This window comes from Streptomyces sp. NPDC001108 (assembly GCF_053598535.1).
Genome location: NZ_JBSFKL010000008.1, coordinates 110,117 through 224,939 on the forward strand (window position 1 = coordinate 110,117; position 114,823 = coordinate 224,939).

At 72.3% G+C, this 114,823-nt stretch carries 92 protein-coding genes, 1 tRNA gene and 2 pseudogenes (2 of these 95 cut by a window edge); 60 read left to right on the forward strand and 35 right to left on the reverse strand.

Translation table 11 applies throughout. The annotated features are described in order from the left end of the window. From ACWC97_RS19525 to ACWC97_RS19555, 7 genes are all read left to right on the forward strand, one after another. On the forward strand, window positions 1-381 hold the end of the coding sequence (locus ACWC97_RS19525) for a dipeptide/oligopeptide/nickel ABC transporter permease/ATP-binding protein (RefSeq protein ID WP_450650755.1). Its footprint begins 1,521 nt before the window's first position; 381 of the gene's 1,902 nt are visible here — the last part of the coding sequence; the start codon falls outside the window, past its left edge; its stop codon occupies window positions 379-381. Beyond that, entirely contained in the window at window positions 378-1,151 is a 774-nt protein-coding gene (locus ACWC97_RS19530; protein ID WP_450650536.1) for an ABC transporter ATP-binding protein, read from the forward strand. The genes ACWC97_RS19525 and ACWC97_RS19530 overlap by 4 nt, the downstream gene beginning before the upstream one ends. Beyond that, window positions 1,148-4,465, forward strand: coding sequence for a serine hydrolase (locus ACWC97_RS19535; RefSeq protein ID WP_450650537.1), 3,318 nt, complete (start codon window positions 1,148-1,150; stop codon window positions 4,463-4,465). Before ACWC97_RS19530 ends, ACWC97_RS19535 begins: the two co-directional genes overlap by 4 nt. 1 nt (window position 4,466) lies before the next feature. Continuing rightward, window positions 4,467-5,612, forward strand: a complete 1,146-nt coding sequence (locus ACWC97_RS19540) for a M20 family metallopeptidase (RefSeq protein WP_450650538.1) — start codon at window positions 4,467-4,469, stop codon at window positions 5,610-5,612. Beyond that, window positions 5,609-6,451 carry a GNAT family N-acetyltransferase gene (locus ACWC97_RS19545; RefSeq protein ID WP_450650540.1) on the forward strand — a complete coding sequence of 281 codons (843 nt, stop codon included), beginning with the start codon at window positions 5,609-5,611 and terminating at the stop codon, window positions 6,449-6,451. The genes ACWC97_RS19540 and ACWC97_RS19545 overlap by 4 nt, the downstream gene beginning before the upstream one ends. Next, entirely contained in the window at window positions 6,448-7,554 is a 1,107-nt protein-coding gene (gene menC / locus ACWC97_RS19550; protein WP_450650542.1) for an o-succinylbenzoate synthase, read from the forward strand. Before ACWC97_RS19545 ends, menC begins: the two co-directional genes overlap by 4 nt. A 64-nt stretch (window positions 7,555-7,618) precedes the next feature. After that, window positions 7,619-9,223, forward strand: coding sequence for a PucR family transcriptional regulator (locus ACWC97_RS19555; protein ID WP_450650544.1), 1,605 nt, complete (start codon window positions 7,619-7,621; stop codon window positions 9,221-9,223). Window positions 9,224-9,238: 15 nt separating this feature from the next. On the opposite strand, the gene ACWC97_RS19560 is transcribed toward ACWC97_RS19555, so the two are convergent. Continuing rightward, entirely contained in the window at window positions 9,239-9,778 is a 540-nt protein-coding gene (locus ACWC97_RS19560; protein ID WP_352274436.1) for a CGNR zinc finger domain-containing protein, read from the reverse strand. A 116-nt stretch (window positions 9,779-9,894) separates the two neighbouring features. Here ACWC97_RS19560 and ACWC97_RS19565 point away from each other — a divergent pair, with 116 nt between their 5' ends. The 6 genes from ACWC97_RS19565 (at window position 9,895) to ACWC97_RS19590 (ending at window position 16,612) form a co-directional block, all read left to right on the forward strand. Continuing rightward, window positions 9,895-11,010: an EamA family transporter gene (locus ACWC97_RS19565; RefSeq protein WP_450650547.1), complete on the forward strand. Its 1,116-nt coding sequence runs from the start codon at window positions 9,895-9,897 to the stop codon at window positions 11,008-11,010. A 371-nt stretch (window positions 11,011-11,381) separates the two neighbouring features. Beyond that, entirely contained in the window at window positions 11,382-12,497 is a 1,116-nt protein-coding gene (gene rsgA, locus ACWC97_RS19570; protein ID WP_450650549.1) for a ribosome small subunit-dependent GTPase A, read from the forward strand. Window positions 12,498-12,514: 17 nt separating this feature from the next. Next, on the forward strand, window positions 12,515-13,261 hold the full coding sequence (locus tag ACWC97_RS19575; protein ID WP_352274433.1) for an SAM-dependent methyltransferase: 747 nt from the start codon (window positions 12,515-12,517) through the stop codon (window positions 13,259-13,261). A gap of 210 nt (window positions 13,262-13,471) precedes the next feature. Next, the gene (locus ACWC97_RS19580; RefSeq protein WP_450650551.1) at window positions 13,472-13,816 is read left to right on the forward strand and encodes an ATP-binding cassette domain-containing protein; all 345 of its coding nucleotides are present in this window, start codon (window positions 13,472-13,474) and stop codon (window positions 13,814-13,816) included. Between the two features lie 31 nt (window positions 13,817-13,847). Beyond that, entirely contained in the window at window positions 13,848-14,435 is a 588-nt protein-coding gene (locus ACWC97_RS19585) for a TetR/AcrR family transcriptional regulator (RefSeq protein WP_450650553.1), read from the forward strand. A gap of 158 nt (window positions 14,436-14,593) precedes the next feature. Beyond that, window positions 14,594-16,612 (forward strand): hypothetical protein, encoded by a 2,019-nt coding sequence (locus ACWC97_RS19590; protein ID WP_450650555.1) that lies wholly within the window; start codon window positions 14,594-14,596, stop codon window positions 16,610-16,612. Window positions 16,613-16,887: 275 nt separating this feature from the next. On the opposite strand, the gene ACWC97_RS19595 is transcribed toward ACWC97_RS19590, so the two are convergent. Together ACWC97_RS19595 and ACWC97_RS19600 are read right to left on the reverse strand one after the other, a co-directional pair. After that, window positions 16,888-16,961 (reverse strand) — tRNA-Pro (locus ACWC97_RS19595). A 53-nt stretch (window positions 16,962-17,014) separates the two neighbouring features. Then, a pseudogene (locus ACWC97_RS19600) lies at window positions 17,015-19,649 on the reverse strand (ATP-binding protein). Between the two features lie 106 nt (window positions 19,650-19,755). Between ACWC97_RS19600 and ACWC97_RS19605 the strand changes: the two are divergent. Both ACWC97_RS19605 and ACWC97_RS19610 read left to right on the forward strand, forming a co-directional pair. Further along, the gene (locus ACWC97_RS19605; protein WP_352274428.1) at window positions 19,756-20,256 is read left to right on the forward strand and encodes a DUF309 domain-containing protein; all 501 of its coding nucleotides are present in this window, start codon (window positions 19,756-19,758) and stop codon (window positions 20,254-20,256) included. A 91-nt stretch (window positions 20,257-20,347) separates the two neighbouring features. After that, window positions 20,348-20,824, forward strand: a complete 477-nt coding sequence (locus ACWC97_RS19610) for a hypothetical protein (RefSeq protein ID WP_352274427.1) — start codon at window positions 20,348-20,350, stop codon at window positions 20,822-20,824. A 7-nt stretch (window positions 20,825-20,831) separates the two neighbouring features. On the opposite strand, the gene ACWC97_RS19615 is transcribed toward ACWC97_RS19610, so the two are convergent. Genes ACWC97_RS19615 through ACWC97_RS19625 form a run of 3 tightly spaced genes read right to left on the reverse strand, consistent with a single transcriptional unit; the run spans window position 20,832 to window position 24,959 of the window. Next, window positions 20,832-22,067, reverse strand: coding sequence for an NAD(P)/FAD-dependent oxidoreductase (locus tag ACWC97_RS19615; RefSeq protein WP_450650557.1), 1,236 nt, complete (start codon window positions 22,065-22,067; stop codon window positions 20,832-20,834). Further along, entirely contained in the window at window positions 22,064-23,506 is a 1,443-nt protein-coding gene (locus tag ACWC97_RS19620; protein WP_450650756.1) for an FAD-dependent oxidoreductase, read from the reverse strand. Before ACWC97_RS19620 ends, ACWC97_RS19615 begins: the two co-directional genes overlap by 4 nt. 19 nt (window positions 23,507-23,525) lie before the next feature. Continuing rightward, window positions 23,526-24,959: an FGGY family carbohydrate kinase gene (locus ACWC97_RS19625; protein WP_352274425.1), complete on the reverse strand. Its 1,434-nt coding sequence runs from the start codon at window positions 24,957-24,959 to the stop codon at window positions 23,526-23,528. A 472-nt stretch (window positions 24,960-25,431) separates the two neighbouring features. On the opposite strand from ACWC97_RS19625, the gene ACWC97_RS19630 reads away from it, so the two are divergent. The 5 genes from ACWC97_RS19630 (at window position 25,432) to ACWC97_RS19650 (ending at window position 32,465) form a co-directional block, all read left to right on the forward strand. Beyond that, a complete protein-coding gene (locus ACWC97_RS19630) occupies window positions 25,432-26,439 on the forward strand; it encodes a hypothetical protein (protein ID WP_392279860.1) in 1,008 nt (335 codons plus the stop codon). Between the two features lie 94 nt (window positions 26,440-26,533). Next, a complete protein-coding gene (locus ACWC97_RS19635; protein ID WP_385213633.1) occupies window positions 26,534-28,063 on the forward strand; it encodes an amino acid permease in 1,530 nt (509 codons plus the stop codon). A gap of 180 nt (window positions 28,064-28,243) precedes the next feature. After that, complete coding sequence (locus ACWC97_RS19640; RefSeq protein ID WP_450650560.1) at window positions 28,244-29,356, forward strand: substrate-binding domain-containing protein; 1,113 nt, start codon at window positions 28,244-28,246, stop codon at window positions 29,354-29,356. A 170-nt stretch (window positions 29,357-29,526) separates the two neighbouring features. Beyond that, window positions 29,527-30,567, forward strand: a complete 1,041-nt coding sequence (locus ACWC97_RS19645) for a hydroxyacid dehydrogenase (protein ID WP_450650562.1) — start codon at window positions 29,527-29,529, stop codon at window positions 30,565-30,567. Beyond that, entirely contained in the window at window positions 30,564-32,465 is a 1,902-nt protein-coding gene (locus tag ACWC97_RS19650; protein WP_450650564.1) for a DUF2264 domain-containing protein, read from the forward strand. Before ACWC97_RS19645 ends, ACWC97_RS19650 begins: the two co-directional genes overlap by 4 nt. Before the next feature lie 49 nt (window positions 32,466-32,514). Here the strand turns inward: ACWC97_RS19650 and ACWC97_RS19655 are convergent, their stop codons facing one another. The 6 genes from ACWC97_RS19655 to ACWC97_RS19680 form a co-directional block, all read right to left on the reverse strand. Beyond that, the gene (locus ACWC97_RS19655) at window positions 32,515-33,147 is read right to left on the reverse strand and encodes a LutC/YkgG family protein (protein ID WP_352274419.1); all 633 of its coding nucleotides are present in this window, start codon (window positions 33,145-33,147) and stop codon (window positions 32,515-32,517) included. Then, complete coding sequence (locus ACWC97_RS19660; RefSeq protein ID WP_385213647.1) at window positions 33,144-34,685, reverse strand: lactate utilization protein B; 1,542 nt, start codon at window positions 34,683-34,685, stop codon at window positions 33,144-33,146. The genes ACWC97_RS19655 and ACWC97_RS19660 overlap by 4 nt, the downstream gene beginning before the upstream one ends. After that, complete coding sequence (locus ACWC97_RS19665) at window positions 34,682-35,449, reverse strand: (Fe-S)-binding protein (protein ID WP_352274417.1); 768 nt, start codon at window positions 35,447-35,449, stop codon at window positions 34,682-34,684. Before ACWC97_RS19665 ends, ACWC97_RS19660 begins: the two co-directional genes overlap by 4 nt. Before the next feature lie 152 nt (window positions 35,450-35,601). Continuing rightward, window positions 35,602-36,348: a FadR/GntR family transcriptional regulator gene (locus ACWC97_RS19670; RefSeq protein WP_352274416.1), complete on the reverse strand. Its 747-nt coding sequence runs from the start codon at window positions 36,346-36,348 to the stop codon at window positions 35,602-35,604. A 119-nt stretch (window positions 36,349-36,467) separates the two neighbouring features. After that, window positions 36,468-37,517 carry a S66 family peptidase gene (locus ACWC97_RS19675; protein ID WP_352274415.1) on the reverse strand — a complete coding sequence of 350 codons (1,050 nt, stop codon included), beginning with the start codon at window positions 37,515-37,517 and terminating at the stop codon, window positions 36,468-36,470. A gap of 68 nt (window positions 37,518-37,585) precedes the next feature. After that, complete coding sequence (locus ACWC97_RS19680) at window positions 37,586-38,365, reverse strand: crotonase/enoyl-CoA hydratase family protein (protein ID WP_450650567.1); 780 nt, start codon at window positions 38,363-38,365, stop codon at window positions 37,586-37,588. 92 nt (window positions 38,366-38,457) lie between these two features. Between ACWC97_RS19680 and ACWC97_RS19685 the strand changes: the two genes are divergently transcribed. Together ACWC97_RS19685 and ACWC97_RS19690 are read left to right on the forward strand one after the other, a co-directional pair. Continuing rightward, entirely contained in the window at window positions 38,458-39,360 is a 903-nt protein-coding gene (locus ACWC97_RS19685) for a DUF2510 domain-containing protein (protein ID WP_450650569.1), read from the forward strand. A gap of 87 nt (window positions 39,361-39,447) precedes the next feature. Next, window positions 39,448-39,759 (forward strand): hypothetical protein, encoded by a 312-nt coding sequence (locus ACWC97_RS19690; protein WP_352274412.1) that lies wholly within the window; start codon window positions 39,448-39,450, stop codon window positions 39,757-39,759. 66 nt (window positions 39,760-39,825) lie between these two features. Here ACWC97_RS19690 and ACWC97_RS19695 read toward each other — a convergent pair whose 3' ends face one another. Further along, window positions 39,826-40,455 carry a class I SAM-dependent methyltransferase gene (locus tag ACWC97_RS19695; protein ID WP_450650571.1) on the reverse strand — a complete coding sequence of 210 codons (630 nt, stop codon included), beginning with the start codon at window positions 40,453-40,455 and terminating at the stop codon, window positions 39,826-39,828. A 484-nt stretch (window positions 40,456-40,939) separates the two neighbouring features. Between ACWC97_RS19695 and fusA the strand changes: the two genes are divergently transcribed. Next, window positions 40,940-43,018: an elongation factor G gene (gene fusA / locus ACWC97_RS19700; protein ID WP_450650572.1), complete on the forward strand. Its 2,079-nt coding sequence runs from the start codon at window positions 40,940-40,942 to the stop codon at window positions 43,016-43,018. A gap of 224 nt (window positions 43,019-43,242) precedes the next feature. Here fusA and ACWC97_RS19705 read toward each other — a convergent pair. Next, window positions 43,243-43,653, reverse strand: a pseudogene (locus tag ACWC97_RS19705) (RNA polymerase sigma factor); the annotation flags it as partial. A 373-nt stretch (window positions 43,654-44,026) separates the two neighbouring features. Between ACWC97_RS19705 and ACWC97_RS19710 the strand changes: the two are divergent. From ACWC97_RS19710 to ACWC97_RS19720, 3 genes are all read left to right on the forward strand, one after another. Next, on the forward strand, window positions 44,027-45,394 hold the full coding sequence (locus tag ACWC97_RS19710; RefSeq protein ID WP_450650574.1) for a GH1 family beta-glucosidase: 1,368 nt from the start codon (window positions 44,027-44,029) through the stop codon (window positions 45,392-45,394). A gap of 14 nt (window positions 45,395-45,408) precedes the next feature. After that, window positions 45,409-46,662: an MFS transporter gene (locus ACWC97_RS19715; RefSeq protein ID WP_450650576.1), complete on the forward strand. Its 1,254-nt coding sequence runs from the start codon at window positions 45,409-45,411 to the stop codon at window positions 46,660-46,662. A gap of 195 nt (window positions 46,663-46,857) precedes the next feature. After that, the gene (locus tag ACWC97_RS19720) at window positions 46,858-48,930 is read left to right on the forward strand and encodes a galactose-binding domain-containing protein (protein WP_352274407.1); all 2,073 of its coding nucleotides are present in this window, start codon (window positions 46,858-46,860) and stop codon (window positions 48,928-48,930) included. A gap of 24 nt (window positions 48,931-48,954) precedes the next feature. Here the strand turns inward: ACWC97_RS19720 and ACWC97_RS19725 are convergent, their stop codons facing one another. Continuing rightward, window positions 48,955-49,611, reverse strand: coding sequence for a TetR/AcrR family transcriptional regulator (locus ACWC97_RS19725; RefSeq protein WP_352274406.1), 657 nt, complete (start codon window positions 49,609-49,611; stop codon window positions 48,955-48,957). 224 nt (window positions 49,612-49,835) lie between these two features. On the opposite strand from ACWC97_RS19725, the gene ACWC97_RS19730 reads away from it, so the two are divergent. The 4 genes from ACWC97_RS19730 (at window position 49,836) to ACWC97_RS19745 (ending at window position 54,893) form a co-directional block, all read left to right on the forward strand. Continuing rightward, window positions 49,836-50,954, forward strand: coding sequence for an SPFH domain-containing protein (locus ACWC97_RS19730; RefSeq protein WP_450650578.1), 1,119 nt, complete (start codon window positions 49,836-49,838; stop codon window positions 50,952-50,954). A 14-nt stretch (window positions 50,955-50,968) separates the two neighbouring features. Continuing rightward, window positions 50,969-52,081 carry a hypothetical protein gene (locus tag ACWC97_RS19735; protein ID WP_352274404.1) on the forward strand — a complete coding sequence of 371 codons (1,113 nt, stop codon included), beginning with the start codon at window positions 50,969-50,971 and terminating at the stop codon, window positions 52,079-52,081. Window positions 52,082-52,278: 197 nt separating this feature from the next. Next, on the forward strand, window positions 52,279-53,607 hold the full coding sequence (locus ACWC97_RS19740; RefSeq protein ID WP_450650579.1) for a condensation domain-containing protein: 1,329 nt from the start codon (window positions 52,279-52,281) through the stop codon (window positions 53,605-53,607). A gap of 32 nt (window positions 53,608-53,639) precedes the next feature. Further along, window positions 53,640-54,893: an MFS transporter gene (locus tag ACWC97_RS19745; RefSeq protein ID WP_450650580.1), complete on the forward strand. Its 1,254-nt coding sequence runs from the start codon at window positions 53,640-53,642 to the stop codon at window positions 54,891-54,893. 25 nt (window positions 54,894-54,918) lie between these two features. Here ACWC97_RS19745 and ACWC97_RS19750 read toward each other — a convergent pair whose 3' ends face one another. From ACWC97_RS19750 to ACWC97_RS19770, 5 genes are read right to left on the reverse strand one after another with little or no spacing between them, the layout of a single operon-like run. Continuing rightward, entirely contained in the window at window positions 54,919-55,578 is a 660-nt protein-coding gene (locus tag ACWC97_RS19750) for a YdcF family protein (protein ID WP_352274401.1), read from the reverse strand. 18 nt (window positions 55,579-55,596) lie between these two features. Further along, window positions 55,597-56,646 carry a hypothetical protein gene (locus tag ACWC97_RS19755; protein ID WP_450650582.1) on the reverse strand — a complete coding sequence of 350 codons (1,050 nt, stop codon included), beginning with the start codon at window positions 56,644-56,646 and terminating at the stop codon, window positions 55,597-55,599. Further along, window positions 56,643-57,968: a peptide ligase PGM1-related protein gene (locus tag ACWC97_RS19760; protein ID WP_450650584.1), complete on the reverse strand. Its 1,326-nt coding sequence runs from the start codon at window positions 57,966-57,968 to the stop codon at window positions 56,643-56,645. Before ACWC97_RS19760 ends, ACWC97_RS19755 begins: the two co-directional genes overlap by 4 nt. Beyond that, window positions 57,965-58,222, reverse strand: coding sequence for an acyl carrier protein (locus ACWC97_RS19765; protein WP_352274398.1), 258 nt, complete (start codon window positions 58,220-58,222; stop codon window positions 57,965-57,967). Before ACWC97_RS19765 ends, ACWC97_RS19760 begins: the two co-directional genes overlap by 4 nt. A gap of 12 nt (window positions 58,223-58,234) precedes the next feature. Next, window positions 58,235-59,278 carry a radical SAM protein gene (locus ACWC97_RS19770; RefSeq protein WP_450650586.1) on the reverse strand — a complete coding sequence of 348 codons (1,044 nt, stop codon included), beginning with the start codon at window positions 59,276-59,278 and terminating at the stop codon, window positions 58,235-58,237. A 978-nt stretch (window positions 59,279-60,256) separates the two neighbouring features. Here ACWC97_RS19770 and ACWC97_RS19775 point away from each other — a divergent pair. The 4 genes from ACWC97_RS19775 to ACWC97_RS19790 are packed head-to-tail and all read left to right on the forward strand — an operon-like array spanning window position 60,257 to window position 66,689. Further along, a complete protein-coding gene (locus ACWC97_RS19775) occupies window positions 60,257-61,939 on the forward strand; it encodes a phosphorylase family protein (RefSeq protein ID WP_450650588.1) in 1,683 nt (560 codons plus the stop codon). Window positions 61,940-61,951: 12 nt separating this feature from the next. After that, the gene (locus ACWC97_RS19780) at window positions 61,952-64,954 is read left to right on the forward strand and encodes a DEAD/DEAH box helicase (RefSeq protein WP_450650590.1); all 3,003 of its coding nucleotides are present in this window, start codon (window positions 61,952-61,954) and stop codon (window positions 64,952-64,954) included. Beyond that, on the forward strand, window positions 64,951-66,165 hold the full coding sequence (locus ACWC97_RS19785; RefSeq protein ID WP_450650592.1) for a hypothetical protein: 1,215 nt from the start codon (window positions 64,951-64,953) through the stop codon (window positions 66,163-66,165). Before ACWC97_RS19780 ends, ACWC97_RS19785 begins: the two co-directional genes overlap by 4 nt. After that, complete coding sequence (locus ACWC97_RS19790) at window positions 66,162-66,689, forward strand: hypothetical protein (RefSeq protein ID WP_450650594.1); 528 nt, start codon at window positions 66,162-66,164, stop codon at window positions 66,687-66,689. Before ACWC97_RS19785 ends, ACWC97_RS19790 begins: the two co-directional genes overlap by 4 nt. Window positions 66,690-66,846: 157 nt before the next feature. Here ACWC97_RS19790 and ACWC97_RS19795 read toward each other — a convergent pair whose 3' ends face one another. Beyond that, window positions 66,847-67,269: a YjbQ family protein gene (locus ACWC97_RS19795; protein ID WP_385213710.1), complete on the reverse strand. Its 423-nt coding sequence runs from the start codon at window positions 67,267-67,269 to the stop codon at window positions 66,847-66,849. Window positions 67,270-67,361: 92 nt separating this feature from the next. Here ACWC97_RS19795 and ACWC97_RS19800 point away from each other — a divergent pair, with 92 nt between their 5' ends. The 6 genes from ACWC97_RS19800 to ACWC97_RS19825 all read left to right on the forward strand — a co-directional run bounded on the left by ACWC97_RS19800 (window position 67,362) and on the right by ACWC97_RS19825 (window position 72,779). Next, window positions 67,362-67,445 carry a putative leader peptide gene (locus ACWC97_RS19800; RefSeq protein WP_352274548.1) on the forward strand — a complete coding sequence of 28 codons (84 nt, stop codon included), beginning with the start codon at window positions 67,362-67,364 and terminating at the stop codon, window positions 67,443-67,445. 166 nt (window positions 67,446-67,611) lie between these two features. Further along, window positions 67,612-68,505 carry an ABC transporter permease gene (locus ACWC97_RS19805; RefSeq protein WP_352274391.1) on the forward strand — a complete coding sequence of 298 codons (894 nt, stop codon included), beginning with the start codon at window positions 67,612-67,614 and terminating at the stop codon, window positions 68,503-68,505. Beyond that, window positions 68,478-69,233 carry an ABC transporter ATP-binding protein gene (locus tag ACWC97_RS19810; RefSeq protein WP_352274390.1) on the forward strand — a complete coding sequence of 252 codons (756 nt, stop codon included), beginning with the start codon at window positions 68,478-68,480 and terminating at the stop codon, window positions 69,231-69,233. Before ACWC97_RS19805 ends, ACWC97_RS19810 begins: the two co-directional genes overlap by 28 nt. 156 nt (window positions 69,234-69,389) lie before the next feature. Next, the gene (locus ACWC97_RS19815) at window positions 69,390-70,418 is read left to right on the forward strand and encodes an ABC transporter substrate-binding protein (RefSeq protein WP_450650597.1); all 1,029 of its coding nucleotides are present in this window, start codon (window positions 69,390-69,392) and stop codon (window positions 70,416-70,418) included. Beyond that, window positions 70,415-71,623 carry an LLM class flavin-dependent oxidoreductase gene (locus tag ACWC97_RS19820; RefSeq protein WP_352274388.1) on the forward strand — a complete coding sequence of 403 codons (1,209 nt, stop codon included), beginning with the start codon at window positions 70,415-70,417 and terminating at the stop codon, window positions 71,621-71,623. Before ACWC97_RS19815 ends, ACWC97_RS19820 begins: the two co-directional genes overlap by 4 nt. A gap of 67 nt (window positions 71,624-71,690) precedes the next feature. Next, window positions 71,691-72,779: an NAD(P)-binding domain-containing protein gene (locus tag ACWC97_RS19825; RefSeq protein ID WP_450650599.1), complete on the forward strand. Its 1,089-nt coding sequence runs from the start codon at window positions 71,691-71,693 to the stop codon at window positions 72,777-72,779. Window positions 72,780-72,791: 12 nt separating this feature from the next. Here ACWC97_RS19825 and mltG read toward each other — a convergent pair whose 3' ends face one another. Beyond that, complete coding sequence (mltG, locus tag ACWC97_RS19830; protein ID WP_450650601.1) at window positions 72,792-73,640, reverse strand: endolytic transglycosylase MltG; 849 nt, start codon at window positions 73,638-73,640, stop codon at window positions 72,792-72,794. Between the two features lie 451 nt (window positions 73,641-74,091). Then, window positions 74,092-75,897 carry an ABC transporter ATP-binding protein gene (locus ACWC97_RS19835; protein ID WP_450650603.1) on the reverse strand — a complete coding sequence of 602 codons (1,806 nt, stop codon included), beginning with the start codon at window positions 75,895-75,897 and terminating at the stop codon, window positions 74,092-74,094. Window positions 75,898-76,038: 141 nt separating this feature from the next. On the opposite strand from ACWC97_RS19835, the gene ACWC97_RS19840 reads away from it, so the two are divergent. The 3 genes from ACWC97_RS19840 to ACWC97_RS19850 all read left to right on the forward strand — a co-directional run bounded on the left by ACWC97_RS19840 (window position 76,039) and on the right by ACWC97_RS19850 (window position 81,167). Beyond that, complete coding sequence (locus tag ACWC97_RS19840) at window positions 76,039-76,482, forward strand: MarR family winged helix-turn-helix transcriptional regulator (protein WP_352274384.1); 444 nt, start codon at window positions 76,039-76,041, stop codon at window positions 76,480-76,482. 62 nt (window positions 76,483-76,544) lie between these two features. Beyond that, window positions 76,545-79,496, forward strand: coding sequence for an FAD-binding and (Fe-S)-binding domain-containing protein (locus ACWC97_RS19845; protein WP_450650605.1), 2,952 nt, complete (start codon window positions 76,545-76,547; stop codon window positions 79,494-79,496). Window positions 79,497-79,730: 234 nt separating this feature from the next. Further along, the gene (locus ACWC97_RS19850) at window positions 79,731-81,167 is read left to right on the forward strand and encodes a Gfo/Idh/MocA family protein (protein WP_352274382.1); all 1,437 of its coding nucleotides are present in this window, start codon (window positions 79,731-79,733) and stop codon (window positions 81,165-81,167) included. Between the two features lie 72 nt (window positions 81,168-81,239). Here ACWC97_RS19850 and ACWC97_RS19855 read toward each other — a convergent pair whose 3' ends face one another. Then, complete coding sequence (locus ACWC97_RS19855) at window positions 81,240-82,031, reverse strand: metal-dependent hydrolase (protein WP_352274381.1); 792 nt, start codon at window positions 82,029-82,031, stop codon at window positions 81,240-81,242. An 84-nt stretch (window positions 82,032-82,115) separates the two neighbouring features. Here ACWC97_RS19855 and ACWC97_RS19860 point away from each other — a divergent pair, with 84 nt between their 5' ends. Continuing rightward, window positions 82,116-84,689, forward strand: coding sequence for a DEAD/DEAH box helicase (locus ACWC97_RS19860; protein ID WP_352274380.1), 2,574 nt, complete (start codon window positions 82,116-82,118; stop codon window positions 84,687-84,689). Between the two features lie 46 nt (window positions 84,690-84,735). Continuing rightward, the gene (locus tag ACWC97_RS19865) at window positions 84,736-85,608 is read left to right on the forward strand and encodes an acyl-CoA thioesterase (protein WP_352274379.1); all 873 of its coding nucleotides are present in this window, start codon (window positions 84,736-84,738) and stop codon (window positions 85,606-85,608) included. A gap of 15 nt (window positions 85,609-85,623) precedes the next feature. On the opposite strand, the gene ACWC97_RS19870 is transcribed toward ACWC97_RS19865, so the two are convergent. Next, on the reverse strand, window positions 85,624-85,869 hold the full coding sequence (locus tag ACWC97_RS19870; protein ID WP_352274378.1) for a DUF6011 domain-containing protein: 246 nt from the start codon (window positions 85,867-85,869) through the stop codon (window positions 85,624-85,626). 69 nt (window positions 85,870-85,938) lie between these two features. Here ACWC97_RS19870 and ACWC97_RS19875 point away from each other — a divergent pair, with 69 nt between their 5' ends. Then, entirely contained in the window at window positions 85,939-86,634 is a 696-nt protein-coding gene (locus ACWC97_RS19875; protein ID WP_450650608.1) for a hypothetical protein, read from the forward strand. 11 nt (window positions 86,635-86,645) lie between these two features. Here ACWC97_RS19875 and ACWC97_RS19880 read toward each other — a convergent pair whose 3' ends face one another. Together ACWC97_RS19880 and ACWC97_RS19885 are read right to left on the reverse strand one after the other, a co-directional pair. Further along, window positions 86,646-86,939 carry an SHOCT domain-containing protein gene (locus ACWC97_RS19880; RefSeq protein ID WP_450650610.1) on the reverse strand — a complete coding sequence of 98 codons (294 nt, stop codon included), beginning with the start codon at window positions 86,937-86,939 and terminating at the stop codon, window positions 86,646-86,648. Window positions 86,940-86,974: 35 nt separating this feature from the next. Then, the gene (locus ACWC97_RS19885; protein WP_450650612.1) at window positions 86,975-87,424 is read right to left on the reverse strand and encodes a DUF6325 family protein; all 450 of its coding nucleotides are present in this window, start codon (window positions 87,422-87,424) and stop codon (window positions 86,975-86,977) included. Between the two features lie 230 nt (window positions 87,425-87,654). Between ACWC97_RS19885 and ACWC97_RS19890 the strand changes: the two genes are divergently transcribed. The 3 genes from ACWC97_RS19890 (at window position 87,655) to ACWC97_RS19900 (ending at window position 90,699) form a co-directional block, all read left to right on the forward strand. Next, entirely contained in the window at window positions 87,655-89,427 is a 1,773-nt protein-coding gene (locus ACWC97_RS19890; RefSeq protein WP_352274374.1) for a cation:proton antiporter domain-containing protein, read from the forward strand. 64 nt (window positions 89,428-89,491) lie between these two features. Then, entirely contained in the window at window positions 89,492-90,022 is a 531-nt protein-coding gene (locus ACWC97_RS19895) for a GNAT family N-acetyltransferase (protein WP_352274373.1), read from the forward strand. Window positions 90,023-90,210: 188 nt separating this feature from the next. Further along, window positions 90,211-90,699, forward strand: a complete 489-nt coding sequence (locus ACWC97_RS19900; RefSeq protein ID WP_352274372.1) for a glutathione peroxidase — start codon at window positions 90,211-90,213, stop codon at window positions 90,697-90,699. 84 nt (window positions 90,700-90,783) lie between these two features. Here ACWC97_RS19900 and ACWC97_RS19905 read toward each other — a convergent pair whose 3' ends face one another. Next, window positions 90,784-92,013 (reverse strand): acyl-CoA dehydrogenase family protein, encoded by a 1,230-nt coding sequence (locus ACWC97_RS19905; protein ID WP_352274371.1) that lies wholly within the window; start codon window positions 92,011-92,013, stop codon window positions 90,784-90,786. Window positions 92,014-92,186: 173 nt separating this feature from the next. Here ACWC97_RS19905 and ACWC97_RS19910 point away from each other — a divergent pair, with 173 nt between their 5' ends. Then, a complete protein-coding gene (locus tag ACWC97_RS19910; RefSeq protein ID WP_352274370.1) occupies window positions 92,187-92,837 on the forward strand; it encodes a TetR family transcriptional regulator in 651 nt (216 codons plus the stop codon). Between the two features lie 22 nt (window positions 92,838-92,859). Here the strand turns inward: ACWC97_RS19910 and def are convergent, their stop codons facing one another. Then, window positions 92,860-93,405: a peptide deformylase gene (def, locus tag ACWC97_RS19915; RefSeq protein ID WP_352274369.1), complete on the reverse strand. Its 546-nt coding sequence runs from the start codon at window positions 93,403-93,405 to the stop codon at window positions 92,860-92,862. A gap of 115 nt (window positions 93,406-93,520) precedes the next feature. On the opposite strand from def, the gene ACWC97_RS19920 reads away from it, so the two are divergent. From ACWC97_RS19920 to ACWC97_RS19945, 6 genes are all read left to right on the forward strand, one after another. Further along, window positions 93,521-94,759 (forward strand): Mur ligase family protein, encoded by a 1,239-nt coding sequence (locus ACWC97_RS19920; protein WP_352274368.1) that lies wholly within the window; start codon window positions 93,521-93,523, stop codon window positions 94,757-94,759. A 34-nt stretch (window positions 94,760-94,793) separates the two neighbouring features. After that, window positions 94,794-95,522, forward strand: coding sequence for a type 1 glutamine amidotransferase (locus tag ACWC97_RS19925; RefSeq protein WP_352274367.1), 729 nt, complete (start codon window positions 94,794-94,796; stop codon window positions 95,520-95,522). A gap of 143 nt (window positions 95,523-95,665) precedes the next feature. Next, window positions 95,666-96,694 carry a 6-phosphofructokinase gene (locus ACWC97_RS19930; RefSeq protein WP_352274366.1) on the forward strand — a complete coding sequence of 343 codons (1,029 nt, stop codon included), beginning with the start codon at window positions 95,666-95,668 and terminating at the stop codon, window positions 96,692-96,694. A gap of 111 nt (window positions 96,695-96,805) precedes the next feature. Beyond that, window positions 96,806-97,756, forward strand: coding sequence for a cytochrome c oxidase assembly protein (locus ACWC97_RS19935; RefSeq protein WP_385213763.1), 951 nt, complete (start codon window positions 96,806-96,808; stop codon window positions 97,754-97,756). A gap of 66 nt (window positions 97,757-97,822) precedes the next feature. Beyond that, window positions 97,823-97,981 carry a hypothetical protein gene (locus ACWC97_RS19940; RefSeq protein ID WP_352274364.1) on the forward strand — a complete coding sequence of 53 codons (159 nt, stop codon included), beginning with the start codon at window positions 97,823-97,825 and terminating at the stop codon, window positions 97,979-97,981. 421 nt (window positions 97,982-98,402) lie between these two features. Beyond that, a complete protein-coding gene (locus ACWC97_RS19945) occupies window positions 98,403-99,761 on the forward strand; it encodes a glycoside hydrolase family 6 protein (protein ID WP_385213765.1) in 1,359 nt (452 codons plus the stop codon). Window positions 99,762-99,852: 91 nt separating this feature from the next. Here ACWC97_RS19945 and ACWC97_RS19950 read toward each other — a convergent pair whose 3' ends face one another. Then, window positions 99,853-101,451 (reverse strand): alkaline phosphatase D family protein, encoded by a 1,599-nt coding sequence (locus tag ACWC97_RS19950; protein WP_450650618.1) that lies wholly within the window; start codon window positions 101,449-101,451, stop codon window positions 99,853-99,855. Window positions 101,452-101,759: 308 nt separating this feature from the next. Between ACWC97_RS19950 and ACWC97_RS19955 the strand changes: the two genes are divergently transcribed. From ACWC97_RS19955 to ACWC97_RS19970, 4 genes are read left to right on the forward strand one after another with little or no spacing between them, the layout of a single operon-like run. Then, window positions 101,760-104,594: a family 78 glycoside hydrolase catalytic domain gene (locus ACWC97_RS19955; protein WP_352274361.1), complete on the forward strand. Its 2,835-nt coding sequence runs from the start codon at window positions 101,760-101,762 to the stop codon at window positions 104,592-104,594. Next, the gene (locus ACWC97_RS19960) at window positions 104,591-105,895 is read left to right on the forward strand and encodes an extracellular solute-binding protein (protein ID WP_450650620.1); all 1,305 of its coding nucleotides are present in this window, start codon (window positions 104,591-104,593) and stop codon (window positions 105,893-105,895) included. Before ACWC97_RS19955 ends, ACWC97_RS19960 begins: the two co-directional genes overlap by 4 nt. Further along, window positions 105,892-106,848: a carbohydrate ABC transporter permease gene (locus ACWC97_RS19965; protein ID WP_352274359.1), complete on the forward strand. Its 957-nt coding sequence runs from the start codon at window positions 105,892-105,894 to the stop codon at window positions 106,846-106,848. Before ACWC97_RS19960 ends, ACWC97_RS19965 begins: the two co-directional genes overlap by 4 nt. Further along, the gene (locus ACWC97_RS19970) at window positions 106,845-107,699 is read left to right on the forward strand and encodes a carbohydrate ABC transporter permease (RefSeq protein ID WP_352274358.1); all 855 of its coding nucleotides are present in this window, start codon (window positions 106,845-106,847) and stop codon (window positions 107,697-107,699) included. The genes ACWC97_RS19965 and ACWC97_RS19970 overlap by 4 nt, the downstream gene beginning before the upstream one ends. Window positions 107,700-107,758: 59 nt before the next feature. Here the strand turns inward: ACWC97_RS19970 and ACWC97_RS19975 are convergent, their stop codons facing one another. The 5 genes in view from ACWC97_RS19975 to ACWC97_RS19995 are tightly spaced (at most 4 nt apart) and all read right to left on the reverse strand, a layout consistent with a single transcriptional unit that may run on beyond the window. Then, the gene (locus ACWC97_RS19975) at window positions 107,759-109,963 is read right to left on the reverse strand and encodes an MGH1-like glycoside hydrolase domain-containing protein (RefSeq protein ID WP_450650622.1); all 2,205 of its coding nucleotides are present in this window, start codon (window positions 109,961-109,963) and stop codon (window positions 107,759-107,761) included. After that, window positions 109,960-111,993 (reverse strand): beta-galactosidase, encoded by a 2,034-nt coding sequence (locus ACWC97_RS19980; protein ID WP_450650624.1) that lies wholly within the window; start codon window positions 111,991-111,993, stop codon window positions 109,960-109,962. The genes ACWC97_RS19975 and ACWC97_RS19980 overlap by 4 nt, the downstream gene beginning before the upstream one ends. Further along, window positions 111,990-112,847, reverse strand: coding sequence for a carbohydrate ABC transporter permease (locus ACWC97_RS19985; protein WP_352274355.1), 858 nt, complete (start codon window positions 112,845-112,847; stop codon window positions 111,990-111,992). Before ACWC97_RS19985 ends, ACWC97_RS19980 begins: the two co-directional genes overlap by 4 nt. After that, window positions 112,844-113,764 carry a carbohydrate ABC transporter permease gene (locus tag ACWC97_RS19990; RefSeq protein ID WP_450650627.1) on the reverse strand — a complete coding sequence of 307 codons (921 nt, stop codon included), beginning with the start codon at window positions 113,762-113,764 and terminating at the stop codon, window positions 112,844-112,846. The genes ACWC97_RS19985 and ACWC97_RS19990 overlap by 4 nt, the downstream gene beginning before the upstream one ends. A 4-nt stretch (window positions 113,765-113,768) precedes the next feature. Further along, window positions 113,769-114,823 carry the 3' portion of an ABC transporter substrate-binding protein gene (locus tag ACWC97_RS19995; RefSeq protein ID WP_450650629.1) on the reverse strand. Its footprint extends 283 nt past the window's final position, so only the last 1,055 of its 1,338 coding nucleotides appear in the window; the start codon falls outside the window, past its right edge; the stop codon is at window positions 113,769-113,771.

A 114,823-nucleotide genomic window follows, 5' to 3' on the forward strand; every position in this document is an offset into this window, starting at 1 on the left:
CTGATCTCCCACGACCTCGCCGTCGTCGCCCAGGTCTGCGAACGGGTCCTGGTGATGTACGCGGGCCTGATCGTGGAGGACCTCCCGGTCGGCGAACTGCTCGGCGGCGCCGCCCACCCGTACACCCGGGCGCTGGTCGGGACGGCGCCGACCATGGCCGCGGACCCGAGGAAGGAACTGGCGACCATCCCCGGCCGGCCGCCGGAACCCGGGGAGGCCGGCGCCGGATGCCCGTTCGCCCCGCGCTGCGACCGCGCCCGGAACCGCTGCCAGGAAGACACCCCCGAACTGACGGACCTCGGTACGGGCCGGCGGGTCGCCTGCTGGTACCCGGCCGGGCCGGCCGCGACCACGTCCCGCACGGTGGAGGCGACGTCATGAGCTCACTCGAACTACGCGGGATCACGGTCCGCCACGGCCGATTCACCGCCGTCGACCACGTCGACCTGCTGATACCGGAAGGCACGGTGACCGGGCTGGTGGGCGGGTCCGGGTCGGGGAAGTCGACCCTCGGCAAGGCCGTCGTGGGGCTGGCCCCGCTGCGGTCGGGACAGGTGCTGGTCGACGGGACCGACGCTTCCCGCCGACGCGGGCGCAGCCCCGTGCAACTGGTGTTCCAGAACCCGTACGCCTCGCTCGACCCACGCATGACCATCGGCGCGTCCGTGGCCGAGGCGCTGTCCGGCGGGGCGGACGGGCGCCGGTCGCCCCGCCGCGAACGCCGCGCCGCACGCGACGCCGAGGTGGCGCGCTGCCTGGAGCTCGTCGGCCTCGCCCCCTCCCGTGCCGCGCTCACCCCGGACGCGCTCTCCGGCGGCCAGCGCCAACGCGTGGCACTGGCCAGGGCCCTGGCCGCCCGGCCCGCCGCGCTGATCGCGGACGAGATCACCTCGGCCCTGGACGTCTCCGTACAGGGCGCGGTACTCAATCTGCTGCGCCGTCTCCAGCGCGAACTGGGCTTCGCCATGCTCTTCGTCTCCCACAACCTCGCGGTCGTCCGCCACCTGTGCGACCAGGTCGCCGTGATGGACGGCGGACGCCTCGTCGAGTGCGGTCCCGCCGATCGGGTGCTGGCCCGTCCCGAGCATCCGACGACCCGCGAACTCCTCTCCTGCGTACCCGAACTCGCCCTCTCCGAGGAGGCGTCATGACCCGACCGCTGACGATCGACGACCTGTACCGGTTCGAGATCCCCGGTGATCCCGCGCTGTCCCCCGACGGCGAACGGGTCGCGTACACCCTGACCACGCAGGACGCCGGGAACGACCGGGCGGTCCGCTCGATCTGGGAGGTGCGCGGCGGGGGCGGACCGGCCCGGCGCCTCACCCGCGGCCCGGCGGACACCGCGCCGCGCTGGTCCCCGGACGGGACGCGGCTGGCGTTCCTGCGCGCGGGGCAGCTCCATCTGCTGCCGGTCGACGGGGAGGAGGCCGTGCCGCTCACCACGTCCGCCGACTGCCCGGCCGGGGCGGGCGTCCCGGTCTGGAGCCCGGACGGGTCGCGCATCGCCTTCGCCGCTCCCGAGGCGCGTCGCGCGGACGGTGCGCCGGTGGTCATCGACGCCCTCGGCTGGAAGGCGGACGGGGCGGGCCTGACCGGGTCGGTCCGGACCCAGCTGTTCGTGGTGGAGGTGGCGTCGGGAGAGGTCGCACAGCTCACCCACGACGACCGGCACGTCGGCCCGCCGAGCTGGTCGCCCGACGGGACCCGGCTCGCCTACCCGGCGCGGACGACGCCGGACGCGGCGTCCTTCGGCCCCTCGGCCGCCCATGTCGTAGGGGTCGGGGAGAACGCGTCCGCGCCCCGCCGGGTCGGGCCGGCCGACGGCATGGCCGGTCCGGTCTGCTGGTTCCCCGACGGGTCCGCGCTCCTCGTCGTCGGCCGCGCCTCGTTCGGCGTCGGCCACGCGGAGCTGCTGCGGCAGCCGCTGGACGGATCCGCGCCGGTGTCGCTCAGCGCCACGCTGGACCGCAACGTCATGGGCGGCGGTCCCGGCTACCCGGGCGCGCTGCCGCAGTTCCACGGCGACGACATCGTGTTCTGCGCCCGCGACCGGGGCGCGACGCGGCTGTACCGGGTGGGTGCGGACGGGATCAGCGCCTCTCCGCTGCCCGCGGGAACCGGGGTCGGCGGCTGCTCGGTCGCGAGCGGGGCGGGGCGGGCCGCGGTCGTGGTCTGCGACGCGGAGCGCTTCGGCGAGATCGTGCTGCTGGACCTGGCCGCCTGGGCCGACGGAAAGCCGGGCGGGCCGGAGCGGCTCACCGACCACATGACCCGGTCGCTGCCCGAGGTCGCCCTCCACCCGGTCACCGAACGCGAGTTCCGCATCGCGGACGGCACGGTCGTGCACGGCATGATCACCCGGGCCGCCGGCACTCCCCCGGGCGGCCCGCTCCTGGTCGATCTGCACGGCGGCCCGCACAACGCCTGGGCCCCGCACTCCGACCCGGTCCACCTCTACCACCAGGAGCTGGCGTCACGCGGCTGGACGGTCCTCACCCTCAACGTCCGCGCCAGCGACGGCTACGGCGAGGCGCACTACACCGCCGCCGTGGGCGCCTGGGGCGAGACGGACGAGCAGGACGTCCTGCAACCGGTCGCCGCCCTGGTCGACGAGGGGCTCGTCGACCGGGACCGGATCGCCCTCACCGGCTACAGCTACGGCGGCTATCTGAGCTGCTGGCTCTCCGCCCGCACCGAGCTGTTCACCGCCGTCGTCCCCGGCGGGGTCCTGGTCGACCTGAGGAGCATGGCCGGCACTTCCGAGGAGGGCCATCTGATCGCCGAACACGAGATCGGCAACCCGGCACGGATGGCGGAACTGTCGCCGCTCAGCCACGCCGACGCCGTACGGGCCCCCACCCTGATCCTGCACGGCGGCGCGGACGACACCTGCCCGGTCGGCCAGGCCGAGCAGTGGTTCCACGCGCTGCGCACCCGGCGGGTACCGGCCCGACTGGTCGTCTACCCCGGCAGTTCCCATCTCTTCCTCCTGGATGGCCGGCCCTCGCACCGGGAGGACTACTCCCGCAGGCTCGTCGACTGGGTCACCACGCACACCAACCGCTGCACGACACGGAAACCGGAGCACGACATGACCGAAACCACCGAGCTGTCGGCCCGCTGGACCACCCGGCTCACCGAGCTCGCCGCCCGCCGCTCCGTGCCCGGCGCCGGTCTCGCGGTGCTGCACCGCGGCGAGATCGTCGCCGAGACCGCCGTCGGCCTCGCCAACACCGGGGCGGGGATCGGGGCGACCACCGACACCCTCTTCCAGGTCGGCTCGATCACCAAGGTATGGACGACCACGGTGGCCATGGCCCTGGTCGACGAGGGCCTGCTCGACCTGGACACCCCCGTCGTCTCCGTACTCCCCGAACTCCGCCTTCACAACGACGAGTTGACCCGTGAATTGACACTTCGCCATCTCCTGACCCACACCAGCGGCATCGACGGCGACCTCTTCACCGACACCGGGCGCGGCGACGACTGCCTGGAGAAGTACGTCGCGCTGCTGGGCGACACCCCGCCCAACCACCCGCTCGGCGCCACCATGTCGTACTGCAACGCGGGCTTCACCCTCCTCGGCCGGGTGCTGGAGGTCGTCACCGGCGTCCAGTGGGACGAGTTGATGCGCGAGCGTCTGTACCGGCCCCTCGGTCTGACGCACACCGCGACCCTGCCGGAGGAGGTGCTGCGCTTCCGCGCCGCCATCGGACACCTGGGAAGCCCTCCGGCGCAGGCCCCGCTGTGGGGGCTGATGCGCTCGGCCGGTCCGGCGGGACTGATCTGCTCCACACCGCGCGAGGTGCTGGAGTTCGCCCGGCTGCACCTCGCCGGGGGAACCACCGCGGACGGCACCAGGATCCTCTCGGCGGAGTCGGTCGCCGCCATGCAGACCCCGCAGGTCGAACTGCCCGACCCGTACATCCTGGGCAACGCCTGGGGCCTCGGCTGGTTCCTGGACACCTGGGACGGACAGCGGGTGTTCGGACACGACGGCGGCACGATCGGACAGAGCGCCTACCTGCGGGTCCTGCCCGAGGCCGAGCTGGCGATCTGCCTGCTCACCAACGGCGGCGACACCTCCGGCCTCTACCGGGACGTGTTCACGGAAATCGTCCGGGAGCTGGCCGGGGTGACGATGCGCGCCGGTATCCGGCCCGCGACCGGACCGGTGGCGGTGGACCCGGCCGACCACGTCGGCGTCTACCAGCGACTCTCCAGCACGATCGAGATCGTCGAGCGGGACGGCGGCCTGGTGATGCTGGACCGGATCACCGGCCCCCTGGCCGCCCTGACCCCCGAGACGGAGAACGAGTACGAGCTGCACCCCGTCGAGCCGGGCGTGTTCGTCGTACGGCGCCCGGGGTTCGAAGCCTGGGTCCCGGTCGTGTTCCACACGCTCGACGACGGCACTCCGTACCTCCACCACGGTGGCCGCGCCACCCCCAAGGTGGGCTGACATGAGCGAGATCGTCACCGTCCTGGAGGCCGGGCTGCCCGGACTGCTCGCCGACATCGGGGAGTTGGTCCGCGCCGAGTCGCCCAGCGCGGACCTCGCCCCGGTCGCCGACTGCGCCCGGGTCGTCGCCGGGCTCGGCACCCGGCTGACCGGTGCGGCGCCCGAGTGGGTCGACGGTTCGGGTCGGCCCGCCCTGCGCTGGCGCTTCGGCTCCGGCGACCGGGTGCTCCTGCTCGGCCACTTCGACACGGTGTGGCCGGTGGGTTCCCTGGCCCGGCACCCCTTCGAGGTGGCCGGCGGGCGGCTCACCGGACCCGGCTGCTTCGACATGAAGGCCGGTGTGGTGCAGCTGTTCCACGCCCTTTCGGTCCTGGACGACCTGGACGGGGTCTCGGTGCTGCTGACCGGGGACGAGGAGATCGGCGCCCCGACCTCGCGCGCCCTCGTCGAGGACGAGGCCCGGCGGACCGGTGCCGTGCTCGTCCTGGAGGCGAGCGAGGGCGGCGCGCTGAAGACCGCGCGGAAGGGGATGTCCGGCTACGAGCTGACCGTCGCCGGACGTGCCGCGCACGCCGGTCTGGAGCCCGGCAAGGGCGTCAACACCACCACCGAACTCGCCCACCAGATCCTGGCGTTGTCCGCCCTCGCCGACCCGGCGGCCGGCACCACCGTGACGCCGACCGTGGCCGCTTCCGGCACCACCCGCAACACGGTGCCCGACACGGCCCGGCTGATGGTCGACGTACGCGTGGCCACGGCCGCCGAACAGGACCGGGTGGACCGCGCCGTACGCGGCCTCGCCCCGGTCCTCGACGGCGCCTCCCTCACCTTCTCCGGCGGCCCGGACCGGCCACCGCTGCCGACGAGCGCGTCGGCCGGGCTGTTCGAACTCGCCCGGGGGCACTACGCGGAGCTGGGCCTCGGCCCGCTGCGCGGCGTGGCGGTCGGCGGCGCCTCCGACGGCAACCTCACCGCCGGAGTGGGCACCCCCACGCTCGACGGCCTGGGCGCCGTGGGCGGCGGGGCGCACGCGGACGACGAGCACGTGGTCGTCGCCGAACTGCCCCGCCGCACGGCGCTCGTGGCCCGCCTGGTCGACTCGCTGCTGCGCGGGGCACCCGCCGCCCCCGGCCGGGTGACCCCATGAACGAGGCGCGGGAGGCCGCCGAGCGGGCCGCGCTCCGGGCGGGCGTCACCGTCCGGGAGCTGCACGGGCTGGACGAGATGCACGAGGCATGCCGGGTGCTGGACCGGATCTGGCGGCCCGATCCCGGGAAGCCGCTGATCACCCCGGAGCTGCTCCGGGTCTTCGCGCACTCCGGCAGCTATGTCGTCGGGATCGACCAGGGCGGCCGGATGGCCGGATTCTGCCTGGGCTTCCTGGCCAGCGCCGGACTGCACTCGCACATCGCCGGGGTCGACGGCAGCCTCCGGGGCCGCAACGCCGGCTTCGCGGTCAAGCAGCACCAGCGGGCCTGGGCGCTGGAACGCTCCATCACCACCGTCACCTGGACCTTCGACCCGCTGATCAGCCGCAACGCCTACTTCAACCTGGCCAAACTGGGCGCGGAACCGAGCGAGTACCTGGCCGACTTCTACGGGGTCATGCAGGACGAGGTCAACGCCGGGACCGAGACGGACCGGCTCCTGGTGCGCTGGGAGCTGACCGGCGAGCCCGCCGTGGCATCCGCCGCGGGCCGCCCTCGTGCCGTCTCCGTCGACGGCGCGGGGGCCCGCACCGTGGTGGCGCTGGACGCCGGACCCGACGGCCGCCCCGTCGTCGGGCGGCGGGACGGCGACACCGTCCTGGTCCGGATCCCCGCCGAGGCGGAGGAACTGCGCCGGACCGACCCGTCCCTGGCCCGCGCATGGCGGTACGCGCTGCGCGAGGTCCTCGGCGGGCTGATGGCCGAGGGACACACCGTCACCGGATTCACCCGGGACGGCTGGTATGTGATCGACAGACGTCGGGAGAGTCAGCCATGAAGCTCACAGGGGTCGAACTGCGCCGGATCGCGATGCCACTGGTCGCGCCCTTCCGGACCTCGTTCGCCACGATGACCACCCGGGAGATCCTGCTGGTCAGGGTCGGGACCGAGGACCACGAGGGCTACGGCGAATGCGTCACCATGGCCGATCCGCTGTACTCCTCGGAGTACACCGCGGGCGCCGCGGACGTGCTGCGCGACTACTTCGTGCCCACCCTCGCCGCCCTGCCGTCGCTCGACCCGTGGGCGGTCGCCCCGGCGCTGGCCGCGTTCAAGGGCCACCGGATGGCCAAGGCCGCGCTGGAGACGGCGGTCCTCGACGCCTGGCTGCGCTCCCACCAGCTGTCGATGGGCCAGTGGCTGGGAGCGACGGCCGACCGGGTGCCGGCCGGAGTGTCGGTCGGCATCATGGACTCCATCCCCGCACTGCTCGACACCGTCGACGGATATCTCTCCGAGGGCTATCTGCGGATCAAGCTGAAGATCGAACCCGGCTGGGACGTGGCACCCGTGCGCGCGGTCCGGGAACGCTTCGGCGACGACGTACAGCTCCAGGTGGACGCCAACACCGCGTACACCCTCGCCGACTCCGCCCAGCTCGCCCGGCTCGACCCGTACGGGCTGCTGCTGATCGAGCAGCCACTGGACGAGGAGGACGTCCGGGGCCACGCGGAACTCGCCCGCCGGATCCGCACCCCGATCTGCCTGGACGAGTCCATCGTGTCCGCCCGTTCGGCGGCCGACGCCCTCGCGATGGGCGCCTGCTCGGTCGTCAACATCAAGCCGGGGCGGGTCGGCGGCTATCTGGAGGCCCGGCGGATCCACGACGTGTGCGCCGCCCACGGCGTCCCCGTCTGGTGCGGGGGAATGCTGGAGACCGGTCTGGGCCGCGCCGCCAACGTGGCCCTCGCCGCACTGCCCGGCTTCACCCTCCCCGGCGACACGTCCGCCTCCGGCCGGTACTACCGGACCGACATCACCGAGCCGTTCACACTCCGCGACGGCCATCTCGACGTGCCCCGCGGACCCGGCATCGGGATCTCCCCCGTCCCCGGGCAACTGGCCGAGGTGACCAGGTCGACGGAGTGGATCGGCCGATGACGGCCCCCGGAGCCGGACCGTCCGCACCCGCCGCGCCCCTTTCGCGATCAACTACCTTGTGATCATGACGGGACAGCCGCGGGCCGTTCTCGGCCGGATCATCAACGATCTCGGTTCGACGCTGATCGAGGTGGTGGCCGGGGAGGCCGACCCGGCCCGTGCCGTCACGGGGGTGCTGATCCAGGACCCCCGTGACGAACCCGCGAGGCTGCCCGGCGCGGTGGTGCTCGGCGTCGGTGTATACGGCGCCGGGCCGGTCGCCGCCCTGGTCGACACGGCCGCCGGACTCGGCGCGGCGGCTGTGGTGGTCCGCTCCCCGGTCCCGGTGTACGGACCCGTCTCGAAGGCGGCGGCCCGCACCGGCGTCACCGTGCTGGGCCTGACGCCGGGGGCGTCCTGGGCGCAGGTGGCCGCGCTGCTGCGGTCGCTGCTCGCGGTCGACGAACTGGGCACGGTGGGCGGTCCGGACGAGGCCGACGGCGCCGAGCCGCTCGCCGGTGACCTGTTCGCCCTGGCCAACGCGACGGCCGGGCTGTTGGACGGCCCGGTCACCGTGGAGGACCGCGGCGGCCGGGTGCTGGCCTTCTCCAGCCGGCAGGACGAGGCCGACCCCGACCGGATCGCGACCGTACTGGACCGTCAGGTACCCGCCGAGAAACTGCGTGCCCTGGAAGAACTCGGCGCCTTCCAGGCCCTGTACCGTAAGGAGGAGCCCGTCTATGTGGACGGCATCGCGGAGAAGCCCCGGGTCGCGATCGCCGTCCGCGCCGGCGGCGAGGTCCTCGGCTCGATCTGGGTGGTGGTCGACGGACCGCTGAGCACGGACCGGACCCAGGCCCTCCACGAGGCGGCGAAGGTCGCCGCCCTGCATCTGCTGCGCCGCCGCACCGGCGCGGACGCCGAGCGCCGGCTCCGCGCCGATCTGCTCGCCACCGTCCTGGAGGGCGGCACGCACGCGCCGCAGGCCGCCGTCCGTCTGGGCCTCTCCGCCCAGCCCGCCTGCGTACTGGCGCTCGCGGTGACCGGCGAGCAGTACGAGCCCGACCAGGTGGCCGCGGCCCACCGCGTCGCCGAGGCGCTCACCCTCCACCTGGCCGCGATCCACCCCCGCACCGCCGCCGCCACCCTCGGCCAGGTCACCTACGCGGTCCTGCCCACCGGTTCGGACGAGCAGGGGCTGCGGGTCGCCGAGGCGTTCCTCGGCCGGATCGGCGACCGGGTGCCCGCCGTCATCGGGGTCGGCCGACTCGCCGCCCGCCCGGTGGAGCTGCGCCGCTCGCGGGCCGACGCGGACCGTGCGCTGCGCGTCCTCGGCTCCGGCCGCGCCCGGCGCAGGGCCGCCCGGCTGTCGGACGTCTACGCCGCCTCGCTGCTGGAGGAGCTGACGGACCGGATGGCCGCCGAGGACGATCTGCCGGACGGCCCCGTCATACGGCTGCTCGCCTACGACACCGAGCACGGCACGGCCCTCACCGAGACCCTGGACGCCTGGCTGAGCACCTTCGGCGACGTGCCCGCCGCCGCTGCCGCCGTACACGTCCACCCCAACACCTTCCGCTACCGCCTCAAGCGGCTGGCCACGGTCGCGGACATCGATCTCGACGACCCGGAGGCGCGGTTCGAGGCGATGCTCCAACTACGGCTGCGCCCACCGCGCCCCCGGCCATGACCCGCCGGACACGCCTCAGCCGGTCGTCGGTGTCGGGTTTCCGTGGCGGCGCTCGCGGTGGCGGGCCACGGCGTCGTTGTTGGCGCAGCGCACCGAGCAGTAGGCGCGTCTGCCGTTGCGGGAGGTGTCGACGAACGCCAGGGCGCAGTCGCGTCGCGCGCACCGTCCCAGCCGCTCGGCGTCGGCGGAGCAGATGACGTAGGCGAGTCCGGCCGCGGTGATGGCGCGGATGTGCGCGGCCGGGTCCGCGCCGGTGGCGCTGTAGTGCAGGTGGGGCCGTCCGTCGTGCAGGGAGATACGGGGGCTGCTCGAAGCGTCGGCGAGGAGCGCGTTGACCTCGGCGCACCGCTCGTCGAGGTTCTGTCGCCCGAAACACGCGGCCAGGCGCCGGCTCCACGTCCAGACGGCCTCGGCCTGCGCGGTGGTGAGCGTGCGGTTCACCACGCCGTGCGCGGCCAGGAGCGGTTCCAGGTCCGCGGGGTGAGGTGCCGCGGTCAGGTTGACCAGGTCGGCGGCGAGCCTGGCGGCCTCACCGCCGTAATGGTTGAACTGCATAAGACAATTACATCATCGTATGCCCCGGGCCGGTACCGGGGCGACGGACCATGACGCCGTACGACGTCGGGCGGCCCTCCGGACGACACCGGACACGACGAGATCCCGGAGGCACGATGGTGCAGGCTGCCCGCCTGTCGCGGCAGGGGTCCGCGACGGCGCCGGCGTTGATGCTGGTCCAGATCGCCAGTCTTCAGGCGGGGTCGGCCGTCGCGAAGGAGGCGTACGCGTCCGTCGGCCCCTCGGCCCTGGCCGGTATGCGGCTGTGCTTCTCCGCCGTGGTCCTCTGGCTGCTCGTCCGGCCGTCGCCGCGGGAGGTCACGGCAACGCAGTGGCGTGCGGTGATCCCGCTCGGCCTGGTCCTCGCGGCCATGAACGTGGCGTACTTCCAGGCCATCAGCCACCTGCCGATCGGCGTGGCCGCGACCGTGGAACTGCTCGGCCCGCTCGCCCTGTCGATCGCCCTGTCCCGCCGGCTGGAGCATCTCGTGGTGGCGTTGCTGGCGCTGGCGGGCGTCCTGCTGCTGACGGGCCCGGGGGCCTCGCTGCCCGCCGTCGGGCTGGCGCTGGGAGGCGCCGCCGCGCTGTGCCGGGCGGGGTACGTGGTCCTGAGCCGGCGGGTCGGACGACTGTTTCCCGACTGGACGGGCCTGGCGCTGGCGCTGGCCTGCGGCGCCTGTGTCCTGACCCCGGTCTCCGCCGTCACGGGCGGCGCCGCGGTGGCGGCCCACCCGGCCGTTCTCCTCACCGGCCTCCTTGTCGCCCTTCTGTCCTCGCTGATCCCGTACGCGCTGGACATGACGGTGCTGCGGCGCATCGACACCCGCGCCTTCGGGGTGCTCCTCGCGCTGAGCCCCGCCGTGGCGGCGGCCGTCGGTCTCCTTCTGCTGCACGAGCAGTTGACCGTACGCCAATTGGCGGCCGCTGCTCTGGTCGTCCTGGCCGGTGCCTGGTCGGTGCGGCGGACCGGAGGGCCTGCCGCGCCGGAGGCCCGCGCACCCTCGGCCACCGCCGCACCGGCACAGGACCGCTGCCCCGTCTGCCACGGGCCGACCGAGGGAGAGGCACGGTGGTGGACGCTGCGGTCCCACCACCGCACGTCCGAGGGCGAGGTCGAGTACTGCACCGGTGGTTGCGGCTGCCTCGTCGTCCTGGTCGACGGGGAAATGGTCAAGGCCCTCCCCACTGACCCCGGTCAAGGACTCAGGTCGGCGGACGGGCCCCGAGAATGATCAAGGGCTGGTTGCGGATTCGAAACCGGCCCTCATCTGCGCCTGTGCGTCGCTCGTGCGCATGCGACCGGTGCCTGGCCCTGGGCTGCGTGCTGAAGCACTGCCCAAGAAACGCTTCCGGTCGGTCGGGGCCGACTCATGGGTTCATAGAAGATGCTACGGTTTCCGTTGAAGTGGCAACCAGGCCATTCTTGGAGATCGGAGGAGATGCGCGATGACGGTCGTGGTGACCACCGCTGTGTGCGGTGCCCGACTCGTTCGCATCTCTCGGGTCTCGGCCTGACCTTTCCTCTGTCGACCTCCCTTCTCTGCAGGGAGTGGTTCCGGCACGTCTGACGTCCGGCGAGACCCCCTCTCAAGGGTCTCTTCCATTGTTTCACCAACACGCTTCTCCCCCTTCTGCTCTCTTCTGTCCTTCGCGCGTCCCGACCTTGGCCGACTTCGGCTGGGACACGGAACGTGAGCGGTCCTTCGGTCCATCGAGGGACGAGGGACTGGTACCGGGCCGGGTCGTGCGGACCGAGCGCGGTCTGTGCGACATCGTCGCCGAGACCGGCCCCGTCCGCGCGACGGTCCTCCCCTCCTCAGGTACCGGTGACCGGCTGACGCCGTGCACCGGCGACTGGGTGGCCGTCCGGCCGGCCGGACCGGCGACCTCCGCCACCGTGGTGAAGGTGCTGGAGCGACGGAGTGCGGTGGTCCGCTCCACTTCCTCGCGGACCTCCCACGCCCAGATCCTGGCCGCGAACGTCGACACCGTGGTGGTGGCCGTCTCTCTCGCCGACCCGCTCAAGCTCGAGCGGATCGAACGGATGCTCGCCCTGGCCTGGGAGAGCGGCGCCACACCGGTGGTGGTGCTCACCAAGGCCGACCAGTCCATCGACCCCGCTTCTGCGGCGTCCGAGGTGGCCGAGGCGGCTCCGGGGGCGGAGGTGCTGGTCACCAGCGCCACCACCGGCGAGGGCCTGGACGTCCTGACCGCCGTCCTGTCGGGCACGGTCGTGCTGCTCGGACCCTCGGGCGCGGGCAAGTCCACCCTCGGCAACCGACTGCTCGGCGAGGATCTCCTGGCCACCGGCGCGGTACGCGGCAGCGACGGCAAGGGCCGACACACCACCGCCTGGCGCGAACTGGTGCCGATGCCCCACGGAGGAGTGCTTCTGGACACCCCGGGCCTGCGCGGCGTCGGCCTGCACGACGCCGACGACGGCCTGGAGCACACCTTCGCAGAGATCACCGAGCTGGCCCGCGACTGCCGCTTCGCGGACTGCGCCCACACCACCGAGCCGGGCTGCGGCGTGCTGGCCGCCGTCGAGGACGGCCGTCTCACCCAGCGGCGCCTCGACAGCTACCACCGGCTGCAGCGCGAGAACACCTACGCAGCCGCCCGCACCGACGCGCGGCTGCGCGCCGAGCTGCAACGGCCGATGAAGCGGATCTCGCGCCAGGTGCGCGCCCTCAAGCAGTCCCCCCACTTCAAGGCATGACGGAAAGGAATACGGTCATGGACCTTCCCCGCATCTTCACCATCCGCGAGAGCGGCCACCGCATCCACAACCCGCTGACCGCGGACAAGTTCGCCACCCTGGGCGAATCCCTCCGCCTCCCCGCCGGGACCCGGGTGCTCGACCTGGCCAGCGGCTCGGGCGAAATGCTGTGCACCTGGGCCCGCGACCTGGGCTTCACCGGTACGGGGGTCGACATCAGCACGCTCTTCACCGCGCAGGCCCGGGCCCGCGCCACCGAACTCGGCGTCGCCGACCGGGTCGAGTTCGTCCACGGTGACGCCGCCGGCCACGTCGCCGACCAGCCGGTCGATCTGGCCGCCTGCGTCGGCGCCACCTGGATCGGCAACGGTGTCGCCGGAACGACCGAGCTGCTCCAGCGCAGCCTCCGGCCGGGAGGGACGATGCTGATCGGCGAACCGTTCTGGCGGCAGACCCCTCCGGACGAGGAGACCGCCAAGGCATGCCACGCCACCTCCGTCGCCGACTTCCTGCTCCTCCCCGGTCTGATCGAGCAGTTCCAGCAACTCGGTTACGACGTCGTGGAAATGACGCTGGCCGACCAGAACAGTTGGGACCGCTACGCCGCGGCGCAGTGGCTCAGCATGCGCCGCTGGCTCGATGAGAACCCGGACGACGAACTCGCCCCCGAAGTACGGGAAGAACTCACCACCGAGCCCGCCCACTACGCCCGTTACGGGCGTGAGTACCTCAGCTGGGGCGTCTTCGCTCTCATGAAGCGCTGACATCCCCGTCCCCGGTGGGGCCCGGACGTCAGAACGTCCGGGCCCCGCTTGGGGCATCGTCACGGCGGTCGATCCGACGGCGGCGGCGCCGACGCCCCCGCCGCCGTGCAGCCGCTGACCTTCGCACGGACCGGGGAAGCTCGGAGTACCGGTGACTGGGGGCCGCTTGCAAACCTACCTATCGATAGGTAGGTTTGCAGTATGGGCAACATGACCACCCCTTCCATCCGTGCCGTCGGGCTCGGGCGGGACTTCGCCGAGCACACTGCGGTGCACCGGCTCGACCTGGAGGTGAACCCCGGAGAGGTCTACGGCCTGCTCGGCCCCAACGGCTCGAGCAAGAGCACTAACGTCCGGATGCTCACCACCATGCCCCGCCCCTCCCGGGGCGCTGCCCAGGTCGCCACGCTGCCGACATCAACCCGCTCACCCCGCCGCTGGAAGCCATGCGCAGTCTGCTCACCGCCCCCTGGAACGAGCAGAACCTGCCGCCGGGCGCCCTTGTCGCTCTCGTTCTCCTGGCGGCGGGCGCCGTTGCGGCCCACCTCACCCTGACCCGTCGTACTCGTACAGGAGTCTGACCACCATGCCCCGCCAGAGCGACACCCGCGCCCGTGCCCGTGACGAGTTCGCCCGACGACTCGCCGACTACGGCTACCTCGGCGTCTCCCTCGACGACATCGCCAAAGCCGTCGACGTGAAGAAGGCCAGCCTCTACCACCACTTCCCCGGCGGAAAGCCCGCCCTGTTCATGGAGGTGGCCGACCACTACACCAAGGAAGCCTCCGCCCTCCTCCAGAGCGCACTCGCCACCCCCGGCACCCTGCGCGACAAGCTTCTCGCCCTCGCCGCCTCCTATGCCCAGGGCACCTACAACTCCGCGCTCAGCAACCAGATCTACTACGCCACCCGCCATCTCGAGGAGGGCCAGCGCGCCGAGGTCTCCCACGCCTACGTGCGCGGCCTCATCCAGCCCGTCACCGACCTCATGGCCCAGGCGGTGGCCACGGGCGCACTACGGCAAGCCGACCCGGGATTCCTCGCCACCGCCTTCATGGAGCTCGCCGCCACTGTTCATCCCCCGCAGGACGACTGCCATCAGGCGTCCGCCGACCGCCTGGCCCAGGACGTCGTCGACCTCTTCCTGCGAGGAGCCGGCCCGGACACCCCCTGACCTGAAGTTCAGCTTTCGAACATCCAGCCAGGCCGGGGCTTGAAACACCGAGGCCGCACGAAGGCCGTCCTCTGATCGGCCGAGGGGCCCGCCCCGGCCGGTGTGATGTTCTCGGCCCGTTCGGCGCTGAGATATACGTGACCACAAAATTCAAACACGTGTCCGATTCTGTGCGTCGTCTCGCTCTCGTCCTCGCGCTCGCCGCCGTGCCCGTCGCCGCCTCTCCCACAGCCCACGCCGAAGAGTCCGAGACGCCTGAGGTCGCACTGACCGCACCGGACAGATATACGCCCGTCCAGGACGTGCTGTACGCCGCGGGAGACACCGGCTACCTGCATCGGCGGGAGACGGACGACGGCTCCACCGCCCTGTACCAGTGGCGCGGATACGACGGAACCGAGCGGAACGTCGAGAACTTCACCGGCCAACTGCCGGGCCAGCAGGGCTACTACGGCGCGGGGACGGACATCCTTCCCGTGCCCGTGGGTGCGAGTGGAGTCGTGCAGTTGCGCGACCCGGCGACGGGTGAGTCGACTCCGCTCACCGTGCCTGACGGTCAGTACACCGTCGCTTCCTTCGGGCGGACCGTGCTGACGCTCTCGTACAACGAGGTGTGGCAGGTGGACAAGCTGCACGTCCTCCGGCTCCAGGACGGCGTGACCACCGAAACCCCGGTCGAACCACCACCGGGACTGCGTTTCGACCGGTACCCCGTCGCCGCCGGGGACGGGCAGTTGGCCGTCGTGAGGTTCACCCGCGCGCACACCATCGGCCTCGTCGACCTGACGACCGGCACCCTGACGCCCGTCTCCACAAACGTCGCCGTCGACGAGCCCTGGTCCGTCCAGGCCGCCGTTTCCCCCACCCACATCGCCTGGTACCAGAAGGGCATGAGCCAGGCCCGGGTGATCCGCCGTGACGCCCCGTCCGGGGCACAGACCTCCGTCACCGTGCCGCCCTCCGACGAGGGCACTCCCGTCGTCGGGCTGGCCGGCGAGTGGCTCCTCACAACCTACCGGCCGCAGGCCCCCACCGAGCAGAACCCTCCCGCGCGTCGGGGAGGTCCCCTCAAGGCCGTCCCGCTCGACGGCGGTTCACCCGTCACCCTGCTGGACGCGGCGCAGCCCGACCTGCTGCAGGTCCCCGGCGGCGGGGCGGTGACGGTGGGCGGCGCGCACGCCGGCGACTGGGCGGTGCGCCGGGTCGAGACCGGACCGGACGGCCGCCCTACGCTGCGCACGCTCTCCCAGGTACCCGCCGCGCCCGCCGTTCTGCGTGGCATTGCCCTCTCCGGTGGCCAGTTGGTCACCAAGGAGGAGGACAGCGGGCCGCGGCCTTCCTATCAGACCCGCGAGGTGACCCTCACCGGTACGCCGTCGGCGGGGGCACGCTCCGAGGTCACCACCGCCCCCCTCGGTGACGGTTACGGCCAGCCGCTGGGCGCGGGAGACGGTTCGGTCGTCCATGTACGGTACGACGAAGCCTCTCAGCGGGACGTCCTGGTCCGCGCAACGGCAGGCGGTACGCGCACCGAGGTCGTGCCCCTCGACCGCGCCATGCCTCCGACCTCGGGCCGCGGCCTGCGCGACGCCGCCGGGCGGTACGCGGTCTACGGAGGTGGCGACGAGCGGGTGGTCGTCGATTTCGAAGCACCCGGTGGCGGGACGGTGGTCCAGCAGCTGAAGACCCCCGCGGCCGCACTCGGCGGATCCACGCTGTGGACCACCGACGGCACCGGCGGACGCGTCGAGGCACGCGATCTGGTCTCGGGCGCCATCACCCCGTACACGGTCGGCGCCTCGTGCGTGATCCGGGACATCCAGGTCGCCGGGCACTGGATGTACTGGGACTGCCTGGGCCAGGACACGACCGGTGACCAGTCGACCCCGTTCGGCGTGTACGACCTGAAGTCCGGTGCCGGTATCAGTCTGCCCAAACGTGGAAAGCTCGGAGACGGCTTCCTCGTCAACCACGACACAGCCACGGGCAAGCTGCAGCTCATCGACTTCCACACCGGCACCGTCGCCGCGCCCCGGACGCTGGCAGACCTGCCCGTCTCGACCGGCTGGAAGAACTACGACGTGGACAAGTTCGGCAGCGGCATCGCATGGCTGGACGCCGACGGCACGGCGCACGTCACTTCGAGCGATACGTCGGCACTCAGTTCGGGTCTCTGACCCAGGTACGGGCGGCGCCACCCTGCCGCCGCCCGTACCCTGCGCCTGGCGTTCACGCTGCCTGTCGCTTGGGCTCTTCGAACCGCGCGAATCCGGGAACATCCTGGCCGACGGCGTGACCACAGCGTCCAGGCTTCCACCTGGTCAAGCCGATCTCGGTGACCATCGCAACGCAGTCACCGACTGACCGAGCAGCCCGTCGAAGGCCCCCAAGAATGATCAAGGGCTGGTTTCGGATTCCTCCGAAACCAGCCCTGATCTGCGACTGTCTCCAGTCGGGACGACAGGATTTGAACCTGCGACCCCTTGACCCCCAGTCAAGTGCGCTACCAAGCTGCGCCACGTCCCGATGCGATGTTCCGTCCCGGTGTTGCCGGGCGGCCTCGCAGGACAAACATTACCTCACTCCGAGGACCGGATCGACGCCCGTGCCTGGTGGGCGCGGTTCGCCAGGGACTCCGCGCCGCAGGCGGTGGCCAGTTTGTACGCCCGGGCGAGTTCGCGCGGCGAGCGGATCGCGATGCCGTAGTCGACCAGGGCCAGCGCGTGTTCGTACGCGGACGGGGACGACTCCAGGTGGCGGACCGCCTCGGAGAGCAGACGGGTGGCCTCCTCGGGAGCGGCGAACAGGGCGAGGCAGTGCAGGGCCTCACCGATCGCGGTCTCCGTGCCGAAGCGCTCGGCGTGCACCCGTGCGGTGGCGGCGAGTTGGGCCGCGCGGTCCGGGTTCTCCTCGGCCAAGGCGCGGGCGAGATCGCCGGCCCAGGGCGCCCACACGCCGTTGAACCTGCCGCGCGGTTCGAGCTTCTGACCGGCCGCTTCGAGCTCGACGATCGCTTCCTTGGTCCGGCCCTCGGCCAGCAGCAGCCTGCCGCGTACGCAGGGGCCGTCGGGCAGCACCATCGCGCTGGGGTAGGGCGCCTCGAAGGTGTAGCGGTCGGCGATCTCGCGGGCCTCGGTGACCCGGCCCCGGGCGACCAGGGTGTCGATGAGCAGGCAGGCCGCGTCCCAGTGGACCGGCAGTCCGCTGCCCACCCGGTCGGCGAGGCGCAGCCCTTCGCGCAGGAAGCCCTCGGCCTCCGCCAGCCTTCCGCGACGGCGGTGGACCAGTCCGAGCAGGGTGTGCGCGAACGCGAGGTGCGCGCCGCTCCAGCCGGAGATCTCGAAGGCGCGGACCGCCTCGGCGAAGAGTTCCTCGGCGCGGTCGAGCTGGTCGGTGAAGGCATAGGTGATGCCGACCAGGGTCGGCAGCTCGAAGCCCCATTCGGTGTCGGTCCAGCCGAGTCCCCTGGCCGGGTGTCCGCCGACCAGGGCGCGTTCGCAGAGGTCGACGACGAGCTGGGCGTTCTCGCCGCGCACCATGGCGTCGAAGGCCCGGAGCGTGAGCAGGGCGCGTTCGGCGTTGTCCCGGCCGTGCAGATGGTCGGCGTTGCGGGCGAGCCGGGCGGAGCGGCCGGGGCCGTCCTCCTCGGTGGCCTGCATGCCCTCCCAGAGGAAGTGGGCGGCCTGGAGCCGCATCAGGCCGGGGCCCGGGGCGGTGCGGGCGACCTCCGCGGCGAGTGCGCTCGCCGCCTCCTTGAGCTGGTTGTTGTGCGAGTGCGCGGCCGCGAGCCGGTAGGTGGCGTCGACCCGCTGGTCGTCGTCGAGCCCAGGCATGTCGAGCGCGTTGCGCAGGTGCTGGACGGTGGTGGCCGGGGAGCTGAGCAGGGTGGCGCAGCCCAGCTCGTACAGCAGGGTGGCCTGTACGCGCTCGCGCGGGGGTTCGCGCAGGGCGCGTTCGAGGCAGCGGCGGGCGGCTTCCGGGGCGCCGACGGCGAGGTGCTGCTTGGCCGCCTCGCGGAGCTGCTCGACGAGTTCCTGGTCGTCGTCCGGGTGGACCTCCAGCAGATGCCGGGAGGCCGCGGCGGGGCCGAGTCCGGCCCGGTTGATCGCCCAGGCGGCCCGGCCGTGCATGGCGGTGCGGGTGGCCGGCGGGATGGCGCGGTAGATCGCGCTCGCGATGAGCGGGTGGACGAACTCCAGCGGGTCGAAGCCGGTGACGATGCGGGCCTCGCGCAGCCGCGCCGTGCAGTCGGCGGCCTCGGCCGAGGTCATTCCGGCGAGGGTGGCGGCCAGGTCCTGGGAGATGTCGGTGCCGAGAACGGCCGCGGCCCAGGCGAAGCGGGTGGCGTTGGTACCGAGCCGTTCGAGCCGGGCGACGAGGCCGCTGCCGCGGGCGGAGGCGCCGAGCTCGCGCAGCAGTCCGGCCGACTCGTCCAGCGGGACCAGCTCGCGGTCCTGCACCTTGGCGACGAGCTCGACCGCCTCGTACGGGTTTCCGCCGGTGACCGCCCACACCTCGCGGCAGAAGGGGTCGTCCGCGTGTTCGCCGAGGGCCGGCGCGGACCAGTTCCGCGGTGGCGTCCGGGGTGAGGGCGCGCAGCGCGACGCGTACCTGGGCGGGGTGGGCGCCGCCCACTCCGTCCTCCTTCTCACGGGTGGCGAACTCCTCCGGGCGGTGGGCCTGGACGACCAGGACCGGGAGCTCGTTCAGCCGGGCGGTGAACGAGGCGAGCCAGGCGAGGGATTCGCCGTCCGCCCAGTGCGCGTCGTCGATGACGAGCAGCAGCGGACGGTGGCTCAGCCGGGAGGACAGCCGGGCGACGACGTAGTCCAGGCCGTCCCGCACACCCTGCGGATCGGGCTGCGGGCCGCTCGGCTCGGCCAGTCCGAGCGCCGGTGCGGCGACCTCGTACCAGGGGCCGAAGAGTGCCCGCACCTCGTCGGGCGGGAATCGGTCGAACGCGGGCTGGAGCAGTTGGCGTACGACGTGGAACGGCACGGAGGTGACCGTTTCGCCGCCCCGTGCGGACCAGACCGTACAGCGGTCGGCGGCCATCGCCTGGATCTCGGCGAGCAGCGCGGTCTTGCCGATACCGGCCTCGCCGCTGAAGATCAGCAGCCCGCCGACGGCCTGGGCGCCGCAGAGGGCGTCCACCGCCTCCGCGGCGGCGGCGAGTTCCGGTTCGCGTTCGTACAGCGGCCGGGACGGCTTCATCCCTACCCTCCCCAAGGTGATGCGTGTGGTTTCGACACTAGTCGTGAACACTGGTCCACGGACAGTGGTTCGGACAGTTCAGCGCGGGTGCGGGCACAATCGTGGAGTGGACGGAAATCGCAGGGACCGGGACACCGGGGGCCGGGCACGCAACGCGCGCCCGCGTGACGGGCTGGGCCGCCCGCTTCCGTACGGGAGCGAGGGGGTGGCCCGGCAGCCGGAGGGGGTGGTGCGTGCCCCCGAGGAGACCGTGCGCGAGGCGCAGCGGCTCCTGGACGCGGGGATGCCGTTCCATGCGCACGAGGTGTTCGAGGACGCGTGGAAGTCGGGCCCGGAGTCGGAGCGGGAGCTGTGGCGGGGGCTCGCGCAGTTGGCGGTGGGGCTGACCCACGCGGCCCGGGGCAACGCGACGGGCGGGGCGCGGCTGCTGCGGCGCGGGGCGGCGGCGCTGACCGGATTCGCCGCGGGCCGGCCGTACGGGATCGGGGTCGCCGGGCTGATCGACTGGGCCGAGGGGCTGGCCGGGCGGGTGGCGGAGGAGGGCGCGGCCGACCGGCGGATCGATCCGGTGGCGGAGGCGCCGCGGCTGTGCGGCCCGGTGCGTTGAGGGTCCGGGAGCGGTCCGCTCCGGGGCGGATCCGGCACCCGTCGCACCGAGCGGCGAACAGGGCGGCCCGCAGCCATTACGATCGCGCGTCATGAGCAATTCTGACCAGGACCAGGAGCAGGGCCGAAGCGTGGACGCCCCGATAGCCGCGGACACGGGCGTCGCGGGGGCGAGGACGAAGAAGGAAGCGGGCGCGGAGGCGGACGCCGGGGAAAAGAAGGCGGCGACCGACGCGGAGGCGGCTTCCGATGTGGTCGTCGACACCGAGACCGGCGCAGACGCCGAGGCCGATGCCGACGAGGCCGGTGACCGCAGGCTGACGCCCCGCCAAGCGAGACGGTTGCGGATGGCGCTGTCGGCGGTGGGGATGGCCGCGATGGCGGTCGTTCTCGCACTGCGTATCGCCAGCCGGTCGTCCGTCCTGGTGGTCGGGGTGTACGGGCTGGCGCTGATCCTGTGCGGAATCGTGATCGAGCTGAGTCGCAACGGGCGTACGCGGCTCGGCAGTTGGCTGCTCGCCGTCGGCCTGGTCGCGGCCATCGGTTCGGACTGGCTGCTGATTCCCTGACGCGTGGTCAGCATGGCGTGATCCGTACGGTGCCGCCGTCCGGTTCGGCCCGCTCCAGCCAGTCGGCGCGCAGCGGGAAGGACCGGCCCGGAACGGCGGACCGCAGCAGCCGCTCCCGGTGCAGTTCCCGGCCGTCCTGGTGGACCAGGAGCAGCGGCGCGGTGAGCCGTTCGGCGGTGCGCAGAAGGAAGCGTCCGCCGGTCGGAAGGGTGCCGTCGGGGCCGACGAGGTTGGGGGCGACCCAGCTCAGCGGGGCATCGACGGCGATGGCCGGCCGGTGGGCGGGCCAGGTGCCGGTGATCAGGTGGCGCAGTACGGGGGCGGCGACGGCCCGGCCCTCGGCGAAGGCGTGGCCCGCGCTCTCCACCCCGTGCAGCAGGTTGCCGACGGCGAAGATTCCGGTCCGGTCGGTGCGGTGGTCCGGGTCGTGGGCGGGTCCCCGGGTGCCGGGGTCGAGGGTGACGGCGCCGCGCCGGGCCAGTTCGTGTTCGGGGATCCAGTCGCCGGTGAAGACGACGGTGTCGCAGCGGAGCGTGGTGGTGCGGCCGTCCTGGTGGCGGACGGCGACGCCGGTGAGCCGTTTCCGGCCGACGAGGGCGGTGACGGTGGTGCGGGTGAGGACCGGGGTGCGGTCATTGCCCCGGGTCAGGGCGGCGAACGGGGCGGTCGGCTGGTCGGTGACCAGGGCGACGACCTCGGTCTCCGCGACGCGCAGGGTGTCGGCGGCGGCCCGGGCGACCGGTCCGGCGCCGATGACGACCGCGCGGCCGCCGATCCGCCGCCCGTGGAGGTGGACGGTCTGCTGGAGTTCGCCGGTGGTGAGGACGCCGGGCGGGCGGTCGCCGGGGACGAGCCGGGCGCTGCGGGGGCGTTCGCGGGCGCCGGTGGCGAGGACGACCGCGCGGGCGGTGATCCGTTCGAGGCCGGTGGGCGCGGTGGTGTCGACGGTGAGGGGTCCGGCCCAGCCGGTGACGGAGACGCCGGTGCGCAGGGCGGCTCCGGCGCGCAGGGCGGTGGCGACGCAGTCGCGGGCGTACGCGGGTCCGGTGGCGGTGCCCCGGCCGATCGTCCGGCCGCCGAATCCGCCGTGGTGGCAGTGGCGGGGGATGCCGCCCGCGGTCTGTTCGCGTTCCAGAATCTCGACCCGGCCCGCGCCGGACGCGGCGAGTTCGGCCCCGGCGCCGAGGCCGGCCGGACCGGCGCCGACGATCAGGACGTCGACGGTGCGTTCGTGCCGGGTCACGACCGGGCCTCCTCGAACAGGGCGCGGACCGCGGCTCCGCAGGAGAACCCCTGGCACCGGCCGTTCCCGGCACGCGTTCTGCGGCGCAGGCCGTCCGGGGAGCCCGGTGGCACCGTGCTCGCCAGGGCGTCCCGGATCTCGCCGGCGGAGACGCGTTCGCAGTGGCAGACCAGGGTGCCGTACGCCGGGTCGCGGGCGATGAGCGCGGCGTCCTGGTAGGGGCGGGGGAAGGCCTCGCCGAGGTTGGGCAGGGTGACGGGCGGCAGTTCGGCGGGTTCGCCGAGGTCGAGGCCGGATTCCCCGAGCAGTCCGACGACATGGGCGGCGATGGCCATGGAGGCGGTGAGTCCGGTGGAGCGGATGCCGCCGACGGTGATGTGGCGTTCGTCGGGGCGGGAGCGGATGCGGTAGTCCTCCTGGCCGGTGGCGGCGCGCAGTCCGGCGTAGACGGCGGTGACCTCCTCGTCGAGGAGGTCGGGCAGGATGCGGCGGCCCTTCTCGCGGAGCAGGGCGAGGGCGTCGGCGGTCGATCCGGTGGCGGTCTTGTCGTCGATGTCTTCGGCGGTGGGGCCGAGGAGGACGTTGCCGAAGACGGTCGGGGTGACCAGTACGCCCTTGCCGGCGGCGGTGGGGACCGGGAGCAGGATGTGGCGGACCAGGTCCCGGGCGAGCTTGTCGAAGACGATGAGCTGGCCCCGGCGCGGGGTGACGGTGAACTCGTCGTGGCCGAGCAGCCGGTCGATCTCGTCGGCGTACAGTCCGGCGGCGTTGATCAGGTGGCGGGTGCGCAGGGTGCCCCGGGAGGTGGTGAGGGTGTGCAGGCCGCCGTCGTCGTCGATGTCCCGTACCCGGCAGTTCAGGTGGAGGTGGACTCCGGCGCGGACGGCCTGGGTGGTGTAGGCGAGGGGGGTCGTCCAGGGGCAGACGAGGCTCTCGTCGGGGATCTCCAGGGCGCCGAGCGCGCCGGGGCCGAGCCGTGGCTCCCGGTTCCGCAGTTCGTCGGCGTCCAGGAGCCGGGCCGCGTGGTACTCGTTGTGTTCGGCCTTCTTCAACAGGCTCGGCAGAGCGGCGAGTTGTTCCTCGTCCCAGGCGACGAGAAGGGCGCCGACCCGTTCGACGGGGATGCCTGCCCCGGCCGCGTAGGCGCGCAGCCGATGGGCTCCTTCGCGGACGAGCCGGGCCTCCAGTGTGCCGGGCACGGCGTCGAAGCCGGTGTGCAGGATCGCGGTGTTGGCCTTCGACGTGCCGTTGGCGATGTCGTCGGAGGCGTCGAGCAGCGCGGTGCGCAGGGGGTGGCGGGCCAGTTCGCGGGCGATGGCGGTGCCGACGACGCCCGCGCCGATGACGGTCACGTCGTAGACCGGCGGGCCGGTTCCGGATCCCGTTCCCGGCAGGTTCCGGGCCGTCAGGGGTCCGGTGGTGGTGATCGTGGTGCGCATGGTGCGGCTCTCGTACGTGTCAGGCATGGTCCAGCAGGCTCTGTACGCCGGTCCGGAACGCGGCGAGGCGCTCGGCGGCCCGGTCGGCGCCGATACGGGGTTCGTACACGGCGGCGGGCTTCCACTCGGGGACGGCCCGGCGGACTGTGAGGTGCGGGTCGAGGCCGAGGCGGGCGACGGCTCCGACGCCGAGCGCGGTGGCGTCGGGGAGCGCGGACACCTCGACGGGGCGTTGCAGCAGGTCGGCCTGGGTCTGCATGAGGAGCTCGGAGCGGGTCAGGCCGCCGTCGACGCGGAGTGAGGTGAGCGGTGTGCCGAGGTCGGTGGCGGCCGCCTCGGTGAGTTCGACGACCTGGGCCGCGATGCCTTCGCACAGGGCGCGCACCAGATGCCCCCGGGTGGTGCCGAGGCCGAGGCCGGTCAGCGATCCGCGCAGGTCGCCGCGCCACCAGGGGGCGGCGAGTCCGGCGAGTGCGGGGACGAAGGTGACACCCCCGGAGTCGGGGACGGTCCGGCCCACGGGGTCGAGGTCGGCCGCGCCGGAGACGACCCCGAGGCCGGTCAGCCAGTCGACGGCAGAGGCGGCGGTGTAGACCTGGCCGTCGAGGCAGTAGGCCGTACGGTCGCGGAGCCGCCACGCCACGCAGCCGACCAGGCCGGTGGAGCCGCGGCGCGGGGCGGGGCCGGTCTGGGCGAGGAGGAAGGCGCCGGTCCCGTAGGTGCATTTGGCGTCGCCGGGGTCCAGGGCGTTCTGGGCGAGGAGCGCCGCCTGCTGGTCGACGAGGAGGCCGGTCAGCGGGAGTTCGCCGCCGAAGGCGGTCGTCGTGCCGACCGTGCCGTCGCAGTCGACGACCTCCGGAAGGCGTTCGTCGCCGAGGCCGAAGACGTCCAGGGCCCGGGGCGACCAGCCGACCCGGTCGAGGTCGAGGAGCTGGGTGCGGCCGGCGGTGGCCGCGTCGGTGACGAACGCGCCGGTCAACTGGTGGACGAGCCAGGCGTCGGTGGTGGTGACGACGCCTTCCCGGGTCAGTTCGCGGCGGATCCAGGCCATCTTCGGCGCGGCGAAGTAGGGGTCGAGGGGGAGTCCGGTGAGCCGGGTCAGCTCCTCCTCGTGTTCGGCGAGTTCGGCGCAGAGTCCGGCGGAGCGGCGGTCCTGCCAGACGATCGCCGCGGTGAGCGGGCGCCCGGTGGCCGGATCCCAGGCGAGCACCGTCTCACCCTGGTTGGCGAGGCCCACCGCGTGGACCGGCTCGCCCGCCTCCCGCAACGCCCGGCGGCCCGCCTCCACGACCGAGCCGAGCAGTGCGGCGGGGTCGGTCTCGACCGCTCCCCCGGATCCGTGGCGCACGGAGACCGGCACGGAGGCGGAAGCGATCACACCGCGCTCGGGACAGATCACCAACGCCTTCGTTCCCGACGTGCCCTGGTCCACGGCGAGTACCGGGCCTGTCATCGACTCTCCATCGGTGCGAACGGTGCGAAGGCTCGGTGGATCGAGCGGAACGGTGATCACTGAACTCGCCGCCCAGAGTGGTGCAGACCACCGCGCGCGTCAAGGGCCGACCGGACCTTGACCGGAACCACCCGAACAATTGATTCGACTTTGAACATCCGTTGGGATGAACGTACTTGAGTAAGATCCGCGAATCGCGCCGGACGGCGACAGCAATGGCCTTACACTCACCGCCGTGCAACAACCGGACGCCTTGCGGCAGTTCGTTGTTCAACAGCTGCTCGACCCCCCACGTTCCAGAGGATCGATGAAACCGAAACCCTGCCCCGCGCACCGCCCCACCGGCTCCCGCGCCTTCCGTGTCAGCACGGGCTGCATGCCACCACCGGGTTGCGTGACGTGCTGAGGAGATCTTTCGACCGTCGCGTTCCGGCCTGTGGTCCGGCCCGTCGTACGGGGGCGGGGCAGGTCCATGGGCAACAGTGATTTTCGGCCGGTCTACCATCCGGCCGGCCATGACAACGATCTGCGGGCCGCGTTACAGGATCTGCGCACCGGACGATGGATGTCCATGCGCAGCCTTCTGGAGAACACACCGGACTGGTCCCTGTGGACCCAGCGCACCCAGGTGCTCGGCGCGGTGGCCGCCGGTTCGGACGCCGTCCAGGCATGGCTGGCCGAGGATCCGCGGAGCGTCGCCGCCGCGGTGATGCAGGCGCGGGTCGTCGTCGAACGGGCGGTGCGCGCCCACCGCGAGGGCCACCACCGGGCCCGTGAGCTGTGGCAGGAGGCGTGGCAGGCCTGCCGGACGGCGGCGAACGCCTCGCCCGCGGACCCGGTGCCCTGGGTCTGCCTGCTGGCCCTGTCCCAACTGGACGAACAGCAGCAGCTGGAGGAGCACCGGCTGCATCCGCCGGGCCCGATGCTCTTCCCCGGCCCGTGGGGTCTGTTGGCGGAGGCCGACAAGCGCGATCCGTACAACCGCGAGGCGTACCACCGGATGCTCCAGTTCGTGTACGCGCGCAGGGCCGGCGGCTCCCTCTCCGAGGCGGTCAACTTCGTCCAGTGGGCGGCCTCTTCGGCCCCGGACGGCTCCGCGCTGCATGTACTGCCGCTCTATGTGCGGGTCGAGCGCTACCGCCGCGAGCAGGGCCACGAGAAGGCCCTCGACCTGCACTGGGTCACCGAGGACGCGGAGCGGGACGCGGCCCGTGCGCTGGAGCTCTGGTTCCACCGCACGGTTCCGCTCTCGCGCTCGCTGCTCGACCTCAACCATCTGGCCCACGCCCTGTGGGGCGCCCTCCAGTTCGCCGACGCGGCAGCGGTGTTCGAGGCGCTCGGCCCGTTCTTCACCTCGATCCCCTGGGCGTACCGCACCCGGGACCGCAAGGGCCCCGGGGACGCGGAGGAGGTCTTCCTCCGCGCCCGCGGCCGCTGCCTGACCGCACCCCGCACCCCCGGACGGGGGCCGCGCCGCTGAACGACGGCCCGGGGCCGCCGGATCCGCCCGGCCGCCCCGTACCCGTGACTTTTCCGCGCCCCCCGTTCCCGTACCGCTCATGGAGGTTTTCCCGATGTCCATATCCACCCCGGCCCGGTCGGGCGCGGAGCCCACACCGCCGAGGGACGAGGAGGAGCGGCTGCGCGAGCTGGGCTACCAGCCGGTGCTCGCCCGCCGGATGGGGGGCTTCGGCAACTTCGCCATCAGCTTCTCCGTCATCTCGATCCTGTCCGGCTGCATGACCCTCTACGGCTTCGGCATGTCGACCGGTGGTCCGGCCGTGATGCTCTGGGGCTGGGTCGGTGTCGGGCTCTTCGTTCTCTGCGTCGGCATGGCGCTCGCCGAGGTCACCAGCGCCTACCCGACCTCGGGCGCGCTGTACTACATGGCGGACCGGCTGGGCGGGCGCAAGTGGGGCTGGTACACCGGCTGGCTGAATCTGCTCGGTCTGCTGGGTGCGATCGCGGGCATCGACTACGGCGCCGCGCTGTTCACCGGCGCGTTCATGAACCTGCAGTGGGGGTTCACCCCCACCCCGGGGAAGACGATGGTCATCTTCCTCTGCATCCTGCTGCTGCACGCGACGCTGAACCTGTTCGGCGTCCGCCTGGTCAGTGTGCTGAACTCCATCAGCGTGTGGTGGCACCTGGCCGGCGTCGCGGTGATCGTCGTCGTGCTCGCGGTGGTGCCCTCGCACCACCAGTCGCCGTCGTTCGTCTTCACCGAGTTCGTCAATGACACGGGCTGGCAGAACCCGCTGTACGTGGCGGCGATCGGTCTGCTCCTCGCCCAGTACACCTTCTGCGGGTACGACGCCTCCGCCCACCTGTCGGAGGAGACGTCGAACGCCTCCGTGACGGCCGCCAAGGGCATCGTGCGGGCGATCTGGGTCTCCTGGATCGCCGGTTTCGTGCTGCTCGCCGGGCTCACCTTCGCCATCCAGGACTACGCGGGCACCCAGAACAGCCCCACCGGGGTCCCGCCGGCCCAGATCCTGATCGACGCGCTGGGCACCTCCGGGGCCACCGCGCTGCTGCTGATCGTGATCGCGGCACAGCTGTTCTGCGGAAACGCCGAGGTCGCCGCCGCGAGCCGGATGGTCTTCGCCTTCAGCCGCGACAACGCGCTGCCCGGTTCGGCGCTGTGGCGCAAGGTGAGCGCCAGCACCCAGACGCCGGTCAACGCGGTGTGGCTGTCGGTCGCCGTCGCCGCGGTGCTGGCGCTGCCGTCGCTGTACTCCGCCACCGCGTACGGCGCGGTCACCGCGATCAACGTCATCGGGATCACGCCCGCCTACGCGATCCCGATCTTCCTGAAGCTGCGTTCCGGCCACCGGTTCGAGCGCGGGCCCTGGCACCTGGGGCGGTGGAGCAAGCCGATCGGCTGGATCGCCGTGGTGTGGGTGGCCATCGTGACCGTGCTGTTCCTGCTGCCGCAGTCCTCCCCGGTGACGGTCGACTCGATGAACTACGCCTCGATCGCGCTGATCGCGGTGCTGGTGCTGGCCACCGTGTGGTGGTTCGTCGCCCGCCGCTCGTACAGCACGCCCTCGGCGTACGGGAACGCCCGCGAGCAGGCGGAGATCGAGGAGGGCATCGTCTGACCCGGGGGTCCGCCGTCGGGGCGCCGCGCCGTCCCGGCCTCCCCCTGAGCTCTCTCCGGCCCTTCCGGCCCGGCGCCCCGACGGGCGGCGGTCCGGGAGGGCCGCTCGCTATGCTGCGGGCCGGACGCCACCGAAGCGTTCAAACGAACAGCGCGACGGTACGGCGAGGGGGCCAGCAGCATGCGGGAGCCGGTGGAACTGAGGCGGCGGCGGATCCTGTCCGTGGTGGAGTCGCGCGGCGCCGTCCGGATCGCCGTGCTCGCGGCCGAGCTGGACGTCTCGGTGGTCACGGTCCGGCGGGACGTCGAGGAGCTGGCCCGGTCCGGCCGGCTGCGCCGGGGGCACGGGGTGGCCCGCCCGGTCGGTGATCCGGTGGCGGCCGCGACCGCCCCGGCACGCCGCGACGGGGAACCGTCCCCGGACGCCGGGGCGGTCGCCCTGGTCGTGCCGGAGCGGCACTCCTATCTGTACGAGACCCTGCACGGCGCCCGGTCCGCCCTGAAGGAGGCCGGGATACGGATCGCCCTGCACATCGCTCCCCCGCCACCCGGGGCCGAACGCCCCCTGGTGGAGCGGGCGTTGGCGGAGGGGGCGCGCGGGCTGCTGATCGCCCCGCGCTGGCCCGGCGCCCGCGCGGAGGAACGGGACCACGACTGGCTGGCCGAGGTGGGGGTGCCCACGGTGCTGATGGAGCGGCGTCCCCGGCCGGGCAGCAGGCTGCACGCCCTGGACTCCGTCTGTTCCGACCACTGGTACGGGACGCATCTGGCCGTGGAGCACCTGGTCGCGCTGGGGCACCGCCGGATCGTGCTGGCCGCCCGCGACGACAGCCCGACGGCGCGCAGCGTCCGCGCCGCGTTCGCCGAGATCGCCCGGGCCCGCCCGGAGGTGACGGACTGGACGGTGGTGCTGAGCTCGCCCGAGGGCGCGGCCGACGGCCGGGGCGACGCACCCGATCTCGCCGCGCTGCTGCGGGAACGGGGCGCCACGGCAGCGGTGCTGCACGGCGACGTGGACGCGCTGATGCTGGTCCAGCGGCTGGCGGAAAGCGGGATCGAGGTGCCCCGGGACTGCTCGGTGGTGGCGTACGACGACGGGGTCGCGGCGCTCGGGAGCCCGCCGCTGACGGCGGTGGCGCCGCCCAAGGCGGAGATCGGCCGGGCCGCGGCCGAGTTGTTGCTGCTCCGGTTGTCCCGGGCCGCCGGGGCGACCGGTCCGGTGCGTCGGACGGAGCTGCTGCCGGCCCTGGAGGTACGGGGGTCCACCCGGGCCATGGCGCCCGCCACCGAATGATCGTTTGACCGCTTTATTTTCTCTTGATCGATCTATTGACCAGTTCCGGTCGGCCGATCAGGATTTCCCTGAGCCGTTCCAGCGGCCGCGGGAGGTGTACCCGCCCGGTCGGCGAAGCCGCCGAACCGTGCCCGGAGCCCCGGCCGTCCGCACCTCCCACCAGGAGAGAGATGCCCCACCCCGCAACCGGAACCCCGGCCGCCCGCCACCGGCCGCGCGCCGCCTTCGCCATGCGGCCCGCCGCCGCGGCCGCGCTGCTCGACGGACCGGCCCTGGCCGCGCTCGGCGCGGTGTGCGAGCCCGCACCGCTGCCGGTGCTCGACGACTTCACCACCGACCGGGCCCGTTCCGTGCTCGCCGAAACCGAGATCCTGATCACCGGCTGGGGCTGCCCGCCGATCGACGAGGAGGCCCTGGCCTCGGCGCCCGGCCTGCGCGCGGTGGTCCACACCGCGGGCAGCGTCCGCGGCCACGTCACCGAGGCGTGCTGGGAACGCGGCATCGAGGTCTCGTCGGCCGCCGCCGCCAACGCCCTGCCGGTCGCCGAGTACACCGTCGCGATGATCCTGCTCTCCGGCAAGCGCGTCCTGGAACGGTCCCACGACTACCGCACCCTGCGCCGCCGCGAGAACTGGCTGGAACTTCCCGGCCACATCGGCAACTACGGCCGCACCGTGGGCATCCTCTCCGCCTCGATGATCGGCCGCCGCGTCATCGAACTGCTGCGCCCCTACGACCTGCCGGTGCTGCTGCACGACCCGTACGTCTCCGAGGCGGAGGCCGCGGAGATGGGGGTCCGCCTCGTCGGGCCGGCCGAACTCTTCGAGCGGAGCGACGTGGTGAGCGTCCACACCCCGCTGCTGCCCGCCACCCGCGGGCTCGTCAGCCGGGAACTGCTCACCTCGATGCGCCCGGACGCCGTGCTCCTGAACACCGCGCGGGGCGCGGTCGTCGACCAGGACGCGCTCGTCGACGTACTCCGCGAAGGCCGTGTCCGGGCCGTCCTCGACGTCACCGACCCCGACGAACTGCCCGCCGCGCACCCGCTCTGGGAGTGCCCGGGCGCCCTGATCACCCCGCACCTCGCCGGTTCCCAGGGCAACGAGCTGCGGCGGCTGGTCGACCTGGCGGCCGCCGAGACCGGCCGCTGGGCCGCGGGCGACGGCTTCGCCCACCCCGTACGACGCGAAAGGCTGGCGTTTCTCGCATGACCGCCGCACACCCGACCTCCCCCATCGAACTCCCCGCCGAGGACCGGGTGTCGAGCCCGCACACCGGCTACACCCGGGCCCACTGGGAGGCCGCCGCCGACGGACTGCTGCGAGCCGCCTGGCAGTGGGCCACCCCGGGCGGCGCCCTGCTGGACCTGCCGGGCCGGCCGTCCTCGTCCGGGGTGCGCTCCGACGGCCTGGAGGGGTACGCGCGCACCTTCCTGGCCGCCGCGTTCCGGGTGGCGGGCGCGGAGGGCGGCGACCCGCACGGCTGGCTGGGCCGGTACGCGGACGGGCTGGCCGCCGGGACCCGTACCCCCGGCCGGGAGGACGCCGAGTCCTGGCCGCTCATCCGCGACCACGGCGTCTTCGGCCAGCCCATGGTCGAGTCCGCCTCGGTCGCCATCGGGCTGCGGCTGACCCGGCCGTGGCTCTGGGACCGGCTGGACGACGGGGTGCGGGACCGGACGGAGGCATGGCTGCGCGACGCGCTGCGCCATGTCCCCTCCCCCAACAACTGGTACCTGTTCCCGTACTCCGTGGCCGGGTTCCTGGAGTCCGTGGGCCGGGGCGACGCCCTGACCGCGCGGGCCAGGGAACGCGCCCTGGAGCTGATGGAGGGCTGGTACCGGGGCGACGGCTGGTACGCGGACGGCGACGGCCGGGCCTTCGACCACTACAACGGCTGGGCGCTGCACCTGTATCCGGTGCTGGACGCGTACCTGTCGGGCGACGCGGAGCTGTCCGCGCGCTACGGGGACCGGCTGCGCGAACACCTGGCGGGCTTCTCGCTGACGTTCGGCGGCGACGGCGCGCCGATCCACTTCGGCCGCTCGCTGACCTACCGGTTCGCGGCCGCCTCCTCGGTCGCGCTGGGCGCCCTCACCGGGCACACCCCGCTCACGCCCGGTGTCTCGCGGCGGCTGGCCAGCGGTGCGCTGCGCTACTTCCTGGACCGGGGCGCGACGGGCACGGACGGGCTGCTGAACCTGGGCTGGCACGGCCCGCACCAGGCCTCGTTGCAGAGCTACTCGGCGCCCGCGTCGCCGTACTGGGCGTCCAAGGCGTTCGTCGCGCTGCTCGCCCCGCAGGGGCATCCGCTGTGGACGGCGACCGAGGAACCCGCGCCGAGCGAGGGGCCCGACCGCGTCCTCGCCCTGCCCGCGCCGGGACTGCTCGTCCAGTCGACCGGCGCCGACGGGATCGTACGGCTGCACAACCACGGCAGCGACCATGTGCGCGTGCACGAGGGCGAGGGGCAGGTCCAGGACGACCCGCTGTACAGCCGCCAGTCGTACTCCACGGTGACCGGCCCCACGGCCGCGGGCAACGCCGCCGACAACCATCTGGCCGTGGTCGTCGCCGGGGCGCGCAGCGAGCGCCGGATCGTCCGGGCGCTGGGCGCCGGCGGGGGCGACGGCTGGGGCTGGGCCGCCTCCTGGCACTGTCCGGTCTTCACCTCGGGCTCGCCGATGGTGCCGGGGCTGCGGGTCGAGAGCGTCACGGTGGCGCGCGGCCGTTACGAGCTACGGGTGCACCGGGTGAGCGGCGCCCCGGACGGGGCCCTGGTGGAGCAGACCGGCTGGGCGACCGGCCGCGACGACGGCCTCGTCTCCGCCCTGCACGGGCTGCACGGCTGGGAGTCCCACGACGCGGTCCGGGCCCCGCAGGGCACCGCGTACACACCCTGGGCGGTGGTGCCCCGGCTGTCGGCGCCCGCCGGGGGCACGGCCGTGCTGGTCGCGCTCGCCTCGCTGTCCGCGGAGGCCGACGCGGCGCCGCTCGACGGGGTCGTGAGCGATGTGGTGGTGGACGGGGACACCGTGGAGGTGCGCTGGGCCGGGGACGGGGCGACCACCCGGATCGGCTTCGCGCCGGTGGCCGTCACGCACGGCTGAGCGCCGGGGTGCGCGGCGCGCGGGCGCCGCGCACCCCTACGGCTCCGTCCTACGCGTCGGTCCGGACGACCACGGCGAGGGTGCGCGGTCCGTGCACCCCCTCCACCCGCTCCAGTTCGATGTCGGAGGTGGCCGAGGGTCCGCTGATCAGCGTCGTCGGCCGTTCCGGCACCAGCCGGGCGACCGCCTCCGGCACCCCCGCCTCGACGGCCGACAGGTCGACGACGCACACATGCAGGTCCGGGACGAGGGTCAGGGCCCGCCGCCCCTGGTCCGGCGAGCCGTCCAGGAAGATCGTGCCGGTCTCGGCGCAGCCGACGGCCGAGGCGGTGAGCACCCCGTCCAGTTCGTCGAGCCGGGGGGCCGGGACGTCGGCGGAGTCCCGCCGGACCTCCCCGTCGTACGCGTCCAGCCAGCCCGGGTCGAGGCCGGCTGGCACCCCGATCCGCCGCGCCCCGCGCTCGGCCAGCACCTCGGCGACGACCTGGGCGGTGCGGTCGGCGGTGCAGGGGTGCACGGTGGCCCTGTAGTCGACGAGCCGGTCGGTGAAGAGGGCCAGGCGTTCGTCGTCGGGGAGGGTGCGGCCGGTGCGGTAGGCGCGCTCCACGGTGGTCCGCGGTGCGGGGGCGAGTGCGAGGGCGTCCTTGATCCGGCCCAGCACGGTGTCGCGAGCGGTCGTCACTTCCCCTCCTCCTCTTCCTTCTTCTTCCGGTACTCGGCCTCGGCGGCCCGCATCGTCGCGCCGCCCTCCGGCGACGCCAGCCAGGAACGGAAGGTCTCCTTCGGGGGCGCGGCGATGTCCCGGCTCTCGCTCCAGCCGTCGAACGGCGGGGGCAGATGGGAGATCCTGCCGTCCCGTCCGGCGATGACCCGCCCGATGCCGCCGCCCTTCTGCGCGGCCGTGAAGAGCTTCGGATGCTTCATGACGGTGGCCGCGGCCTTCATGGCCAGCTTCTCCGCCGTCGTGCCGGACTGCTCGGTGCTCTGGTGGCGGAGTTCGACCAGCAGCGACGGGATGTCGATCTTGACCGGGCAGGCGTCGAAGCAGGCGCCGCAGAGGCTGGAGGCGTACGGCAGCGAGCTGTTCGGGTCGTTCTTGGCCGCGTGCATCCCGGCGAGCTGCGGGGTGAGGACCGCGCCGATCGGTCCGGGGTAGGTCGATCCGTAGGCGTGGCCGCCGGCCCGCTCGTACACCGGGCAGACGTTGAGACAGGCCGAGCAGCGGATGCAGTTGAGCGCCTCGCGGCCGATCCGGTCGGCGAGCGCCGCGGTGCGTCCGTTGTCGAGCAGGACCAGATGGAAGTCCTGCGGCCCGTCGCCCGGGGTGACGCCGGTCCACATCGAGGTGTACGGGTTCATCCGCTCCCCGGTGGAGGAGCGCGGCAGCAGCTGGAGGAAGACCTCCAGGTCCTGGTAGCGCGGCAGCACCTTCTCGATGCCCATGACGGTGATCAGGGTGTCGGGCAGGGTGAGGCACATCCGGCCGTTGCCCTCGGACTCCACGACGGCGAGGGTGCCGGTCTCGGCGATGCCGAAGTTGGCGCCGGAGACGGCCACCTTGGTCGTCATGAACTTCTCGCGCAGATAGGCGCGGGCGGTGGCGGCCAGATGGGCGGGCACGTTGTCCAGGCCCGGGTCGACGCCGGGGATCTCCTTGAGGAAGATCTGCCGGATCTCGTCGCGGTTGCGGTGGATCGCGGGGACCAGGATGTGCGAGGGCTTGTCGTGCGCGAGCTGGACGATGAGTTCGGCGAGGTCCGTCTCGTACGGGGTGATACCGACCGATTCGAGGTGCTCGTTGAGGCCGGTCTCCTGGGTGGCCATCGACTTGACCTTGATGACCTCGCGGCTGCCGGTGGCCCGGACAAGCCGGGCGACGATCTCGTTGGCCTCGGCGCCGTCGCGGGCCCAGTGGACGGTGCCGCCGCGCTCGGTGACCTTCCGCTCCAGCTGTTCCAGCAGTTCGGGGAGCCGGTTCATGGTGTCGGTCTTGATGGCCGAACCCGCCGTGCGCAGCTCCTCCCAGTCGGGCAGCTCGGCGGTGACGTGGAGGCGTTTGGCGCGGATGGTGCGGGTGGCGCGGCCGAGGTTGCGGCGGAGCTGTTCGTTGCGCAGTTCGTCGTGGGCCGCCTTGGGGAACGACCGGTCGCCGCGGAGGTTGCCCGTTCCGTACGGGGAGCGGGGCGGGGTCGCGGGCATGCCGAGGAAGGTGCTGCTCATCGGACGGCCTCCGTGGGGACGTACGGCGAGGTGCGGGTGGCGGCGAGGATCTGGGCGAGGTGGAGGGTGCGGGTGCCCGACCTGATCCGGGAGAGTCCGCCGCCGATGTGCATCAGGCACGAGGAGTCGCCCGCGGTGCAGACGTCGGCCTCGGTGGCGGAGATGTTACGCATCTTGTCCTGGAGCATGGCGGTGGAGGTGTCGGCGTTCTTGACCGCGAAGGTGCCACCGAAGCCGCAGCAGGAGTCGGCCTCCGGGAGCTCGACCAGATCGATCGAGTCGACGGCCCGGAGCAGCTTCAGCGGCTTGTCCCCGACCCGCAGCATCCGCAGCGAGTGACAGGTGGGGTGGTACGTCACCCGGTGCGGGAAGTACGCGCCGACGTCCTCGACGCCCAGCACGTCCACCAGCAGCTCCGACAGTTCGTACGTCTTGGCCTTGACGGTGGCGACGCCCGCGCGCAGCGCCGCGTCCCCGTACCGCTCGGCGACGATCTCGTGCTGGTGGCGGACCGATCCGGCGCACGATCCGGACGGCATGACGACGGCGTCGAACGAGGCGTCGCCGAACTGCTCGGCGAAGTTCCGCACCAGGGGTACGGGTTCGCGCTGGTAGCCGGTGTTGACATGCATCTGGCCGCAGCAGGTCTGCTCCGGCGGGAACACCACGTCGTGGCCCAGGCGGGCGAGCAGGACCGCGGTCGATTTCACCGCCTCGGGGAAGAGTGTGTCTCCCAGACAGGTGGCGAAGAGTCCGATGCGCAAGGGTCTCTCCGTTCGCTACGTCGATTTTATGGTCAGACCATACTAGCCTCAGTCCGGAAAACGAAGACGCGACGCCACCGACCTCATGCCAGAAGTCATGAACCTGACAACAATGGCACCGGCCCGCCCGAGCCGGCCCCCTCAGGAACCCGCTAGGAATCCGCTTCGTCCCGCCCCGGGTTCTCGTCGACCAGCGTGCCGTGGAGACTCCGGATGTGCCGCTCGACCAGGTCGGCGGCGGCCGGGCCTCGGCCCGCGCCCAGCAGGCGCAGCAGTTCGGCGTGCTCGGCGTTGAGCGCGGCCGCCGTGGCCGGCCAGTCCTCCGCCGCCTCCAGCGCCCTCAGGATCAGCGGCCGCACCGATTCACGGACGGCGGAGGTGAGCGTGGAGGTCAGCTCGTTGCCGGAGCTGCGGGCGATGTGCACATGGAACCGGGTGTCCAGGTCGTTGAACTCCGCCACCGCCACACCCGGCTTCCCCATGGCCTCGACGAGTGCCCGCGCCTCGTCGAGATCCTGCGGGGAGGCGTGCCGGGCGGCGGCCTCGAAGCTGGACCGCTCCAGGACGACGCGCGCCTCCAGGACGTCCTCCAGGCTGTAGCTGCCCAGCGCGAAGTGGAGCCGGAGCAGCCGTCCGAGCGCGCCGTCCGGGTTGCGGACGATCCGCGCCCCGGCATCCGGCCCCCGGCCCGGCTGGGCGACGAGCACACCGATGGTCTCCAGCACCCGCAGCGCCTCGCGCAGCGCGGACCGGCTGACCCCGAGCACCGGCGCGAGCTCGCGCTCGGGCGGCAGCCGGTCACCGGCCTTCAGCTCACCGGCGAACACCCGCTCCTCGATGCTCTGGAGCACCAGCTCATGCGTACGGGACTGCCGTACGGGTTGCCACTCGACGGGCATCGCGCACCCCCTGCCTCGACCGGATCACCCGGTCGCCCTCGCCTCCGCCACCCGGTCTCCCACTATGTCACACACCCGATATGGTCGGACCAAAGACGGAGGGCGGCCGGGCCCGGCCGTCAGTAGGTGACGACGATGCGGCGCCCCACCCCGTCCACCTCGATCTGCCCGCCGTAGGGGATGACCAGCTGCGGGTCGGTGTGGCCGAGGTCGACGTCGAGGACGGCCATGGTGTCCGGGGCGTACTCGGCCAGGGCACGCAGGACCGCCTCGTGCTGCTCCGCGCGGTACCGCTTCCCTTCCTCGGCGTCCAGCGGCCGCTCGAACGACCAGTCCTTGGCGCGGCCCATGAGGAGGGCGGGGAACTGTGCGAGCAGACCGCGCTCCCCCATGTTGCGCAGGATCCGGTAGACCTCCACCGCCGGGGGCAGCTCCTCGCTCGTCTCCAGGAACAGCACCCGGCCCGCGTAGCTCTCCACCGGACCGATCTCCCGGTCGGCCATCAGCAGCCAGGACACGATCACCACTTCCCCGCCCCAGCTCGCCCCCTTCACCGTCCGGCCCTCGGCGTTGTGCCAGATCCAGCCGTCGCAGGGGCGCGTCTCGGGTTCGGACTCGAAGGTCTCCGGGTCCTCCCAGCGGCGGTCCGTCGTCTTGGTCTCCTTCGCCGGGGAGAGCTCGAAGGGGCCGCTGGTGAAGAGTGCGGCCCGCAGGGCGTCGGTGGTCAGCGGGTGCATCGCGCCGGGGCGCCCGTACTCGCACATCACCGTCCCGCCGTGGTAGCCGACGATGCCCAGGCGGTCGAGGAGGACCAGCAGGTTGGTGTTGTCGCTGTACCCGAAGAAGGGCTTGGGGTTGGCGCGCAGCAACGCGCGGTCGAGGTGAGGCAGTACGGTGATCTGGTCGTCGCCGCCGATGCTGGAGATCACGGCCTTGATGTCCGGGTCGGCGAAGGCGGCGTGGATGTCGGCGGCTCTCTCCTGCGGGGTCGAGCCCATCTTCCGCGTCGTCGGATACTCGACGGGGACGAGCCCGAACTCCTCGCGGAGCCTGCGCAGTCCCAGCTCGTAGGGGCGGGGCAGGATGCCGGGGAGGCCGGAGGACGGGGAGATGACTGCGACACGGTCACCGGGGCGCGGCTTGGCCGGGTACGTACGGGTGATCGACATCCACCGATCCTAGGAGCCGGGCACGGAACCGTCGCGAGAATTTCCGCCCACCCGTGCCGCCCGGTCGCTCAGTCGTCGAACGAGCCGTGCCGGCCCGCCCCGTCGCCGAAGCGCTCGGCCCCGGCCAGCGTCTCGCCCGCGTTCAGCGGCACCGTCCCGTGCCGGAACTCCGCGGCCAGCGCCTCCTGTTCGCCCAGCCCCCACTGCTCGTACACCGAGAGCCGGTCGTGGCGCAGGCACAGTTGGGGGAAGGCGGCGAGCTCCCGCGCCAGCTGCTCGGCCGCCGCACGTGCCCCGCCGGGCGGGACGATCCGGTTGGCGAGCCCCATGGCGTACGCCTCCGGGGCCGGGACCGGCCGCCCGGTGAGGATCATGTCCATGGCCCGGCTCTCCCCGATCAGCCTCGGCAGCCGTACCGTGCCGCCGTCCACCAGCGGCACGCCCCAGCGGCGGCAGAAGACCCCGAACACCGCGTCCTCCTCGGCCACCCGCAGATCGCACCAGAGCGCCAGCTCCAGGCCGCCCGCGACCGCGTGACCGGAGACGGCCGCGACGACCGGCTTGCCCAGCCGCATCCGGGTGGGCCCCATCGGCCCGTCGCCCCCGGCCCGCACCGTGTTGCCGCGCTCCGTGCCGATGCCCTTCAGGTCGGCGCCCGCGCAGAAGGTCCCGCCCTCGCCCCACAGCACGGCGACGGAGGCGTCCGGGTCGGCGTCGAACGCGCGGAAGGCGTCGGCCAGGAGCTTCGCCGTCGGCCCGTCGACCGCGTTGCGCACCTCGGGCCGGTTCAGGATCACGGTGAGGACGGCGCCGTCGCGCTCGATCCGTACCGGCGGCTGTTCACCCATCGTTCGGCCTCCCCTGGGGACGGTACGGGCCGGCGGCGAGGACCGCCGGGCGGATTCATGAGATTCTCACGCAATCGCTCTACGGTGGGGGCGTGACCGAGACAAGCCCGCCCGGCTGGCATCCAGACCCCGGGTACACAGGAATTGGCCCCGTCCACGAACGCTGGTGGGACGGTACCCGGTGGACCGACCACCTCCGGGTGCCGCCCGCCGCGGCCCGGCGCCGCCGGACCCGTATCGCGCTGGGCGTCACCGCCGCCGTGGTGGCCCTCGCCGCCGTGGCGGGCGGCGTCCTCCTGCTGTCGGACACCTCGGACGGCCGGAACGACCGCGCGGACCGGACCCCGTCCACCGCGCCTTCGGACGGCCGCCACCGCGGACCGGACGGACAGGGCGGACAGGACGGTCGGGGCGGCGGCGAGAACCGGGGCCAGGAGAAGGGCCTGCCGCAGACCGAGGACGGTTACGCCACGGACCTGATGAGCGGGATCGGCCTGCCGGTGCCGGACGGCTGGCAGGGCACCTCCGGGGTCGGCGGCGCGGGCGTGACCACGGGCGAGTACCCCTGCCCCGGCAAGCCCTCCGAGCAGTGCGTGCGCGGCGGGGTGTTCTCCATGCCCGCGAAGTCGCTGAAGCTCGACACCACGACGGCGAAGGCCACCGCGCTCAAGGACATCACGGCCAATGCCTCGGAGTCGTACGGCGAGGAGATCTACGGCGGCATCACCTCGCACGAGGAGCTGAAGTCCGAGGCGGTCACCGTCGCCGGGGAGCAGGGCTATCTGGTGCGCTGGAAGGTGGTGACGAAGAACGGCGACGACGGCTACGTCCAGTCGCTGGCCTTCCCCTCGCCCCGCTCCAAGGAGCTGCTGATCGTGGTCCGGTCCGGTTTCGACATCAGCGCCGAGGCACCCGCGCTCTCCGTGATGGACGACATCACGAAGGGGATCAAGGCCGTCTCGGGCAGGGGCTCCGGCCCCGGCACCAACGCGTAGCGGAGCCCGGGTCTGAGTACCCGGGCGGTGCGGTCCTGAGTACCCGGCCCGATCCGCCGCGGCACGGTCGCCGGTCGAATGGGGGTCATGCTTCCCGACACACCGCCGCACGCCCGCATCCGCCACGTCACCTCGGCCGGCACCACGCTGGCGCTGTCCCTGGCCCCCGTGGTGATCGGTGTCCTCCTCGCCAAGAGCATGGCCATGGACCCGATGTCGCCGGTGAGCGCCCTGGTCACCCGGGGCGGCCAGGGCGTCCCGCTCTCGCCCGCGCAGTTGCGCGGCTGCGGCAGGCAGGCGCTGCGCGACTGGAGGACGCCGCTGACCGGGACTTCGGGGCGGTGGTGCTCCGCGGCCCGGCGCCCCCTCCGTCGGCGGCCCGCGTCGGCCGGGCGCTGAACGGTCGGTCCCGCCGGACGGAGGAAACCCCGAAGGGCCTGACGCCCGCCCCGCCCGGGGCCGGTGTCAGGCCCTTCGGCAGTGCAGGAACAACTGGGGCTCGGCCGAGGCTCCTTCGTACTCCGGGGTGAAGATCGTGCTCTGCTCCCAGAGGACCGTGAAGCCGGCCCCGGTGACGAGCTCGGTGAACTCCTCCGGGCCGAAGCTCGTGGCCCGTACCCGCTGCCCCATGAAGACGACGTCGACGTCCTCGACGTCCAGCGGCACCGTGGCCACGACCAGGTGGCCGCCGGGCACCAGCAGCCGGGCGAGCTTCCGCAGCAGCCGGGACTGGTCCGCGCGCGCCATCTGGAGCAGCGAGAAGTACGCGCAGGCGGCGTCGAAGCTCTGTTCCTCCAGGGGCAGTCGGAGGATGTCGGCACAGGTGAAGGACGCACCGGGCACATTACGGGCCGCGAGTTCGACCATGACGGGCGACACGTCGACCCCGTGCACCTCGTGACCGGCCTCGGACAGGACCTGGGCGGTGGGTCGCCCCGTGCCGCTGCCGACGTCCAGGACCCGGCCGTGCGGCACGAGGTCGTCCAGCAGCCTTCGCAGCGAGGCGTGGTGGGCGGCCGACCGGCCGAACGCCCGCTCGTAGTCGGCGCCCAGCGCGTCGAACACCGTGGCGGCGGGGCCGCGTGCCTCGTCCATCGTTGTGGTTCCTTCCTCTTTCCCCTGCGGTCCCCCGGATCGTTCCATCATGGGCCGACGCATTCAACGCCCGTTCGACCGGCGGGACATGGGCCGGACGTGAACCGGACATGAGTCGGGAAAATCGATTCCTCGCGGGCCTGGCGCCTCACTACACTCACCGCACATCGCCCGCCGCGACCATGCCGCGGCGCGCACCGTGACCAGTGAGGGGAGAAAGGCCGTGCGTCACCACACCACCGCCGTCGTCCCCCCGTCGCGGTACGAGGTGTTCCTGGTGTCTCGGTGCGCCCGGTGCGGGCCGCGCGGCCCGCTCCGGATCTCCTGACGGACACCCTGCCCTCCTCGCCGCCGCCCGCCGCCACGGCCGGGCCGCGGCCCGTCGGTGCCCCGCACCGGCGCGGGGTCCCGGCCCGATGACGGGCCGGTCCGTCCGGCAATCGCGCACCCTTCCGTTCCGGATCACTCCGAAAGGCCATGGGCCGTGCGTACCGAACTGCACCGTCGACCCACCAGTCCGCTCACCGCCGTCCGCAACCTGGGCATCCTCGCCCACGTCGACGCGGGCAAGACCACCGTCACCGAGCGGATCCTGTACCTCACCGGCGCCGTCCACAAACGGGGCGAGGTCCACGACGGCACGACCGTCACCGACTTCGACCCGCAGGAGCGCGACCGCGGGATCACCATCTTCGCGGCGGCGGTGAGCTGTTCCTGGGACGGGCACCGGATCAACCTGCTCGACACCCCGGGCCATGTGGACTTCTCCGACGAGGTGGAGCGTTCGCTGCGGGTGCTCGACGGGGCCGTCGCGGTGTTCGACGCCGTCGCGGGCGTCGAGCCGCAGAGCGAGTCGGTGTGGCGGCAGGCGGACCGGCACGGTGTGCCGAGGATCGCGTTCGTCAACAAGCTGGACCGTGCCGGGGCCGACCTCGACACCGCGGTCGCGTCGATCAGGGACCGGCTGCACACCGTTCCGCTCGCGGTCCAGCTGCCGATCGGGGCCGAGGACGGCTTCACCGGGGTGGTCGACCTGCTGCGCATGCGGGCGCTGGTCTGGGCCGACGGGGCCGACGGCTTCGAGGAGGGCGTGGTGCCTGAGGAGTTGCGTGCCGAGGCGTTGCGGCGCAGGAGGCTGCTGGACGAGGCGGTGGCGGAGCTCCATCCGGCGGCGCTGGAGGAGTTCTGCGCGGGGGCGTCGCTCTCCGAGAGGACGCTGCGGGGCGCGCTGCGCGATCTGACCCGTACCGGGGAGGCCGTGGTGGTGCTGTGCGGCTCGGCCTACCGCAACCGCGGGATCGAACCACTGCTGGAGGCGGTCGTGGCCTACCTGCCCTCGCCGCTGGACGTTCCGCCGGTGCGCGGCACGCTGGGCGACGCGGTGCAGGAGCGGGCCGCCGATCCGTCGGCACCGTTCGCGGCGCTGGTGTTCAAGGTCAACTCGACGGCCACGGGACGGCTGACGTTCCTGCGGGTCTACTCGGGCACGGTCCGGAAGGGGGACACGGTGCTGGACGCGGCGGTACGGCGCCACGAGCGCGTCGGGCGGATCCTGCGGGTGCAGGCGGGGCGGCACACGGACGTGGACACGGCGGTGGCCGGGGACATCGTCGCGGTGATCGGGCTCAAGGCGGCCCGCGCCGGGGCCACGCTCTGCGCGCCCTCGGCCCCGCTGGTGCTCGAACCGCCCTCCGCCGCCGCCCCGGTGGTCTCGGTGGCGGTCGAGGCGCGGCGGAGCACCGACACCGAACGGCTGGTGACGGCGCTGGCGCGGATCGTCGAGGAGGACCCCTCGCTGACGGTCCGGACCGACCCCGAGACCGGTCAGACGGTGCTGTCGGGGATGGGAGAACTGCATCTGGAGGTCGCGGTGGAGAAGATCCGGCGCGCGCACGAGCTGGAGATCGGCGTCGGCCGGCCGCAGGTGGCGTACCGGGAGACGGTGGCCCGCGGGGTCTCGGGGCTGGTGTACCGGCATGTGAAGCAGGACGGCGGGGCGGGCCAGTTCGCCCATGTCGTCCTCGACGTCGAGCCGTTGGAGGCCGGGGACGGGGACGGCGGCGAGGCCGGTTTCGCGTTCCGGTCCACGGTCGTCGGCGGCCGGGTGCCGCAGGAGTACGTCCGGGCGGTGGAGGCGGGCTGCCGGGACGCGCTGGCCGAGGGCCCCCTCGGCGGGCATCCGGTGACCGGGGTGCGGGTCACACTGACCGACGGGGCGACCCACTCCAAGGACTCCTCGGAGATGGCGTTCCGCACGGCCGGCCGGTTCGCGCTCCGCGAGGCGCTGCGGGCGAGCGCGATGGTGCTGCTGGAGCCGGTGGCGGAGGTCACCGTGACGGTGCCCGACGACGCCGTGGGCGGGGTGCTCGGCGATCTGGCGGCCCGGCGCGGCCGGGTCTCCGGCCAGACCGCCCGTTCGGGTACGGCGGTGCTCACGGCGACCGTGCCGCTGGCGGAGCTGTTCGGCTACGCGACCCGGCTGCGCAGCCGGACCCAGGGGCGCGGCACCTTCACCTCCCGCCCCACCGGCTATGCCCCGGCCCCGGTGGCACCGGGCCGGTAGCCGACGGCCGGGCCGGTCCTTCCCGTACGCGGGCGGGACCGGCCCGGGCCGCCCCCGGGAACGTCGGGGCTCGATGAGGATGCCGCGGACACCTGGTGCGAGGGGTGGCGTGTGGAGGCTCGTTCTCGTCCCTTCGCGTTGGAGCTGTCTGGTTCTCATTGTTTCCGGGGCCCACAGCCATTTTCGTGGCCGGACTCCTCAATGATCAGCACGCAGTGGGGCGGGACGCACAGGGCCAGAACCTCCCGCTCGGGGCGGCGCAGCAGCGTCAACGCCTGGCGCACGGAGTCCAGTTCGCGGCCGCTGTCGAGCCGAGACACCGATTCGTCCGCGAAGTCCGCGGCCTTCTCCGTCGCGGGCCGCCGGGCCAGGAAGGCGATCCGCCGACGCAGGCCCCGATTGGTGTTGCGCGCCTTGTTGGTGGCGATGCCCCACAGCCACGGCCGCAGCGACCAGCCGTGCGGCTCGACCTTCTCCCGGCTGCGCCAGGCCTCCAGGAAGGTGTCGGACACCACCTCCTCCGCCGTCGACCAGTCACCGGTCAGCCGGAAGGCGTGGTTGTAGACGCCTCTGGCGTGTTCCTCGTAGAGGTCGGCGAACGCCTCTCTGCCACCTGCTCGTATGCGCTCGCGCATGAATGCCTCTCCGTCCGGCTGCTCCTCGCGTCCCCTTCCTCTCCGCGGCCGCCCGCCCGTTGCGGTGACCCGCGTCACATCGTGAGCGCATGCCCCTGAAAGCACCTGGACGGCCCGCGCCCGTAGCGGCGTCCGCGCGGGCGCTCGCGCCGCTTCCCGGCCACCCCGGCCCGGCCCACCGGAGGGCGTCCCGTCCCGGTCCTGCCGACCCATAGAACATGAACGCACGTTCATGTTACGGTGCGGCCCACCTCGGGCGGCGTGCCCCGGCCACGGAACGCCGCCCCCGGGCCGCCGGTCGGCGGAGTTCCGGAGCCATGCGCGGACGGCCGGATCCGGACGGCCCGCATCTCACCCATGAAGGCAGGCGCCAGTGACGACGAGTTCCACCGATGCCACCCGCTCCCCCCGGCTCCCGGCCGGCTTCGTCTGGGGTGCGTCGACCGCCGCGTACCAGATCGAGGGCGCGGCCGAGGCGGACGGAAAGGGGGCATCCATCTGGGACACCTTCGTGCGGCGCCCCGGGGCCGTGCGCGACGGTCACACCGGCGACACCGCCTGCGACCACCACCGCAGGTTCGAGGAGGACGTCGCGCTGATGCGCCGCCTCGGGCTCGACGCCTACCGGTTCTCCCTCTCCTGGACCCGGGTGCTGCCGGCTGGCGCGGGCCGGGTCGAGCCGCGCGGACTGGACTTCTACGACCGGCTGGTCGACTCCCTGCTCGACGCCGGGATCGAGCCCACGCCCACCCTGTTCCACTGGGACCTGCCGCAGGCCCTGGAGGACGGGGGCGGATGGCTGAACCGCGAGACCGCCCACCGGTTCGCCGAGTACGCGGCCGTGGTCGCCGAGCGGCTGGGCGACCGCGTCGCGCGGTGGATCACCCTGAACGAGCCCTTCGTCCACATGTCCTTCGGCTACGGATTCGGCGTCCACGCCCCCGGCCACGCGCTGATGCTGGACGCACTGCCCGTGGCGCACCACCAACTGCTCGGCCACGGCCTCGCGACCGCGGCGCTGCGGGCCGCCGTGCCGAACGCCCAGGTGCTGATCGCCAACAACTGCACCCCCGTCCGGCTGCGCCCCGACGCCCGGCGGGACGAGGACGTGGCGGCCGCCCACGCCTACGACGTGCTGCACAACCGTCTCTTCAACGACCCGATCCTGAACGGGAGTTATCCGGACCTCTCGGCCTACGGCATGACCGACGGCAGCTGGGGAGGCGTGGTGCGCGACGGTGACCTCGCCACGATCTCCGCTCCGCTGGACGGACTGGGCGTCAACTACTACAACCCCACCTGGGTGACCGCCCCCGCCGATCCCGCCGCCGCACTCCCCTTCGACCTGGCCGAGCCCGCGGAGCCGTACGAGCGGACCGCGTTCGACTGGCCGGTGGTCCCGGACGGGCTGACGGAGCTGCTCACCGGCCTCCAGGACCGCTACGGCGACCGTCTTCCGCCGATGTGGATCACCGAGAACGGCTGCTCCCAGCCGGCCGGACTGCACGACCGGGCGCGCATCGACTACCTCGCCGGGCACATCGCCGCGATCGCCCGCGCCGTCGACCTCGGGGTGGACGTACGCGGCTACTTCACCTGGTCGCTGCTCGACAACTTCGAGTGGGCCGAGGGCTACCACCAGCGCTTCGGCCTGGTCGAGGTCGACTTCTCCACCGGTCGCCGCACCCCCCGGGACAGCTTCGGGTGGTACCGCGACCTGATTGCCTCCCAGCGGTCCTGAGCGACGGAGTCGCCATGCCCCACGCCTCCGCGGCGGACGCCGCCGTCTTCGCCGAGCCCACCGCCCCGGTCAGGGCCGGCTGGACGGCGCACCTCTCGCTGGCCACGCTCGCCGTCTTCATGGCGTTCATGACGCCCATCCAGATCTTGCTGCCCCTTCAGCTGGAGCACATCGACCCACAGGGCAAGAACGGCGCGCTCTCCCTGGTCACCGGCCTCGGTGCACTCGTCGCCGTCGTGACCAACCCGCTCGCCGGGGCGTGGTCGGACCGCACCACCGGCCGTTTCGGCCGCCGCCGGCCCTGGATCCTCGGCGGCGGCCTGGCCGGGGCGGCGGGCCTGGTGTTCACCGCCGGCCAGCACACCGTGGCCGGGGTCGCCGTCGGCTGGTGCCTCGCGCAGGCGGGCCTGAACGCCATGCTGGCCGGGGTCACCACCCCGATCGCCGACCGCGTGCCGCTCGCGCAGCGCGCCCAGGTGTCCGGCTGGACCGGCCTCATGCAGTCCTTCGGCCTCGTCCTCGGCGCGCTGCTCACCACCCAGCTGATCACCGGCGTCCGCTCCGGCTACGGCCTGCTCGCCGTACTCACCGTCGCGCTCGCGCTCCCCTTCGTACTGCGCCACTCCGAGCCTCCCCTGCCCCGGGAACTGCGCCCCGCGCTCGACGTGCGCACCTTCGTCCGCTCGCTGTGGGTGAGCCCCCGGAAACACCCGGACTTCGGCTGGGCCTGGCTCACCCGCTTCCTGATCAACCTCGGCAACGCCCTCGGCACCCTCTACCTGTTCTACTTCCTCGCCGACGCGGTCCACTACGGCGACCCCGGCACCGGGGTGCTGATCCTCACGGTGGTCTACACGCTCTGCGCGGCGCTCACGGCCGTCCCCGCCGGTGCCCTGTCCGACCGTGCCGGGCGCCGCAAGGTCTTCGTCGTCCTGTGCTCACTGGTCATGGCCGTGGCGGCGGTGGTGCTCGCCCTGTTCCACACCTGGCCCGCCGCCCTCGCCGCCGCGGCCGTCCTCGGTGCCGGCTACGGCGTCTACCTCGCCGTCGACCAGGCCCTGGTCACGCAGGTCCTGCCCGACGCCGCCGACCGCGCCAAGGACCTCGGCGTCATCAACATCGCCAACTCGGGACCGCAGGTCCTCGCACCCGCCCTCGCCGCACCCGTCATCGCCCACCTCGGCGGCTACACCGGCCTCTACACCGCCACCGCCCTCGTCACCCTCGTCGGCGGCCTCCTGGTCCACCGGATCCGCGGCGTGGCATGACGGCGGTCGCGGGGCCGAGTCCCGGCACACAGGCAGTCGACGCTCGACGGACCGACAACCCGCCTCCGCGCAGCGCGAGTTCAAGAAAGATGAGAAATTCTCATCTTTCTTGAACCGGGCCATTGACTCCGTCGGCCGTGGTCACGATTCTGAACCCGCCAGTAACTTGAATGCGCATGTCAATCAAGGTGAGTGATGACCATGGTTCGACCCCCACGCCGCAGGCTCGGCTCCCTCACGGTGGTGTCACTGCTCCTGGCCGTGATGGCCCTGGTGCTCGGCCCGCTGCCCAGCTCCGCGGCGGAATCCGATCCGGGCTGGTGGAACCCGACCGCGCGGCCCGCGCCCGACTCCCGCATCGACGTGACGGGCGAACCCTTCAAGGGCACCGACGCCCAGGGACGCGTACGGGGCTTCGTCGACGCCCATGACCACATCATGTCCAACGAGGGCTTCGGCGGCCGGCTGATCTGCGGCAAGCCGTTCTCCGAGCAGGGCGTCGCCGACGCGCTCAAGGACTGCCCCGAGCACTACCCCGACGGCTCGCTCGCCATCTTCGACATGATCACCAAGGGTGGCGACGGCAAGCACGACCCCGACGGGTGGCCCACCTTCAAGGACTGGCCCGCCCACGACTCGCTGACCCATCAGCAGAACTACTACGCCTGGATCGAACGGGCCTGGCGCGGCGGCCAGCGGGTGCTGGTGAACAACCTGGTCACCAACGGCGTGATCTGCTCCGTCTACTTCTTCAAGGACCGCGGCTGCGACGAGATGGCCGCCATCCGCCTCGAAGCCAAGAAGACGTACGACATGCAGGCGTTCATCGACACGATGTACGGCGGCCCCGGCAAGGGCTGGTTCCGGATCGTCACCAGCAGCACGCAGGCCCGCCAGGTCGTCGAGCAGGGCAAGCTCGCCGTCGTCATGGGCGTCGAGACCTCCGAACCGTTCGGCTGCAAGCAGATCCTGGACGTCGCGCAGTGCAGCGAGCAGGACATCGACCGCGGCCTGGACGAGCTGCGCGGGCTGGGCGTGAGCAGCATGTTCCTGTGCCACAAGTTCGACAACGCCCTGTGCGGGGTGCGCTTCGACTCCGGCGCCCTCGGTACGGCGATCAACGTGGGCCAGTTCCTGTCGACCGGCACGTTCTGGAAGACGGAGGACTGCCGCGGTCCGCAGCACGACAACCCCATCGGCAACGCGACGGCGTCGGAGGCGGAGAGCCGGCTGCCCAAGGGGGTGGCCGTCCCCTCGTACGCCTCGGGCGCGCAGTGCAACACCCGCGGGCTGACCGATCTCGGCGCCTACGCCGTACGCGGCATGATGAAGCGTCACATGATGCTGGAACTCGACCACATGAGCGTCAAGGCCGCCGGTCAGGCCTTCGACATCCTCGAATCCGAGGCGTACCCCGGAGCCATCTCCTCGCACAGCTGGATGGACCTCGGCTGGACCGAGCGCCTCTACAAGCTGGGCGGGTTCGCCGCGCAGTACATGGGCGGCTCCGAGGGCTTCAGCGCGGAGGCCCGGCGCACCGAGGCGCTGCGCGAGAAGTACCAGGTCGGTTACGGCTTCGGCACCGACATGAACGGTGTGGGCGGCTGGCCGGCCCCGCGGGGTGCCGACACGCCGAACCCGGTGACGTACCCGTTCCGCAGCACCGACGGCGGCTCGGTGATCGACAAGCAGACCACAGGCGACCGCACCTGGGACTTCAACACCGACGGCGGCGCCCACTACGGCATGGTCCCGGACTGGATCGAGGACATCCGGATCGTCGGCGGCCAGAAGGTCGTGGACGACCTCTTCAAGGGGGCCGAGTCCTACCTGCGCACCTGGGGCAGCACCGAGAAGCACGCGTCCGGAGCCGATCTCGCTACGGGCGCGGCCGCCTCGGCGTCCACGACCCAGTGGTGGAACCCGTTCGTCGACTTCGCCGCGGGGAAGGCCGTGGACGGGGACAGGTCCACCCGCTGGGCCAGCGAGTGGAAGAACGACCAGTGGCTGAGGATCGACCTCGGCTCGGTGAAGCCGGTCAAGCGCGTCACCCTCGACTGGGAGGCGGCGTACGCGAAGGCGTACCGCGTCGAACTGTCGCAGGACGGCGAGGAGTGGCGGACGGTCTGGTCGACGACCGCCGGTGACGGCGGCCTGGACACGGCGTGGTTCGCCCGGACCCCGGCACGCTACGTGCGGATCCAGTGCGCGGAGCGCGGCACCGACTGGGGCTTCTCGCTCAAGGAGGTCGGCGTCCACAGCGACTGACGGCGAGCGGCTGACGGCCCCGGTTCACCCCTCGGCCGTCAGCCGCCCGGTCAGGTCGGCCCAGTAGGCGTTCAGCATCCGCTTGAGCTCGTCCACGGTCTCCGGATCCGGGTCGCCGTCGCCGCTGAACACCTCGTGCAGCACGGCGTTGGCGGCCCAGACCACCATCCGCGTCGCCCGCTCGACCCGCTCGCCGCCGGACGCGCCGGTCAGATGCTCCACGATGCGCCGCAGCCCCTCGGCGATGTACGCGTTGCTCGCCTCGTCGGCCCGTGCGAGCTCGGGGCTGAGATGGCGCCCGGCCCACAGGGCCGTGCCGCCCTCCTGGGACCGGAAGATCTCCGCGTAGCTGTCGACCATCGTGCCCACCGGATCGGTCAGCCCGCCCCGGAGGGCGCGCTCGACGAGTCCGTCGATGGCGGTCTTGAACGCGTCGAGGTAGCGCCGGCCGAGCGCGTCCACGACGGCGCTCTTGTCGGAGTAGAACTGGTAGATGCTGCCGACCGGCGTGCCCGCCTCCTCGGCGATCCGCCGCATCGTCAGCGCCTCGTACCCCTCCTGGGAGAGGATCCGGTCGGCCGCGGCGAGGACGGCCTCGACCCGGGCGCGGCTGCGTGCCTGCTGGGGCCGCCTCCTCAGCCGTGCCTGCGACGTCGACTGCGGTCCGCCTGCTTCCGTCACCTGCGCGCCCCCGGTCGTCCGATGACGCGAACGTAGCACGCGGCCGTGGGGCGGGCCGGGTGCGGCCCGTCCGGCGGCTCGGCGGCCGAAACGGCGTCCGGGACCGTCCGGCACCCCGTCCGAGCAGCGAGAACACCGAAGCGGCCCGGCCGGCTGTCGGTGCCGGTTGCTATCGTTCCCTGTCAGTTCGGAAGCGGGGCGCATCAGCGAGCGGGGGAAGTTCCATGGGGCTGTTCGACAGCATCCGCGGGGAATTCATCGACATCATCGAGTGGACCGACGACAGCCGGGACACCATCGTGTGGCGTTTTCCGCGCCACGACAACGAGATCAAGATGGGCGCCAAGCTCGTCGTCCGCGAGTCCCAGACCGCGGTCTTCGTCAACGAGGGCCGAATAGCGGACGTCTTCCAGCCGGGCACGTACACCCTGCAGACGCAGAACATGCCGGTGCTGTCCACGCTGAAGGGCTGGAAGTACGGCTTCGACTCGCCGTTCAAGGCCGAGGTGTACTTCGTCACCACCCGCCAGTTCACCGACATGAAGTGGGGCACGCAGAGCCCCGTCATCGTCCGCGACCCCGAGTTCGGCATGGTGCGGCTGCGGGCCTTCGGCGCCTACGCGGCGCGGGTCGTCGACCCGGCGGCGCTGCTGCGCGAGCTGGCCGGTACGGACCCGCAGTTCCGTACCGAGGAGGTGCAGCAGTACCTGCGCCGGCTGATCGTCGGGAAACTGGGCGGCGCGCTGGCCTCCTCGGGGGTGCCGATGCTGGATCTGGCGACCCAGCAGGAGGCCATCGGCGCCAGGCTCGCGGGGGTGCTCACCCAGGAGCTGCAGCCGGTCGGCATCGCCGTCCCCACGTTCGTCATCGAGAACATCTCGCTGCCGCCGGAGGTCGAGGAGGCCATCGACACCCGTTCCCGGATGGGCATCGCGGGCAATCTCGACCAGTACACCCAGCTCCGGGCGGCCGACGCGCTCGCCGCCGCCGCGAACACGCCCGGCAGCGGTGTCGGTGACGGCATGGGGCTGGGGCTCGGGATGGCCGCCGGGCAGCGGATGGCCGCCGGGCTCGCCCCGCAGCCCGCTGCCGCCGCCGCTCCCGTGCCTCCTACGGGCCCGCCGCCGCTGCCCGTGGCGGAGCAGTGGTTCCTCGGCGTCGACGGCACCCAGCAGGGGCCCTACGACCGGGCGGCGCTGGCCGGCCTGGTGAGCGCGGGCACCCTGACCCGGACGGTGCTCGTCTGGAAGGAGGGGATGTCCGGCTGGCTCCCCGCCGGACAGGTGCCCGACATCGGCGGGCTCTTCGGGGCCGTGCCCCCGCCGCTCCCGCCGCAGGGCTGAGGGGCGGTACGACGGTGGACACCGAAGAGCAGAGCGCCCGGGGCGGCGCCGGTTCCCGTTCCTACCCCTGTCCGGCGTGCGGCGCCGCGGTGGTGTTCGCGCCGGGCTCCGACGCCATGCACTGCCCGTACTGCGGTCATGAGCAGGCGGTGGCCGCGGCGGGGCGCGAGGTCCGCGAGCACGGCTTCGACGAGCTGGCCGCCCTGCCCGTCGCGGAGCGGAGCGCCCCGGCCGAGGGGACGCACACCTATGTCTGTCCGGGCTGCGGCGCCCACACCGAGAGCGACGCCCTCTCCCTGCGCTGCCAGTTCTGCGACACCGCGCTGGTCGCCGACGCCCCGGCCGCCGAGCGGGTGCGGCCGGAGGCCGTGCTCCCCTTCGGCCTGGACCGGGACGCGGCCCGGGAGGCGCTGCGCGCCTGGACCTCGTCCCGCTGGTTCGCGCCCTCCCGGCTGAAGAAGGTCGGCGAGGCGGAGACGTTCCGGGGCAGCTACCTGCCGCACTGGACCTACGACGCGCAGACGCTCACCCACTACCGGGGCCAGCGCGGCGACTACTACTACGTCACCGAGACCTACACCACCACCGAGAACGGCGAGACCGTCACCAAGACCCGCGAGGTGCGCCGGACCCGCTGGTCCCCCGCCTCCGGTACGGTCGGCCGCGCGTTCGACGACGTCCTCGTCGCCGGGACCACCCACGTCGGCAACGAGCAGCTCGACAAGCTCACCCCGTGGCCGCTGGAGGAGGCCAGGCCGTTTCAGGCGGAGTACCTGGCCGGGTTCCAGACCGTGCGGTACGACATCGAGCCCGAGGACGGGCTGGTGACGGCCAAGGAGCGGATGGCCACCGTCATCAGGTCCGACTGCCGGGCCGACATCGGCGGTGACGAGCAGCGGGTCAGCTCGCTGGACACGCACTACTCGGCGCTCACGTTCAAGCTGATGCTGCTGCCCGTGTGGTTCCTGACCTATCTGTACGCGGGAACCAGCTGGCAGGTCATGGTGAACGCCCGCACCGCCGAGGTCATCGGCGAACGCCCCTACAGCAAGGCCAAGATCGCCGCGGCGGTGCTGTGCGGGCTGGCCCTCGCCGCGCTGATCACCTTCCTGGTGATGCGCAGGTAGCGCGCCCCGGGGACAACGACCGGACAGGAGCCACGGACGGCAGCGGTGCCGTCCGTGGCTCTTGCCGTGATCCCGACGAGGACCTAGCATCCCCTCTCGATCGACAAAATTGGTCCAGTCCATTCTGGTTCGAGGCTGAACTCCACGTCGGGAGAATCTCGTTGCCCCCGTTCCCGCTCGCTCCGGAACAACGGAGCATGCTCTTCCTGGAGGGCCTCTTCGGCCCCGGGATCTTCCGCAACACACTGATCTCCCTGCCGCTGCGGCCAGAGGTGACCGGGGCCCGGATCCGGTCCGCGATCTCCCGTCTGGAGCGGCGGCAGGAGGCGCTGCGCAGCGCCCTGGTCGGGCGGGCGCCCTATCTCCAGCGGATCGAGGACGTCCCGCCCCGGCTGCGCACCGTCGTCGCGCGCCCCGGTGGGAGCGCGGGCGAGCTGCTGGCCGCCCGGAAGGCCGCCTGCCTGGGATCGCCACAGGTGCGCGAGATCCCCGGCCGTGCGGAGTACGAGCTGATCGAGGACTCGGCCGGGCCGGAGCGGTTCCTGCTGGTGACCCTCGACCATCTCGTCTGCGACGGGCATGCCGAGCGGGTCCTGACGGCCGAACTGGCGGCCCTGCTGGCCGAGGAGCCCGGACGGGCCGACAGCGGACCGGCGGAACTACCGGTGGGATACCGTGAGTTGTGCGAACAGCGGGTCGAGGCCGCGACGCGGGCCGAGCGCGAGATCCGGTACTGGTCCCGCACCCTGGACGGCCTCGAACCGATTGCGGGGCTGATCCCCCGGCCCGGCGGACCGGGCGCCGGGCGGGCGGGCGAGCTCTTACTGGGCCAGGTCCAGAAGCTCTACCGGGGGCCGGCTCTGCACACGCTGGTCGACACCGTCTGCCGGGCCCACGGGGCCACCGCCTTCGCGGTTCTGGCGGCGCTGACCGCGGCGGCGATCTGGCACCGCGGCGGGCCGCGTACGCTCGCGCTGTTCACGCCGGTCTCCACGCGGCAGCGGTCCGGGTTCGACGTCGCGGCCGGCTGCTTCGTGCACGACCGTCCGGTGGTCTGCCGCATCGATCCCGACCAGGCCGTGAAGGACTGCTTCGCCTCCGTCATGGGCCAGAATCTGCCCGCCCTCCGCTTCTCCGCGCTGAGCGTCGCGGATCTCGCCTGTGCCGTACCGCCGTTGGGCGCGGCGCTGCTCTCCGACGGTGTCGACTACGTACAGCTGCACGTGGGGACGGCGGGCGGGGCCGCCACGCCCTTCGCGGGCGCCACCGGCCGGGTCCCGGAACCGGACGAGCGCACTCCGCGCGATCTGGGCCCGTTCCGCCCGGCCCTGGACCTGAGCGTCACCACCCTGCGGTTCGAGTTCACCCCCGAGGCGACGGCCGCGCGGGCCTTCTGCGGGGGTCCGCCCGGCGGGCCGGCCATGGCCGAGGAAATCGCCGACGACGTACTGGCGCTGCTGGCCGGTGCGGCGCGCGACGCGGACGGCACGGTCGCGTCCCTGGTCGAGAGCGTGTTGCCGCGGTGAGTGCGCGGGCGCACCCCGAAGCCGGCGGTGACGTGGCGGTGGAAGAGCGCGAACGGCGGCTGTGGTCACGGGACTTCGGGCTGTTCTTCCTCTCCCGTGCCGTGGCCCGGCTCGGCGACACGATGCTGCCGGTGGCGCTGGCCGGAGGGCTGCTGCAACAGGGCCACAGCACCACGTCGGTCGGTGTGGCCATGGCGGTGCCCACGGTGTCCTGGGCCGTCCTGGTCGTCTTCGCCGGGGTGATCGCCGACCGGGTCGATCCCCGGCGGCTGATGATCGGGGCGGACCTGGTCCGGCTGGTGAGCCAGTCCTGCGCGGCCGGTCTCTTCCTCTCCGGCCGGGTGGCGCTCTGGCAGATCGTGGTGATCGGTCTCGTCAACGGTGGCGCCGCCGCGGTCTTCCAGCCCGGAGTGGCCGGCACGGTACGCCGGCTGTCCTCGGACACCCAGCGGGGCAACGGGGCGATCCGCACCGTCGAGGCGGTGATGTCGCTCGCCGGGCCGACGGCCGCCGGTCTGCTGGTCGCCGTGGCGTCGGCCGGCAGCGTCTTCGCCGTGCACGCCGGGACCTACGCGGCCAGCGCCCTGTGCCTGTGGGCGATGCGGCTGCCGGGCCGTACGGCGCGGCCGGAGAAGCGGATCGGGGAATCGGGAACGGCGCGGTCCGCGACCGGCTCCATGCGCCAGGGGCTGGCAGAGGGCTGGCGGGCGGTCCGGGTGCGGCCGTGGCTGTGGGGTGTCCTGGCGCTGTGGAGCTTCTTCGCGCTGACGGCGCGTGGCCCCACCGCCCCGCTGGTCGCCACGGAGATGGTCCAGCGGCACGGTGTGACCGACTACGGCCTCGTCAACTCGGCGCTCGGCTGCGGCACCGTCGCCGGCGGTCTCCTCGCCATGCGGCTCCGGCCCGTCTTCCCCCTGCGGGCCGGGGCGGTGGGGGTGGGGCTTTTCGCCGTCCTCCCGTTCGTGGTGGGCAGCGGGCTGCCGGTACCGGCGATCGCGGCGGGCGCGGCCGTCGGCGGTCTGGGGATCGCGTTCTGGGGGGTGATGTGGGCGACCAGCATCCAGACCCAGGTGCCGCACGAGGTGGTCAACCGCGTGTACGCCTACGACATCGCGGGCTCGATCGCGTTCCTTCCGGTCGGCGAGGTGCTGGCCGGGCCCGCCGCGGAGCTGTTCGGCCGGCGGTCCATGCTGCTGGCCGGTGCGGTGTGCACCGTGGCCGTGTCGGCGGCGCTGCTCGCCGTGCCGTCGATCCGGCGGCTGCGCCGTGTCGACGGCCGGGGCTGAGACGGACCGTGCGACGGCCGTCCGGTCACGCCTTGACCAGGCGGCTGTCGTACCCGGCGCGCACCAGACGGTCGTAGGCCCCGAGGACCGGGGCGGGGACCGGCTGCTCGGTCGCGAAGCCGAGCCGCGGGTACTCCCGGATGCGCTGCAACTCCCCGACCAGCATGTCGATGACGAGCTTGCGGTCTCCGATGACCTCCAGGTAGTCCGCCAGGCCGATGCGTTCGGACGCGCACCCGACAGCGACCTCCGGCCACAGCTTGCGGCAGGTGGCGTACGCCCGTCGCTCCATGTACGGCTTGCAGACGAGCAGTACGGAGTCGACGGCCAGGCCCCGCTGGTCCAGCAACGCCCGTGTGTAGGTGATGTTCTGCCCGGTGTTGGCGGCGCGCGGTTCGACCAGCACGGCGCCCTCGGGGACGCCGAGGGCGATCGCGTGCTCCCGGTAGTGCACCGCTTCGCCGCGCGGGAACCGGTCCTTGGTGGTGGGGCTGTTGCCGCCGGTGAACACGAGCGTCGGGAAGAGCCCGGCACGGTAGTGGCCGGCCGCGGTCGTCGCGACCCCGAGGTCGTGGCTGCCGAGTCCGATCGCGGCGGAGCAGGGGCGGACCGGGCCGTCGAGGAGCAGGTAGTCCCAGATCTGCTGTGCGGCCCGCAGGTCCTGGTCGTGGATGGTGGTGGTCATGGGTGTTCCGCCTTCGCCTCAGGTTCGCGGGGTCAGCAGGCCGTCGAGCAGGTTGCGCGGCCGGGCGGCGGCACCGAGCAGTGCCCGGTGCAGGGGCTCCAGGCGTTCGGGGGCGAAGCCGTCGGCACGCCAGTCGTCGTAGGACAGGGCGAAGCCGAGCCGCCGCCACAGCCTTCCGTTGGCGGCCTCGTGGCGGCCCGCCGGCTCCAGCAGGACCAGTGGGGTGGCCGTCCAGAGGCTGTCGAGCAGGGTCCCGCCGCCGGGTTTGCTGACGATGGCGCTCGCCGACCGGGCCAGCTCGTACGAGAGCTGCCGCCCCCGCCCCCGGGAATCCGCCGGGCGCCCGGGTTCCGTGGGGACTTCGAGCAGCGGTGGCAGACCGTCGTCGTGCCAGGGATGCCAGTCGGGGTCGAGGGTGAGGCACCGGACCCCTTCGACGGCCGCGGACGCCTCGGGCACGATCAGGTCGAGCGGCAGACCGGCCCCTGCCAGTTCCCGTGCCCGCTCCCGGTAGCTGCCGATGGCCCAGCCGCCGCCGTGGACCAGCAGCCGTCCCCCGCGCGCGGACCAGGGGACCGGCGGCCGGGTGTCGACGGGGATGGTCCAGGGCAGGGTGCCGTCCTCGCGGGCCAGCCACACATGCTCGGCGCCGGGCGCACAGCGGCCCGCCCGCCGGTACGACGGCGAGACCACGGCGTCGACATGGCAGGCGATGGTGCGGGTCGGCCGGCGGTCGAGGTAGCCGTCGAGGAGGCGCAGCCAGAAGCCGGAGAACACCACGAAGGTCTCGACCCCCTGGTCCTCCCAGTGCTTCTCCAGCGCCGCCACGGTCCGCGGTGCGATGTCGTCGACCGGGTCGGTCGCCAGGCCCTGGGCGGCCACCGCGAAGCGCAGGTCCCGCTGGAAGCGTCGGCGGGATTCCACGACGGCCGCCAGCCGGTCGGCGGGCAGCCGGCGTTCCAGTACGTCGACCATGACGTCCGCGCCGCGCTCGCGCAGCCGCTGGGCGAGGCGCAGGCCCGGGACGTGGGCGCCCAGCGCCACCCCGGAGGTGAGGACGGCGATCATCCGGCGGGCACCTCCGCACGTGTCGTGGAGATCCCGGCGGTCGCCGCGCAGCCCTCGGTACGGGCGCGCAGCGCCGGGAAGTCGCCCGGTGCGCAGAGCGCGGCGCAGACGAGCCGGCCCCTCGGGGTGCGCAGGGTGCCGCCGGACAGGGGCAGGACCCCGGGCCGGGCGCCGCCGCCGTAGAGCAGTCCCGCCGCACGCAGCGCGGACAGGAGTGAGGTCACGTCGGCTCCGGGTTCCACGAACATGTCCTGTTGCCACAGATGCGCCCGCAGGCCGTGCGGCCGGACGCGTTCGTCGAGCTCCAGGGTGAGCAGCCCCATCGACATCCGGGCGTTGATCTCCAGCACGGGCAGCCAGCCGCCGTCGGCCAGCAGCATGGAGTCGATTCCGGCGGGGCCGAAGTAGCCGGCCGCGGCGAGGGCGCCCGCCACCCGCTCCAGGACGGCCGGATAGCCGCGCCGGTCGAGTTCGGCGGGCAGCTCCGGCGGCACCGGGTGGGAGACCGCGTGCCGGTAGCCGCCGTTGGTCATGCCCTGAAGGCCGCGCAGGGACCAGGTGCCGTCGCGGCGCACCTCCAGATGGGCGGAGAAGTCGTGGGCCCGCTCGTAGCGGAGCTGCACCACCAGTTCGGTGTGCAGCCCCTCGCCCTCCTGGGTCCGCAGTCGGTGTACCAGCCGGCGCAGCGCCCCCGGCCCGGTGAGTTCGACGGTGCCCCGGCCGGCCACCCCGTAGGGGTCCTTCACCAGGACCGTGCCCGCGAGCCGTTCCACGGCGGCGGTGAGTTCGTCCGCGGAGCGGACCACGGTGCCCGCTCCGGGGAGTCCGAGCGCGGCCGCCAGCTCCGACGACCACGCCTTGCCGTTGACCTGCTGGACCACGGAGGGGGGCGGCAGCTCGCCGGCTCTTCCGGGATGCCGCCGTAGCAGCCGCGCGGTCGCCGGGAGTACCGCGTACGGCCGGATGTCCGCGGTCGTGGCCAGGGCGGCGCACAGGGCGGGGTCATCGGCGAGCGCCTGCTCCACGACGGCTCCGGCGTCGCCCGTCGTGGCTTCTCCGGCTGCCAGGGACCGGAAGGTGATGCCTGCCGCGCCGAGTGCGTCGATCTGGGCCGGGGCCAGGGCGCCCCGGGTGACCAGCAGGTCGTCGGGCCGGCAGGCCGCGGCGAGCGTCTCGTCCAGGCCGGCGACCACCGAGTGGGCCCCGGCGCCCGCCAGGCTGGGTAACCGGGCGAGGGAGGCGGGGCGCCAGAACCGCTCCGCGTCGAAGGTGCCGAAGCGGGCGGTGCCCCGGGGCCGCCGCGGGCCCGCTCCGGCCGTCACCGGGAGGGTTCCCGGCGCGCGACGACCTCGGCGCTGAAGGTACGGACCGAATTGAGCTGCTGCAGGCTCAGGTTCTCGAAGTCCAGCTCGATGTCGAACTCGTCCTCGATCTGCAGAAGGAATTCGATGGCTTCCAGCGAATCCAGACCGAGGCCGGCGACCATGTCGACGTCGGGCGATATCTCTACGGGCTCGGTTCTACGGCTGAGCGCCTTGGCCAGGACGTGCATCACACGGGTCTCGATGTCGTTCATTTCCTGCACCGTTCACACCCCGTTCATGTAGAGAAGAATGCACTTCGAGCAGACCGGCATCATTCCCGTCTCCGCGAGGATGGTCCGGACACGGCGGAACCGCTCGCTCTGCCACAGTTGCAGCGTCGGCGTCTCGTAGAGATTCCCGACGACGAACTCCGGGAAGAACTTGCACGAACTCACGTTTCCGTCCGCGTGCACTTCCATGCGGTTGGTGACGGCCAGGCAGCGGGTGCGGCTCTGCGCCGGGCGCGAGGTGCCGAGAATGAACGGCTCCACCTCGTCCTCCGTCAGTTCCGGCTGATAGCGGATCCGGGGCGACCAGGTGCGGGAGGCCAGTCGCGCCATGGACTCCCGCAGCACCGGCAGCAGCTCCTCGGGCAGCCGGTACGTGTAGGAGTGCCAGGTGGGACGGGCGGTGCCGGTGTCGGGCTCCAGCCAGGCGAAGTGCTCGCGGTAGACGTCGTCCATCGCCTCGGCGACCTGCGGGCCGATGTACCAGGGGAACTGGAAGTAGACGGTGTTGACCCCGACTTCCTCCGCCCATTCCATGAACTCGTACATCCGGTGCACGGTGACATGGGAGACCATGCATCCGACGGAGACCTGGCCGCGGTACTCGTCTTTCCGCTGGAGGTCGAGCATGGCCTCCATGTTCTTCATCGTCCGTTTGAACGTGCCGCGTCCGCGCAGTTCGTCGTGGTCGGAATCCAGCCCGTCCAGGCTCACGAGAAGATTGAGATGCTCCCCGATACGCAGCAGATCGTCCATGTGGCGCTGGAAGAGGAGACCGTTGGTGCACATGGTCACGGTGCGCGGATAACGTTCGATCAGACGCGACACCTCGTCGAACCTGCTGTGCATCAGGGGCTCGCCGCCCCAGATGTACAGCCGCCCGGGCACCCCCGACGTCTCCCGCAGGATGTTCTCGATCAGTTCCGGGGCGAGTTCCTGCCGCTGCTTGTCGATTCCCCAGTCCCGGAAGAATCCCTGCTCGTTCCACTGGTAGCAGTGCGTGCAGCGAAGGTTGCACTTGTAGGTGAGCTGCAGACTCACCTCACGCGGAATATCCGCCGCGTAGGAACGGTCGGCACGTAATCCTGCCCGGGAAGCAGAGCGAATCGCGACCGTTTGCTTGATGTCCGCGAATTCCTTGTCGGTGAGCTTGCGACTCGTCCTGGGGGGCATCTCTCTCCTCGGTTCGGCTGGCAAGGCAAAGCGAATTCGTGGAGCAATGCGACGCATCGTGGCGCGTGCACGCCGCCACTGTCAACCGCCCCCCGGCCCTCCGGACGCGAGCACCAACTCGCCTTCACCTGCTGGATGTTCGACGGAGCCACCCCAGGTGGAGGGCTTGACACCCATAGATGGTCTAGGCCATTATTCCTGAGTCTCACCCTGCCCGTCGGCATGGGTGATCACTTGATCCGAATGACCGCCCCGGAGGCCGGTCGTGGAATCGAGCGCATGGGACATCCCTGCCACGACTGCAATTCAGAATGAATTCACCAGACCCACGACCGACGCGATACAGACGCCTTGAAAAAGGTCACCGCACCGGGCCCCTGCAGCGCCACCACGTTCGCCAACCTCGCGCTCACCGAGAGCCTCCACCTCGGAATGCGGATGCGCGGGGCTCCGGTCCTTGTGTCGGTGGTGACCCCCGGATCGGTCAAGAGTGAGATCTTCTCCACCGCGCGCACCACCGAGACCGCCGCTTCTGGGTGGTCCCGCAGCCCGGACCGGCTCGACCCGATGCTCCGCCCCCGGACCGAGATGATCCTCTCCCGCACCGACCCCCGGCTCCTGGGCGAGTTTGCACCGGAACGGTGCCGTCGCTGCGGGGTCGCCGAAGTACGCGAAGGAGTCGACCGATTACCGAATGGCCTCCGGAACATACGGGCTAGTGTGATCCTCGAACTCCACCTCAGGTGCCGGGCGGATGCCCTGGCGGGAGTCGTGGTCGAGTCGTAGATCCCGGAGATGCGAGGGGTTCCGTTGGGGGGAACAAGGCGTCGGCGACCCACCGTGGTCGTGCTGACCGCCCTGCAGGTGGAGTACGAGGCGGTCCGCCGCCACCTGGCGAACGTACGCGAGGTCGAGCTGCCGCAGGGCACCCTGCTCGACGTCGGCCGGATACCGGGCCTCGACTGGGAAGTGGCCCTGGCCGAGACGGGCCCCACCAACACCCGCGCCGCGCTCGTCACACAGCCAGCGATTGAACACTTCGACGCCGAGGCGGTGTTCTTCGTCGGCGTCGCCGGTGCGCTCAAGGACCACATCCGGCTCGGTGATGTCGTCGTCGCCAGCAAGATCTACGGATATCACGGCGGCCGCGAGAACGTGGACGGCTTCAGCGCGCGGCCCGAGGCCTGGGAACCGACCCACGCCATGGAACAGTTGGTGCGCTCCGCCCGCCGGGAAGGCAACGACCCGTGGGCCTTCCTCTCCCCCGACGCGCGCCCCACCCCGGTGCCCAGGGTGCACATCGAGCCGATCGCCTCGGGGGACGTGCTGGTCGGCTCCCACGACTCCGAGACGGTCCGCCGGATTCGGAGCCACTACAACGACGCCGCGGCCGTGGACATGGAGAGCCAGGGCGTCGCACGAGCGGCCGCCATGCGCGGCACCGTGCGCATGCTCGCCATCCGTGGCATCAGCGACCACGCCGGCCCCGGCAAGGCCTCCGCGGACGCCGCGGGCTCCCAGGAGACAGCGTCCCGGCACGCCGCCGCCTTCGCGGTGCGGGTGCTGCGCGATCTGCGCCCCGCCCGGCCGTCCGGCCCGGAGCCGGCCACGGCACCCGCTGTCGTCGTGGTGCCCGGACCCCACCGCGCGGCCGGACCCGCGGCCTGGGACAGTCAGCCCGTCGTCGAGGTCGAGGACCACCGGTATCTGCTGTACAAGAGGCCCGGGGACCTCCTCCACGAATCGCGGGACGGCGACGTGGTGCGGCGTCAGGCCGTGGCCCGCCTGTTGTCCGACTCGGGCTCCCCCGGCGCCTACGTCTGGCTGCGCCAGGTCGAGTGGCCGAGGTCGCTCCGCCTCCCGCACCCCGACCCGTTGGCCGTGTTCCAGCGGGAAGCCAAGCTGTGCCGTGAGGTCCGCGGCCCGGGCGTCGTACAGCTGGCGGGAAGCAGGAACACCGCTACGCTCGCCCTGGCCTGGCCGGCCGACCCGAAGCTCGGCCACCCCCTGGAGACCCTGCACGAACTGCTGCCCGAGGCGCCCGCGCCGGTGGACCCGATGCGGCTGTGGTCGATCGTGAAGGGGCTCGCCGAGGTGGCCGTGGCCCTGGAGCGGCTGAGCCGCGCGGGATACTCGCACCGGGCGCTCCAGCCGACCGCGGTCGTCATGAAGCGGCAGCGGACGGTGCTGCGCGACCTCGGTCTCGCAGCGGTGCCACCCCGGACGGGCGAGAACCCCGGGCCCGGTCAAGCGCCCGAGCAACGGTACGGCTCCCGCTTCCGCCCCGGACCCGCCACCGACGTCTACCAGCTGGGTACGCTGCTCCACCGGGCCCTGACCGGACATTACCCCGCCCCCGGGCTGCCGCCCTACCGCCCCACCACGGAGGCCGTGCCGGTCGGTCTCGTCCACGCGGTCGCCAGTGCGCTGCGGGAGGACCCGCAGGAGCGCCCAAGGATCCGTGCGTTCCGCGACGCCCTGCTCGGCGCGCTCCCCGAGCTGTCGTCCGTCCCGCCGCCCCAGCGCTGAGGAGCGCCGTCGATGTCCGTCACCACCGTCGCCCTGCGCGCTCCCCTGGTACTCGTACCGGGAATCAAGCTGGACGAACAGCTCCGGACAAAGTCCGAGTCCAGCGCCGGGCTGCCGTCCGACGTCACGCAGATCGTCCACGACCTGAACCAGCTCGAAGGCGGCGCCCCCGTCATTGTCAGCCCGGGCAACGGCACGTACAAGCCGTCCTTGCTGGTCCACACGCGTGCGTACCGGCTGCGCCTGGAATCGACGAATCGGGGTACCGGCTACTTCGTCAAGCACATCGACCCGCTGCGCCTCGCCGACCACGCGCGCCTCGCCCGGTCCTGTCTTCTGGTGCGTCCGCCCGCCTGGCACATGGTGTTCGAACTCAGGGCGGTGCCCGAGGGCTCGGACGCCCAGTGGCGGGACCTCGAAGAAGCCTGGGAGGGTCTCGGCGAGACCGAGCCCCAGCAGCCGGAGGCCACCGTCGGCGAAGCCCAGGCGGAGTTCCTCGCCACGTTGGACCGGCTGATCGACGCGACCGAGGAGATCACCACCCGGGACGAGCGCGAGGCCGCCCCCTTCCCGTACCAGCGTGTGACGGCCACGGGTGGTCGGCGCGGCAACACTCCGCAGTCGGTGTACGAGTTCCAGCTCATCGGGCCCGAGCTGCCGCCGGCCGGCAGCCTCGTCCGCATCCAGGGTGATACGGAGACCCGCGGCAAGGTGAGCAGGACCGCGGGGAGTTCCGTCACCCTCCGCTTCGACCAGCCCGTGTCGTGGGACCGGATCCCCGCTCGCGGTGCCCTGGAACTCGTCCCGAGCACCGTGGTCTTCAACAAGCAGCGGCAGGCCGTCGCGAGCCTCCGCGCGGGGGACACCAGGAATCCGGGCCTGCTCGCGGCCCTCGTCGAGCATCGCGTACGTTCCATCCCGCCGACGACCGCGCGGCCGCACGAGGAGCTCGACCCCGAACAACTCGAAGCGTTCCGCAAGTCGTTGACCACCGAGGACCTGTTGGTGGTGCTCGGACCGCCCGGTACCGGCAAGACCCGGACCATCACCGAGATCGCCCGCACCACCGCGCTCGCGACCGACTCCGCCGGCGGCCGGGTCCTCGTCACGTCCCACACCAACCGCGCCGTGGACAACGTACTGGCCCGGCTGCCGCGAGATCTCGTCGTCATCCGGGTCGGGGACGAGACCAAGGTCCACGCCGATGTGAAACCACTGCTCCTGGAGGAGCAGTCGGAGAACCTCTCCGAGGGAATCCGCCACACGATGGCACAGCGCATGCAGGCGTACCGGGTGGCGGAGGCCGCCGCTCCCTGGACGGCGGAGCTCGCCACCCGGCTCGACCAGGTCGACGACCTGGCCCGGCGGGACGAGGCCGCCGCCCTCCGGCTGCGGGACGCCGTCCGCGCGGCCGGCGCATCGGCGCAGGAACGCCTCACCGCGCTCCAGCACGAGGAGAGCGCACGGAGTTCGGCCCGGGCCTCGCTCGCCGAGCGGGCTGCACGCCTGCAGGCGACGGTGCGGGCCGAACAGCAGCGCTCCGACGCCTGGTTGACCGGTCGGCTGCACCGCTTCAGGGCTCGCCGCGGAGAGGAGAAGCTCACCGCGGTCCGGCACGAGATGCAACAGCTCGACACGCTGGGCCCCGAGCTGGAGCGGCAGACCGCAGCCGCACGTGCCGAGGTCGACCGCGCGGTGCGCGACGACCCCGCGGTCGGCTCGGCCCGGACCGCCCGCCGGACGGCGGAGAACCTGCTCGGCGCGGGCATGCACTCCGCCTACGAGGCCGCCGACATGGCCGTGAGCGCGCTCGGCGCCGTCATGCCGGACGTGCCCGCGCCCCCGCGGCTGCGGGACCCGGCCGACGCGGCAGCCGCCCTGCACGCCCTGCACCGACAGTTGGAGGCGTCGCTGCCGCTCCTCACCCAGCGCCGCGAACTCAGCGAGCAGTGGCGGGCCGCGATCGGCCAGGACACGAGCCAGCTCGTGCCCGAACTCGTCCGCTACGCCCAGGTGGTCGGCGCCACCTGCATCGGGGCCGCGTCCCGGCCCGAGCTGTCCGGCGTCGACTTCGACCTGGGGATCGTCGACGAGGCGGGCCAGATCGGCGTCCCGGACGCGCTGGTGCCGCTGACCCGGGTCCGCCGCGGCGTCCTGGTCGGCGACGACCGGCAGCTGCCGCCCTTCCTGGACAGCACGGTGGCCGAGTGGGCCCGGGACACCGGCGACCCCGCGCTCCTCCGTCTGACGTCACAGAGCGCCCTGGAGCAGCTGCGTGCCGGTCTGCCCGCCTCCCATGTCGTCCAGCTGACCCGGCAGCGCCGGATGCCCGCCGAGATCGCCGACTTCATCTCGGCCGTCTTCTACCGGGGAGAGCTGCTCACCGAGAAGGAACACCGGCACACCGACCCGTTGTTCGCGAGCCCGATGGCCTTCGTCGACACCGCCGCGCTGCCCGAGCGCGTACGCCGCGAGTCGGGCGGACGCCGGACCGAGCGCGGCGGCCGCAAGGGCTCCTCCAACCTCTGCGAGGCGCGCCTCCTGGCCCGCCTCGCCGCCTTCTACCACCGGCGGGGTTCCGAGTGGGTGGTGATCGTCCCTTACGTCGCCCAGCGCCTGGAGGTGCTCCGCCACCTCACTCCCCTGATCGGCGACTCGCAGCTCGCGGACGCCTCGGTCGGCAGCGTCGACTCCTACCAGGGCGGAGAGAGCGAAGTCGTCCTGTACGGCTTCACCCGCAGCAACCGCGAGGGCCGCATCGGATTCCTCAAGGAGCTGCGCCGCGCCAACGTCGCCTTCACCCGCGCCAAGAGCCAACTGGTCCTGACCGGTGACCTGGGCACCCTGCTCAGTGCGGACGACCCCGGCTTCCGTGCTCTCGCGGAGGACCTGCACAAGCATCTGCTGGACCGCGGTGACCTGCGGAACTACCGGGAGGTCATGGCGGCGCTCGACGAGACCGTGCCGGATCCGGGACACGATGCCTCCGCGGCCTCGGAAGGAGACCGTCCGTGACCACCGCCCAGCGCCTCATGCCCTTCCCCCAGGAGCGGGTCCTGGAGGACGCCGCCTTCGGCCATGGCATCGTCCCGACCCGGCTCTACGCCCTGCTGCTGCCGGTCTGGCAGGTGGAGATCCGCGCCGACATCACCGAGGGCGAGGACTTCTTCCTCATCGACCGCTTCCTGGGGCGCGGGCTGCGCCACGGGCGTCTGCACACCGTCGACGAGCTCGCCACGTTCTTCGCCCTGGACCGTGCCCTGGTCGCGCAGGCCGTACGCTTCCTGACCGCGATCGGCCATGTGCGGGAGTCCGGGGGCCGCTTGGCCCTGACGTCGTTGGGGCAGCGCTCGGTGGACGACGACATCCGCTATGTGGTCACCCGCCAGGACCGCCGCAAGCTCTACTTCGAGGCCCTGAGCTGTACCCCGCTGACCCGGGCCCACTACGACGAAGAGGTCGTGACCCTGCTGCCCGAGGACAGACTGTCCCAGGTGACAGGGAGCGACCATTACCCGCGGTTCACCCCGCTCCTTGTGACGTCCGGCTTCGACCGCCTGGCCCTGGACCGCCTCAGGAACCGCGAGGACCGGGTCCGGTTCAATCTGCCGGTCGCCCTGGACGCGCTGGAAAGCGTGGACGAGCAGCTCGTCTTCCTGCCGGTCTATCTGGTGCGCGGCCGGAAGGGGCTGCTCGTCTACGGCCAGGCGGGGGCGGGGCTCGCACACGACCCGGAGCTCAGCGAGCTCTGCGCCCGCGCTCCGGAACTCACCCACACCCTCGACAACGAGGAGAAGGAGGACGAGGCGGGCGATCGCATCCGGCGGGCGGCCCAGAACTGGCTCCGCAAGCAGGAGTTCACCTCGGTCGCCCCCGAGCAGGACGACGACGGCGCCTGGTCGGTCTCGCTGCCCGCCGCAGCCTTCGGGGACAACGGCCTCCCGGTGAGCCGCATCGGCACGTACCGCATGGTGGGCAGCCGCTTCTTCCGCGTGTGGTGCCCCGCCGAGACGCCCCGCAAGCGCGCTCTGCTGGACCGCCTGGACCAGCGCCTCGGCTCTCGGCGACAGGTCACCCGGCGGGAAGCCGAAGACCTCATCGCTCGCCTGTCCCGCCAGCTGGACCTGGAGATTCCTGACCTGTCCACACTCCGCGGCGGCGCCGAGAAGACCGGCCTGAGCGGCCTGGCGGCCCAGCTGGCCCGACTGGAGGAAGAACCGAAGTGATCGACATAAGCCAACTCCTGCTCGCCGAGTACGACCAGATCAAGCAGGAGCAGCGGGCCCGAATCGGCTTCCGCGACAATCTCATCTACGCCACCCTCGGCGTCATGGCAGCGGTCGTCGGCTCGACGCTGGCCCGGACCGACCATCTCGAACTGCTGCTTCTGCTGCCGCCGATGTCGGTCATCCTGGGCTGGACCTATCTGGTCAACGACGAGAAGATCTCCGCCGTCGGCCGGTACATACGGGACGAGTTGGGCCCTCGGCTGAAGGACCTCGCCCCGGAGCGGGCCGAAGTCTTCGGCTGGGAGTCGGCGCACCGCCGCGACGACCGGCGGCACTCCCGCAAGCGGTTCCAGCTCGCCGTGGATCTGCTGACCTTCTGCGTGGCCCCGCTCGCGGCACTCATCATCTACTGGGCGCTCGGCCCGAAGGACTGGCCGCTGCTCACGATCTCGGTGGCGGAGACGGCCATGGTCACCGCCCTCGCCGTCCAGGTCGTACGGTACGCCGACCTCTCGCGCTGACCAACGCCCACCGGTGCACCCGCCCGTCAGCAACCGCTTCCGGCCGACTCCGTGAACCGCCGGGTCGCCTGTTGCGACGGGACCCGGCGGAGCCCTTCCGCGCGTGCAGCGCCTGGCGGCAGCGCACTGCTGCGCACATGAGACGCCGAGCCGACAGCTACCCGAGGAACGACAGCCGCACCTGCCGCTCCGGATTGTCCTTGTTCGTGTCGACCAGGCACACCGACTGCCACGTCCCCAGCTCCAGTCGGCCGCCGATCACCGGGAGCGTCGCGTGCGGTGGCACCAGGGCGGGGAGGACGTGGTCGCGGCCGTGGCCAGGGCTGCCGTGGCGGTGCTGCCAGCGGTCGTCGGCGGGCAGGAGGGCGTGGAGGGCGGCCAGCAGATCGTCGTCGCTTCCCGCCCCGGTCTCCAGGACGGCGATGCCGGCGGTCGCATGGGGCACGAAGACGTTGAGCAGGCCGTCCCCGGACCCGGCGTGCCGGGCGAGGAAGCGCTCGCAGTCGGCGGTCAGGTCGGTGACGGTCTCCGTCGTGCCGGTGACGACGTGCAGAACGCTGGTGGCGAAGGCGTGGGGCATGGGCCCATCTTCCCGCCCGCACGCGGATGCCGCGCGTCCGGCTGCCGAGACACCGTTGACCGCTCCGCTCGGGGATCGCTACGTTCGGCGCCATGTTCCGTTCAGCTCTGCTCACTTCGCGCGGTCACATCGACCTGCTGCGGGTGGCCTCCGCCGCGTGTCGCCGCGGCCGCTGACGTTCCCTCAGTCTCTCCGCCGCCGGTGAGCGGGGGCCTTCGCCGCCCGTTCCGCACGCCGTACGCGGCTGCCCTCACGCGTCCCGGACCGTAACGCTCCCTGCGCGTCGCCGTTCCGCGCTCCGGGCGCCGGGCTCGCCCTTCCCGGACTGTTCACGGAGGTCCCATGACCCTCGACCATGCCGTCGCACCACCGGACATATCACCTGAACGCAGTAAATCATCTGCCCTGTCAGGTCCCCGGCCACTCGGTCTGGAGCCCCTTGTCCCGGCTTCCGCGCGTGCCACACGTCTGCGCGCCGTACCGCGCTGGATCCGGCGCGCCACCGGGCCGCTGCTGCTGTTGGCACTCTGGCAGGTGCTCAGTTCCACCGGCGTCCTGCACGCCGATGTGCTCGCCTCGCCCGGCACCATCGCCCGTGCCGGAGGGCGGTTGGTGGCCGACGGGACGCTGCCGTCCGCGATGGGAATCTCGCTCCGGCGGGTCGCCGCCGGGCTGCTGATCGGCGGCGTCGTCGGCACCGCCCTCGCGCTGGTGTCCGGGCTCTCCCGGCTCGGCGAGGACCTGGTGGACGCGAGCGTGCAGATGCTGCGCACCGTGCCCTGGGTCGGGCTGATCCCGCTCTTCATCATCTGGCTGGGAATCGGCGAGGCGCCGAAGGTGGCGCTGATCGCGCTCGGTGTCGCCTTCCATCTGTACCTCAACGTCTACGCGGGGATCCGCGGCGTCGACGCCCAGCTCATCGAGGCGGGCGAGTCGCTGGGGCTCGGCCGGTGGGGGCTGGTCCGGCACGTGGTGCTGCCGGGCGCGCTGCCCGGGGCCATGACCGGGCTCCGCTATTCGCTCGCCACCGCCTGGCTGGCCCTGGTCTTCGGCGAGTCCGTCAACGCCGACGCCGGGATCGGCTTCCTGATGAACCAGGCCCGCGAGTTCTTCCGTACCGACGTGATCGTGGTCTGCCTGGTCGTCTATGCCTTCCTCGGCCTCACCGCCGATGCCGTCGTCCGCGTACTCGAAAGGCTGCTGCTGCAATGGCGACCGACCTTCACGGGGCAGTGAGCCCCGAAGCTCCCGCCGACCCGGCGACCGTCGCCGTACGGGTCGAGGGGCTGACCCGGTCCTTCGACGGCAGGGCCGTCGTCGACGGGCTCGATCTCACGCTGCGCGCCGGGGAGTTCACCGCGCTGCTCGGGCACAGCGGCTGCGGGAAGTCGACCCTGCTCCGGGTTCTCGCCGGGCTCGACCGTGAGATCGAGGGCACGGTGCTCGTGCCGAAGCGGCGGGCGGTCGCCTTCCAGGCACCCCGGCTCATGCCGTGGAAGCGGGTCTGGCGCAATGTGCTGCTCGGGCTCCCCGGGAAGCCCGGACGGGCGCTCGCCGAGCGGGCGCTGGCGGAGGTGGGGCTCGGGGAGCGGTCCGGGGCCTGGCCGAGGACGCTCTCCGGGGGTGAGGCGCAGCGCGTCTCGCTGGCCCGTGCCCTGGTGCGCGAACCGGATCTGCTGCTGCTCGACGAGCCGTTCGGGGCGCTGGACGCGTTGACCCGGCTGCGGGCGCAGCGGCTGGTGGCCGAGGTCTGGCAGCGGCGCGGCTGCGCCGTGCTGCTGGTCACCCATGACGTGGACGAGGCGCTGCTGCTGGCCGACCGGGCGCTGGTGATGCGGGACGGGGTGATCGCCTACGAGACACCGGTCGCGCTGGACCGGCCGCGCGGTGCGGGCGGCCCGAAGTTCACGGCGCTGCGCTCCCGGTTGCTGGCCGAGCTGGGTGTCGAGGGCGGCACCGCCTGAACGGGGCGTACGGCGTACGCCCCGCGCGCACGCCTGCTCGGAGCACGACACGAACCCGACGCAGGGCACGCGACGCACGAAGCGAACGAACCACGAATCCGACACGCGACGCACGCATCACGCATCACGACGCGCGTCGCAGCGAAGGAGCAACCGATGAGAATCCGCGCCCTGGCCGCCCTGCTGCTTCCCCTGGCCCTGCTGGCGACCGCCTGCGGAGGGGCCTCGTCCGCCTCGTCCGCCGGCGCCACCGACGGAACGGGCGACGTCGTCCTCGGCGTCGGGGACCAGAAGGGCGGCTACGAGGCCATCCTCCGCGCCTCCGGTGAACTGGACGGACTCGACTACCGCATCAAGTGGTCCACCTTCTCCTCCGGCCCGCCCCTGCTGGAGGCGGTCCAGGCCGAGGCCGTGGACATCGGCGGTGTCGGCAACACGCCTCCGGTCTTCGCGGCGGGATCCGGCTCCCGGATCACCGTGGTGGGCGCCACCCACGGCTCGTCGGCCGGTGAGGCGATCGTGGTCCCCAAGGACTCCCCGCTCACCTCCCCGAAGCGGCTCAGGGGCCGGTCGGTCGCGGTGGCCCAGGGCAGTTCGGCCCACTACCAGCTGATCGCCTCACTGAAGAGGGCGGGGCTGGGCATCGACGACGTGAAGCTCAAGTACCTCCAGCCGGCCGACGCGCTGGCCGCGTTCAGCCGGGGCAGGGTCGATGCCTGGGCGATCTGGGATCCGTACACCTCGCAGGTGCTCCGGAGCACCGGGGCCCGGGTGCTGACCACCGGCGAGGGCGTGGTGAACGGACTCGGATTCCAGGTGGCCTCGCCCGCCGCGCTGAAGGATCCCGGGAAGTCCCGGGCGATCGGCGATCTGCTGCTGCGCCTGAAGCGGGCGCAGGCGTGGGTGTTCAAGCATCCGGAGGAGTGGGCGAAGGTCTGGGCGGAGGAGACCGGGCTGCCCTACGAGGTCGCCCTGGACTCGGTGGAGCGCAGCCACGGGACCCGGGTGTCGGTCGCGGTCGATCCGGCCGCCGTCGCCTCCGAGCAGCGGATCGCCGACACCTTCGCCGATCTCGGACTCGTCCCGAGGCGCTTCGACTTCGCGGACTTCGTCGACACCCGCTTCAACCGCGACCTGCCCCCGTCCACCACCGCTCCCCGTTCGTACGGAAAGGCCACGTCATGAACGTCCATCTGCACTGGTTCCTGCCCACCGGCGGCGACGGCCGCACGCTCGTCGACCGGCACGCGTACACCGACGGCGGAATCAAGCGGAACCGGATCACCCCGGTCGGCGGGGTGCGCGCACCCGACATCGAGTATCTGGCGCAGATCGCCAGGGCGGCCGAGCAGTTGGGCTTCGAGGCCGTGCTGACGCCCACCGGGACCTGGTGCGAGGACGCCTGGCTGACGACCGCGGCGCTGTCCCAGCACACCCGGCGACTGAAGTTCCTGGTGGCGTTCCGGCCCGGGGTGATCTCGCCGGTGCTCGCCGCGCAGATGGCCGCGACGTATCAGCGGATCACCCGGGGGCGGCTGCTGCTCAATGTCGTCACGGGCGGCGACTCGACGGAGCAGCGGCGGTTCGGCGACCGTCTGGACCACGACCGGCGGTACGCGCGCACCGCGGAGTTCCTGTCGGTGCTGCGGGGTGTGTGGGGCGGTCGCCCCTTCGACTTCCATGGGGAGCACTACCAGGTGGAGGGCGGGCTGACGGCGCTGCCGCCGGACCCGGTCCCGGACATCTTCTTCGGCGGCTCGTCCGCGGCGGCCGGTCCGGTGGCCGCCGCTCACACGGACGTCTATCTGACCTGGGGGGAACCGCCCGCCGCGGTGAAGGAGAAGATCGACTGGATCCGTGGCCTCGCCGAGGAACGGGGGCGTACGGTCCGCTTCGGGATCCGGCTGCACACGATCTCGCGGGACTCCTCGCGCGAGGCCTGGGCGACGGCGAACCGGCTGCTGGACGATCTCGATCCGGAGACGGTCGCCGCCGCGCAGCAGGCGCTGGGGCGGAGTGAGTCGGTCGGGCAGCAGCGGATGCTGGCCCTGCACGGCGGTTCGCGCGAGGGGCTGGAGATCGCGCCGAACCTGTGGGCGGGCGTCGGGCTGGTCCGGGGCGGTGCGGGCACCGCGCTGGTCGGCAGCCACGCGGAGGTCGCCGACCGGATCGAGGAGTACCACGCCCTGGGGGTGGAGCACTTCGTGCTGTCGGGGTATCCGCATCTGGAGGAGGCGTACTGGTTCGGTGAGGGTGTCACGCCCGAGCTGGCCGCCCGCGGTCTGCTGTCGACCGTCCCCGCCTCGCCGCTGCTCGGGGCGCCCTCCGTGAACGGCGGGCCGGCGTCGGCGCCGGGCGGGGCGCCGCTGCTGGTCGCCGGGGGGCGCTGAACGGGGACGCCCGGCCGGGAAGATCTCCCCACCCCGCACGGTTAGTAGAAACGTGAACGATTCTGGGGTGGCCACCGCACGCGAGACCGAGGTCGTCGTGATCGGCGCCGGGCAGGCAGGACTGTCCGGCGCCTTCCATCTGCGCCGCACCGGCCTGGAGCCGGACCGCGACTTCGTCGTGCTCGACCATTCCCCGCGTCCGGGCGGCGCCTGGCAGTTCCGCTGGCCCTCGCTGACCTACGGCAAGGTGCACGGCATGCACTCCCTGCCCGGCATGGAGCTGACCGGGGCCGACGACAGCCGCCCGTCCTCCAAGGTGATCGGCGCCTACTTCGACCGGTACGAGTCCGCCTTCGGCCTGCGGGTCCACCGCCCGGTCGACGTGACCGCGGTACGGGAGGGGCCCGAGGGGCGGCTGCTCGTGGAGAGTTCCGAGGGTACGTATACCGCCCGGGCGCTGATCAACGCCACCGGCACCTGGGACCGGCCGTTCTGGCCGCGCTATCCGGGTCAGGAGAGCTTCCGGGGGTGGCAGGTGCACACGGCGGGGTATCCGGGCCCGGACGCCTTCGCCGGACGGCGGGTGGTGGTGGTCGGCGGCGGCGCCTCGGGGACGCAGCATCTGATGGAGATCGCCGAGGTGGCTGCCGAGACGTACTGGGTGACGCGACGGCCTCCGGTCTTCCGGGAGGGGCCCTTCGACGCCGACCGGGGGCGGGCCGCGGTGGCGCTGGTGGAGGAGCGGGTACGGCGCGGACTGCCGCCGAGGAGCGTGGTGAGCGTGACCGGGCTGCCGCTCACGGACGCGGTGCGCCGCGCCCGCGCGTCGGGGGTGCTGGACCGGCTGCCGATGTTCGACCGGATCACCCCGGACGGGGTCGCCTGGGACGACGGGCGGACGGTCGGGGCGGACACCATCCTCTGGGCCACCGGCTTCCGGCCCGTGATCGACCACCTCGCACCGCTGAAACTGCGCGAGCCGGGCGGCGGCATCCAGGTCGAGGGCACGCGTGCGGTGCGCGACCCCCGCGTCCATCTCGTCGGGTACGGGCCCTCCGCGAGCACGATCGGCGCCAACCGGGCGGGCCGGGCCGCGGTGCACGACATCGGCCGGCTGCTGGGACGCTCGGGGGCGGCGACGCCCGTCACGGCCTGAGGGGCCGGGCACTCAGCCGCCGGAGCCGCTGCGGTGGTTGCGGTTGAACTCCTCGACGTTCCGCTGCTGTTCCGTATAGCTGCTGGTGAAGCGGGTGTCTCCGGGCGCGACCGTGACGAAGTACAGCCATGTCCCGGGGGTGGGGTCGATCGCGGCCGTCATCGCCTGCTCCCCCGGATTCCCGATGGGCGTGGGCGGCAGGCCCTTGCGTTCGTAGCTGTTGTACGGGCTGTCGATCCTCGTGTCGCCCTTGGTCGTGTGCAGGGTGCTGCGGTTCAGGGCGTAGTTGAGCGTGGAATCCATCTGGAGCGGCATGCCCAGGCGCAGCCGGTTGTGGATCACCCGGGCGACCTTGCCCATGTCGGCCACGCTGTCCGCCTCGGCCTGGACGATGCTGGCGATCACCACCGTCCCGTACACCGACACGCCGTTGCGCCGGGCACCCTCGGCGATGTGGTCCGCGCCGAACCGCTGGAGCGCGGTGTCGACCATGTACCGGAGCAGTCCCCGCGGGGTCGTGGCGGAGGTGACGGGGTACGTCGCCGGGAAGAGGTAGCCCTCGGGGTTGCCCTTCGCCTCGGCGGGGAGCGGCAGGTCCGCCGTGCCTGCGGCCTTCTCGGCGGTCCCTGGCTCGACCGCGAGCGATCTGTCGACCGCCGCGTACACCTGGGAGGCCCGCCACCCCTCGGGGATCACGAGCGAACGGGCCCGCTCGACCTCGGGCCCCCTCGTCAGCAGCGGTACGACGACGGCGGCCGCCACGGCGAGGACGAGCACGAGGCCGATGAACAGCGCCAGGCGGCCGCGCCGGGTCGGACGGAGTCCGCGGCGGGGCGGTGCGGGCGTGGGCTCGTTCACCATGCGGGCACGCTATCCCGGCGTCCGGAAGCCGGACGGGAGGACACGGGGCCGCTCCCGTTCCTCTCGGCACCCCCGCCCCTCCCGTCAATGGAACATACGAACAGGGGATCGTGTGTTCGCTGGAACGCGTGATCGTCCCGTCATTCGTTGCTCAACTCCCTTACGGCGAAGGATGATTACAGGGCGCAAGCGACGGGCTGCAGACCGCGATCGCGCTGTCCCACATATGCATCACGCACAAGGAGAAACACCGACATGAACATCCTCACCAACCTGCTCGCCGGCATCGTCCACTTCGTGGGTTGGCTCGTCTGACCGTTGCTCCGCACGGCGCCGCCGCTCCCCGTCCCACGGGAGCGGCGGCGTCGCCGCGTTTCCGGTCCCTGCGCACGGGTGCGCGTGCGGGACCGGTCCGTCCGCACGGGTGTGGGGCGCGGCCGGTCCGGGCGGGTCAGCCGGCCACGGGGTCCGGTTGCGTGTCCCGCCCGACCAGCGCGGCGTAGCGGCCGCCCTGCTGGAGGAGCTCTTCGTGGCTGCCCCGCTCGACGGTGCGGCCGCCGTCCAGGACGACGATCTGGTCGGCGTCCCGGATGGTGGAGAGCCGGTGCGCGATGGTGATCGTGGTGCGGCCCTCGGAGAGCGCGTCGATCGCTTCCTGCACCGCCAGCTCCGTACGCGTGTCGAGGGCGCTGGTCGCCTCGTCGAGCACCAGGACGGGCGGGTCGCGCAGAATCGTGCGGGCGATGGCGAGCCGCTGCTTCTCCCCGCCCGAGAACCGGTAGCCGCGCTCGCCGACCAGCGTGTCGTAGCCGTCGGGCAGACCGGCGATGTGGTCGTGGATCTGCGCGGCGCGGGCCGCCGACTCGATCTCGGCGTCGGTCGCGTCCGGTTTGGCGAAGCGCAGGTTGTCGGCGACCGAGGCGTGGAAGAGGTAGGTCTCCTGGGAGACCACGCCGACGGCCCGCGCCAAGGTGTCGAAGTCCAGCTCGCGCACATCGACCCCGTCGAGCGTGACCCGGCCTCCGGTGACGTCGTAGAGCCGGGGCACCAGGTAGCTGAGGGTGGACTTGCCGGAGCCGGTCGCCCCGACGACCGCCAGGCTGCTGCCCGCCGGGACGGTGAGGTCGATGCCGCTGAGGGTCGGCCCGCTCCTCTTGTCATAGCTGAAGTCGACGCCCTCGAAGCGGACCTCCCCGCGTATGCGCTCCAGGCGGACCGGATTCTCCGGCTCGGTGATCTCCACGTCGAGATCGAGGTACTCGAAGATCCGCTGGAAGAGCGCCAGGGACGTCTGCATGTCGACCCCGGTGGAGAGCAGGCTCACGGCGGGCCGGAAGAGACCCTGCTGGAGCGAGACGAAGGCGACCAGGGTGCCGATGGAGACGACGGCCCCGCCGCCCTGGAGGGCCAGCCCGGCGGCCCAGTAGATGACCGCGGGCATGGCGGCCATGACGATGCCGATCGTGGACATCCGCCACCGCCCGGCCATGCTGGAACGCACTTCGAGGTCGACGAGCTTCTCGGACTCCTCGGCGAAACCCCTGGTGAGGGAGTCCGCCCGGCCCATCGTCCGGCCGAGCAGGATGCCGCTGACGGAGAGCGACTCGGTGACCGTGGCCGCCATCGCGGCCATCTGCTTCTGGCGCCGGGTGATGATCTTCTTGCGCTCGCGGCCGACCCGGCGGCTGATCCAGACGAAGACCGGCAGCAGCAGGAGCGAGACGAGGGTGAGCCGCCAGTCGAGTGCCACCATGGCGACGACCGTGGCGACCACGGCGGTGAGGTTGGAGACCAGGGAGGTCGCGGTGGAGGTCACCGTCGACTGCATGCCGCCGATGTCGTTGGCGATGCGGGACTGCACCTCGCCGGTGCGCGTCCGGGTGAAGAAGGCGAGCGGCATCCGCTGGAGCTGGGCGTAGACCGCCGTGCGCAGGTCGTGCATGACGCGCTGGCCGACCGTCGTGGAGATCAGCGTCTGCAGGACACCGAAGACGCTGGTGGTCACGGCGGTGAGGATCATACCGAGGGCGAGCAGCGACAGCAGCCCCGTGCGCCCCTGGGGGATGGCCGTGTCCAGGATCTCGCGGAGCAGGAAGGGCGAGGCGACCGACACCAGCGAGGAGGCGCCGACCAGCAGGCCCACCAGGGCGAGACGGCCCCGGTAGGGATGGAAGAGACGCAGGATGCGGCGCACCTCGGCGGGCGGACGGTCGGTGTCCTTCGGCGGAGGTGTCCAGTCGATCCGATCGGGTTTCATGAGCTCCTTCGTGGGGTGCGACCGCGGCGGCCCGGGTACGGGGGCGCACGCGGGGCCGGGCGGGGCCGGCCGGTGGTTTTGAGAGCCTAGCTCATTGTTACCTATACTCACAATGAACGAGGTCCTGATATTGTTCCCTCCATGGAATCCTCCGACGCCGACGGCGTGCTCGCCGAGCAGCTGCTGCGGGTGACCCGCAGACTTCAGCGCATCCAGGGCCGCCAACTGGAGCCGATGGGCATCACACCCGCGCAGTTCCGGCTGCTGCGCACCGTCGCCCACTACGACGGCCCGCCCCGGATGGCCGATCTCGCGCAGCGCCTGGATGTCGTTCCCCGCGCCGTGACCACCCTGGTCGACGGGCTGGAGGCGAGCGGTCGGGTGCGGCGCGCCCCCGATCCGGACAACCGCCGGGTCATCCGGATCGAGATCACCGAGGAGGGAATCGCCACTCTCCGGTCGCTGCGCGACGCGCGCCGGGCCGCCGCGGAGGAGATCCTGGCCCCACTGACCGTCGCTCAGCGCGAGGTGCTCGGCGATCTTCTGACCGCCCTGGTCAACGGAATGCCGGAGCGTCGCTGCTAGCGTCCGCCCGGGTGGCACGCATCCGCCCGTACGCCTGACCGAACAGCCGAGGAGACCTCGCCATGCCCCTGCTGGAGCCGAAGCCGGAAACCCTCCGCCCCGGAGCGGCGCGTACCCCCTCCGTGGACCGGGTGGCCGCCCGGCAGGCTCCGGGTACGCCGGAGCCGCTGCGCGGCGACCTCGTCGCCCTGCTCGGGCCGGAGAAGGTGCTGTGGAAGGTCTCCGACCTGGTGAAGTACGCCTCGGACGCCAGCCCGTACCGCTTCGTCCCCCAGGTCGTCGTGGTCCCGGAGGACATCGACGACATCTCGGCGATCCTCTCGTACGCGCACGGGAAGGGTCGGGAGGTCGTCTTCCGGGCGGCGGGCACCAGCCTGAACGGCCAGGCCCAGGGCGAGGACATCCTGGTCGACGTCCGCCACCACTGGGCGGGGATCGAGGTCCTGGACGACGGCGCGCGGGCCCGCATCAAGCCGGGTACGACGGTCGTGCGGGCCAACGCCGCCCTCGCCCGGCACGGCCGCCTGCTGGGCCCCGACCCGGCCAGCGCCATCGCCTGCACGATCGGCGGGGTCGTCGCCAACAACGCCTCGGGGATGACGGCGGGCACCACGCGCAACTCGTACCGCACGGTCTCCTCCCTCACCTTCGTCCTGCCGAGCGGCACCGTCGTCGACACCGCCGCTCCGAACGCGGACGAGGAGCTGGCCCACGCCGAGCCGCGGCTGTGCGAGGCGCTGCTGGCCCTCAAGGCGGAGATCGAGGCGGATGCCGGGCTGACCGCCCGGATCCGCGCCAAATACGAGATCAAGAACACCAACGGCTACCGCCTCGACGCCTTCCTGGACGGCTCGACGCCGGTGCAGATCCTGCGCGGTCTGATGGTGGGCTCCGAGGGCACGTTCGGCTTCATCTCCGAGGTCGTCTTCGACACTCTGCCGCTGGACCGCCGGGTCTCCACCGCCCTGCTCTTCTTCCCCTCGCTGACCGCGGCGGCCGCGGCGGTGCCCCGTTTCAACGAGGCGGGGGCGATCGCCGTCGAGCTGATGGACGGCAACACGCTGCGCGCCTCGGTGAGCGTCCAGGGCGTTCCGGCGGACTGGGCGGAGCTGCCCAAGGAGACGACGGCGCTGCTGGTGGAGTTCCGGGCCCCCGACGAGTCCGGCCAGGAGGCGTACGAGCAGGCGGCGGCCGCCGTCGTCGAGGGGCTCGACCTGGTCGCGCCCGTCGCCTCCGTGACCAACGCGTTCACCCGTGACGCCAAGGTGATCTCCGGCTACTGGAAGGCCCGCAAGGCGTTCGTCACGGCGGTCGGCGGCTCCCGGCCCTCCGGGACGACGCTGATCACGGAGGACTTCGCGGTACCGCCCTCCCGGCTGGCCGAGGCGTGCGAGGCCCTGCTCGGGCTCCAGGCGCGGCACGGCTTCGACGCCGCCGTCGCCGGCCACGCGGCCCACGGAAACCTGCACTTCCTGCTCGCCTTCGACGCGGCGAAGCCGTCCGACGTCGACCGCTACGCCGCGTTCATGGACGACTTCTGCCGGCTGACGGTGGAACGCTTCGACGGCTCCCTGAAGGCCGAGCACGCCACCGGCCGCAACATCGCCCCCTTCCTGGAGCTGGAATGGGGTCCCAGGGCGACCGAGCTGATGTGGCGCACCAAGCAGGTCATCGACCCGGACGGGGTGCTGGCCCCCCGGATCGTCCTGGACCGCGACCCGAAGGCCCATCTGCGCGGGCTGAAGACGATCCCCGAGGTCGAGGCGGTCGCCGATCCCTGCATCGAGTGCGGGTTCTGCGAACCCACCTGCCCCAGCCACGACCTGACGACGTCCCCGCGCCAGCGCATCGTGCTGCGCCGCGAGATGATGCGCCAGCCGGACGGCTCACCGGTGGAGACGCAGCTGCTCGACGCGTACGGGTACGACGCCGTCGACACCTGCGCGGGCGACTCGACGTGCAAGCTCGCCTGCCCGGTGGGGATCGACACCGGGGCGCTGATGAAGGACTTCCGCCACCGGCGGCACTCGCCGCGCGAGGAGCGGATCGCGGCTCTCACCGCGAAGAACTTCAAGGCGGTGGAGGCGGCGGCCCGGCTGGCGGTGGCCGCCGCCGGCCGGATCGGTGCGCGGATCGGCAACGGTCCGCTGGAGGCCGTCACCGGGCTCGCCCGCAAGGCGGTCCGCCCCGACCTGGTGCCCGAGTGGCTGCCGGAGATCCCCGGCGCCGCCGCCCGGAAACTCCCCCGTACCTCCCGCGTCGGGGCGAGTGCCGTCTACTACCCGGCGTGCGTCAACCGCATCTTCGGCGGCCCCGAGGGCCACCGGGGTCCCTCGCTGCCGCAGGCCGTGGTCGCCGTCTCCGCCCGGGCCGGAAAGCCGGTCTGGATCCCCGACGACGTCGCCGGGACCTGCTGCGCGACGATCTGGCACTCCAAGGGGTACGACGAGGGCAACAGGGTCATGGCCAACCGCATCGTGGAAGCGGCCTGGGGCTGGACGGCCGGCGGCAGGCTGCCGCTGGTCGTCGACGCCTCCTCGTGCACCCTGGGCATCGCCCACGAGGTGGTGCCGTATCTCACCGAGGACAACCTGGAACTGCACCAGGAGCTGACCATCGTCGACTCGCTGGTCTGGGCGGCCGACGAACTGCTGCCGGAGCTGACGGTGGTCCGGAAGACCGGCTCGGCGGTCCTGCACCCGACGTGCTCCATGGAGCATCTGGGCGACGTGGAGCAGTTGCGTACGGTCGCGGAGGCCGTAGCCGAGGAGGTCGTCGTCCCCGACGACGCCGGATGCTGCGCCTTCGCGGGCGACCGGGGGATGCTGCACAAGGAGCTGACCGCCTCGGCGACGGCCAAGGAGGCCGCCGAGGTGAACGAGCGGGCGTACGACGTGTACCTCTCGGCCAACCGCATGTGCGAGGTCGGTATGGACCGTGCCACGGGCCATCCGTACTACTCGGTGCTGATGGAGCTGGAACGGGCGACCCGGCCGGGGGCCGCGACGCGCTGACCGCCGGGGTCCTCGGCCCCGTACGCCCCGCCCCGGGAGGAAGCCGGGCGGGCCCGCAGTCCCCGGGCCCGCCCGGCTTCCGTCTGCCCGCAGGCCGGCGGAGGTCACGAAAGTCCATGGTTTCGGCACGGGAGTCCAATCGCTCCCCTTGCGCAGCACCCGCACCAACTACCAAGGTCGTCACCGAAGTTCATGAGCAAGCCGCGCACGTCAGACCCCCTTTACGGAGGATCGATGAACGACGCAGCACATCGGAACGACGGGACTGAGCACGGCGGCGAGGGCGCGATGAGCCGCCGCTCGGTGCTCCGGACGACCGCCGGAGTGGCCGGTGCCGGCCTGGGGCTCGGCGCCGTCGGCAACCCCACCGCGCACGCCGCATCCCCCACGGACGCACCGGCCGCCGGGACCCCGGAGCGCCGGGGCAGGACCATGGTGGGGGTGCCCTTCGAGCCGCGCTCCACCGTCCGGGTCGGCATCGTCGGCCTCGGCAACCGCGGCGGCAGCATGATCGACCTCTTCCTCGCCGTCGGCGGCGTACGGGTCGTCGCCGTCTGCGACCCGGTGAAGGAGAAGGCGCAGCGGGCCGCCGCCAAGGTGACCGCCGCGGGCCAGCCCGCCCCCGCCGTCTACACCAAGGGCGAGGACGACTACGAGAAGCTCTGCGAGCGCGGGGACATCGACTTCGTCTATGTGGCGACGCCCTGGGACTACCACTTCCGGATGGCGAAGACCGCGCTGCTGAACGGCAAGCACGTGGGCGTGGAGTGTCCGATCGCGCTCCAGCTCGACCAGCTCTGGGAGCTGGTCGACCTCTCCGAGCGCACCAGACGTCACTGCATGCAGCTGGAGAACTGCTGTTACGGACAGAACGAGATGCGGGTGCTGCGCATGGCGCACGCCGGTCTCTTCGGCGATCTGCTGCACGGGGCGGGCGCCTACAACCACGATCTGCGCGGCCTGATGTTCGATCCGGACTACTACGAAGGCCCCTGGCGCAGGCTCTGGCACACCCGGCTGCGCGGCGATCTCTACCCCAACCACGGCTTCGGCCCGGTCGCCAACTACATGGACATCAACCGCGGCGACCGCGCGGTGAGCATCACCAGTGTGGGCTCCCCGGCCCTCGGTCTCGCCGAGTACCGCGCGAAGCACATGCCGGCCGGTGATCCGAGCTGGAAGGAGACGTACATCGAGTCCGACCGGACGATCAGCCTGGTCCAGACCGCCAAGGGCCGGGTCATCCGGCTGGAGCACGATGTCTCCACCCCGCACCCCTATTCGCGGATCAACAGCCTCGGCGGCACGAGGGGCGTCTTCGAGGACTATCCCGCGCGGATCTACATCGAGCCCGACCACACCGACGACAACTGGGGCGACTTCGGGAAGTACCGGGAGTGGGACCACTGGCTGTGGAAGGAGCACGCCAATCCGCCGGGCGGTCACGGCGGGATGGACTACATGCTGGTGTTCCGGCTGATGCAGTGCATGCGGCTGGGGCTGGTCCCGGACTTCGACGTGTACGACGCGGCGACCTGGACGGCGCCGGTGCCGCTGAGCCATCTGTCCATCAGGGCGAAGGGCGCCCCGCAGCAGATCCCGGACTTCACCCGGGGTGAGTGGAAGAAGGCCCGCCCCGGCATGGACTCGGAGAACCCGGAGCCGGCCTGACCGGCCGGTACAGGCGAACGGGCGGGCCGGGGTGCGTACCCCCGGCCCGCCCGTCGCAGAGCTTCCCGGCCCTCAGAAGACGTTCAGGGCGGCCGCCCCGCCCACTCCCCCGAGCACCATGAACACCGGCATCAGCACCTTCAGCTCCACCCAGCTGCCGGCCTTGAACCGCATGGCCTTCGGCGGGCCGACCGGGTACCAGCGCTTGCGGCCGATCGGGATGGGCCACAGGATCGGGCAGCCGGAGACGGTCAGCGCGTCCCCGATGTCGTGGACCAGGGCGCCGAGCACGATCGGCAGCCCGAGCCACATGTACTCCTGGCCGGGTCCGGTGAACAGCCAGTCGGAGCCGTTGCCCGGCTCGTCCAGCACACCGGCCAGTATCCAGGCGCTGGTCGCGCCGAGCATCCACACCAGGACGTCGCTGGACATCCTGGCTGCCCGCCACAGCAGCCCTTCGACCGCGAGCACCAGGTGGACGAAGAGGATCCCGAGGACCGCCCACCGGCCGCCGGTGATCGCCGCGGCGGAGGCCCCGGCGCCGATCAGGACGGCCCAGGCCCAGGTGTGGGTCAGGGTGCGGTGCCCGCCGTTGCGGTTGGAGTCGCCGCGCATCCTGGTCGCCTTGTACACGGCGTGCGAGAGCTTGTCGACGATCTCGCAGAGTCCCCGGGACACCGGACCGAAGGCGCGCGAGATGGTCGCGGACTTGTGGTCGAGGTCCGGGGCGAGCGCCGCTCCGGCGGTGATGAGCGCGCCCACGACCAGGACGGGCCAGGGCATCGGATGGCCCGCGGCGGAAGCCGCGGCACCCACCCCCAGCCAGGCCGCCGCCCCGGACAGAGAGTGTGCCGGTCCCATCATGGTTCTTCCCGCCCCCAAGAGTCTTTTCGCTTCGCCGCCATGGCCGCCCGGGCATGGCCGAGTTGAGTGCGAAGCGTATCGCTCATGATCTTCATACGGTCGTCCGGTTCCCTCATCCGGGCGGAAGGAAGGCAAGATGGGGGCGTGACCCTTATCGATCAGCTGCCCCCGACCGACGACCCCGACGCCCTTTTCGAGGCTTTCTCGTCATGGACCGAGAACCGGGGCATCACCCTCTATCCGGCCCAGGAGGAGGCGCTGATCGAGGTGGTCTCCGGCGCGAACGTGATCCTCTCCACCCCGACCGGCTCCGGGAAGAGCCTGGTCGCGGCGGGTGCGCACTTCACCGCGCTGGCCCAGGACAAGGTCACTTTCTACACCGCGCCGATCAAGGCACTGGTCTCGGAGAAGTTCTTCGACCTGTGCAAGCTGTTCGGTACGGAGAACGTCGGCATGCTCACCGGCGACGCCTCGGTCAACGCCGACGCCCCGGTGATCTGCTGCACCGCCGAGGTGCTGGCCTCCATCGCGCTCCGTGACGGCAAGTACGCCGACATCGGCCAGGTCGTGATGGACGAGTTCCACTTCTACGCGGAGCCGGACCGCGGCTGGGCCTGGCAGATCCCGCTGCTGGAGCTTCCGCAGGCCCAGTTCGTCCTGATGTCGGCCACGCTCGGCGACGTCCGGATGTTCGAGGAGGACCTGACGCGCCGCACCGGCCGCCCCACCTCCGTGGTGCGCTCGGCGACCCGGCCGGTGCCGCTCAGCTACGAGTACCGGCTGACCCCGATCACCGAGACCCTGACCGAGCTGCTGGACACCCGGCAGTCGCCGGTCTACATCGTGCACTTCACGCAGGCCGCGGCGGTCGAGCGGGCCCAGTCGCTGATGAGCATCAACATGTGCACCAAGGAGGAGAAGGAGAAGATCGCCGATCTGATCGGCAACTTCCGCTTCACCACCAAGTTCGGCAAGAACCTCTCCCGCTACGTCCGGCACGGCATCGGGGTGCACCACGCCGGCATGCTGCCGAAGTACCGGCGGCTGGTGGAGAAGCTGGCCCAGGCCGGTCTGCTGAAGGTGATCTGCGGTACGGACACCCTCGGCGTCGGGGTCAACGTCCCGATCCGCACCGTGCTCTTCACCGCGCTCACCAAGTACGACGGGACGCGGGTCCGTACGCTGCGGGCCCGGGAGTTCCACCAGATCGCCGGCCGGGCGGGCCGGGCCGGGTTCGACACGGCCGGCTTCGTGGTGGCCCAGGCGCCCGAGCACGTCATCGAGAACGAGAAGGCCGTCAAGAAGGCGGGCGACGACCCGAAGAAGAAGCGCAAGGTGGTCCGCAAGAAGGCCCCCGAGGGCTTCGTCGCCTGGTCCGAGACCACCTTCGACAAGCTGATCCAGTCCGATCCGGAGCCGCTGACCTCCCGTTTCCGGGTCACGCACACCATGCTGCTGTCCGTGATCGCCCGCCCCGGCAACGCATTCGAGGCGATGCGGCGGCTGCTGGAGGACAACCACGAGCCGCGCCGGGCGCAGCTGCGGCACATCCGGCGGGCCATCGCGATCTACCGTTCGCTGCTGGACGGCGGTGTGGTGGAGCAGCTCGACGAGCCGGACGCGGAGGGCCGCATCGTCCGGCTCACGGTCGATCTCCAGCAGGACTTCGCGCTCAACCAGCCGCTGTCCACCTTCGCGCTGGCCGCGTTCGACCTGCTGGACCCGGACTCCCCCTCGTACGCGCTGGACATGGTCTCCGTGGTGGAGTCGACGCTGGACGACCCCCGGCAGATCCTGGCCGCGCAGCAGAACAAGGCGCGCGGCGAGGCCGTGGGGCGGATGAAGGCCGACGGGGTCGAGTACGAGGAGCGGATGGAGCTGCTCCAGGAGGTCACGTACCCGAAGCCGCTGAGCGAGCTGCTGTGGCACGCGTACGACGTGTACCGCAGGAGCCACCCGTGGGTGGGCGACCATCCGGTGTCCCCGAAGTCCGTCATCCGCGACATGTACGAACGCGCCATGACGTTCACCGAGTTCACCTCGCACTACGAGCTGGCCCGGACCGAGGGCATCGTGCTGCGGTATCTGGCGAGCGCGTACAAGGCGCTGGAGCACACCATTCCGGACGACCTCAAGTCCGAGGACCTGGAGGATCTGATCGCCTGGCTGGGCGAGATGGTGCGCCAGGTGGACTCCAGCCTGCTCGACGAGTGGGAGCAGCTGGCCAACCCGGAGGTCGAGACCGCGGAGGAGGCCCAGGAGAAGGCCGACGAGGTGAAGCCGGTGACGGCGAACGCCCGCGCCTTCCGGGTGCTGGTGCGCAACGCGATGTTCCGCCGGGTGGAGCTGGCCGCGCTGGACCGGGTGGACGAGCTGGGCGAGCTGGACGGCGAGGCGGGCTGGGACGCGGACGCCTGGGGCGAGGCGATGGACGCCTACTGGGACGAGTACGAGGATCTGGGCACCGGCCCGGACGCCCGGGGCCCGAAGCTGCTGCGGATCGAGGAGGACCCGGCGCACGGGCTGTGGCGGGTGCGGCAGAGCTTCGCCGATCCGAACGGCGACCACGACTGGGGCATCAGCGCGGAGATCGATCTGGCCGCCTCCGACGAGGAGGGCCGGGCCGTCGTCAGGGTCACCTCCGTGGGGCAGCTGTGATCCGTGGGGCGGCTGTGGGACGGGAGCGGAAGTGGAGGGGAACCGTATGACGAATCCCGCCGAGCGTCTGGTCGATCTGCTCGACCTGGAGCGCATCGAGGTGGACATCTTCCGGGGGCGCAGCCCGCACGAGTCGCTCCAGCGGGTCTTCGGCGGCCAGGTCGCCGGGCAGGCGCTGGTCGCGGCGGGCCGGACCACCGACGGCGACCGGCCGGTCCATTCGCTGCACGCGTACTTCCTGCGGCCGGGGCGGCCGGGGGTGCCGATCGTGTACCAGGTGGAGCGGGTCCGGGACGGCCGGTCGTTCACCACCCGCCGGGTCACGGCGATCCAGCAGGGCCGGACGATCTTCAACCTGACCGCGTCCTTCCACCGTCCGGAGGAGGCGGGCTTCGAGCACCAGCTGCCGCCGTCCCGCGAGGTCCCGGATCCCGAGGGACTGCCGACCGTCGCCGAGGAGGTCCGTGAGCACCTGGGCGCGCTGCCGGAGGCGCTGGAGCGGATGGCCCGGCGCCAGCCCTTCGACATCCGGTACGTCGACCGGCTGCGGTGGACGGAGGAGGAGGTCAGGGACGCCGACCCGCGCAGCGCGGTGTGGATGCGGGCGGTCGGTCCGCTGGGCGACGACCCGCTGGTGCACACCTGCGCGCTGACGTACGCGAGCGACATGACGCTGCTGGACGCCGTCCGCATCCCGGTGGAGCCGCTGTGGGGTCCGCGCGGCTTCGACATGGCCTCCCTGGACCACGCCATGTGGTTCCACCGGCCGTTCCGGGCCGACGAGTGGTTCCTGTACGACCAGGAGTCGCCGGTCGCCACCGGTGGGCGAGGGCTGGCGCGCGGGCGGATCTACGACCGCGACGGCCGTCTGCTGGTGTCCGTGGTGCAGGAGGGGCTGTTCCGGCGGCTGGGGTCGTAGGACGCGTCCGGCGGATCAGGTGCCGGGCAGCGGGTCCTGTTCGACCTCGTGGCGGCGGGTGCGGATGTCCGCGGGCGCCGGGTGGAGCTTGGCGTCGCAGGCGGGGCCGAGGCCCGTGCGGCGTGATGCCGTACCGGTGAGCGGACGGCCGCACAGGCGGCAGCGCACCACCCTGCGCCGGGCGGCGGGTTCGTCCGGCGCGTCGCCGGTCGGGGCGCCGGGGGCGGGGAGGGGCTCGGGGAAGAGCTCGGCGGATTCCACCCGTCGATCTTCCCAGGCCGTCCGTCCCCCGTGCGACGTCGGAACGGAGCAGAGGGAGGGAATCGGCGAGTGAGCAGGGCGGTGACGCTGCGGCGGGCCACGGCGGCGGAGGGGGACGTCGGCCATGTCGTCGAGCTGGCCCACTCGGCCGGCGGCGGGCCCCGGGTCGTGGCCCATGTGGAGCGCGAGCTCCCGGAGGGCGGGATACCCGCGTACCTCGCGGCCCGCAAGTCGGGGGCGCGGTCCTTCGTGCTCTGGGCCGACCCCGGACGCCGGACCCGGATGGCCACCGTGGTCACCGCCTCCGCGACACACGGCGTCGCGACGTACCGGGTGCTGGACACCCACGGCGGGCTCATCGGCACCGTGGTCCGCGAGCAGGCCCTCCGCGGGAAGGGGCTGCGGACCCGCTGGACGGTCGCGCAGGCGGGCTGCCCGGAAGCGGTCGGCTACAAGGGCCGCGTCTTCTGGTGGTACGTGTGGTGGCTGCTGTCCGGCGTCCAGGTGGCGATCGCGGTGGGCAGTCTGCTGAACGACGGGGGCGAGGTGGCGCGCGGGCCCCGGCGCGTCGTCTGGCGGGCCGGTGGCGAGGTGCCGTTGGAGTTCCGCTCGGACGGCGACGTGATCCAGGTGCGCGCGCACTGGGTCGACCAGCGGCTCGCGGCGGCCCTGAGCGCCCTGGTCCGCTCCTTCGACGGCTGGCTGGGCTCGCCCTGGGACGACGAGAAGGAGGAGCGGAAGAGGACCGGGAGGGCGAAGAAGTAGCCGGGTGCCGGTCAGGTGGCGAGGATGCGGGCCTTCTGGGCCTCGAACTCGCTCTGGGTCAGTACGCCCTGGCTCTTGAGGTCGCCGAGCTCCTTGAGCTGGGCGATCTTGTTGCTCATCTCGTCCTCCGGCGCGACGGTGGTGGGCGGCGGTGGCGCTGCCTGATAGCCCGCCTCCTCCTGGCCGCGCAGGGCGTCCTGTTCGGCCCAGCGGCCCGCCTGGCGCCGGGAGACCCGGTTGGAGACGGAGGTGGCGGTTCCGGCGATCACCGCGGTGCGGGCGACGCCGCGAAGCAGTCCTGGCATGGTGCGTTCTCCTCTGGCCGGCTCGTGTGGGCGGTTCAGGACCTGGCCGCGGCCTCGGCGGCGTCCAGGGAGGCGAGGACCTCCTGGAGCGGGATGCGCCCGCCCGCCACGATGCGTCCGCCTGAGCGGCGCAGGGCGGCGGCGAACGGCCCGGCCCAGGTGTTCTCGTAGACGACGATCCCGGCGGAGCTGCCCGGTTCGAGGACGGCGCCCACCTCGTCGATGTCGTCGCGGCCCACCAGCCCGGAGGAGACGCCCTCGAAGACGGCCAGTCCGTCGTGTCCGTCCCCGGTCAGCTCGGCGAGCTCCACCCCCGCGACCGTGCCGTTCCGGTCCTTCCTGACGAAGACCAGGTCCAGGATGCGGATGATGCCCCGGTCGACCAGATCGACCAGGAGGGGCAGTCCCTCGCCCGTCATCCGGTTTCCCGGGAACTCGACCACCAGGTAGTCGACCGGCCCCGTCTCGTCGGTCTCGCTGCTCACACCGGCTCCTTGGCGTCTCGACCGCCCCGGGTCGGGCCCGGGGCCTGTGCCCTGGTCATTGGAACAGGGGGCGGGCCGGTACGCATCTCGGCCGTGGCCGGGACCCGGTGGCCGGTTGCTCCGTCGGAGGGACGGCGGGTCCTCCCGATGGCGGAGCGGTGCGAGCCGCGCCCGGCGCCGGTGCCGGGGTGCGGCGATGATCGCGCCTGCGCTGCGGAGGAGGGACGGGCATGACGGCCGATCAGGTCATGGTGGGGGCGGGTCTGATCGTGGTGCTCGCGGTCGGCTCGCAGGTGCTGGCGAGCCGGCTGCGGGTGCCCCCGCTGCTGGTCCTGCTGCCGGTGGGGTTCGTCGCCGGTGCGCTGACGGACACCGTCCATCCGGACAAGCTGCTCGGCGGGGCCTTCTCCCCGCTGGTCTCGCTCGCGGTGGCGGTGATCCTCTACGAGGCGGGGCTCGGCCTGGAACCGGCCCGGCTGCGGGGTGACACCCGGCGGGTGGTGGTGCGGCTGCTCTGGCTGGGGACGCTGGTCACCTGGATCTCCGGCGCGCTGTTCGCGGCACCGGTGCTGGGCATGTCCAAGGGCGCGGCGGTGATGCTGGGGGCGATCCTGGTGGTGTCCGGGCCGACGGTCGTCGGGCCGCTGCTCAATTTCGTACGGCCCCGGGAGCGGGTGCGGCGGGTGCTCCTCTGGGAGGGTGCGCTGATCGATCCGGTCGGCGGCATCCTGGGGGCGCTGGTCTTCCATGCGGTGGCCGCCGACGAGGTCAGGGGGTTCGGGGGCCAGGTGGAGCAGTTCTCGGCCAGTGCGGCGGTCGGGGTGCTGGGCGGGGTGGTCGGGGCCGGGCTGCTGTGGCTGCTGCTGCGCCGCGTCCGGCTCACCGAGGAGTTGGCGGCGTCGGCGCAGATCGCCGCGGTGGTCGGGGTCGCGGCCGTGTGCGACGCGGTCCGGGAGGACACCGGGCTCATCTCCGCGATCGTGATGGGCGTGGCCATGGCCAATCTGCCGGGGCTGGACCTCCCGGCCCGGCGGCCGTTCCTGGACACCCTGGTCTCGCTGATCATCGGCCTGCTGTTCGTCTCCATCTCGGCCACGGTCACCCCCGCCTCGCTGCGCCATGTGGTGCTGCCCGCGCTCGCCCTGTCCGCCTTCCTGGTGCTGGTCGTGCGTCCGTCGGTGACGCTGCTGTCGACGGCCGGCACCGGGGTGCGGGGCGGGGAGCGGTGGTTCATCGGGTGGATGGCCCCGCGCGGCATCGTCGCCGCCGCGACCGCCGCCACGTTCTCGCAGACCCTGGTGGCGCGGGGCGTCGGCGGCGCGGAGCGGATCCTGCCCGCGACGTTCGTGGTGATCGTCGCGACCGTCACGCTGTACGGGCTGACGGCGTTTCCGGTCGCCCAGTGGCTGGGGGTGCTGCGTCCCTCGCGTTCCCGGCCGTTGCTGGTCGGCGGTGAGCCGTGGGCGGTCGATCTGGGGCTGGCGCTGCGCTCGGCGGGGCTGGACGTGCTGATGTGGGCGGGTGCCGGGCGGCAGCGGACGCGGATCGAGGAGGCAGGGCTGCGCCTGGCCCCGGGCGAGCTGCTCGCGGCGGCCTCCGGTGCGGGGGCGGAGCTGGAGGGGATCACGGGGGTGCTGCTGCTCACCGGGGAGGACGACTTCAACGCGCTCGCCGCGATGACGCTCCGGGAGAGCGTCGAGGGCCGGGTGCACCGCCTCGCCCCCGCCGCGGGCGACCAGGGCGTGGTGGCGCCGTACACCGGGGGCGAGCCGCTGTTCCGTCCCGGGCTGACCGGACCGGAGCTGGCCCGCCGGTACGAGGCCGGGGCCCGGGTGCTGGCGCTACGGGCCGACGGGGCCGTCCCGGCGGGCCACGAGGTGCTGTTCGTGGTCCGCGCGGACGGCGGCCTCGACCCGGTCACCCGGACCGGTGCCCCCGAGCCCCGGCCGGGCGACACTGCCGTGCTCCTCGCTCCCCCGCCCGCCGCACCGGGTGCCGCGTGAGGCCCGGGGCACGGCGATGATGGTTCCCGACGACGACCGCGACCCCCGCGAAAGGACCCCGCGCATGACCGAGATCGTTCCGGTGAGCGGACCCGAACTGATCACCTACGCCGACGAGTTGGCCGCGCTCCTGATCGACGCCGTGGCGGACGGGGCGTCGGTGGGCTTCCTCGCTCCGCTGGACCGGGCGGCGGCCGCCGCCTGGTGGCGGGAGCGGGCCGGGAGCGTCGAGGACGGGCCCCTGCGGATCTGGATCGCGCGGGACGGCGAACGGATCGCCGGGACCATCAGCCTGGCGCGGGCCACCCTGCCCAACGCCCGCCACCGCGCGGAGGTCGCCAAGCTGATGGTGCGCGGCTCGGCCCGCAGCCAGGGACTGGGTCGGGCGCTGCTGGACACCGTGGAGCGGTCGGCCGCCGACGCGGGGATCTCCCTGCTGGTCCTGGACACCGAGAGCGGAAGCCCGGCCGAGCGGCTCTACCGTGCCGCGGGCTGGACGGAGTGCGGCTCGATCCCGGGCTACGCGGCGGACCCGACCGGGGTGCTGCGTCCGACGACGCTCTACTACAAGGAGATCGGTCCGGTCCCCCTCTGAGGGCCCGAACTCCAGTATGGGGAATGGCAGTTCGTCGCATCCGTCCGCCCGGCCGCCGGGGTCGGTGCCGGAGCGGGAACGCGCAGGCAGGAGGCGTACCGGCGCCCCGGCGGCCGGGCGACCGGCTTCCGACGGGTCGTCCGGGACGGGACAATGATCCCGGTAGCCATACCTATGAGGAGACCCACATGACGCTGCACGACATCCCCCTGCGCACCCTCACCGGCGAGCCCACCTCCCTGGCCGACTACCGCGACAAGGCGGTCCTCCTGGTGAACGTCGCGTCCCAGTGCGGGCTCACTCCGCAGTACGCGGGCCTGGAAAGGCTCCAGAAGGCCTACGGCGGGCGCGGATTCACCGTGCTCGGTGTGCCCTGCAACCAGTTCGCGGGCCAGGAGCCGGGGACGGCGGAGGAGATCGGGACCTTCTGCTCGACGACCTACGGCGTCACCTTCCCGCTGCTGGAGAAGACCGAGGTGAACGGCGAGGGCCGGCACCCGCTCTACGCGGAGCTGACCCAGCTGGCCGACGCGGACGGCGAGGCCGGTGACGTCCAGTGGAACTTCGAGAAGTTCCTCATCTCCCCGGCCGGGCTGCCGGTCGCGCGGCTGCGCCCGGGTACGGACCCGGAGGCTCCGGAACTCGTCGCGGCCATCGAGGCGCAGCTGCCCTCCTGACCCGTCGTACGCCCGGCCGCCGGGCGGGTCCGGAAGTCCGGTCCCGCCCGGCGGCCGGGTCGGTTCGCGCGGGGTGGCGTGCGGTCAGCGGATCGGCATGCCGGAGAGGGTGCGGGCGATGACCAGGCGCTGGATCTCGCTGGTGCCCTCGAAGATGGTGTAGATCGCCGCGTCCCGGTGCATCCGCTCCACCGGGTACTCCCGGGTGAAGCCGTTGCCGCCGAGGATCTGGATGGCCTGGGCGGTGACCTTCTTGGCCGTCTCGCTCGCGTACAGCTTGGACATGGAGCCCTCGGCCGAGGTGAACGGCTTGCCGGTGGTCGCCATCCAGGAGGCGCGCCAGACCAGCAGCCGGGCCGCGTCGATCTGCGTCCGCATGTCGGCGAGCTGGAAGGCGACGCCCTGGTTGTCGATGATCGGGCGGCCGAACTGGGTGCGGGTCTTCGCGTAGTCCAGCGCCACCTCGTACGCCGCGCGGGCGGTGCCGACCGCCATCGCGCCGACCGCCGGGCGGGACGCCTCGAAGGTGGCCATCGCGGCGTTCTTCACCCGCTCACCGCCACCGGCCTTGGCGCGCTCGCGGGCCCGCGCCAGGCGCTCGTCGAGCTTCCCCTTGCCGCCGAGCAGGCAGTGGCCGGGCACCCGTACGTCCTCCAGGACGACCTCGGCGGTGTGCGAGGCGCGGATGCCGTGCTTCTTGAACTTCTGGCCCTGGGACAGGCCGGGGGTGTTCGGCGGCACGATGAAGGAGGCGTGGCCCTTGGAGCCCAGCTCCGGGTCGACCACGGCGACGACCACGTGGACGTTGGCGATGCCGCCGTTGGTCGCCCAGGTCTTGGTGCCGTTCAGCACCCATTCGTCCTTGGCCTCGTCGTAGACCGCGCGGGTGCGCATCGAGGCGACGTCGGAGCCCGCGTCCGGCTCGGAGGAGCAGAAGGCGGCGACCTTGACGTCCTCGGCGTCGCCGTACATCTGCGGTATCCAGGTACCGATCTGCTCCTCGGTGCCGTTGGCGAGGACGCCGACGGCCGCCAGGCCGGTGCCGACGATGGAGAGGGCGATGCCCGCGTCCCCCCAGAAGAGCTCCTCCATCGCCATCGGGATGCCGAGTCCCGTCGGGTCGAAGAACTGCTGGGCGTAGAAGTCGAGGGAGTAGATGCCGACCTTGGCGGCCTCCTGGATGACCGGCCAGGGCGTTTCCTCGCGCTCGTCCCACTCCGAGGCCGCCGGACGGATCACGTCCGCGGCGAAGCCGTGAAGCCAGTCACGGACCTGCTTCTGGTCGTCGTTGAGTTCGAGCGTGAACTCCGCCATCTTCCCCTCCACGTACTGCTGTGAAAAACCACTCGTTACTTGCGGTAACCGCAGTCTGTTACCGACAAGTAGCCTCTGTCAACCGCCCCGGTCCCCATCCGCGCGGAGCTGGGCGGAGTGTTACGTTGCGCAGGCAGGACGCAGGCGCACGGCCAGGGGCGGGGAGAGACGACATGGAGAGCACACGACAGGCGGAGCGCCAGCGGACGGCGGCCGAGAACCGCCGCCGCGAGTTGCTCGAAGCCGCCGACCGCGTGGTGCTCAGGGACGGCCCCGGGGCCTCGATGAACGCCATCGCGGCGGAGGCGGGCATCACCAAGCCCATCCTCTACCGGCACTTCGGGGACAAGGGCGGGCTCTACCGCGCCCTCGCCAAGCGCCACACCGACGCCCTGCTGGTCGCCCTGCGCGCCGCGCTCGACGCCCCCTCCGACCGCCGTCGGCGCGTCGAGTCGACGCTCGACACCTACCTCGCGGCCATCGAGGCCCGCCCGCAGGTCTACCGCTTCCTGATGCACCCGTCCGACGACGCGGCCCCCTCGGCGGAGCACGGTTTCGACGTCGGACGGCACTCGGCCCCGCTGCTGCGCCGGCTCGGCGAGGAGCTCGCCCAGGTGATCGCCGAGCGGGTGGACCTGGGGCCGGACAGCGCGGCCATGGCCCGCATCTGGGGCCATGGCATCGTCGGCATGATGCACGCCGCGGGCGACTGGTGGCTGGGGGAACGGCCGTGCTCCCGCGAACAGTTGGTCCGCAGCCTGGCCGACCTGCTGTGGGGCGGGGTGGCCGCGGCGGCCGACCGGCCGGGCGGCCCCGGCTTCTGAGACCGCGGCGCGCCGGACGCGGTCAGCCCTCGCGCGCCCAGGGCGCCCGGCCGGCCGCGCGCAGCGCCCTGCGTCGGCGCAGTCCGGTCAACCGGTCGGTGTAGACGGTGCCTTCGAGATGGTCGCACTCGTGCTGGAGGCAGCGCGCGAAGAAACCGGTCCCGGTGACCCGGACCGGCTCACCGGTCACCGTGACTCCCTCGACGACGGCCCGGTCGAAGCGCTCGGTGCCCGCCTCGATGCCCGGCAGCGAGAGGCAGCCCTCCGGACCGCGCACGGTGACGCCGTCGGCCTCGACGAGCCTCGGGTTGACCAGGTGGCCGAGATGGCGCACCTCGTCGTCGTCCGGACAGTCGTAGACGAACACCCGCAGCGGGACGCCGATCTGGTTGGCCGCGAGGCCCACGCCCTCGGCCGCGTACATGGTGGCGTACATGTCCTCGACGAGCCGGGCGAGCGGGGGGCCGAACTCCGTGACGGGTTCGCATGCCTGGTGGAGCACCGGATCGCCGAGCAGACTCATGGCACGAATCAGTCCGGAACTGCCGGGGATCGGGCGGTTTCGCATGCCCGCAATCGTACGTTCCGCAGGTGCCCGGCCCTCGCGGCGGTGCCAGGGTGCGGCCTTCGCTCCGGACATCGATAGGCTGGGCGGCGGACCGATGCAAGGAGGATCTAGGACGATGGCAGGCAACACGGAGCCGCTGTCGCCACGGGCCAAGCTGGCCGTGACGGCGGGCAAAGCCGCGGCGGCGGTCTCACGCGCCGCGGGGCGCGGCAGCGGATCGGTGATCGGCGGCCGGGTGGCGCTCAAGCTCGACCCCGACCTGCTGGGGCGGCTGGCGCAGCACCTGGACGTGATCCTCGTGTCGGCGACGAACGGCAAGACGACGACGACCCGGCTGATCGCCGAGGCGCTGCGGGCCGCCGGCCCGGTCGTGTCGAACGCGCTCGGGGCGAACATGCCCGCGGGCATCACCTCGGCGCTGGCGGGCGGCTCGGACGCGCAGTACGGCGTGATCGAGGTCGACGAGAAGTACCTCGCCGGGGTCGCCCGCGACACCACGCCCAAGGTGATCGCGCTGCTCAACCTCTCCCGCGACCAGCTGGACCGCGCGGCGGAGACCCGGATGCTGGCGGAGAAGTGGCGTGAGGGGCTGTCCGGTTCGAAGGCCGTGATCGTGGCCAACGCCGACGACCCGCTGATCGTCTGGGCCGCCTCCTCCTCCCCCAACGTGGTGTGGGTGGCGGCCGGCCAGGCGTGGAAGGACGACGCCTGGTCCTGCCCCTCCTGCGGCGGTGTCATGCAGCGTCCGGGCGACGACTGGTTCTGCGGCGAGTGCGGATTCCGCCGGCCCGCCCCGAGCTGGGTGCTGCACGGCGACTACGTCCTGGACCCGCACGGTTCGGCCTGGCCGATCCACCTCCAGCTCCCCGGCCGCGCCAACAAGGCCAACGCCACCAGCTCCGCCGCCGTGGCCGCCGTCTTCGGTGTGCCGCCGCAGGTCGCGCTGGAGCGCATGTACCAGGTGCAGGCGGTGGCCGGCCGGTACGACGTGGTGTCCTTCCTCGGCCGTGAGCTGCGGCTGCTGCTGGCGAAGAACCCGGCGGGCTGGCTGGAGACGTTCTCGCTGATCGACCCGCCGCCCACGCCGGTGATCCTCTCCGTCAACGCGCGCGGCGCCGACGGCACGGACACCTCCTGGCTGTGGGACGTGGACTACACCCAGCTGGCCGGGCACCCGATCTTCGTGCTCGGCGACCGCAAGCTGGACCTGGCGGTCCGCCTCGAAGTGGCCGGGCTCGACTTCCGGGTCTGCGAGACCCTGGACGAGGCCGTGCAGCAGGCCCCGCCCGGCCGCATCGAGGTCATCGCCAACTACACCGCTTTCCAGGATCTGCGCCGCCGTGTCGGCAACTGACCCCGGGCCCGGGCAACTCCGGAGAGGACGAAGCATGAGCAACAACGGTCTGCGCCTGGTCTGGGTCTACCCCGACCTGCTCAGCACCTACGGCGACCAGGGCAACGCCCTGGTGGTGGAGCGCCGGGCCCGGCAGCGCGGGCTCGACGTGCAGCGCGTCGACGTCCGCAGCGACCAGCCGGTTCCGACGTCCGGTGACATCTATCTGGTCGGCGGTGGCGAGGACCGGCCGCAGCGGCTGGCCGCGGAGCGGCTGCGCCGGGACGGCGGGCTCAGCCGGGCCGCGTCCAACGGCGCGATCATCTTCTCGGTCTGCGCGGGCTACCAGATCCTCGGCCACGAGTTCATCAACGACCTCGGCGAGCGCGAGCCCGGCCTCGGCCTGCTCGACGTGGTCTCCACCCGGGGCGAGGGCGCCCGGTGCGTCGGCGACGTACTGGCCGACATCGACCCGCAGCTCGGACTGCCGCCGCTGACCGGCTTCGAGAACCACCAGGGCGTCACCCACCTCGGCCCGACGGCCCGGCCGTTCGCCCGGGTGAAGCTCGGCCGGGGCAACGGCACCGGCGACGGCACCGAGGGCGCGTACAACGACACCGTCTTCGGTACGTACATGCACGGCCCCGTGATGGCGCGCAACCCGCAGATCGCGGACCTGCTGCTGAAGCTGGCCCTCGATGTCAACGCGCTGCCGCCCACGGACGACCGCTGGTACGAGGCGCTGCGCTCCGAGCGCATCGCGTCCGCGACACAGCCCGCCTGATGAGGCCGGATTCGCTCTTCTGAGCGGATTCCAGCAGGTGGACGCCTGGTTCGGTCCCGCCACCCCACGCCGGTAGGGTGGCGGGGAACCAGCCGGACGACGGGGTCCGGTCGTCGGCCCACGTTGCAAAGGTTTCCCGGGCAATGCGAATTGGTGTGCTCACCTCCGGCGGCGACTGCCCCGGCCTGAACGCCGTCATCCGTTCCGTCGTGCATCGCGCGGTGGTCGACCACGGCGACGAGGTCATCGGCTTCCACGACGGGTGGAAGGGGCTGCTGGAGTGCGACTACCGCAAGCTGGATCTCGACGCGGTGGGCGGCATCCTCGCCCTCGGCGGCACGATCCTCGGCTCCTCCCGGGTCCAGCCCGCCCATCTGCGCGGCGGTGTCGAGCAGGCCCGGGGCCACGTCGCCGACCTCGGTCTCGACGCGATCATCCCGATCGGCGGCGAGGGCACGCTGAAGGCGGCCAGTCTGCTCTCCGAGGCGGGCCTGCCGATCGTCGGCGTCCCGAAGACCATCGACAACGACATCGCCTCCACCGATGTGACCTTCGGCTTCGACACCGCCGTCGGGGTCGCGACGGAGGCGCTCGACCGGCTCAAGACGACCGCCGAATCGCACCAGCGGGTGCTGATCGTCGAGGTCATGGGCCGCCACACCGGCTGGATCGCCCTGCACTCGGGCATGGCGGCCGGTGCGCACGCCATCGTCGTGCCGGAGCGCCCCTTCGACATAGACGAGCTGACCGAGGTGGTCGGCAGGCGGTTCTCGGCCGGGAAGAAGTTCGCGATCGTGGTGGTCGCGGAGGGCGCCAAGCCGCGCCCCGGCTCGGCGATGGAGGTCGAGCAGGGCACCAAGGACATCTACGGGCACGAGCGGTTCGCCGGCATGGCGACCCGGCTCTCCTCCGAGCTGGAGCAGCGGCTCGGCAAGGAGGCCCGTCCGGTGATACTCGGCCACGTCCAGCGCGGCGGCACGCCGACCGCGTACGACCGGGTGCTCGCCACCCGCTTCGGCTGGCACGCCGTGGAGGCCGCGCACCGGGGAGAGTTCGGGATGATGACGGCGCTGCGCGGCACGGACATCGTGATGGCGCCGCTGAGCGGGGCCGTGGAGACGCTGAAGACCGTCCCGGCCGAGCGGTACGCAGAGGCCGAGTGCGTGCTCTGAGCGACACCCGCTCCCCTGCACTGCCCCCGGCCGCGAACGCGACCGGGGGCAGTTCTACTCTGGTCGGGACAACCGGCACGAAACGGGGAAGCCCCCGGCGGGAGTGAACAGATGGATCACAGCGGGCACGGCATGAACATGGACCTGCCGCCGTTCACGCTGGGACGAGGGCTCCAGTTCTCCGCGGACCCCTTCTTCCTCATCGGCTGCGTCCTCGCCATCGGCCTGTACGTGTACGCCGTACTGCGGCTGCGGGCACGCGGCGACGGCTGGCCGGTCGGCCGGACGGTGTTCTTCGTCGTCGGCGTGCTGAGCATCGCCCTGGTGATGTGCACCAAGCTCAACGACTACGGCATGGTCATGTTCAGCGTGCACATGGTGCAGCACATGGTGATCAGCATGCTGTCGCCGATCCTGCTGCTCCTGGGCGCTCCGGTGACCCTGGCGCTGCGCGCGCTGCCGGTCGCGGGCCGCGGCCGGACCGGTCCGCGCGAGCTGCTACTGAAGCTGCTGCACAGCCGGTACATGCGGGTGATCACGCATCCGGCCTTCACGATCCCGATGTTCATCGCGAGCCTGTACGCGCTGTACTTCACCCCGCTCTTCGACTTCCTGATGGGTTCGACCACCGGGCACATCGCGATGATGGTGCACTTCCTCGCGGTCGGCCTGGTCTTCTTCTGGCCCATCATGGGCGTCGACCCGGGACCGCACCGGCCCGGCTACGTGATGCGGATGCTGGAGCTGTTCGCCGGGATGCCGTTCCACGCCTTCTTCGGGATCGCGCTGATGATGGCGTCGACGCCGATGGTGGGGACGTACCAGCACCCGCCCGCCTCGCTGGGCATCGACGCGCTGAGCGACCAGAGCTGGGCCGGCGGGATCGCCTGGGCCTTCAGCGAGATTCCGTCGGTGCTGGTGCTGATCGCGCTCGTCTACCAGTGGTACCACTCCGAGCAGCGGATGGCGAAGCGCTCCGACCGGGCGGCCGACCGGGACGGCGACCAGGAGCTGGAGGCGTACAACGCGTATCTCGCCTCTTTGCAGGCGCGCGGGCAGTAGCGCCGGGGACGCCTCAGGGGTGACGATGGCCTCCACGGCCACCCGGCCGACGAGGAGGGTGCGGGCATGTCCGGATCCACGAAGGCCATGGGAGCGATCACCCTGGCGGCCCTGGTCGTGGTCACCGCCTACACGGTGGCCCTGGGCAGCAGCGGCTGGCTCTGGTTCGGGTGGGTGGTGCTCGGCCTGATCACCCTGGGGATGGCGGCGACGCGCGAATCCTGAGGCCGCCCCCCTTCCGCCACGAAGCCCCCTTCATCCGTCGATGGAGGGGGCTTCGGGCATCCCGCGGACCCCGCCGCACGCCGGGTACCGAACGTTCTTCTCCGGTTCCCCGCCCACCTGCCGCGACCTGCGGTCCTTCCCCGCGCACCGGCCCGCGCCCCGCCCCCGGCACGGAAGGCGTTGCGCTTCAACTCTTGACAGGTGCGTGACACCACGTCACCTTGGGAGCGCTCCCACAATCAAGACTCGCACACGGCGACGGCCGGACGACCGTCCCCGGGAGCATCCCTGAACGCCGGGCCCCACCCTCCCCGGGGCCCGGTACGGGCGGCGCTCCCCGAGCCGCCGCCCCGGTACGGCACCATCCCCGAGGCCCGTGGGCCGACCTCCCGCGGGCACCCGAGAGACATACGGAGCCGCAATGAGAAGGACAGGTACCACCTCCCACCGCGCACGCCGAAGGTCCGCCGCGCTCTGCGCCCTCGCCCTGGGCGCGGCGCTGACGGTCGCCCTCCCCGCACCGGCCTCGGCCGCGGCCCGGGTGGACAACCCCTACGTGGGGGCCACCCCGTACGTGAATCCCGACTGGTCGGCCAGGGCCGCCGCCGAACCGGGCGGCGGCGCCATCGCGAACGAGCCCTCGTTCGTCTGGATGGACCGCATCGCGGCGATCACGGGCACCAGCGGGGCACGCGGGCTGCGCGCGCACCTCGACACGGCGCTGGCACAGGGCGCCGACCTCTTCCAGGTGGTCATCTACGACCTGCCGGGACGGGACTGCTCCGCCCTGGCCTCCAACGGCGAACTCGGCGCCACGGAGATCGACCGGTACAAGAACGAGTACATCGACCCCATCGCCGCCATCCTCGCCGACCCGGCCTACGCGGGCCTGCGCATCGTCGCCCTCATCGAGCCGGACTCGCTGCCGAACCTGGTGACCAACGCCGGCGGCTCGGACGGCTCCACCGCGGCCTGCGCGACCATGAAGGCGAACGGCAACTACGAGAAGGGGGTCGGCTACGCCCTGCACACCCTGGGCGCGATCCCCAACGTCTACAACTACGTCGACGCCGCCCACCACGGCTGGCTGGGCTGGGACTCCAACTTCACGCCGGCCGCGCAGGAATTCAAGCGGGCCGCCACCACTGAGGGGGCGTCGGTCTCCGACGTGCACGGCTTCATCGTCAACACGGCCAACTACTCGGCCCTGAAGGAGCCCTACGTCAGGATCACCGACGCGGTGAACGGGACGACGGTGCGCCAGTCGAAGTGGGTGGACTGGAACTACTACGTCGACGAGCTGTCCTTCGCCCAGGCGTTCCGTACCGAGCTGGTGAACCAGGGCTTCGCCCCGGGCATCGGGATGCTGATCGACACGGCCCGCAACGGCTGGGGCGGTTCCGCCCGGCCCACCGCGGCGGGACCGCAGACCAGTGTGGACGCCTATGTCGACGGCGGCCGGGTGGATCGGCGGATCCACGCCGGGAACTGGTGCAACCAGAGCGGCGCGGGCGTCGGCGAGCGGCCGACCGCCGCCCCCGAACCCGGCATCGACGCGTACGTCTGGGCGAAGCCGCCGGGCGAGTCGGACGGCAACAGCCAGCCCGTCGACAACGACGAGGGCAAGGGCTTCGACCGGATGTGCGACCCGACGTACACCGGGAACGGGCGCAACGGCTACAACCCGTCGGGGGCCCTGCCGGGCGCCCCGCTGGCGGGCCACTGGTTCTCCGCGCAGTTCCAGGAGCTGCTGCGCAACGCCTACCCGCCGCTGGCCTGACCGCTGGCGTCGTCCGTCCGGGTCGTGGTGGGGGCCCGCCCGGACGCGGCCGCCCCCTGTCGCTCCGGCGGCGGGGGGCGGCCGCGTTTCCTCAGGCCCGCTGGAGCCCCGGGTGGCCGGACTCGGTCACGTAGGAGGTCCGGGTCGAGACCGGGGCGCCGGGGGTGGTGACGTACGGGAGGACCCGGAAGTCGGCCCGGCACCGCTCCCGGGTCAGTGAGCAGCGCACGTAACCGCGCTGGAAGTTGGTGAACTCGATGTGTTCGTTGGCCGCGAGCAGCTTGGCTCCGGAGGGGTCCAGGTCCATTCCGTCCTTGGTGGTGGAGATGGACGAGCCGACGAATTCGACGCCGAGCGTGCGCGATCCCGGGTCGTCGAAGTCCTGCTTGAGGTTGGCGGCCAGATGGCGGTGCATGTCGCCGGTGAGGACGACGGGGTTGCTCACGTCGCGGTCGACGAGCTCCTTGAAGAGGCGTCGGCGGGCGTCCACGTAGCCGTCCCAGAAGTCCATCACGAAGGACTGACCGGGGCCGGGGTCGGTGTCGACCTGGGTCACCGGGATCTGCTGCGAGATCATGTTCCACGTGGTGTCGGAGCGGCCGAGGCCCCGGTAGAGCCACTGCTCCTGCTCGGGGCCGAGGATGGTGCGGCCGGGGGTCAGCCGTTCGTCGCAGCCGCTCTTGGTGCCGTCGCCGCAGGGCTGGTCGTCGCGGAAGAGCCGGGTGTCGAGGATGTGGAAGGTGGCCATCCGGCCGTAGCGCAGCCGCCGGTACATCCGGGCCTGGAATCCGTGCGGTTTGTTCGGGAGCCGCAGCGGCAGGTGCTCGTAGTACGCCTGGAAGGCGTCCGCGGCGCGCCGGCGGAAGACGGCCGGGTCCTGGTCGGGTTCGTTGTCGGTCTTGGACTTGTCGGCCGCCCAGTTGTCCTCGACCTCGTGGTCGTCCCAGACCAGGGCGAAGGGGTGGTTCTGGTGGGCGGCGATCAGGTCGGGGTCGAAGCGGTGCAGGGCGTGGCGGTTGCGGTACTGGACGAGGTCCATCGGCTCGGGGCGCAGTGCCGCGTCGACCGGTACCTTGCGGACGCCGCCCATGGCGTCGATGGGGTTCTCGTAGATGTAGTCGCCGAGGTGCAGGACGAGGTCGACGTCCTCCTCGGCGAGGTGCCGGTAGGCGGTGTAGAAGCCCTCGAACCAGGCCTGGCAGGAGACGAAGGCGAAGTCGACCTCCCGGGGCAGGCTGTTGGGCGGGGGCGCGGTGCGGGTGCGGCCGACGGGGCTGAGGACGCCGCCCGCCCGGAAGCGGTAGTAGTAGTGCCGGTCCGGCTGGAGCCCGGAGACCTCCACATGGACGGAGTGGGCGAGTTCGGGCACCGCCCGGGTCCGGCCGTGGCGGACCACATGGCGGAAGCGGTCGTCCCGGGCGACCTCCCACTGCACGTCGACGGCGTACGGCGGCATGCCTCCGCTGCTGTCGGGGGTGAGGGGGTGGGGGGCCAGCCGGGTCCACAGCACGACGCCGTCCGGCCACGGGTCGCCGGACGCCACCCCCAGAGCGAACGGGTTCTCGCGGAAGCGGCTGTCGCCCCAGGCCCGGCTCGCCGACATTCCGGCGGCGGCGAGGGCCATCCCGACGGTTCCGCCGAGCATCAATCGTCTTCCGAACACTCCAGTACCACCTGACCCACTGTTCATTTGCATGAAACTCGTCCCTTCGTCGAACGGAATTCCGTCCGGTACGAGGTGGGATCGGCGCGTGATTTCACGCCCGTCCATGTGGTAATCACAGCGTGAATATCACAGGGGAATCATGCGCCACAAGACTACTCGCGCATGGTCATTTTGCCGTTCGCGGGCGGTTAGTTGGGGATACATCGACCATTTCCGGAGTGGTCGGCAACGGCGCGGCGACACTCTTGACACCCTTTGGACCTGCTCCTAGTCTCCACGCCACAGAATTAACGTTAGATTTCACATCGGAAAATTCGGTACGAAGAAAGGGCGTGCTCGTGTCCGGTGTCCGGAGGCTGCGGCCGTACGCGCTGCGCTGCGAGCACCGCACCACCCCGCTGGGAATCGACGAGCCCGCCCCCCGGCTCTCCTGGCGGCTGGCCTCCGATCTCCGGGGCGACGACCCGGTGGCGTACCGGGTCCGGGTCGCGGGGCGTGCCGAGGATCTGGACAGCGGCGGTCAACTCCTCTGGGACACCGGCCGGGTGGCCGACACTCGTGCGGTGGCGGTCGACTACGCGGGACCGGTGCTGGCGGGCCTCACGCGCTTCCACTGGCGGGTGTCGGTATGGTCGGCCGGTTCCGGCGCGCCCGCCGAGGCCGACTCGTGGTTCGAGACCGGATTCACCCGGGCGGATCAGTGGCGCGCCGTGTGGATCGCCCAGGGGCCGCGCCCCGTCGACGTCATGGACGCGCCCACCGAGGGCGAGTTCGCGCTCGACGACCACGGGCTGGCCCCCTGCCCCCTGTTACGCCGGTCCTTCACCGCCCCGGCCGGTGCCCGCGGCCGCGTCCACGTCAGCGCGCGCGGCCTGTACGAGCTGCGGCTCAACGGGGAGCGGGTCGGCGACGCGGAGCTGGCCCCCGGCTGGACGGACTACCGCCACCGCGTCCAGTACCAGACGTACGACGTCACCGCGTTGCTCCGGGCGGGCGAGAACGTCCTCGCGGCCACCGTGGCCGACGGCTGGTGGAGCGGGTTCGTGGGGTTCGAGCCGCGCCGGGCGGGCGCCCACTACGGCTCGTTCCCGCAGTTCCTGGCCGAGCTCCGGCTGACCGGGCCGGACGGCGCGGAGGCCGTGGTCGCCACCGACGCGAGCTGGCGCACCGCCACAGGAACGATCCGCCACGCCGATCTGCTGATGGGCGAGTGCCACGATCTGCGCCACGCCGCCGAGGGCTGGGAGCTGCCCGGCTTCGACGACTCCGGCTGGCCGTCCGCCGTGGTCACCGACACCGGTCACGCATCCCTCGTGGCCTCCCCCGACGAGCCGGTCCGGGCGATGGCCGAGCTGCGCCCCCGTTCGGTGAAACGTCACTCCTCCGGCGTCCACGTCGTCGACTTCGGCCAGAACCTCGCCGGACGGCTGCGGCTGACCGTCCGTCACCTCGCGGCCGGAGCACGGGTGGTGGTCCGGCACGCCGAGGTGCTGGACGGGGCGGGGCGGCTGTACACGGCCAACCTGCGCACCGCCGCCGCGACCGATGTGCTCGTGGGGGACGGCCGTGAGCACGTGGTGTTCGAGCCCCGCTTCACGTACCACGGGTTCCGGTACGCGGAGATCAGCGGCCTCGCCGAACTGGCCGAGGCGGACGTGGTGGCCGTGGTCCTGCACAGCGACACCCCGTGGGCCGGGGAGTTCGACTGCTCGGACGCGGGGCTGCGGCGGCTGCACGACTGCGTGGCGTGGGGGCAGCGCTCGAACTTCGTCAGCGTGCCCACCGACTGTCCGCAGCGCGACGAGCGGCTCGGCTGGCTGGCCGACGCCCAGGTCTTCCTTCCGACCGCCGCGCTCAACGCGGACGTGGCCGCCTTCTTCACCAAGTGGCTGCGCGACATCGAGGACGCCCGTACCCCGGACGGCGGCTTCACCAACGTGGCCCCGCGCCTGGTGGGGGTGGCCGACGAGGGCGCGCCCGGCTGGGCCGACGCGGGGGTGATCATGCCCTGGCACCTGTACCGCAGCTACGACGACCCCCGGTTCCTCGCCCGGTCCCTGGACGCCATGTGTGCCTGGGTCGATCTGGTGCACCGTCACAATCCGGACCTGGTCTGGCGTCACCGGGTCGGGCCGCACTTCGCGGACTGGCTCGCCCCCGGCACGCCCACCCCGCGCGAGGTCGTCGCCACCGCGTACTTCGCGCACAGCGCCCGGCTGACCGCCGAGGCCGCCGGGGTGCTGGGCCGGCCGGAGCCGGAGCGCCGCTACCGCCGACTGGCCGAGGAGATCCGCCGCACGTTCGCCGAACGCTTCGTCACCGTCGACGGAACGGGCGACGGGGCGGGTGTACGGATCGCGGGCGACACCCAGACCGGCTACCTCCTCGCGCTCGCCTTCGAGCTGCTGCCCGACGGGCCGGCCGCCGGAGCCGCCCGAAGGCTCGCCGAGCTCGTGGAGTCGGCCGGGCCCGCGCTGCGGACCGGCTTCCTCGGGGTGGCGCTCGCCGCTCCCGTCCTCGACGCCCACGGCCGGGCCGACCTCGCCCACGCGCTGCTGCTGCGCGAGGAGGTGCCGTCGTGGCGGTTCCCCCTGCGGCACGGTGCCACCACGATCTGGGAGCGGTGGGACGGCTGGACGCCCGACGCCGGGTTCCGGGCGCCGTCGATGAACTCCTTCAACCACTACGCGCTCGGCTCGATCGGCGAGTGGCTGTACCGGGGCGTCGCGGGACTGGACCAGGCGCCGGACTCCACCGGGTTCCGGAAGCTGCGGATCAGGCCGCGTCCCGGCGGTCTGCGCCACGCGAGCGCCCGCCACGAATCGGTGCGCGGCACCGTCATGGTGACCTGGGAGCGGCGCGGCGGACTGATCGCCCTGCGCCTCACGGTGCCGCCCGGGGCCACCGCCGAGGTGCACCTGCCGACCACGGATCCCGGTTCGGTCCGTGAATCGGGGCTGGTGCCGGACCCCGGCGACCCGCACCTCACCCGGATACGGGTCGCCGCCGACCATGTGCTCTACCAGGTGGCCTCGGGTTCCTACCGCTTCACCGCCGCCCATCCCCCGGCCGAGGGCCGCTCCGGAACACCCGGGGCCCGCCGGCCGTCCGCGCCGCCCGTACCCGGCCGACGCGCTTCAGGCTCGCACGAGGAGGAAACACCATGACGACGGGTTCTCGCTCTTGGCCGGAACACCGCACGGTCGGCCGCCGGGGCTTCCTCCGGATCGGCGGCGGGGCCGCGGCGCTCGCCGCCCTGCCGGCCACGCTGACGGCCTGCTCGGCCTCCGGCGGCGGTTCCGGAAAGGTCCGCGTCGTCGGCGTCGCCGACCAGCAGAAACCGGTCGAGGAGCTGATCGCCCGCTACCGCGAGGCGCACCCCGACTCCGCGTTCACCACCTCCTTCGCCCCCACCGACCAGGTCCAGACGGTGGTGCGCACCCAGCTCGCCGGCGGCAACGCCCCCGATGTGCACGTGCTCTACCCCGGCAGGGGCAGCGCCATGTCGATGGTCGAGCTGGCCCGGGCCGGGCTGCTGGCCGACCTGAGCGACCAGCCCTGGACGAAGGAGGTCCCGGCCAACTTCCACCCGGCGTACCGGTACGAGGGCAAGACGTATCTCTACTCGGCGGGCAGCAGCGTCATCGGGGCGATCCACAACAAGAAGGTCTTCGCCAGGGCCGGGGTCGAGCCGCCGAGGACCTGGAACGAACTCCTCGACGTCTGCGCGAAGCTCAAGGCCAAGGGCATCGTCCCGATCGCCCTCGGCACCCAGACCCCCTGGGTCACCCAGCTGATCACGTACGCCCTCGTCCCGAACGCCGTCTACGCGAAGAACCCCGGCTTCGACGCGGACATGGCCTCGGGCAGTGCGCACTTCCGCGGCTCCGGGTGGGCCGACGCGCTGGGCAGGTACCAGGAGCTCCAGCGCCGCGGCTTCTTCAACGAGAACCCCAACGGCACGACGTACGAGCAGCAGACCTCGATGGTCGCGAGCGGCCGGGCCGCGATGGCCGTGCAGGTCTCCGCGGTACTGGCCAACTTCCGCCAGGCGGCGCGCGATCCGCAGGACCTGGGGATGTTCCCCTTCCCCGGCGGCGACGACCCCGGGAAGCTGTGGATCCCGGCGGGCATCGTCGTGGGGCTCGGGGTCTCCGCGCGGTCCCGCAAGGACGGGGCGAAGGAGTTCGTGGAATTCCTCGGGAAACAGGAGAACATCGACCGCTGGGCGCAGTCCGTGGCGGCGATCCCCTTCAAACGCGGCGCCACCACGAAGACCGATCCCGCTCTCGACGGCTTCCTGCCCGTCATCGACGCCGGGCGGGCGGTGCCGTTCATGGACCAGAGCTGGCCCAACGCCGAGGTGCAGCCCGCCCACTTCGCCGCCGTTCAGGACCTCCTCGCGGGCAAGACGGACGTCGACGGGGCGCTCGGCCAGATGGACGAGGCGTACGGGAAGCAGTCGTGACCAGCACCTTCGAACAGACCGCCCCGGACGCGCCGGGGCGGGACACGACCGGTCCGCGTACCGGCGGCCGGACCCGGCGCCGCGACCACACCGTGCCGCCGTGGCTCTTCGTCGCGCCCGCGCTCGTCGTCTACGCCGTCGTCGTGCTCTACCCGAGCCTCGCCGGGGTGATGTACGCCTTCACCGACTGGTCCGGGATCGGCGGTTTCTCCTTCACCGGCCTGGCCAACTTCCGCGAGCTGCTCGCCGACGACCGGGCCCTGGAGTCGGTCGCCAACACCCTGCTCCTCACCGTCGCCGTGGTCGTCGTCCAGAACGGCATCGGGCTGCTGCTCGCGCTCGGCGTCCACGCCAACATCAGGTCCCGGGCCGTGCTGCGGCTGATCTTCTTCGCCCCGGCCGTGGTCAGCCCCGTCATGGTCGCGATCCTCTGGAAGTACATCTACAACCCGGACAACGGCGCCGGTCTCAACGGCCTCCTCGGCGCCGTCGGGCTCGGCTCGCTGCGCCAGGACTGGCTGGGCGATCCCTCGCTCGCCCTGTGGTCGGTCGCGGCGATGGTGGTGTGGCAGTACGCGGGCTACTCGATGGTGGTCTTCCTCGCCGGGCTCCAGGGGGTGCCCGCCGAACTCCACGAGGCCGCGCGGATCGACGGCGCGGGCTCCTGGCAGCGCTTCCGCTACGTCACCTGGCCGCTGCTGGCCCCGGCGCTGACCATCAATCTGATGCTGTCGACCATCGGCGGCCTCAAACTCTTCGACCAGGTCTACGCCGCCACCAACGGCGGCCCCGGCACCTCCAGCGAGACCCTGTCGACCGTCCTGTACAAGGAGGCTTTCGTCTACGGGAAGTTCGGCTACAGCACCGCCGTCGCCCTGGTCCTCGCGCTGTTCGTCGCCGCGGTCTCCCTGGTCCAGCTCCGCTATCTGCGCGCGCGGGAGGTCACCGCATGAGCACCCCCACGGCCGCCGGACGGCGGCGCCCCGCACTACCCGTCGGGCGGTACGCCCTGGAACTGGTGATGGCCGCCGTCGCCGTCGTCTTCCTGTTCCCGGTGTACGCCCTGATCACCCTGGCCATGAAGGACCCCCGGCAGATCTCCCAGTCCCCGCTGTCGCTGCCCTCGCCGCCCACCTTCGGCAACTTCGGCGACGCCTGGTCCTCCGCCTCGCTGGGGCCCGCCCTGGTCAACAGCACCGTCATCACCGCCGTCAGCCTGCTGCTCCTGGTCGTCCTCGGCTCCACCGGGGCGTACTACCTCGCCCGCTGCGCCCGTGGGCTGGGCTACGGGCTGTACGTCCTGTTCCTGCTGGGCATCGTGCTGCCCTTCCAGCTCGGCATGATCCCGCTGTACAAACTGGTCGACGGACTCGGCTGGCTCGGCACCTACCAGGGGATGGTCCTCTTCTACACCGGCATCCAGCTGCCCTTCACCGTCTTCCTGTACACCGGGTTCGTCCGCGCCCTGCCGCAGGACTACGCGCAGGCCGCGCTGATCGACGGCTGCAACCACCGGCAGGCGTTCACCCGGATCGTGTTCCCGCTGCTGCGCCCGATCACCGGCACCGTGATCATCCTGAACGCGGTGTTCGTGTGGAACGACTTCTTCACCCCGCTGCTGTACCTGGGCGGCTCCGCCCGGGAGACCGTGCCGGTCGGCGTCTTCGCCTTCGTCGGGCAGTACGTCTCGGACTACGGGCTCGTCTTCGCCGGGCTGGTGCTCGCCGCGCTGCCGGTCCTGATCGTCTTCGTGGTGCTCCAGCGCTATGTGATCAAGGGCTTCGCGGGCGGTCTCAAGGGCTGAGTGCGCTCGTGGAGCCGCGGTACGGGGGCGCGGCGGCCGACCCCCGTACCTCCCGGCTCCTACCGGTCCCGGGTGAGCATCGGCAGCAGCAGGGCCGCGGACCAGCTGAAGTTGGGCGCGTTGAGCGGTGCGCCGGTGGTCGGGTCGTAGTTCTCCATGATCGGCCCGTTGCCCGCGAGACCGGAGGCCCGGTCCAGGAGACGGTCCGTGAGGGCGTCCGCGTCCTGCGCGTACCCGTAGCGGCGCAGCCCGCCGAGAGCGAAGTACGCCTGGTCGAACCAGACGGGGCCGCGCCAGTAGGCGGTCGGCGCGAAGTACGGGGAGCTCTTCGCCACGGTCGGGAAGGGGACGGTGGTGGCGAACTCGGCCGGGTCGGTGAGCTTCGCGCGCACCGTGCGGGCCTGGGCGGCGGAGGCGGTGCCGGTCCAGAGCGGGACGGCGCCCTCGATGCCGCGGCCCCGGGCGGTGAGCGGGGCGCCGGTGCCGAGCGCTATGTCGTGGAACCAGCCGTCGGCGGGGTCGTACATCCGGGTGCGTACGGCGGTGGCGGTGGCGTCCGCGCGGCGCTTCCAGTGCCGGGCGTCGGCGGTCCGGCCGAGGGCGCCCGCGATCGACGCCAGGTAACCCTGGTCGGCGGCGAGGTAGGCGTTCAGGTCGACCGACTCCTGGTCGAGGGAGTGGCCGAGGAGCGTTCCGTCGTCGGCCCGGTTGGCGACGACCCCGGTGCCGAGGGCCGCGTCGAAGCGGGGCGCGTTGTCCATGCCGCTCTCCCAGGCGGCGGCCAGGCGCTGGTCGGCGGCGGACTCGTTGGCCGGGTCGACGGTGGCACCGTACTCGGCGAGGCCGTTGCCGTCGTGGTCCCGGTTGCGGTACCACCACGCCTGGTAGGCGGCGAGCTTCGGGTACATCTCGCGCAGGAAACCCTTGTCCCGGCTCTTCCCGTACACCTCCCAGACCGCCCAGGCGGCCAGCGGGGGCTTGGAGTTGCGTTCGTTCCAGTTGCCGCCGCCGCGCGAGGGGTCGTTGTAGAAGATGGCGTCGGGGATCATTCCGGCGTCCTGCGGGCGGGTGGCGGAGTCCGGGGTGATCTGCCAGTCGAACATGGACCGGATCTGCGACTGGGCGAGCCGGGGGTCGAAGCGCGCGGTGCCGACGGCCTGCTTCCAGGTGTCCCAGGCCCAGATCCCGCCGGTGAACCACTTGTAGGAGATCGACGGGGTGATGCCGTCGTGCTTGATCCGCCCGGCGGCGCTGCGCCAGTTGGTGACGAGCGTCTCCAGCGACTTCACGGCGGTGCGCCGCCGCTCGGCGGGGACGCCCCGGGTGACACCGGCGACGTAGCCCCGCCAGCGCCGGTCGGCGGCGACGCCGACGGCTCCGGGGCGGGCCAGTACGGAGCGGACTCCGGCCCGTTCGGTGGCGCGTTCGGCGGCGGTGAAGGTGTAGGACTCGGTCCAGTCGAAGCGGTGCGAGCGGCCGGGGGCCAGGGTGACCGGCTTCTCGGCCTCGGTGCGGTAGGTGTCGCCGTGCACGGTGGTGCGAACGCGGTCCTTGTGGGTGACCTCGAAGCGCTCCGTGCCGTCGGTGAGGTAGTCCCAGGTCTCGCGGACCTCGGCGAAGTCGACGCCGACGCCGGAGGGGGTGGCGGTCAGCGAGGGTGCGTCGCGCATGGGCCGGTCGGCGGGGCGCAGCAGGCTGCCGGTCCACGCGGCGTCCAGGGTGCGCGGGGTGCGGCCGGTGTTGCGGAGCTCGGCGCCGACCAGGGCGGTGCGGCCGGTGGCGAAGCGGAGTTCGAGGGTGAGACGCAGGCCGCGGCCGAGGTCGTAGGACTGGACGAGGCGGCCCGGCAGCGAGGTGAAGCGGGGGGCGGAGCCGGCGGCCAGGTCGAGGGGGCGGCCGTGTTCGGTGAGCTGGATGCGGCTGAAGGAGCCGCTGAGCCACCAGGGGTATTCCTGGGCGATGTAAAGGGGGCCGGTGAAGCCGCCGTAGCTGTCCGTGTCGCCGGTCTTCGGCAGGGCGTAGGCGTGCCAGGCGCCCCGGTCGGCGAAGACGTTGACCGGGTTGTTGTCCTCGCCGTCGCCGGGCTCCGCGGCGGTGGGGGTGCCGCGCAGGTCGAGGACGTCGGCGTAGGCGGGCGGGGGCGCGGGCCGTTCGTGGGCGGCGGCGGTCCGCGGGACGGCGAGGGCGCAGCCGGCGAGGAGGAGCGCGGTGAGGGCGCTCACCGGGCGGTGCGTGGACGGGTTCCGGTCTCTCCAGCGGGTCATTTTCCGGTCTCTCCTGGGTGGGTGGGGAGGCGCAGGACGGCGGCGCCGAGCGGGCCGAGGTCGAGGTGGCCGTGGACGGGGGCGCCGGTGAGCAGGTCGGTGGCGCCGGTGGCCCAGGGGCCGGTGAGCGGGGTGCGGGCCGGGTGGTCGCGGTGGTTGAGGACGAAGAGGTGGCTGCCGTGCTCGCCGGTGCGTACGGTCGCCTCGACGCCTTCGGGGACGTCGGGGAGCACGGGGCGTACGCCCGCCGCGTCCAGCGCCGGGCCGAGCACGGTGGCGATGGAGTCGCCGAGGTGGGCGCCGGTGTACCAGGCGGTGCCGGCGCCGTGCCGGCGGCGGGTGACGGCGGGGCGGTCGGCCAGCTCACCGGTCGCGTAGGTGTCCAGGACCTCCGTGTCCGGGTCCTCAGGTTCGATCCACTCGCTCCACAGGGTGGCGCGGGCGCCGGAGGCGAGCGGCACCGACTCCTCGTCCGGGAGGGGCCAGAACTCGTCGACGCAGACGCCGAGCAGTGCGCGCAGCGGGCCGGGCGCCCCGCCGTCGTGGATGTGGTCGTGGCCGTCGACGACGCCGCTGAAGGGGCCGCAGACGAAGTGGCCGCCGCCGTGGACGTAGGCGGCGATCCGTGCGGCGTCCCCGGTCCGCAGCAGATGGAGGTTGGGGGCGAGGACCGCCCGGTAGCCGGTCGGGTCGGCGTGCGGGGGGACGAAGTCGATGGTGACGGCGCGGGCGTGGAGCGCGGTGTACCAGGGGCGCAGGAGGTCGCGCCAGCGCATCCGGGCGGAGGGGTGGTCGTCCGCCTCCAGCGCCCACCAGGAGTCCCAGTCGAGGAGGATCGCCACGTCGGCGGTGGTGGTGGCGCCCGCGACGGAGGCGAGGCGGGCGAGTTCGGCACCGAAGCGGACCGTCTCCCGCCAGCCCCGGGAGGCGGTGCCCCGGTGCGGGAGCATCGCGCTGTGGTACTTCTCCGCTCCGGCGCGGGAGGCCCGCCACTGGAAGTACATGATGCCGTCGGCGCCCCTGGCCAGGGCCTGGAGGGACCAGAGGCGTTGCAGACCGGGCCGTTTGGGGACGTTGACGGGCCGCCAACTGACGGCGGAGGGAGCCTGTTCGAGGAGGAGCCAGGGGCGGCCGCCCTTGAGGGAGCGCATCAGGTCGTAGGTGAGGGCGGCGTTGACATGGGCCTGCGGGTCGGCGGGGTCGGGGTAGGCGTCGTCGGAGACGAAGTCCTCGTGGCGGGCCCACTCCCAGTAGTCGAGTGCCTTGAACATCGACATGAAGTTGGTGGTGGCGGGGGTGTCGGGGCTGAGTTCCCGCAGGGCCTCGCGTTCGGCGCGGTGGCAGTCGAGCAGGGCGTCGGAGCAGAAGCGGCGCCAGTCGAGCAGCTGGGTCGGGTTGACCGGTCCGGGGGCGGTGCGGGGCGGTTCGATCTCCTCGTACGTGCCGTAGTGCTGGGACCAGAAGGCGGTGCCCCAGGCGTGGTTGAGGGCGTCGATCGGGCCGTAGCGCTCGGTGAGCCAGCTGCGGAAGTGTGCGGCGGAACGGGCGCAGAAGCATTCGGTGACGTGGTCGCCGTACTCGTTGTGGATGTGCCAGAGCGCGAGGGCGGGGTGGTGCGCGTAGCGTTCGGCGAGGGTGCGGGTGAGACGGAGCGCGGCGGCGCGGTAGTCGGGCGAGGAGGGGCAGTAGTGCTGCCGGGAGCCGAATTCGAGGCGTACGCCGTCGGCGGTGACCGGCAGGATCTCGGGGTGGGCGCGGATCAGCCAGGCGGGCGGCGAGGCGGTCGCGGTGGCGAGGTCGACGGCGATGCCGTGGGCGTGCAGCAGGTCCAGGAGCCGGTCGAACCAGTCGAAGTCCCAGGTGTCGGGGCCTGGTTGGAGCCGGGCCCAGGAGAAGACGCCGACGGTGATCATGGTGACGCCGGCCTCGCGCATCAGCCGGGCGTCCTCGGCCCAGACCTCCTGCGGCCACTGCTCGGGGTTGTAGTCGCCGCCGTACAGGATGCCGGGGACGCGGGTCAGGCCGTTCATCCCTTCACCGCCCCGCCGAGGAGTCCGGCGACGAACTGCCGCTGGAAGAGGAGGAAGAGGAGCATCAGCGGGAGGGTGGCGAGAAGCGATCCGAGCATCAGTCCGGAGTAGTCGACGTGGGTGAGTCCGGTGAGCGTGTTGAGTGCGACGGGCACGGTGTACTTCTCCTCGGAGTTCAGCATGAGCAGCGGCCAGATGAAGCTGTTCCACTGCGCCATGAACGTGAATATGACCAGGGCACCGAGTTGGGGGCGTACACAGGGCAGTACCACCTGGTAGAAGGTACGCACCTCGCCGGAGCCGTCGATGCGGGCCGATTCGAGGAGTTCGTCGGGGAAGTCGACGAAGCCCTGCCGCATCAGCAGGATGCCGAAGGAGTTGACCAGGAACGGCAGGATCACCGCCTGGTAGGAGTCGATCCAGCCGACGCTCGCCATCATCTGGAACAGCGGTACGAGCAGGACCTGGAACGGGATCATCATCGTGGCGAGCACCGCGCCGAGCAGCAGGCCCCGGCCGCGGAAGCGGAACTTGGCGAGGCCGTAGCCGCACATGGCGGAGATCAGTGTGCTGAGGACGGTGTGGACGACGGCGACGCCCGCGCTGTTGAGCAGGACCCGGCCGAAACCGATGGTGTCCTGGAGCCGGACGAGGTTGTCGAGGAGCCGGCCGCCGGGCAGGAGGGGCGGCGGCGAGTGGAAGAGTTCCGAGGTGGAGTGGGTCGAGGCGATCGCCATCCAGAGGAACGGCACCAGGCTGACGACGGCGCCGGCCGCGAGGAGCAGCCGGACGAACAGGCGGCCCGCGCGCCGGGCCGGGTGGACGCGCACGGGGTTCTGCGGGAGGGCGGTCACCGGCGGCGCTCCCTTCCGAAGGCGAGGTACTGGAGGGCGGAGACCGCGGCGATGAGGAGTACGACGACCCAGGCGATGGCTGCGGCGTAGCCGAAGTCGAACTGCTGGAAGCCGATCCGGTAGAGGTAGAGGACCGGGGTGAGGGTGGCGTCGTCGGGGCCGCCCTTGGTGAGGACGTAGTTCTCGTCGAAGAGCTGGAGCGTCCCGATGGTGGAGGTGATCACGCAGAACAGGACGATGGGGCGCAGCTGCGGCAGGATGACGCGGGCGTACGTGGACAGGGTGCCGGCGCCGTCGATCGCCGCGGCCTCGTACTGCTCCTTGCCGATGGCCTGGAGTCCGGCGAGCAGGATGACGGTGTTGTAGCCGGTCCAGCGCCAGGTCAGGGAGAGGATCAGGGAGATCCGGGCCCAGGTGGGGCTGTTGAGCCAGTCGATCTCTCCGATGCCGACGCCGCCGAGTATCTGGTTGACCAGTCCGCCGTCGGTCTTGAGGAGCACCTGGAAGACGACCGCGTACGCGACGAGGGTGGTGACGGCGGGCAGGAAGTAGAGGGCGCGCCAGGTGCCCCGGAAGCGCAGCCAGGACTGGTTGAGCAGGACGGCGAGGACGAGCGCGAGCCCGATCATGACGGGGACCTGGACGACCAGGATGGCCCCGGTGTTGACCAGCGACTTCAGGAACACGGGGTCGTCGATCATCCGCCGGTACTGGTCGAGTCCGACCCAGCGGCTGGATCCGGCCTCCTCGGCGGTGAAGCTCTGCAGCAGGCTCGCGCCGAGCGGGTAGGCGAAGAAGAGCGCGAAGAGCGCGGCGGCGGGCCCGGCGAAGATCCACGCGGTGGGACGGCGCCGGGCGCGGCGGGCCGGGGCGCGGGCGGGGGCGGCCACCCGGTCGGGGGCGGTGGTGACGGCCATCGGGCTACTTCATCCTCTCCCGGCCGGTGGCCGCGGCGATCTGCCGGGCCGCCGATTCGAGGGAGGCGCGCGGGTCCTTGCCGCGGAGTGTCACCCCGGTGACGGCCGCGACCATGATGTCCACGGCCTTCGCGTCGTCCTTGGTGTACTCGACCGGCGGAATGGTACGGGCCAGACCGGCGAACAGGTCGAGGACCCGCTGGCCGCCGAAGTACTCCTGCCCGGCCCCCACGTACGGGTCGTCGAGTGCGGGCAGGTAGGCGGGGAAGAGGCCCTCCTGCTTGAGCATGGAGACCTGGTTGGCCCGGTCGGTGAGGACGAACTCGATGAACGCCCAGGCCAGCTCGGGGTTCTTGCTCTGGGCGGGGACGCAGAGGGTGGAGCCGCCCTCGTTCGAGGTGCGGGGGCCGTCGGCGGTGAAGCCGGGCAACGGCACCACACCGAACCTGTCCTTCAGTTCCGGCATCTCGTCGGTGAGGGTGCCGGTCCACCAGGCGGCGGTGGGCGCGGTGGAGGCCTTGCCCTCCTTGGTGCCGGTGACCAGCCCGCTCCAGCCCTTCTCGTAGTCGACGAGGCCCCGGTCGTGCAGGGTCTTCATCAGGGTGAGGGCCTTCACGGCCTCGGGGCTGTCGACCGCGACCCGGCCGTCCTTGAAGTAGGCCTGGCCCTGCTGCTGGAGAAGCAGGGGCAGGATCCCGGTGTTGGTGGTGTCCATGATGAGCAGCTTGTGGCCGGTGGCCTTCTTGACGCGGACGCCGGCCGCCACGTAGTCGTCCCAGGTGAGGAGTGCTCGCGGGTCGACCCCGGCGGCGCGGAAGTGGTCCTTGCGGTAGTACAGCGCGCAGGGGCCGATGTCCCAGGGCAGGCCGAAGACCTCGTGGCCGGGGCCGGTCACGGTGCGCCAGGAGGCGCGGTCGAAGTCGCCTCCGTAGCGGCCGCCGAGGGTGCCGAGATCGTAGAAGCCCTGGGGGAAGTTGCCCGCGTAACGGGGCAGTTGGTTGCCGCCGATGGTGAGGACGTCGGCGAGGCCGGAGCCGCCGCGCAGGCCCACGGTCATCT

Bases quoted from the DNA above. Each gene is read 5' to 3' on its own strand.
- ACWC97_RS19530 (WP_450650536.1), top strand. From the start codon at position 378: ATGAGCTCACTCGAACTACGCGGGATCACGGTCCGCCACGGCCGATTC.
- ACWC97_RS19535 (WP_450650537.1), top strand. From the start codon at position 1,148: ATGACCCGACCGCTGACGATCGACGACCTGTACCGGTTCGAGATCCCC.
- ACWC97_RS19540 (WP_450650538.1), top strand. From the start codon at position 4,467: ATGAGCGAGATCGTCACCGTCCTGGAGGCCGGGCTGCCCGGACTGCTC.
- ACWC97_RS19545 (WP_450650540.1), top strand. From the start codon at position 5,609: ATGAACGAGGCGCGGGAGGCCGCCGAGCGGGCCGCGCTCCGGGCGGGC.
- menC (WP_450650542.1), top strand. From the start codon at position 6,448: ATGAAGCTCACAGGGGTCGAACTGCGCCGGATCGCGATGCCACTGGTC.
- ACWC97_RS19555 (WP_450650544.1), top strand. From the start codon at position 7,619: ATGACGGGACAGCCGCGGGCCGTTCTCGGCCGGATCATCAACGATCTC.
- ACWC97_RS19560 (WP_352274436.1), bottom strand. From the start codon at position 9,778: ATGCAGTTCAACCATTACGGCGGTGAGGCCGCCAGGCTCGCCGCCGAC.
- ACWC97_RS19565 (WP_450650547.1), top strand. From the start codon at position 9,895: ATGGTGCAGGCTGCCCGCCTGTCGCGGCAGGGGTCCGCGACGGCGCCG.
- ACWC97_RS19575 (WP_352274433.1), top strand. From the start codon at position 12,515: ATGGACCTTCCCCGCATCTTCACCATCCGCGAGAGCGGCCACCGCATC.
- ACWC97_RS19580 (WP_450650551.1), top strand. From the start codon at position 13,472: ATGACCACCCCTTCCATCCGTGCCGTCGGGCTCGGGCGGGACTTCGCC.
- ACWC97_RS19585 (WP_450650553.1), top strand. From the start codon at position 13,848: ATGCCCCGCCAGAGCGACACCCGCGCCCGTGCCCGTGACGAGTTCGCC.
- ACWC97_RS19610 (WP_352274427.1), top strand. From the start codon at position 20,348: ATGAGCAATTCTGACCAGGACCAGGAGCAGGGCCGAAGCGTGGACGCC.
- ACWC97_RS19620 (WP_450650756.1), bottom strand. From the start codon at position 23,506: ATGCGCACCACGATCACCACCACCGGACCCCTGACGGCCCGGAACCTG.
- ACWC97_RS19625 (WP_352274425.1), bottom strand. From the start codon at position 24,959: ATGACAGGCCCGGTACTCGCCGTGGACCAGGGCACGTCGGGAACGAAG.
- ACWC97_RS19630 (WP_392279860.1), top strand. From the start codon at position 25,432: ATGGGCAACAGTGATTTTCGGCCGGTCTACCATCCGGCCGGCCATGAC.
- ACWC97_RS19635 (WP_385213633.1), top strand. From the start codon at position 26,534: ATGTCCATATCCACCCCGGCCCGGTCGGGCGCGGAGCCCACACCGCCG.
- ACWC97_RS19640 (WP_450650560.1), top strand. From the start codon at position 28,244: ATGCGGGAGCCGGTGGAACTGAGGCGGCGGCGGATCCTGTCCGTGGTG.
- ACWC97_RS19645 (WP_450650562.1), top strand. From the start codon at position 29,527: ATGCCCCACCCCGCAACCGGAACCCCGGCCGCCCGCCACCGGCCGCGC.
- ACWC97_RS19650 (WP_450650564.1), top strand. From the start codon at position 30,564: ATGACCGCCGCACACCCGACCTCCCCCATCGAACTCCCCGCCGAGGAC.
- ACWC97_RS19660 (WP_385213647.1), bottom strand. From the start codon at position 34,685: ATGAGCAGCACCTTCCTCGGCATGCCCGCGACCCCGCCCCGCTCCCCG.
- ACWC97_RS19670 (WP_352274416.1), bottom strand. From the start codon at position 36,348: ATGCCCGTCGAGTGGCAACCCGTACGGCAGTCCCGTACGCATGAGCTG.
- ACWC97_RS19675 (WP_352274415.1), bottom strand. From the start codon at position 37,517: ATGTCGATCACCCGTACGTACCCGGCCAAGCCGCGCCCCGGTGACCGT.
- ACWC97_RS19680 (WP_450650567.1), bottom strand. From the start codon at position 38,365: ATGGGTGAACAGCCGCCGGTACGGATCGAGCGCGACGGCGCCGTCCTC.
- ACWC97_RS19690 (WP_352274412.1), top strand. From the start codon at position 39,448: ATGCTTCCCGACACACCGCCGCACGCCCGCATCCGCCACGTCACCTCG.
- ACWC97_RS19695 (WP_450650571.1), bottom strand. From the start codon at position 40,455: ATGGACGAGGCACGCGGCCCCGCCGCCACGGTGTTCGACGCGCTGGGC.
- ACWC97_RS19715 (WP_450650576.1), top strand. From the start codon at position 45,409: ATGCCCCACGCCTCCGCGGCGGACGCCGCCGTCTTCGCCGAGCCCACC.
- ACWC97_RS19720 (WP_352274407.1), top strand. From the start codon at position 46,858: ATGACCATGGTTCGACCCCCACGCCGCAGGCTCGGCTCCCTCACGGTG.
- ACWC97_RS19730 (WP_450650578.1), top strand. From the start codon at position 49,836: ATGGGGCTGTTCGACAGCATCCGCGGGGAATTCATCGACATCATCGAG.
- ACWC97_RS19740 (WP_450650579.1), top strand. From the start codon at position 52,279: ATGCTCTTCCTGGAGGGCCTCTTCGGCCCCGGGATCTTCCGCAACACA.
- ACWC97_RS19750 (WP_352274401.1), bottom strand. From the start codon at position 55,578: ATGACCACCACCATCCACGACCAGGACCTGCGGGCCGCACAGCAGATC.
- ACWC97_RS19755 (WP_450650582.1), bottom strand. From the start codon at position 56,646: ATGATCGCCGTCCTCACCTCCGGGGTGGCGCTGGGCGCCCACGTCCCG.
- ACWC97_RS19765 (WP_352274398.1), bottom strand. From the start codon at position 58,222: ATGAACGACATCGAGACCCGTGTGATGCACGTCCTGGCCAAGGCGCTC.
- ACWC97_RS19780 (WP_450650590.1), top strand. From the start codon at position 61,952: ATGTCCGTCACCACCGTCGCCCTGCGCGCTCCCCTGGTACTCGTACCG.
- ACWC97_RS19795 (WP_385213710.1), bottom strand. From the start codon at position 67,269: ATGCCCCACGCCTTCGCCACCAGCGTTCTGCACGTCGTCACCGGCACG.
- ACWC97_RS19800 (WP_352274548.1), top strand. From the start codon at position 67,362: ATGTTCCGTTCAGCTCTGCTCACTTCGCGCGGTCACATCGACCTGCTG.
- ACWC97_RS19805 (WP_352274391.1), top strand. From the start codon at position 67,612: ATGACCCTCGACCATGCCGTCGCACCACCGGACATATCACCTGAACGC.
- ACWC97_RS19810 (WP_352274390.1), top strand. From the start codon at position 68,478: ATGGCGACCGACCTTCACGGGGCAGTGAGCCCCGAAGCTCCCGCCGAC.
- ACWC97_RS19815 (WP_450650597.1), top strand. From the start codon at position 69,390: ATGAGAATCCGCGCCCTGGCCGCCCTGCTGCTTCCCCTGGCCCTGCTG.
- ACWC97_RS19820 (WP_352274388.1), top strand. From the start codon at position 70,415: ATGAACGTCCATCTGCACTGGTTCCTGCCCACCGGCGGCGACGGCCGC.
- mltG (WP_450650601.1), bottom strand. From the start codon at position 73,640: ATGGTGAACGAGCCCACGCCCGCACCGCCCCGCCGCGGACTCCGTCCG.
- ACWC97_RS19835 (WP_450650603.1), bottom strand. From the start codon at position 75,897: ATGAAACCCGATCGGATCGACTGGACACCTCCGCCGAAGGACACCGAC.
- ACWC97_RS19840 (WP_352274384.1), top strand. From the start codon at position 76,039: ATGGAATCCTCCGACGCCGACGGCGTGCTCGCCGAGCAGCTGCTGCGG.
- ACWC97_RS19845 (WP_450650605.1), top strand. From the start codon at position 76,545: ATGCCCCTGCTGGAGCCGAAGCCGGAAACCCTCCGCCCCGGAGCGGCG.
- ACWC97_RS19850 (WP_352274382.1), top strand. From the start codon at position 79,731: ATGAACGACGCAGCACATCGGAACGACGGGACTGAGCACGGCGGCGAG.
- ACWC97_RS19855 (WP_352274381.1), bottom strand. From the start codon at position 82,031: ATGATGGGACCGGCACACTCTCTGTCCGGGGCGGCGGCCTGGCTGGGG.
- ACWC97_RS19860 (WP_352274380.1), top strand. From the start codon at position 82,116: ATGATCTTCATACGGTCGTCCGGTTCCCTCATCCGGGCGGAAGGAAGG.
- ACWC97_RS19865 (WP_352274379.1), top strand. From the start codon at position 84,736: ATGACGAATCCCGCCGAGCGTCTGGTCGATCTGCTCGACCTGGAGCGC.
- ACWC97_RS19880 (WP_450650610.1), bottom strand. From the start codon at position 86,939: ATGCCAGGACTGCTTCGCGGCGTCGCCCGCACCGCGGTGATCGCCGGA.
- ACWC97_RS19890 (WP_352274374.1), top strand. From the start codon at position 87,655: ATGACGGCCGATCAGGTCATGGTGGGGGCGGGTCTGATCGTGGTGCTC.
- ACWC97_RS19895 (WP_352274373.1), top strand. From the start codon at position 89,492: ATGACCGAGATCGTTCCGGTGAGCGGACCCGAACTGATCACCTACGCC.
- ACWC97_RS19900 (WP_352274372.1), top strand. From the start codon at position 90,211: ATGACGCTGCACGACATCCCCCTGCGCACCCTCACCGGCGAGCCCACC.
- ACWC97_RS19905 (WP_352274371.1), bottom strand. From the start codon at position 92,013: ATGGCGGAGTTCACGCTCGAACTCAACGACGACCAGAAGCAGGTCCGT.
- ACWC97_RS19910 (WP_352274370.1), top strand. From the start codon at position 92,187: ATGGAGAGCACACGACAGGCGGAGCGCCAGCGGACGGCGGCCGAGAAC.
- def (WP_352274369.1), bottom strand. From the start codon at position 93,405: ATGCGAAACCGCCCGATCCCCGGCAGTTCCGGACTGATTCGTGCCATG.
- ACWC97_RS19920 (WP_352274368.1), top strand. From the start codon at position 93,521: ATGGCAGGCAACACGGAGCCGCTGTCGCCACGGGCCAAGCTGGCCGTG.
- ACWC97_RS19925 (WP_352274367.1), top strand. From the start codon at position 94,794: ATGAGCAACAACGGTCTGCGCCTGGTCTGGGTCTACCCCGACCTGCTC.
- ACWC97_RS19930 (WP_352274366.1), top strand. From the start codon at position 95,666: ATGCGAATTGGTGTGCTCACCTCCGGCGGCGACTGCCCCGGCCTGAAC.
- ACWC97_RS19935 (WP_385213763.1), top strand. From the start codon at position 96,806: ATGGATCACAGCGGGCACGGCATGAACATGGACCTGCCGCCGTTCACG.
- ACWC97_RS19940 (WP_352274364.1), top strand. From the start codon at position 97,823: ATGTCCGGATCCACGAAGGCCATGGGAGCGATCACCCTGGCGGCCCTG.
- ACWC97_RS19945 (WP_385213765.1), top strand. From the start codon at position 98,403: ATGAGAAGGACAGGTACCACCTCCCACCGCGCACGCCGAAGGTCCGCC.
- ACWC97_RS19950 (WP_450650618.1), bottom strand. From the start codon at position 101,451: ATGAACAGTGGGTCAGGTGGTACTGGAGTGTTCGGAAGACGATTGATG.
- ACWC97_RS19960 (WP_450650620.1), top strand. From the start codon at position 104,591: ATGACGACGGGTTCTCGCTCTTGGCCGGAACACCGCACGGTCGGCCGC.
- ACWC97_RS19970 (WP_352274358.1), top strand. From the start codon at position 106,845: ATGAGCACCCCCACGGCCGCCGGACGGCGGCGCCCCGCACTACCCGTC.
- ACWC97_RS19975 (WP_450650622.1), bottom strand. From the start codon at position 109,963: ATGACCCGCTGGAGAGACCGGAACCCGTCCACGCACCGCCCGGTGAGC.
- ACWC97_RS19980 (WP_450650624.1), bottom strand. From the start codon at position 111,993: ATGAACGGCCTGACCCGCGTCCCCGGCATCCTGTACGGCGGCGACTAC.
- ACWC97_RS19990 (WP_450650627.1), bottom strand. From the start codon at position 113,764: ATGGCCGTCACCACCGCCCCCGACCGGGTGGCCGCCCCCGCCCGCGCC.